The organism is Streptomyces sp. NPDC058284 (genome assembly GCF_042881135.1).
In the GTDB taxonomy this organism is placed as follows: Bacteria; Actinomycetota; Actinomycetes; order Streptomycetales; family Streptomycetaceae; genus Streptomyces.
The window spans coordinates 1-114803 of sequence record NZ_JBHVYE010000019.1; the positions used below are offsets into that span (position 1 = coordinate 1).

Genomic DNA, 114803 nt, shown 5'->3' on the forward strand with positions numbered 1-114803 from the left:
TTCCGACTCTATCAGACTCTTTCGTGTCCGACTTCCTCGGTGCCTTTCCGGTTCCCGCTCCGGCCTTTCGGCTTTCGCGTTTCCCTTTCCGGCGGCTCCGACTCTATCAGATCCTTTCGGGCCTGACTCCCAGTCGAAGTGGGGTTGTCTTCCCGGCTGTTGGGCCGTTCCGACGAGTGAGACTTTAGCGGAATCGCGGCTCCCGACCTAATCGGGGGCGTCCTTTCGAACGCCGATTCCTCATTTCGCAAATACGCATGAAAGCGGAACGAAGGCGAGTCCCAGAAGGGCGCACGACGTCGATCGCTTGAATGGTTCTTGCGGAATGGCTGCCCGGGGACCGACCATGTGGTCGACGCTCACGTCGGGCAACTCGGAGAACACTACGTAGCAGCCCCATGCGTGTCAACCCCGGACAACGGGCCCCTGGCGGGTCTAGTCTGGGGGCGTGACTACACGTGCGTACGCCCAACTGTGGTGGGCCGCCTGAGGGCGGCCGTACATACGCATGTACTTGACGGCCGCCGCCTCGGCGGCCGTTCTTGTTTCTCCCCCTGGAGGACCTGGAGCCCGGCGGCCGGGCCGGCGGTCCTGACCAGAAGGCGGAGAGATGACGAGGATCTTCAGCGGGGTAAAGCCGACGGGGCACCTGACCTTGGGCAACTACCTGGGAGCCATCCGGCAGTGGGCCGAGGTCGATCAGTACCGGGCCGACGCGCTGTTCAGCATCGTGGACCTGCACGCGCTGACGGTGGACCACGATCCGGGCCGGGTGCGCAGGCTCAGTCGTCAGGCGGCCACGCTGCTGCTCGCCTCCGGCATCGATCCCGAGCGGGCCACTGTCTTCGCCCAGAGTCATGTGGACGAGCACGCCCGGCTCTCGTATCTGCTCGAGTGCGTCGCGACGGACGGCGAGATGCGCCGGATGATCCAGTACAAGGAGAAGTCCGTGCTGGAGCAGGCGCGGGGCGGGAGTGTGCGGCTGTCGCTCCTCACGTATCCCGTGCTGATGGCGGCGGACATCCTGGCGTACGGCGCCGACGAGGTCCCGGTCGGCGATGACCAGACCCAGCACGTCGAGCTGACGCGGGACCTGGCGGTGCGGTTCAACCAGCGGTACGGACAGACCTTCGTGGTGCCCCGGGCCACCCCGCCCAAGGTGGCGGCGCGCGTCATGGACCTCCAGGACCCGACGTCGAAGATGGGCAAGTCCCACGAGTCCGGGGCCGGGATCGTCTACCTGCTCGATGAGCCGGAGGTCGTACGCAAGAAGATCCTGCGGGCCGTCACGGACAGCGGGACCGAAGTCGCGTTCGACCGGGCGTCAAAGCCGGGGGTGTCGAACCTGCTGGAGATCCTGGCGGCTTGCCGGGGTGGGAACCCAGAAGCCTTGAGCGGTGTATATGAGTCGTATGGCGCGCTGAAGAAGGACACCGCCGACGCCGTGGTGGAACTTCTCAGGCCCGTACAGGAACGGCACAAGGAGCTGATGGCGGACCCCGCCTATGTGGAGGAGGTGTTGCGAAGGGGAGCTGAGCGGGCCAGGGGAATGGCCAAGCCGACGGTGGACGGCGCCTATCGGTCGATCGGGCTGCTGCCGCCGGTGCCCGAGGCGCGGTAGGCATTCGGGGCGGGGTGCGTGCCGTCAGTTGTTTTTGCCGGAGGCCAGTTCGCGGCTGCGGTCGCGGGCTGCTTCCAGGGCGGCGATGAGGGCTGCGCGCACTCCGTGGTTCTCCAGCTCGCGGATCGCGTTGATCGTCGTGCCCGCGGGGGACGTGACGTTCTCGCGGAGCTTCACGGGGTGCTCGCCGCTGTCGCGGAGCATGACGGACGCGCCGATCGCTGCCTGGACGATGAGGTCGTGGGCGTTGTCGCGGGGCAGGCCGAGAAGGATGCCCGCGTCCGTCATGGCCTCGACGAGGAAGTAGAAGTACGCGGGGCCCGAGCCGGACAGGGCCGTGCAGGCGTCCTGCTGCGACTCGGGGACACGGAGGGTCTTGCCGACCGCGCCGAAGACAGCCTCCGCGTGGGCAAGGGCGTCGCCGGAGGCGTGACTGCCGGCGGAGATCACGGACATGCCCTCGTCGACGAGGACAGGCGTGTTCGGCATGACACGGACGACCGGAGTGCGCTCGGGCAGGCGCTCCTCGATGAAGGAGGTGGTGATTCCGGCGGCGGCGCTGATGACCAGGCGGTCAGGGGTGATGTGCGGGGCGATTTCGTCGAGCAGCTTGGCCATGTCCTGCGGCTTGCAGGCGAGGATCAGGGTGTCGGCCTGCTTGGCGGCGTCGGCGTTGCTGAGGGGGGTGACGCCGTAGCGGGTGCGGAGCTCGTCGGCGCGTTCTTGGCGGCGGGTGGTGACGAGGAGGTCGGTGGCCGCCCAGCCGCCGCGGATCATGCCGCTGAGCAGGGCTTCACCGATCTTTCCGGTGCCGAGAACTGCGACTTTCTGGCTGGTGTTGCTGCTCATGAACGGTGGCCTCCGGGGTTGCGTCGTCCGGGGACCATCCTCGCATCGGGGAGCCGGGGGCAGCGGCGGTGTCCGGTGGGCGGAACAGCGTGGAGAGAGGGGAGAAGAGGGAGGGCGGAGAGAGGAGAGGGCGGTCAGGCCATGCGGCGGCGCAGGGTGACTGCGCCGAGGGCGAGTACCAGGAGAGCGCAGGCGGCGACGATGACCACGTCGCGTATGAAGTCGCCGGTGATCTCGGGGTGGTGGAGTACCTCGTTCATGCCGTCGACGGCATACGACATGGGGAGGACGTCGGAGATGCGCTCCAGGACCGGCTGCATCGCGTCGCGCGGCGTGAACAGGCCGCAGAGGAGCAGTTGGGGGAAGATCACCGCCGGCATGAACTGAACGGCCTGGAATTCGGAGGCGGCGAAGGCCGAGACGAAGAGGCCGAGCGCGGTGCCGAGGAGGGCGTCGAGCAGGGCGACGAGGAGGAGGAGCCAGGCGGAACCGGTGACGTCCAGGCCGAGGGCCCACAGGGCGAGTCCGGTGGCGAGGGTCGACTGGATGACGGCGAGGGCGCCGAAGGCGAGGGCGTACCCGGCGATGAGGTCGCCTTTGCCGAGAGGGAGGGCGAGGAGGCGTTCGAGGGTTCCGGAGGTGCGTTCGCGGAGGGTGGCGATCGAGGTCACCAGGAACATCGTGATGAGCGGGAAGATCCCGAGGAGAGAGGCGCCGATGGAGTCGAAGGTCTGCGGGCTGCCGTCGAACACGTAGCGCAGGAGGGGCAGCATCAGGCAGGGGACCAGGATCATCAGCGCGATGGACCGCACGTCGTGGCGGAGCTGGAGAAGGACGCGGGCGGCGGTGGCGAAGGTGCGGTAGGCGTTCATCGGGGGCTCCTGGGTGGAGCCGGTCGGTCGGTGCCGGTGGTGCGTGCGGGTGCGGGTGTGGCGGGGGCTTCGGGGGTGGTTGCGGGGGTGGTTTCGGCTTCGGCTTTGTCCACCAGGTGGAGGAAGGCCGCTTCGACCGTTTCGGAGTGGGTGCGGGTGCGCAGGGCGTCGGGGGTGTCGTCGGCGAGGAGTTCGCCTTCGCGCATGAGGAGGAGGCGGTGGCAGCGTTCTGCCTCGTCCATGACGTGGGAGGAGACGAGGAGGGTGGCGCCGCGGTCGGTGGCGATGGTGTGGAAGAGGTTCCACAGGTCGCGGCGGAGGACGGGGTCGAGGCCGACGGTCGGCTCGTCGAGCACGAGGAGTTCGGGGGTGCCGAGGAGCGCGACGGCGAGGGAGACGCGGCTGCGTTGGCCGCCGGAGAGGTTGCCGGCCAGGGAGCCGGCGTGCGAGGTGAGGGCGACGTCGTCCAGGACGCGGGTGACGTGGGCGTGGCGGCGTTCGGCGGCGGTTCCCGGGCCGGGGTCGAGGACGGCCGCGAAGTAGTCGAGGTTCTGGCGGACGGAGAGGTCGTCGTAGACGGACGGGTCCTGGGTGACGTATCCGATGCGGGAGCGGAGAGCGGGGGCTCCCGCGGGGTGGTCGAGGACCTTCAGGGTGCCGGTGACGTTGGCCTGGCTGCCGACGATCGCGCGTATGAGCGTGGATTTGCCGCAGCCGGAGGGGCCGAGCAGGCCGGTGATCCGGCCTCGGGGGACGGCGAAGTCGAGGCCGTGCAGGACGGTGCGGGGGCCTCGGACGACCGTCAGGTTCTCGGCCAGGACGGCGGGGGTTTCGCGGTGGGTGGACGGGTCTTCGGCGGGTGGGGCGGACGTCGCCGGGTTCGTGGCTGCGGGGCTCGTGGCTGCGGGGCTCGTGGCTGCACGGTTGGCGGCTGCCGGGTTCGTGGCTGCGGGACTCGGCCCTCCTGCCGTGGCCTCTTCGGTGATGCCCCTGGCCTCCGGTCCGGGCGCTGCGGGAGTTTTATTCACCATGTGATGAATACTCCTCCCGGCGGCCGAGCCCGTCAAGGCGAGGGAGGGCTGGGGCGAGGGCTCCGGTTGGTCTGGTGGTCGGGGTGCGTGGGAGTGGCCGGAGCGCGAGGAGCAGGTCCACGAGGTAGCTCTCCCCGACCACGCCGTCCGGGAAGACCTTGAGCAGCTCCGCGCGCCCTTCGGCGAAGTCAAGAGCGGTCGTCAGGTTGCCGGTGCGGTGGGTCGCGCGGGCGGCCTTTTCGTCGACGCCGAGGAAGCGGGCGATGCGGGTGGTCTGCCGGCCGAGCCATGGTGTCTCGTGGTCCGTGCCGTTCCACCACAGAGCGAGAGCGCCGCCGGGGCGCAGTACGCGCATCGCCTCCGGCACGGATTGTTCCTGGTCCGTCCAGTGCCAGGTCTGGGCGTAGGTGATGAAGTCGGCCGAGCTGTCGGCCATCGGCAGCGCGTTGCCGTCGCCGCGTACGAGGGGTACGTGGGGCAGGGTGCGGCGGAACTGTTCCGCCATGCCGGGTTCTGGCTCGACCGCGACGACGTGTGCCCCTCGTTCGACCAGGGGGGCGGTGGCGATCCCGGTGCCCGCACCCACGTCCGCCACGCGTGCGTCGGCGAGGGGCTGCCCCGCGAGGCGCTCGACGGCGTCGAAGAGGGCAGGCGGGTAGGAAGGGCGGTGCTCGGCGTACTGGGCGGCGGCCGCGTTGAAGGAATGGGCGCGGGAGGCGGAGGGAGAGGGAGCGCTTGCGCTCTTCTCTAGCGCTTGCGCTTCTTCTTTCGGGTCGGGTTGCCTGTTCGTCGGGCCGTGCGCTTCTCGTACTCGGTGCGTGCCGTTTCGTACTCCTCGCGGTGCAGTTGTTCGCCCGGGGCCTCCTTCAGGGAGCGGAAGAAGTAGGCGAGGAGGCTGCCGACGAAGCCGATGGTCATCAGGCCGCGTGTCGAGGACTGCGAGGCCGGGTCGTGGCGGCGGGAGAACCCTTCCCAGGTGCGGCGGAAGGCGACGGCGCTGCAGATCGCGAACATCAGGACGACGAGCAGGTTCACGAACTTGCCCACCGCGGCGATGGCCAGGCCCTCATAGGCGAAGCGCAGTACGAAGCAGCCCGCGGCCGCCGCGACCAGTGAGCCGACGGCCACACCGGCGCGGCGGGCGCCGTAGCCGCCGTCGTGCGTGACCCAGGTCGTTCCGAAGAAGCGGAGGGGCTCGGGCCGGGGCCCCGGGGCCGTGGCGGTGGCGGATGGGTTCGCCGTGGCGGATGGGGTCGCCGCGCCGGACGTACCGGTGGGGCCGGGCGTACCGGTGGGGCCGGGCGTACCGGTGGGGCCGGGCGTACCGGTGGGGCCGGGCGTACCGGACGTACCGGTGGATGGGCCTTGGGTGCCGGGGTCTTCGCTCACCGTTTGATTATTGCCTGCCGTGCCGAACGGTCGGCGAAGCGCAGGCTCGCCCTTTTCGTCCCCCGCCTTGCCAGGCCGCCCCGCCCGGCGACTAGTTTGGTTGGCGTAAAGACGTAGCGGGGGCACACGGGAGGTCGGTGAGTATGACGCTCCGTGGCGGGGACCCGGAGGAGATCGGCGGTTATCCGCTCGAGGCGCGTCTCGGTTCGGGCGGCATGGGCACGGTCTACCTGGCGCGCACGGCGTCGGGGCGTCCCGTCGCGATCAAGCTGATCCATCGGCAGTTCGCGGACGACGACGAGTTCCGTATCCGGTTCCGGCAGGAGGTGGCGGCGGCCCGCCGGGTCAGCGGCGCCTTCACCGCGGCCGTGATCGACGCCGATCCGGAGGCCGAGCACCCGTGGATGGCCACGACGTACATCGAGGGCCACACGCTCGCGCAGCACATCTCCAAGAAGGGCCCCATCGGCGGCGCCGAGCTGCGCACGCTCGCCATCGGTCTGACGGAGGCGCTGCGCGACATCCACCGCGCGGGCGTCGTGCACCGTGACCTCAAGCCGTCCAACGTGGTCCTCTCCCCCGAGGGCCCGCGCGTCATCGACTTCGGGATCTCGCGCGCGGCGGACCAGCAGACGCTGACGATGACGGGGCGGGTGATCGGTACGCCGCCGTTCATGTCGCCGGAGCAGTTGCAGGCGCCGCGCGGGGTCGGTCCGCGCTCCGACGTGTTCTCGCTGGGCACGTTGCTGGTGTACGCGGCGACGGGGCAGGGCCCCTTCGACGCGGACAGCCCGTATATGACGGCCTATCAAGTGGTGCACGAGGCTCCGTCCCTCGGCGAGGTGCCGGACGCGCTGCGCGCGGTGGTCGAGCCGTGCCTCGACAAGGAGCCGGACGCGCGGCCCTCGGCCGACGAACTCCTCGTACGGCTGCGTGATCTGCCCTCCGATCTGGGCGGCGCAGCGGGTCCTGTCGACGGGGCGCGGCGCAGCACCCGGGAGACCGACACGCAGCACCATCTGGCGACGGACGACCACACTCCGGTGCCGAGTGCCGTAGCGGCGCGCACCGGCACCGACGAGGCCCCGGGGGCCGCGGGATCCGACACCGGTACGTTCCTCGGCCGTCGGCTGCGTCGGCGCTGGCGTCCGGTGCTCGCGGCCGCCGTGGCCGTGGCCGCGATCGGCGGCGGGGTCGCGGTGGTGCGGGCCGGCGGTTCGGACGGGGCGGGCGGCGCCGGTGACGAGGGGCGCGATCTCGCGGCGGCCGGGGCGCGGCTGCCGGGCGGTTTCGCGCCGTGGCACAAGACCGTGCCGGGCGGCCGTGCGGACATTCCGGACGAGTTGCGCTGTGTGGCGCGCGGCGACGCGCTGTTCTGCGGGGGCGGTGGCGTCGTCGCGACCCGGCTGAAGCTCTCCGACGGTTCCCGGGTCTGGACACAGAAGAGTCCCGGCGTACCGGTGCAGGGCATGCATCTGGTGGGCGCGACCGGCGACACCGTTCTCGGCTACCGCTTCGGGGCCGAGGGGGCGCCGGACGACGGCGTCGCCGAAGTGGTCGCCATCGACGCGGCCAAGGGCGACGAGCTGTGGTCGGTGCCGTCCGGTGCCCAGTCCACGGCGGTGACGGGCCGTACGCAGGACGCCGTGGTGATCGACTCGACCGTCGTGACGGTCGACGCGTCGAACACCCGGTTCGAGGCCCGGTGGGCGCACAGCGGCGAGGTGCGCTGGAAGGAACCATTCCCCTCGGGTGAGCAGTGCGCCCCGGTCCCTGCGGGCACGCGGCTGTACGCGATGTGCGCGCCGAGCGCCGAGGTGGCCGATGGCGAGGGGGTGCGCCACCCCACCCTGCACCTGGTCGACCTGGCCTCCGGAACCCTCGGCAGGGCCATCGCCGTCAAGGGCCCCGCCCAGCCGGTCGGCACCGCCGACGGCAGCCTCGTACTCCTGCACGAGCGGCGGGAGGGGCCCGCGACGACGGGGTACGACGGCGTGCTGCGGGTGGACCGGGACACGCGGAAGGTCGGGTACGCGCGGCTGCCGAAGACGTACGCGGGGACGCCGGGGCTGGCGGGCGGCAGCGTCTTCGTGAGCGGGCAGACCGGGCTCGTCACGGCGTTCGACCCGGCGACCGGCAGGAAGAAGTGGGACCGGCAGACCGGCGTCGAGGGTGTGTCGGGGCCGGTGGCCGGGGACGGCGACGGGGTCCTGTACCTCAGTTCGGCCAGCGGGCGGGTCGTCTCGCTCTCGTCGCGCGACGGCGAGCTGCTGGGGACGACCGACCCGCGGGCCGAGGGGCTCGCGGGCGAGGTGAACGCCAGCCCGCGCGTGACCGTCGCGGGGAGCGTGGTGGTCGTGGCGGCCGCGCGGAACACGGTGTTCGCCTACGACGCGACGAAGCCGCCGAAGTCCGGCTGAGAGCCTGTGTCATATCCCCGGCCGGGGCTCCGGCGGCGACAGGCCGGGCAGGTTCCGGTGGGCTCCGGTGGCTCCGGTGGGTTGCTCATGGCTTCCCGCCGCTCCCCCGGTGCCGCGGTGCCGCGGTGCCGCGGTGCCGCGGTGCCGCGGTGAGGAGCGTCAGCAGCGCGGTGCCACGTACCCGTCGCTGCCCGTACGGACGTACGTGTCCGAGACATAGCGGCCGCTGCCGATCCTGTCCCACAGCTTCGACGTGCCCTTCGGGCCCTTGACCGTCTCGCCGGGCTTCTGGCAGGCGATGGTGACGCGGGCGCCGGCGCGCAGGCGGCCGACCTTGCCGTACGAGGTGCCGGGCCCGGAGCGGACATTGACGTCCGCGGCGATCGAGTAGGTCCTGGCGGTCCTCGCCGCGGCGAGGTCGGCCTGACCGAGCCCGTCGACGATTTCGGGCGCGATGTCGGGCGTGATGTCGGGCGTGATGTCGACTTCAGCAGCGGCGTCGACCTCAGCCGCGATGTCGACTTCGGGCGTGATGACGTTCTCGCTCACTGTGCTCTCCCCCGTGACAGGGGCGCGGGCGCGCCCTCGGCGTGTTCTCACACCAAGGACGCGCCCGCGTCGGAAAAGGTTTCGGGACTCGGCTGAGACCGGTCTCGGCCGAGCCCGGTCTCAGCCGAGCTTCGACACGTCCCGCACCGCGCCCTTGTCGGCGCTCGTCGCCATCGCCGCGTACGCGCGCAGGGCGGCGGAGACCTTGCGCTCGCGGGCCTTGGGCGCGTAGACGCCGCCCAGGGCCTCGCGGCGGGCGGCCAGTTCGGCCTCCGGCACGAGGAGCTCGATCGAACGGCCGGGGATGTCGATGCGGATCCGGTCGCCGTCCTCGACCAGCGCGATCGTGCCGCCGGACGCCGCCTCGGGCGAGGCGTGGCCGATCGACAGACCCGACGTACCACCGGAGAAGCGGCCGTCGGTGACGAGGGCGCAGGCCTTGCCGAGGCCGCGGCCCTTGAGGAAGGAGGTGGGGTAGAGCATCTCCTGCATACCGGGGCCGCCCTTGGGGCCCTCGTAGCGGATGACCACGACGTCCCCTTCCTTGACGACCTTGTTGAGGATCTTCTCGACCGCTTCCTCCTGCGAGTCGCAGACGACCGCGGGGCCCTCGAAGGTCCAGATCGACTCGTCGACACCGGCGGTCTTCACGACGCAGCCGTCCTCGGCGATGTTGCCCTTGAGGACGCCGAGGCCGCCGTCCTTGGAGTAGGCGTGGGCGACGTCGCGGATGCAGCCGTTCGCGGCGTCCGTGTCGAGGGTGTCCCAGCGCTCGGACTGCGAGAAGGCCTCGGCGGAGCGCTTGCAGCCGGGGGCCGCGTGCCACAGCTCGTCGGCCTCGGCGGAGGCGGCTCCCGAGCGGATGTCCCAGGTGTCCAGCCACTCCTTGATGGAGGGTGAGTGGACCGTGTGCACGTCCTCGTTGAGGAGGCCGCCGCGGTAGAGCTCGCCGAGCAGCGCGGGGATGCCGCCCGCGCGGTGCACGTCCTCCATGTAGTACGTGGTGGTGGGCGCGGCGTTCGGCGCGACCTTGGCCAGGCACGGGACGCGGCGCGAGACGGCGTCGATGTCGGAGAGGTCGTAGTCCACCTCGGCCTCGCGGGCCGCGGCGAGCAGGTGCAGGATCGTGTTGGTGGAGCCGCCCATGGCGATGTCGAGGGCCATGGCGTTCTCGAAGGCGGCGCGGGTGGCGATGTTGCGCGGCAGGACGGAGGCGTCGTCACCGTCGTAGTAGCGCCTGGTGATGTCGACGACCGTGGCGCCCGCGCGCTCGTACAGCTCCTTGCGGGCGGTGTGCGTGGCGAGGACCGAGCCGTTGCCGGGCAGGGAGAGGCCGATGGCCTCGGTCAGGCAGTTCATCGAGTTGGCGGTGAACATGCCGGAACAGGAGCCGCAGGTCGGGCAGGCGTTCTCCTCGATACGGAGGATGTCCTCGTCCGAGACGCTCTCGTCGACGGCGTCGCTGATCGCGTTGACCAGGTCGAGCTTGCGGACCGTGCCGTCGACCAGCGTGGCCTTGCCTGCCTCCATCGGGCCGCCGGAGACGAACACCGTCGGGATGTTGAGGCGGAGCGCCGCCATCAGCATGCCCGGGGTGATCTTGTCGCAGTTGGAGATGCAGATCAGGGCGTCGGCGCAGTGCGCCTCCACCATGTACTCCACGGAGTCCGCGATCAGGTCGCGGGAGGGCAGCGAGTACAGCATTCCGCCGTGGCCCATCGCGATGCCGTCGTCCACGGCGATCGTGTTGAACTCGCGGGGGATGCCGCCTGCCTCGCGGATCGCGTCGGAGACGATGCGGCCGACCGGCTGCAGGTGGGTGTGGCCGGGCACGAACTCCGTGAAGGAGTTGGCCACGGCGATGATCGGCTTCCGCCCGATGTCGGCCCCGGGTACACCGGAGGCGCGCATAAGGGCGCGGGCGCCCGCCATGTTGCGGCCGTGGGTGACTGTGCGGGACCTGAGCTCGGGCATCGTCGCTCGCTCCTTCAGGAAATCGGCGATCTACGGAGAGACGGAGAGACAAGACTGCTGTCGAGCGTACGCCGCCGCTCCAGGATCTGGACAGGCTGTCCGGATGTCGGGACGGACGTCTCGGTGCGCGATCGTGCGCGGGCGCGGAGTGCGCGAGGTGCGGAGTGCGCGAGGTGCGCGGAGCGCCCTCTCCGGCGTACGCACCCGGCTTCACGCCCCCCGCCTTCACGCCCCGGTCAGATGCCCCTGCACCACCGGTGCCACCCGCGCCACGATCTGCTCCACGTCCGCCGAAGCCAGCGGTTCCACCTTGATCACGTACCGCAGCATGGCGATCCCCACCAGTTGCGCGGCGGCGAGCTCGGCCCGCAGTTCCGCGTCGGGGAGGTCGAGGCGGTGGGCGATGCGCCCGAGGAGCTGGGCGGCGACGAGACGGCGGAAGACGGCGGCGGCCGTGTCGTTGTTCATCGCCGAGCGCACGATGGCGAGCACCGGCGCGCGCGTCGCGGGGTTCTCCCAGATGCCGAAGATGAAGCGGGTCAGGCGCTCGCCGACCGCGTCGAGCGGGCCTTCCTCGATCGCTGCGGGCGCGTCGAGGGCGGGCGCGAAGGCGACCGTGATGGCCGCCTCGAAAACCTGCTCCTTCGTACCGAAGTAGTGGTGTACGAGTGCCGGGTCCACGCCCGCGGCCTTGGCGATGCCGCGCACGGACGTCTTCTCGTAGCCGCGTTCGGAGAACTCCTCGCGGGCCGCGCGCAGGATCTGATCGCGCGTGGCGGGCGCGGTCTCGGCCTGCGTACGGGACGGGCGTCCCCGGCGGCGCGGAGCGGTGGCCTCCGGTCGCGCGCCGGCGGTCACGAGCGGGGCACCTTCACCGCCGACGCCAGATGCAGCCGGGTGAAGGCGAGGGCCTCGGCGAGGTCGGCCTCGCGCTCGGCGCTGGACATCGCGCGCCGCGTGTTGACCTCGATGACGACGTGCCCGTCGAAGCCGGTGGCCGCCAGGCGCTCCAGTAGTTCGGCGCAGGGCTGCGTGCCGCGGCCGGGGACGAGGTGCTCGTCCTTGGCCGAGCCCTTGCCGTCGGCGAGGTGGACGTGGCCGAGCCGGTCGCCCATGCGGTCGATCATCTCCATCGCGTCCGTGCGGGCGGTCGCGGTGTGCGAGAGGTCGACGGTGAAGTGGCGGTAGTCGTCCTTGGTGACGTCCCAGTCGGGGGCGTACGCGAGCATCTCGCGGTCGCGGTAGCGCCAGGGGTACATGTTCTCCACGGCGAACCGGACGTCCGTCTCGTCGGCCATCCGCCAGATTCCGTCGACGAAGTCGCGCGCGTACTGCCGCTGCCAGCGGAAGGGCGGGTGCACGACGACGGTCGAGGCGCCCAGCTTCTCGGCGGCGGCCTGTGCGCGCCGCAGCTTGACCCAGGGGTCCGTGGACCAGACGCGCTGCGTGATCAGGAGGCAGGGCGCGTGGACGGCCAGGATCGGGATCTGGTGGTAGTCGCTCAGCCTGCGCAGAGCCTCGATGTCCTGGCTGACGGGATCCGTCCAGACCATGACCTCGACACCGTCGTAACCGAGGCGCGCGGCGATCTCGAAGGCCGTCGCCGTCGACTCCGGATAGACCGAGGCCGTCGACAGGGCGACCTTCGCATCCGGGATGCGCACCACTGGTTCTGCCACGAAGGACAGCGTACGGGCCGGGTCGGCGCGCCGGGGAGGTGGCCTCGTACCGCGCTGGTCAGGGACGGTTCCGGTCTCGCCGCGGCCTGTGCCGGGCCGCCCGTTCCCGCTTCGTTCAGTTCGTTCAGTATGCCCGGTTCGTCCAGTTCGTTCGGTACGCATAGGGCCTCAAGGCGCCGGAAGGTGGTCGAGCCGGCGCAGGATCACGCCCTCGCGCAGGGCCCACGGGCAGATCTCCACCGTCTCGACCCCGAAGAGGTCCATCGCGCCCTCCGCGACGAGCGCCCCCGCGAGCAGCTGTCCGGCCCGCCCCTCGGAGACGCCTGGCAGCTCCGCGCGCTCCCCCGTGGTCATCGCGGCGAGCTGCGGAACCCAGTCCTCCAGGGACCTTCGCTTCAGCTCCCGCTGTACGTAGAGGCCCTCCGCGGAGCGGGCGGCCCCGGCGAGACGGGCGAGCTGTTTGAACGTCTTCGACGTCGCCACGATGCGGTCGGGGGCGCCGAAGCGGGCGAACTCGCCCACCGTGCGGGCGATCTGGGCGCGCACGTGCCGCCGCAGCGCCTTGACGTCGGAGGGGTCCGGCGGGTCCGTCCGCAGCCAGGCGGCGGTGAGGCGGCCCGCGCCGAGCGGCAGGCTGGCCGCGGCGTCCGGCTCCTCGTCCAGGCCGTACGCGATCTCCAGCGAGCCGCCGCCGATGTCGAGGACGAGCAGCTTGCCCGCGGACCAGCCGAACCAGCGCCGGGCGGCCAGGAAGGTCAGCCGGGCCTCCTCCTCGCCCGACAGGACCTGAAGGTCGACGCCGGTCTCGTCCTTGACCCGGGTGAGCACCGCGTCGGCGTTGCTCGCCTCGCGCACGGCGGAGGTGGCGAAGGGCAGCACTTCCTCCACGCCCTTGTCCTCGGCGGCCTCCATCGCCTCACGGACGACGGTGACCAGCCGGTCGACGCCTTCGGGGCCTATGGCCCCGGCGGGATCGAGGAGTTGGGCAAGGCGCAGTTCGGCCTTGTGCGAGTGGGCGGGCAGCGGGCGCGCACCGGGATGGGCGTCGACCACGAGCAGATGCACCGTGTTCGACCCCACGTCGAGGACACCGAGTCTCATGTACGGAACGCTACGCCGCGTAGGGCGATTGGCTGGCCCCGGGCGGTCGGCCGCCCGCATACCCTGGAGACGTGCCAAAGACGAAAAAGGCGAAGACCGACAAATCGAAGTCGGGGAAGCCGTCGACGAAGCAGGCCGCGTCGGAGAAGCCGACGAAGCAGGGAGAGCCGGAGAAGGCCGAAAAGGCGGCAAAGGGCGCGAAGACCGGCAAAGCCTCAAAGGAGGCGAAGGCGGGCAGGCCGGAAAAGGCGGAGAAGCCTGGCAAGTCCGGCAAGCCCGCCAAGCTGCCCAAGCAGGGCAAGTCCGGGAAGCCGGAGCCGGACGAGAAGGGGCTCGACTTCGCCCGCGCCTGGGTGGAGTTCCCCGATCCGGCGGACGACGAGCAGGTCTTCCGCTGCGATCTGACCTGGCTGACCTCCCGGTGGAACTGCATCTTCGGAAACGGCTGCCAGGGCATCCAGCCGGGCCGCGCCGCCGACGGGTGCTGCACTCTGGGTGCCCATTTCTCGGACGAGGACGACGAGAAGCGGGTCGCCGGATACGTCGAGCGGCTCACGCCCGACATCTGGCAGCACCACGACGTGGGCCGGGAGACCGGCTGGGTCTCCACGGACGAGGACGGCGACCGCCAGACCCGTCCGTACAACGGCTCGTGCATCTTCCAGAACCGCCCCGGTTTCGCGGGCGGCGCCGGCTGCTCGCTGCACATCCTGGCGCTCAGGGAGGGCCGCGAGCCGCTGGAGACCAAGCCGGACGTCTGCTGGCAGCTGCCGGTGCGACGGACGTACGAGTGGATCGACCGGCCCGACGACACACGCGTCCTGCAGGTGTCGATCGGTGAGTACGACCGGCGTGGCTGGGGCCCCGGCGGCCACGACCTGCACTGGTGGTGCACGTCGGCGACGTCGGCGCACGGCGCGGGCGACCCGGTGTACGTCTCCTACCGCCCCGAGCTGATCGAGCTGATGGGCAAGGAGGGGTACGACCGGCTCGTGGAGCTGTGCGAGGAGCGTCTCGCCTCCCAGCTGCCGCTGGTGGCGCCGCACCCCGCGGATCCCGCACGTCCCGCGAGCCCTGCGAGCCTCCCGGCTTCTGCGGTTCCCGGGTCCTCCGCGTGACGCGTTCACGGTAGGCGCGGCGCTCAGCTCGGGCACGGCGCTCAGCTCGGGCACGGCCCTTCGTCGGGGCTCGGCCCTCAGCCGGGGCTCGGCCCTTCGTCGCCGTTGCCCGGCGGCGGTGACGAGTCTCCCGGGTCCTGCGGGTCCGAGGGCGTGGGCGTCGGGTCCGTGGGCGTCGGCGTGGGGCCGGGGTCGGAAGGTCCGGGGTCGGAGGGCCCCGGGTCCGAGGGTCCGGGGTCGGTCGGGTGGGGGCGGGGCGGGCCCGGGTCGGTGGGTTTCGGCCTCGGTCCCGGGTGGCCCGGTGGCCGCCCGGCCCCGTAACCGTCGATCGAGACGAGCGCGCCCGTAGGGGCGATGGAGACCCGTGCGCTCCAGTGACCCGCCGGTTCGCGGGCGTGGTCGACGTACACCTGGAGGGTGACCGACTCGCCCGGCGCGAGCGTCCCCGACGAGCGGCTCAAGTAGAGCCAGTACGCGCTCTCGCTCGCCGACCAGTGGACGGGGGCGCCGCCCGACGCCGTCAGCGTGATGAGTGTCGTGTCGCCGCTGGACCGGGCCCGGACGGTGAGGCGCCCGGAGCCGGTCGAGGAACCGGACGAGGACCCGCCGCTGATGACCTCCACGGAGACGTCGGGCGAGTGGCTGCCCGCGGTGAAGCGGGGCTCGGGGCCCTTGCGGGCGTTGCCCGCGTTCTCGTAGCTGTCCCGCGCGCGGTCGCTGCCGAAGCCGTCGGAGCCTTCGTCGCTCGCGCTGACCGAACGCCCGTCGTGTCCCTCGCCGGTGAGCGGCGCCCCGCGGTAGGCGGCCCAGAGGGCGAACACCGGGGCGGCCACCACGGTGGCGACGACGGTCGTCGTGACGGCACGCGCGCGGATGCGGTCCCGGCGGGCGGCATGGTCCTTGGGGTCCATCGGGAAGCCGCGCCGGTCGTAGCGGGGGACGGCGCCCCGCGCGCGTGGGAGGTGCGCCATCGCCACGTGGAGGGCGGCGCGCGGGGCCTCGACGACGGGGAGCGTGGCCGGGCTGACGGCCGTGCCCGGCCAGGCGCTGGACCCGGCGCGCTCGGCGGTGCGGCGGCAGCGCGGGCAGTCGTCGACGTGCCGGACGAGCTCGCGGCGCAGGGCGGCGCCGAGGAGCAGCTGGTTGTCGCCGGTGAGGCGGGCCACGATGGGGCAGCTGCCGGTCTCCACGACGGCGAGCGCGGCGCGGGTGCGCTCCACTTCGCAGGCGGCGGAGGCGAGGAGGCTGCGGGTCTTGGTGAGGTCCATGCCGAGGACGGCGGCGACCTCGGCCGGGGTGAGCTGGTGGCGTACGGCCAGTTCGAGGGCTTCGCGCTGCTCGGGCGTCGTACCTGCGGCCTCCGGCCAGGCCAGCTTGGCGAGTTCGCGGTGCTGCTGACGGGCGGTGTCTTCCGAAGTGCCGGGTTCATTCGCCCCGCTCGCCTCTCGCTCGGCGCTTTTGGGGGCGTGAGAGGCGTGGGAGGCGTGAGAGGAGTGGGAAGCGCGGGAGGCGTGCGCGTGTCTGCCCTCGCGGCTGCGTTTGGCCTCGGCGAGCCGGCGCAGGCAGACCCAGCGGGCGAGGGCGTAGAGCCAGGCCTTGAGGTCGCCGTCGGCCTCCGGTCCGCGGGTGCCCCGGCGCTCGGCGAGATGCAGCACGTCACCCAGGGCCGCGGCCGCCGCGTCGTGATCGCAGAGCACGGACAGGCAGTACGTGAACAGACCGTCCAGGAACGGCTCGTAGCGCGCGGGCAGAGTGGGGCCGGGCGCCGGTCGTGGCACCACGCGCTTGTGCGCGTCACGGTGCGCCCGGTGTGCGCCGGTTGCGTTCGTGGAAGTTTCCGCCCTGCTGCTCGTCACCCGTGCGAAGTTAGGTGGCTGCTGCAGTTCCCTTCCTCTCTCTCCAGCACTTTTAACCCTTACGGGTGAACAGATCCCTCAAAAGGGGACAGGAACCCGCGATTCCGTGGCCTTGGCTAGTACTCCGGGCGAGGACGGAGTGGACGAGGTACGACGCCGGGACACGTTGTCAGTGGGCTCGGCTACGGTTTCGAGCATGGCTGCCCGTACGAAATCCACCAAGGACCGTCCGTCCTACCGCTGCACCGAATGCGGTTGGCAGACGGCCAAGTGGCTCGGCCGCTGCCCCGAGTGCCAGGCCTGGGGGACGGTCGAGGAGTACGGCGCGCCCGCGGTCCGCACGACCGCCCCCGGCCGGGTCACTTCGTCCGCCGTCCCGATCGGCGAGGTCGACGTGCGCCGGGCCACCGCGCGTTCCACCTGCGTGCCCGAGCTTGACCGGGTGCTCGGCGGCGGCCTCGTCCCCGGCGCCGTCGTGCTCCTCGCGGGCGAGCCGGGCGTCGGCAAGTCCACCCTCCTCCTTGACGTCGCGGCGAAGGCGGCCAGCGAGGAGCACCGCACGCTCTATGTGACGGGCGAGGAGTCGGCGAGCCAGGTCCGGCTGCGTGCCGACCGCATCGGCGCGATCGACGACCACCTGTACCTGGCGGCGGAGACCGACCTGTCCGCCGTCCTCGGCCACCTGGACGCGGTCAAGCCCTCGCTCCTGGTCCTCGACTCGGTCCAGACGGTCGCCTCGCCCGAGATCGACGGGGCGCCCGGCGGCATGGCGCAGGTCCGCGAGGTCGCAGGGGCGCTGATCCGCGCCTCCAAGGAGCGCGGCATGGCCACGCTCCTGGTCGGCCACGTCACCAAGGACGGCGCCATCGCAGGACCCCGCCTCCTCGAGCATCTCGTCGACGTGGTCCTGCAGTTCGAGGGCGACCGGCACGCGCGTCTGCGCCTCGTACGAGGCGTCAAGAACCGGTACGGGACGACGGACGAGGTCGGCTGCTTCGAACTGCACGACGAGGGCATCACCGGACTCGCCGACCCCAGCGGCCTCTTCCTCACCCGCCGCGCCGAGCCCGTCCCCGGCACCTGCCTCACCGTCACCCTGGAGGGCCGCCGCCCCCTGGTCGCCGAGGTCCAGGCGCTCACCGTCGACTCGCAGATCCCGAGCCCGCGCCGCACCACCTCCGGCCTGGAGACCTCCCGCGTCTCGATGATGCTGGCCGTCCTGGAGCAGCGCGGCCGGATCACGGCCCTCGGCAAGCGCGACATCTACAGCGCGACGGTCGGCGGCGTGAAGCTGACGGAGCCCGCCGCGGACCTCGCCGTCGCCCTCGCCCTGGCCAGCGCCGCCAGCGACACTCCCCTGCCCAAGAACCTCGTCGCGATCGGGGAAGTGGGCCTGGCGGGCGAGGTCAGACGGGTCACGGGCGTCCAGCGCAGACTGGCCGAAGCGCACCGCCTGGGCTTCACCCACGCCCTCGTACCGGCCGACCCCGGCAGGATCCCCGCCGGTATGAAGGTCATCGAAGTCGCCGACATGGGTGACGCCCTGCGTGTCCTTCCGACCTCTCGTCGCCGAGAGGCCCCACGGAAGGAGGAAGAGCGCCGGTAGACTTTGCCCTGGTCTCGCCCATCCGTACGAAGCGCCGCATGACGCTCCGTACGAAACAAGGTGTCGGCAGAGGCTTGGACAACCTGCGACCGAGGGAGTGCAGTGGCAGCCAACGACCGGGCAGCGGTTCCCGGCAAGCCGGGTTCAGGCTCCGGTGCCGATGGGCTGATGCGCGCCTCCCTGAGCGCCGTCGCGCCCGGCCAGGCACTGCGTGACGGACTCGAGCGCATCCTCCGCGGCAACACCGGCGGCCTCATCGTCCTCGGCTGGGACAAGACGGTCGAGTCGATGTGTACGGGCGGCTTCATCCTGGACGTCGAGTTCACGGCGACGCGCCTGCGTGAGCTGTGCAAGCTCGACGGCGGCATCGTCCTCGACAAGGACATCACCAAAATCCTGCGCGCCGGCGTGCAGCTGGTGCCGGACCCGACGATCCCCACGGAGGAGACGGGCACGCGGCACCGCACGGCGGACCGGGTGAGCAAGCAGGTCGGCTTCCCCGTCGTCTCGGTCTCCCAGTCGATGCGCCTGATCGCGCTGTACGTGGACGGGCAGCGCCGCGTCCTCGAGGACTCGGCGGCGATCCTCTCCCGCGCCAACCAGGCGCTCGCCACCCTGGAGCGGTACAAGCTCCGCCTCGACGAGGTCGCGGGCACGCTCTCCGCGCTGGAGATCGAGGACCTGGTGACGGTGCGGGACGTGACCGCGGTCGCCCAGCGCCTCGAAATGGTGCGGCGCATCGCCACGGAGATCGCCGAGTACGTGGTGGAGCTCGGCACGGACGGGCGCCTTCTCGCCCTCCAGCTGGACGAGTTGATCGCGGGCGTCGAGCCCGAGCGCGAGCTGGTCGTCCGGGACTACGTTCCCGAGCCGACGGCCAAGCGGTCACGTACGGTCGACGAGGCGCTCGCGGAGCTGGACTCCCTGACGCATGCCGAGCTCCTCGAACTGCCGACGGTGGCACGGGCGTTGGGTTACACGGGCTCGCCCGAGGCGCTGGACTCGGCGGTCTCCCCCCGGGGCTTCCGCCTCCTCGCCAAGGTCCCCCGGCTCCCCGGCGCGATCATCGACCGCCTCGTGGAGCACTTCGGCGGCCTGCAGAAGCTGCTCGCCGCCAGCGTGGACGACCTCCAGACGGTGGACGGAGTCGGAGAGGCGCGGGCACGGAGCGTACGGGAGGGGCTCTCGCGGTTGGCGGAGTCCTCCATCTTGGAGCGGTACGTCTAGCCTTCGGCGGGTGCGGGGGGGGGGCGGGTTCCCTTTGGTGGCGCGCGGCCCCTCAGTCCCTCAACCCCTCAGTCCCTCAGTCCTTCTCAAGGACGAAAGACGCCCGCACAGTGCCAAGGCCCGCCGCCTTCGCCTCGACGAGATACGTTCCCGGCTCCGCGACTCCCGCCGAAGGCGTAGCGCAGTGCGGAGCGCTGGGCCGCCGGTCCCACTGGACGGAGTGCGTGACCCGCCCCTCCGACGGCACCCGCAGCAGCAGGCTCCCGTCGCCGGAAGGGCAGTCGGCCGACGACCAGAACTCGTCGTCGCCGTCGGCCTGAGTGATCGTCAGCACCGTGCCCTTGCCGCCCAGATCGACCTTGCAGGCCTTGTCGCCGCTGTTCTGGGCGATCAGCTCGAACTTCGGCTTCTCGTCGATGCCGTACGTGTTCCGGATGCTGCGCAGCTTCAACTTCACGTCACCGCTGGTGCAGTTGGGCAACCGCGAACCGGCCGAAAGCCGGTCACCCGACCCCCCGCCCCCCTTGGCGTCATCACCGGAGCCACCGCCCACAGCACCCGCCGAGCCACCGGAGCCGCCGGAACCACCGGCCCCGCCCGAGCCGGAACCGGAGCCCCCCGAACCGCCCGAGCCCGAGCCGGAGCCCTCGCTCGACTCGTCCCGCCCGCCCGGGTGTTCACTGATCGCGGGCCCGGACCCGGGGGGGCCTGGAGTGATGGACGTGGCGGGTCCGTTGCCGCCCGGCCCGTCGGCATCGTTCTTGCCGCCGCCGCCACCGGAGACGACGATCCAGACGACGAGCAGTACCAACAGGCCGAGTACGGACAGCAGAACGGCCCTCCGACGCCAGTAGATGGTGGAGGGAAGCGGCCCGACCGGATTGCGCAGAGATCCCACGCCCAAACCTTACGAGAGATCCGGTACTTCTCCCGCCCCACCCGCCGCCTTGAGCCACAAAGTTTGCGGATCATCATCCTGGAACCGCCCGCCACCCCTGTCCATGGACAGGGTCTGTGACGGGTCGATCGCCAGGTGTGACGATTCGGCCCCACTCCGTACCGTCCGCAATCATGGACACCATGACGGACGACCTCTACCGCGACATCACCGACTTCGCCCACGACACGCCGTCGTGGTTCCAGCACCTCGCCGAGGTGTGGACGGAGCTCGGCCTGCTGCTCTTCGGCGTGCTCTTCATCGTCGCCTGGTGGCGGGCGAGGCGCGGGGAGCCCCGTGCGCTGGCGATCGCGGTGCTCGCTCCGCTCGCCACCGCGGTGGCGTACGTGGGCAGTGAGTTGCTCAAGTCCGCGATCGACGAGGAGCGTCCCTGCCGTGCGGTGTCCGGCGCGCTGAACCCGCTCGTCCAGTGCCCGCCGCACGGCGACTGGTCCTTCCCCAGCAACCACTCGACGATCGCGGGCGCCGCCGCCGTCGGCCTCGCGCTCGCCTGGCCGCGCATCGCGGCGCTGACGGTGCCGATGGCCGTGCTCATGGCCTTCTCGCGGGTCTTCGTCGGTGTGCACTACCCGCACGACGTGGCGGTGGGCCTCGTCTTCGGCGCGGTGGTCGTGTTCGTCCTCGTACGCATCACCACGCGCGCCGTGGCGCGGGTCACGCTGGCGATGCGCGGGTCGTCCACGGGGATCGTGAAGTGGTTCGCGGGCCCGGGCCCCGTACGCGCCACCGCCCACGCGCACGCGCACCCCTCAGCCCCGGCCGCGGTACCTGCTCACGGGCCCGCGACCCACCGGCCCGCCGCCCACGGAGCCGCCCCCCAGGACCCCGTCGCCTACGACCCGGCGGCGTACGACTCCCCGACGATGTCGTTCCGCCGCGACGACTCGAACTGGAGCTGACCCGGCCGCGAGGGATTCGCTCCGTCAGCCCGTCTCAGTCTTCGTCTTCGTCTCCGTCTCCGTCTCCGGGACGAGCCCCGCTTCGTACGCGACGATCGCCGCCTGCACGCGGTTCTTGACGCCGAGCCGATCGAGGACCGTGCTGACGTACGCCTTGACCGTGCCCTCCACCAGATGCAGCCGGGCCGCGATCTCCGGGTTGGACAGGCCCGCCCCGGCCAGGCCGAGCACCTCGCGCTCGCGCGGGGTCAGGGCCTCGACGCGGGCGCGGGCGGTGGCGCCGCGTTCCATGCGCCGGGCGCCGAAGCCGTCGATGACGTGCCGGGCGACCTTGGGCGAGAGGAAGGCGGCGCCGCCCGCCACCGCCCGTACCCCCGCGATGAGTTCGTGCGGGTCGCCCGACTTCAGCAGGAAGCCCGTGGCTCCGCCGCTCAGCGCCCGCGCGATGTACGCGTCTTCGGAGAACGTCGTCAGCATCGCGACCGCGGCGCCCGGCACGGTCCGGACGATCTCCTCCCCCGCGGCGAGGCCGTCCAGGCGGGGCATGCGGATGTCGAGGAGCGCCACGTCGGGGCGGTGGGCCTGCGCCAGCGCCACCGCCTCGCGCCCGTCGCCCGCCTCCGCGACGACCTCGATGTCCCGGCCCGCGGCGAGGATGGCGCGCACGCCGGCGCGGATCATGGCCTCGTCGTCAGCCAGGAGAACGCGGATGGCAGACCGCGTCCCGTCCGTGCCCGCCCCTTCCGCGCCCTCCCCTGCTCGGCCCGCCGCTCGGTACTCGTTCACCGCGTCCTCTCCCTCTCCCCGTCCCTCATGTTCGTCACCGTAGGAATGACGGTCTTGTCCACGAGACGGCCCTCGGCTCGTCCGTCCTCGGCGCGTCCGTCCTTGCCGAAGCAGATCCTGAAGTGCGCCACGGCGGTGAAGAGTTCGCCGCTCGCGCGGTAGTACACGCAGTCGGCGTCCGCGGGCGGCGGCGTGGGCGCCCGTTCCAGCGGCGGATCGGCGACGGTCCTGTCCGGCAGGACGCGCTCCGCGTCGGCGCGGCTCTCGCCGACGCGCAGGCGCGCGTAGTCGGCGGGGTCGAGGACGGAGTGCGTCCGTGAGTACGCGTACCAGGCGAAGGCCCCCCCGACGAGCAGCGTGCCCGTGCCGACGGCGATGCCGAAGGCCAGGACGGTGCGGCGCCGGGCGTACGCGAGGCGGACGCCGGCGGACGGGGGCCTCGTGGGGGCGGGCCGGTCGGCCGGGATGCGGGCGGTGACCCGGAAGCCGTCGCCGTACGGGCCGGCGGAGAGGGTGCCGCCCGCATCCGTCACGTACGTACGCAGGGCACGCAGGCCGGAGCCGCCACCGGGCGCGGACGGGGGCGGCCCCGGAGTGTGCGAATCCCCGTCACCCTTACCCCCGTCACCGGTGCTCCCGTTGCCCGTACTCCCGTCGCGCGGCCCGCCGTTCGTGACCGTCACGGTCGTCGCGGAGTCGTCGCGCGCCACCGTCACGGTGACGTGGGCGCCCGGTGCGTGCTTGGCGGCGTTGGTGAGGGCTTCCTGGACGACGCGGTGGGCGACTCCGCGAGTCGGCTCGGCGGTGCCGTCCGGGGCGCCGCCTCCGGCATCCGCGTACGTGATGCTCAAACCCGACTCCCCGGCACGCGCCACGAGCGCCGCGACGCTCTCGCCCGCCGGGGCCAGCGGCGCCTGCTCGTCGCCCTCCTCGCGGAGCAGGCCGATGATCGCGTGCAGCCGGTCCGTCGCCTGCGCGGCGGCGGCGCGGAGGTCGGCGGCGGCCTCGCGGTGCGGCTCGGGCAGGTCGGGGGCGACCTGGAGGGCGCCCGCCCGTACCGCGATCAGGCTCAGCTCGTGGCCCAGCGAGTCGTGCATGTCCTGGGCGATACGGGCCCGTTCGCGCAGCCGGGCCCGGTCGGCGACGATGCGCTGCTCCCGCTCCAGCTGGTCGGCGCGGGCCCAGCCGGCGGCGGCCAGTTCCCGGCCCTGGCGCCAGTAGCGGCCCGCGAGCCACGGGAAGGCCGCGCCGAACACCAGCGTCGCCATGAGGACGAGCCACTCCACGACCGGGTCGACATCACGTGCGGCGATCTTGACGGTGCCGACGACGGCGATGCCGCCCAGGGCGAGCAGCGCCGGGCGGGCGTGGTCCGCGCGGCGGCCGAGGAGCAGCGCGAAGACGGCGAAGGCCGGGCCGAAGCCGAGGGTGAAGAGGGAGGGCGCGGTGAGGAGGCCGGGGGCAGCCGCGAGGAGGAAGGCGTGGAGCGGGCGGGTCCGGCAGACGGCGGCGCCGATCGCGAGGACGGCCAGGCCGGTGAGTTGCTGTGCGGCGGAACGCGGCTCGTTCAGGCCCAGCCGGTCCACGGTCACGACGGGCACGGCCAGGGCCGCCCACAGCAGCGCGTCCCCCGTTCGTCTCCCCACGCCCCCGACGCTACTTCCCCCGCACGCTCACCCGCCCCTGCCGATCGTCAGGTCCTCCCCGAGCAAGCACGCCCTCCCCGAGCACGCACGCCCCCCACCCCAGCGCCACTCCACCCCTCCACCCCCGCGAAACCCACGAGCCGAACCGCGCGGTTGGCCCGCGCCCCGCCGCCCCCGTGGCAGGATCGGGTGTGCCATGACTGCGCCCACGAAGCCCATGCCAGACAGCCCAGCCCAGCGTCCCGCCCAGAGCCACACCGAAGGTCCCGCCGCCGGAGACGTTCCCGGGTCCGCCGGTGCGGACCTGCACACCCCCGTCATCGCGTGGTTCGACACACACGCCCGTGATCTGCCGTGGCGTCGTGCGGACGCCGGGCCGTGGGGCGTGATGGTCAGCGAGTTCATGCTCCAGCAGACGCCGGTCAGCCGCGTCCTGCCCGTGTACGAGCAGTGGCTCGCCCGGTGGCCCCGGCCCGCCGATCTCGCCAAGGAAGCGCCCGGCGAGGCCGTCCGCGCCTGGGGCCGGCTCGGCTATCCGCGCCGCGCCCTGCGGCTGCACGGCGCCGCCGTCGCCATAACGGAACGGCACGGCGGCGACGTACCCGCCCAGCACGCCCAGTTGCTCGCGCTGCCCGGCATCGGGGAGTACACGGCGGCGGCCGTCGCCTCGTTCGCGTACGGACAGCGGCACGCCGTGCTCGACACGAACGTGCGGCGCGTGTTCGCGCGGGCCGTGACCGGCGTGCAGTACCCGCCGAACGCGACGACCGCCGCCGAGCGCAAGCTCGCCCGCGCCCTGCTGCCGCAGGACGAGCGCACCGCGTCGCGGTGGGCCGCCGCCTCGATGGAGCTCGGCGCCCTGATCTGCACCGCCAGGAACGAGAACTGCGCGCAGTGTCCGATCGCGGCGCAGTGCGCCTGGCGCGCGGCGGGGAAGCCCGCGCACGAGGGCCCGGCCCGCCGGGGTCAGACGTACGCGGGGACGGACCGGCAGGTGCGGGGCAAGCTGCTCGCCGTGTTGCGCGAGGCCGTGGTGCCGGTGCCGCAGGCCGTCCTCGACCGGGTGTGGGACGAGCCGGTGCAGCGGGCCCGCGCACTGGACGGACTCGTCGCGGACGGTCTCGTCGAGCCGCTGCCCGACGGCCTGTACCGGCTGCCGCTGACCTGAGAGCCTGTCTTTGCACGCCCGGCCGCCGAGCCGAAAACCGTAGTTATCCGGCGGATTCCTGCGACTGTTACACAACCTACGTACAGCCGTGCGTCCGCCGCTGGCTGCTCCGCACAACCTCGTGACAACGCCTCCGTACCTTCGTATCCGTACCGCAGAGCAGGGACAGCGGTCGGCATTGGGGACGGAACGGAGGCGGTTTGGTATGGCGCACGGCGAGGTGCTCGAGTTCGAAGAGTACGTCCGCACTCGGCAGGATGCCCTGCTGCGCAGCGCCCGGCGCCTGGTTCCGGACCCCGTGGACGCGCAGGACCTGCTGCAGACCGCGCTCGTGCGGACGTACGGCCGCTGGGACGGCATAGCCGACAAGCGGCTCGCGGACGCCTACCTGCGCCGCGTCATGATCAACACGCGTACGGAGTGGTGGCGGGCCCGCAAGCTCGAAGAGGTGCCCACCGAGCAGCTGCCCGACGCGAGCGTGGAAGACTCCACCGAGCAGCACGCGGACCGCGCGCTGCTGATGGACATCATGAAGGTGCTTGCTCCCAAGCAGCGCAGCGTCGTCGTGCTGCGACACTGGGAGCAGATGTCCACAGAGGAGACGGCCGCCGCCCTCGGCATGTCGGCCGGAACGGTCAAGAGCACGCTGCACCGGGCGCTCGCACGGCTCCGCCAGGAGCTGGAGAGCCGCGACCTGGACGCCCGCGCGCTCGAACGTGAGGAGCGGGAGAGTTGCGCGGCCTAGGCCCTCGGGTCGGACGAAGCGTGCAGGCGGCGACCGCGGCGATGACCGCGGTCGCCGCCCTCGGCCTTTTGCTCTCCGCCTGCGCGACGGGCGGCTCCGGCGCGCGCGACGAAGGCCCGGCAGGCGGTGAGCCCGTGGTCTCCGCGGTGCCGTCCCCGTCGCCCTCGGCCTCCACGCCGATGCCCGCGAAGAAGGTCGACGCGGTGCGGCTCGTCAAGAACGACCCGCAGGTCAGTCCGGCGATCAAGCGGGATCTGAAGCCGTGCGCGGGAAAGGCGTACCCGGTCGACGTGTCGTACGGCAACCTGACCGGAGGATCTGTCTCCGATGTGGTGGTGAACGTGCTGACCTGCGGTGACGCGGTGGGCATCGGGAGTTACGTCTATCGCGCCCAGGGCGATAAGTACGAGAATGTCTTCAAGGCCGAGGAACCCGCCTCCGTCTACGCCGAGATCGACCGGGGCGACCTGGTCGTGACGAAGCAGCTGTACGCGAAGGGCGACTCGGTGGCCTACCCCTCCGGCGAGGAAGTGATCACGTACCACTGGTCCACCAACCGCTTCACCGAGTCGGGGCGCACGCACAACGACTTCGGCAACGCGGTGGACGGCGAGTTCGAGCCGCCGTCCGCGGACTGACCCCGCCTCCCCACCGACGACTCCCCCCACGTATACGGAACACCGCACGCCGCACCGAAAAGGACTGAGAGCATCCGATGGCAGAACAGACCCACGTCCTGTTCGTCGAGGACGACGACGTCATCCGCGAGGCCACCCAGCTCGCTCTGGAGCGCGACGGTTTCGAGGTGACGGCGATGCCCGACGGCCTCGCGGGCCTGGCGGCGTTCCGTGCCGATCAGCCGGACATCGCGCTGCTCGACGTGATGGTGCCGGGCCTCGACGGGGTCTCGTTGTGCCGCCGCATCCGGGACGAGTCGACGGTTCCGGTGATCATGCTGTCGGCGCGTGCCGATTCCATCGACGTCGTGCTCGGCCTGGAGGCAGGCGCCGACGACTACGTGACGAAGCCGTTCGACGGCGCCGTCCTCGTCGCCCGCATCCGCGCCGTCCTGCGCCGCTTCGGGCACGCAAGCGGTCCCGGCTCGGCGGGCTCAGGGCCCGAGGACGGCGGGGGCACGGACGGCGGAGTGCTGCACTTCGGCGATCTCGAGATCGACACGGTCGGCATGGAGGTGCACAAAGGCGGTACGCCGGTGGCGCTGACGCCGACCGAGATGCGCCTGCTGCTCGAATTCTCCTCCGCGCCCGGCACGGTCCTCTCCCGCGACAAGCTCCTGGAGCGCGTGTGGGACTACGGCTGGGGCGGTGACACCCGCGTCGTCGACGTCCATGTGCAGCGGCTGCGTACGAAGGTGGGCCAGGACCGCATCGAGACGGTCCGCGGCTTCGGCTACAAACTCAAGGCGTGAGCACACGCGTGACGGGCATCCGCTGCGGCACCAGTACGCGCACCACCACACACACCGACCACAGGGCACTCAGGGGACGACGCGTATGAACGGGGGGCGCAGGGCGATCGAGCGTGTCCGCGAAAGGCTCCGGTCCGGCCCGCACCTCCGCAAGGGCCCGCGCTTCCGCCGGAACCTGAACTTCCGCACCGGCGTGCGCTGGAAGATCGCCGCGGCGATCGCGCTGGTCGGGGCGCTGGTCGCCGTCGCCCTGAGCCTGGTCGTGCACAACGCCGCACGTGTCTCGATGCTCGACAACTCGCGCGACGTCCAGGACGAACGCATCCAGTTCGCCCTGCGGCTCTACTCCTCCGCCTCGCAGCGCCAGACCCTCCAGTTCGGTACGAAGGTCGACGACCCGGAGCTTCCGCAGGAGCTGCGCCAGAAGGTGCTCAAGGGCCGCCGCGCCACCTTCGTCGAGCAGAAGCCCGACGGTGTGCCCGACATCTGGGCCGCCGTACCGCTCGCCGACGGGCACGTCCTCTCGCTGCACTCCCGTTTCACCGACCGCAGCGCCACTGTCATGAAGGACCTCGACCAGGCCCTGGTCATAGGGTCGATCGCGGTCGTCTTCGGCGGCTGCGCCCTCGGCGTGCTGATCGGCGGCCAGCTGTCGCGGCGCCTGCGCAAGGCGGCGACGGCGGCGAGCGAGGTCGCGCAGGGGCAGACGGACGTGAGTGTCAGCGACGCGATCGGCGGTGTCGTGAAGGACGAGACCGACGACGTGGCGCGCGCCGTGGACGCCATGGCCGACGCGCTCAAGCAGCGTCTCGAGGCCGAGCGCCGGGTGACCGCGGACATCGCGCACGAGCTGCGTACGCCGGTGACCGGGCTGCTCACGGCCGCCGAGCTGCTGCCGCCCGGCCGTCCGACCGAGCTGGTCAGGGACCGCGCGCAGGCGATGCGTACGCTCGTCGAGGACGTACTGGAAGTGGCGCGCCTGGACTCCGCCGCCGAGCGGGCCGAGCTGCAGGACATCACGCTCGGCGAGTTCGTGTCCCGGCGCATGGCGATACTGACCACGGACGTGACGGTGACGGTCGTGCACGAGTCGGAGGTCACCACCGACCCGCGCCGCCTCGAACGCATCCTCGGCAACCTCGTCGCCAACGCCACCAAGCACGGCAAGCCGCCCATCGAGGTCAGCGTCGAGGGCCGGGTGATCCGGGTGCGCGACCACGGCCCCGGTTTCCCCGAGGCGCTCCTCGACGAGGGGCCGAGCCGCTTCCGCACGGGCAGCACCGACCGGGCGGGGCACGGGCACGGTCTGGGCCTGACGATCGCGGCGGGCCAGGCCCGGGTGCTCGGCGCGCGGCTCACCTTCCGCAACGTACGCCCGGCGGGCGCGGCGCCCGACGAACCGGCCGAGGGCGCGGTGGCGGTGCTGTGGCTCCCGGAGCACGCGCCGACGAACACGGGCAGCTATCCGGTGCTGAAGCTGCCGGACAACTTCTGACCCTGCCGCCGCGTACCGGCACGCCGCATACCGACACACGCCGCATACCGACACGACAAGGCCCCCGGCGTCTCGCGCCGGGGGCCTTGTTCGCTTCGCCGAGGAGGCGGGCGGTGGGGACTACATGGGTTCCGCGACCGTCTTCGCGTCCGCGGGGCCCGAGCCGCGCAGCGGGATCTCCTTCACGAAGAGCGCCGCGAGGAGTGCCACGACGGCGATGGCGGCGCCGAGCAGGAAGGCCGAGTGCGTACCGGACGACACCGCGTGCTGGTAGGCGTCCTTGACGGGCAGCGGCAGGTGCTTGAGGCTCTCCGCGTCCAGCTGGGCGGACGACTCGGTGACCTTGCCGCCGAGCGCTCCGGCGCGGTCGGTCATGACTTCCTGGACGCGGTTGTTGAAGAGCACGCCCATGATCGCGACGCCGAACGAGGAGCCGAGCGTACGGAACAGGGTGGCCGAGGACGAGGCGACGCCCATGTCCTTCATCTCGACGCTGTTCTGGGCGACCAGCATCGTGATCTGCATCAGGAAGCCCATGCCGGCGCCGAGCACGGCCATGTAGAGGCCCGAGGTGAGCCGCGAGGTCCCGGTGTCCATCTGCGCGAGCAGGAAGAAGCCGGTGATCATCAGGATGGTGCCGATGATCGGGAAGGACCGGTACTTGCCGGTGGAGGTGGTGACCCGGCCCGCGACCATCGAGACGGCCATCATCGACAACAGCATCGGGAGCAGCAGCAGACCGGAGTTGGTCGCCGACGCGCCCTGCACCGTCTGCTGGTAGAGCGGCAGGAAGAGCATCGCGCCGAACATCACGAAGCCGGTGATGAAGCCGATCACGGCCATCAGGGAGAAGTTGCGGCTGCGGAAGATGTGCAGCGGCATGACCGGTTCGGCGGCCTTCTTCTGTACGAAGAGGAAGCCGATGAGCGAGGCGACGCCGATCCCGATGAGCTCCATGATCACGGCGGAGCCCCACGCGTACTCCGTACCGCCCCAGGTGGTGACGAGCACGAGCGAGCTGATGCCGACGGTGAGCAGGGCCGCGCCGAGGTAGTCGATGCGTCCCTGCGCCTTCTTCTTGGGCAGGTGCAGGACGGAGGTCACCATCACGAGGGCGACGGCGCCGAGCGGCAGGTTGATGTAGAAGGCCCAGCGCCAGCCGAGGTGGTCGGTGATGGAGCCGCCGACGAGCGGGCCGCCGATCATCGCGACCGCCATGACGCCGGTCATCATGCCCATGTACTTGCCGCGGTCCCGCGGCGGGATCAGGTCACCGATGATCGCCATGACGCCGACCATCAGACCGCCCGCGCCGAGCCCCTGGATCGCGCGGAAGCCGATGAGCTGGTTCATGTTCTGCGCCATGCCGCTGAGCATGGAGCCCGCGAGGAAGATGACTATCGCGGTGAGGAACGAACCCTTGCGCCCGTACATGTCGCCGAGCTTGCCCCAGATGGGGGTGGAGGCGGCGGTGGCGAGGGTGTACCCGGTCACGACCCACGACAGGTGCTCCATGCCGCCGAGGTCGCCGACGATGGTCGGCATCGCGGGGCCCACGATCATGTTGTCGAGCATCGCGAGCAGCATGGCGATCATCAGCGCCATGAGGACGACGCGGACGCTGCGGGGCTGCGGCTCGTCCTTGGCCCCGGACTTGGCCCCGGCCTCGACCGTCACCCCCGCTAGTGTCTCCGCCTGCGCCTCCGCCTGCGCCTCCGCCTGCGTCTGCGCCTGTATCTCCGCCTGCGTCTCCGACTCGTCGGCGTACGCCGTACCGGGTCCGGCGGTCGCCGCCCCTGGCCCGGCTTTCTCCCTGGTCCTGGTCTTGTCTGACGACATGTTCCCCACTCCCCGTGCTCCCCGCACTGTCCTGACTCCCGCCGGCCCCCGGCACTTACTTGCCGACCGGCTAGTTGACTACACTGAGGGAAGGTAGACCCCCAACTAGCCGGGCGTCAAGTAAGTTATTCGAAGTACAGTGGAGCCGAGGAGCATCCCGATGGGCACGGGCACGAGCATGAGCAAGCAGCAGCGCCGCGGGAACACACGCCAGCGCATCCAGGACGTGGCCCTCGAACTCTTCGCCGAGCAGGGGTACGAGAAGACGTCACTGCGCGAGATCTCGGAGCGCCTCGACGTCACGAAGGCGGCGCTGTACTACCACTTCAAGACCAAGGAAGACATCCTCAACAGCATCTTCGAGGACCTGACCAGGCCCATCGACGAGCTGATCGCCTGGGGCCACGAGCAGCCGCGGCCGGTCTCCCTGGAGGTCAAGCAGGAGACCCTGAGCCGCTACAGCGAGATCCTCGTCGAAGCGGCGCCGCTCCTCCGCTTCATGCAGGAGAACCAGGCGACGATGCGCGACCTGAAGACCGGCGAGAGCTTCAAGGACCGCATGTTCGGGCTCTACGAGATCCTCAAGGATCCGGACGCGCCGATGGCCGACCAGGTGCGCTGCTTCAGCGCGCTGTTCACCATGCACGGCGGGATGTTCGCGCTCAAGGACGCCGAAGGCGACCCCGAGGAGAAGCGCAAGGCCATCCTGGAGGTCGCCATCGATCTGGTGACACGGGCGCACACGGGCGCCTAGTACTCACATACTGCTCAGACCTTGACGCCCACCGAGTGGAGGAAGGCGACCGGGTCGACGGCCGTGCCGTAGTTCGGGGTCGTGCGGATCTCGAAGTGCAGGTGCGGGCCGCTGGAGTTGCCGGTGTTGCCCGAGGCCGCGATGTGCTGGCCGGTGCCGACGGTCTGGCCCACCCGGACGTCGATCCTGGAGAGGTGCGCGTACTGGGAGAACGTGCCGTTGCTGTGCTTGATCACGACGGCGTTGCCGTACGCGGGTCCGTCACCGGCGCCGTTCGGGCCGGCCTTGACGACGGTGCCGCCGTGTACGGACGCGACGGAGGTGCCGATCGGCACGGCGAAGTCCTGGCCGGAGTGCTTGTGGGCCCACATGTTGCCGCCGAGACCGAAGGTCGCGGAGAGTGTGTAGTTCTTGACCGGGTCGATCCAGGCGGCGGCCTTCGCGGCGGCGGCCTTCTTGACCTCGGCGGCCTTCTTGGCCTCGGCCTCGGCCTTCTTCGCCTGAGCCTCGGCCTTCTTCGCCTGCGCGGCGGCCTGCGCCTTGACCGGGTTCGCGGTGACGCCGGACAGCGCGCCACCGCTCTTGGTGTCCCCTGCGGCGACCGAGACCCCACCGCCGAGGACCGCCGACGCTCCGATGCCGAGGGCGAGCACGGCCACACGGGCACCGAGGAACGACGAGCCGGGGCGGGGAGACTGGGTGCGCTTGAGCATGAGGATGTCCTCCGGGGTGTACGACGGCGACGCCTGACGCGACGACCGAGGGGGGCATGAACGGACCCGGCGGGCGGGGCGGGTGGATCACCCGCCGACCGCGCTTCGCCGGGCCTGCCATCCCTTGGTAACCCCCCGCCCCACGGATGCTCAAACCCCCCTTCTACTACCCGAAGCCGTAGCGGCGCGGGAGCATTTAGCCCTCTTGAGGAGCTGAAATCCGGACAATTACCCCTTAGTCCGATAGAGCCATGTTCGACCCCGCCCCCGGCTCAACCGCACGTCGGGCGGCCCGCGAGTTCCTGACCCCCCGGTCACGGTCCAGGCTCACTCGGATGCGACGGAGGTCCCCGGGGTTGCGGGCCGAAGGTCCCGAGCGGGCCCCTCTCGGCATCGACTATTCCGCCTAGTACGTGACGTAGGTCCTGTGCGCCATGTCACCGCCTCCCGGGATCCACTCCGCCGCGAGTGTGACCGGGGCTACGCTCACGCCCATGGATCCCGCGGTCATCGGCACCCGCCTGGCATCGAGCGCCATCACCCCGCTGATCAAGAAGCTTTTCGTGCGGGAGGGGCCGGGGGCGGGCCTGGTGGAGAGGCCGGTGCGGCTGTCCGCGCTGGTGTCGTTCAAAGGGGAGAAACGCACGCTCGGCGAGCTGGACGTGCGCCGTCTCGCGGAGCGGCTGGTGCGGCAGTCCCTGGCCTCCCCCGGTGAGCGTCCCTTCCCGCCGGACGAGGACAGGGTGGTCACGGATGCCCTGGCCCGGGTGCTGCTCGCGGTCGGTGACCTGGACATGGACGACGTCCAGGCGGTCCGACTCGGCCACCAGAAACTGGCCCGCGACCTCCTGCGCGCCGCGGCGGCCGGCGGCTCGCACCCCGCCGCCGGGCTCTCCCGGGACGCCGCCCTCTACCTCGACTCGGTCACCGAGTGGGCCTGCCTGCACATCCTGCAGTTCTTCACCCAGCGGTCCACGTTCGTGGCGGCGACCCTGGTCGCACAGGGCCGGGGCCAGGACGGGCTGATCGCGAAGGTCGACGAGTTGATCGCCCGCGGGGCGACGCCCGGCGCGGAGGACCTCGCCTTCGAACGCCGCTATCTCGCGTACGTCGCGAAGAAGCACAGCAAGCTGACGATCTTCGGCATCGATCTGACGGGCTCCCCGGGGAAGTGGCCGCTGGACGCGGCCTACATGTCACTGGAGGCGGTGGCGCCCGGACGGCTGGAGACGGTCCGCTATGCGACGGGGGCCGAGCACCGCACGGCAGAGGTGGCGGTCGTCGAGCTCACGCCCCCGCTCCCCGCGGACCAGGCGCTCGCCACCCACGACCGGGTCCTCCTGCGGGGCGAGGCGGGCTCCGGCAAGACCACGCTCGTGCAGTGGCTGGCGGTGGGCGCGGCGCGCGGGGACATGGCTGACCCCGGCGGCGCCGGTAAGCACATGACGTACCTCGACGACCGCGTCCCCTACGTACTCCCCTTGCGTACCCTCACCCGCCACGGCGAGCGCCTGCCCGCCCCCGCGGACTTCCTCGCCTCAGTGGGGTGCCCCCTCGCGGGGACCCAGCCGAAGGGATGGGAGGCACGCGTCCTGACGGCAGCCCGTGCCCTCGTCCTGATCGACGGCATCGACGAGATCCCGGAGGCCGAGCGCGCCCGGACCCGCGCCTGGCTGAGCGACCTCATCGACGCGTTCCCCGGCAACCGCTGGCTGGTGACGTCGCGCCCCTCGGCCGTGCGCGAGGACTGGTTGACCGAGGAGGGCTTCACGGAACTGACGCTCTCCGCGATGCGCGGGGCGGAGGTGGCGGCTTTCGTCGAGCGATGGCACGCGGCGGCGACCACCGGAGTCCCCGAGGAGGACACCGCGCTCGCACGGTACGAGGCGCAGCTCCTGGAAGCGGTGCGGTCCAAACCGGATCTGGGCCGGCTCGCGACCAACCCTTTGATGTGCGGCCTGATCTGCGCCCTGCACCGGGACCGGCGGGGCTTCCTGCCGCTGGGCCGCAAGGACCTGTACACGGCGGCCCTCTCCATGCTCCTGGTACGCCGCGACCGCGAACGTCACATGGCGGTGCCGGAGTTGCGCGAGGAACCGCAGCTCCAGCTCCTGCAACGGCTCGCGTACTGGCTGATCCGCAACGGCCGTACGGTGATGGACGTTTCGCGGGCGGAGTCGCTCATCGCGGACGCGCTGCCCGCGGTGCCCGAGCTGGCCGTGCTCGGCGACGCACGGGCGGTCTACACCCACTTCCTGCACCGCAGCGGCCTCCTGCGCGAACCCGGCCCCGGCACCGTCCACTTCGTCCACCGCACCTTCCAGGACTTCCTGGGCGCGCGGGCCGCGGTCGACGAGGGCGACTTCGGGCTCCTCGCGCGCCACGCCGCGGACGACCAGTGGGAGGACGTCATCCGCATGGCGGTGGCGCAGGCGCGTCCTCGTGAGCGGGCGGAGATCCTGACCGGACTGCTCGCGTACGGGGACGGCCACCCGGACGAGCGGGCCAGGAAGCGGATCCATCTCCTGGCGGCGGCCTGCCTGGAACACGCGGCGGAGCTGGCGCCGGCGGTGCGGGAGGAGGTGGAGCGGCGGACGGCGGCACTGATTCCGCCGCGCAGTCCGTCGGAGGCCCGTGACCTCGCGGAGGCCGGCCCCGTGGTGCTCGACCTGCTCCCGGGACCGGACGAACTGACCGACGACGGGGCCCGGCACGTGACCATCACCGCGACCCGCGTCCGGTCGGACGCGGCGATCCCTTTCCTGGCCCGGTTCGCGCGGCACTCGAGTCTCGCCGTACGCAGCCAGCTGATGTGGGGGTGGCACCGGTACGACTGTCGCGCGTACGCCGACCAGGTCATCACCCAGCTCGACGACGGGGAGACACACTTCACGATCCTCAACGACGACCAGGCGGCGGAACTGGAGCGGCTGGGGGTGCGGCCGAAATATCTGGACCTGCGTACGGGAGTCTCCCCGCAGACCGCCTCTCGGCTGCTCGTGGCCTGCGCGCCCACGTTCCTGATGCTCCAGACTCCTCCGGCCCGCCTCACCCCGGAAGCGCTGGCATCCCTGCGGGACCTCACCGACCTGCGCATCATCGACGTCGACGAGCCCTGGGACCTTTCCCTGTTCCCCTCCGACGCGCCCCTGCGCACGCTGGGGCTGCTGGACGCCGTCGACAGCGTCACCGACATCCACCACATGGAACGATGGGAGGAGTTGGACTGGGTCATCTTCAGCGCCTCGATCCGCCTGGACGCCGCGCAGTGGGGTGTCCTCGCCCGCCTCCCTCATCTCTCGAAGCTGACCATGTCGTCCGACAGCCTCGCAGCCGCGCCGCCCGGACTGACCCTGCCCGGCGTCACAGAGCTGCACGTGTCCCCCAAGGGCGTGTGGGATGCCGCGGTAGCCCGCCTCGTGACGCTCCTGCCCGCACTCGTCGACGTGAACGTGCTCACCCCTCCGGGGCACGAAACGCTGGACGTCACCCCTCTGGCGGGCCTTCGGTCCCTCAGCCGCCTGCGCGTACCCACTCCCACGGCCACCGGCCGGGAAGCCCTGCCCGCCCGGGTCGGGGTGACCGCCTACGACCCCCTCACCGATTGAGCTGAAACCACACGCCTTTGCCCACGCTCGCGGGCGTCACCCCGCAAGCTCGGAGGTGCAGAGAGCGGCGTCCCCCAGGTGGCCGAGGCCGAGGGTTTCCGCCTCGCATGGCGGCGCGCTGGAGACCGTACTGATGGAACATCCCGCGCAGTCGATGTTCCTCCACGGGGAAGACACCGTTACCAAGTACCGCCGCCAGTTTGAACGGCTCGGCGCAGCAGCACTCCCGGCGATCGACACGACGGTGATCCCCGTCAAGCACGGAACACGGGATTCGCTGGGCCTCGTCCAACACATCCTGTACACCCTCCTGGGAGCACAAGCATGAGCACTCTCGACTGGCAGAAGTCCTCCTTCAGCGGCGACCAGGCGAACTGCGTCTACGTGGCCGCACACCACACCGGGCGGATCCACCTCCAAGAGAGCGACGCCCCGACCACCACACTCACCACCAGCCCCACCGCCTTCGCCGCCCTGATACGCACCCTCACCTCGTCCAACCACACCGTTCGGGTGACGTGACCCCAATCGCGCCCCAGCCCCAGAAGATGGCCCGCACGTGGCCGGGAGCAATTGCGCAACAACCCGTTGCCCAATTGCCCTGGGGACACATCACCGTCCTCATGACCAAGTTGGACACCCCGTCCGAGCTGGACTTCTACGCCGCCCAAGCCGTCCGCAACGGCTGGTCCCGTGCCATTCCGGACCGCTTCATCCGCCAGGGGCTGCACCTCACCCAGGGCGCCGCCGCCAACAACTTCGCCGCGACCGTGCCGGACGGACGCGACCATCGGGTTCCTCATCGGGGCCCGCCACAACAAGGCCGCCGTCCAGCTGGCCCTCGACGCCGGCAGCGACCCGATGGCCGTCACCTCGTACTCCACGCTCGCCCCGAAGGCGCGGGAATTGGTGCCCAGTGAGGATGACTTGGCCCGCGTGGTGCAGGTCGCCATCGATGGGGTCCAGCCCTCGCCGGGAGCCGCCCACGCATGACGTAACTGCCGCGCCCACAAGCCCCGTTGGCCTACCCTCGGTACATGGTCGACCCCGGAGCCCTCGGTGCCCGTCTCGCCTCCAGTGCGGTCGCGCCGCTCGTGAAGAAGCTCTTCGTGAAGGATCAGCCGGGGGCGGGGCTGGTCGCCAAGCCCGTGCGGATATCCGCGCTCGTTTCGTTCAGGGGCGAGAAGCGCGGCGTCACGCCGAAGGACGTCGAGAAGATCGCCGATGAGCTGGTGCGCAGGGCGTTGAAAGCCGCCGGGCCCGGCGAGCGGCCCGTGGACGCCGGGGATGCCGTCGCCGTCAGGGACGCGCTCGCGCGGGCGCTCGCCGGGCTCGGGACGCTCACCATCGAGGACTACGAGGCCGTCGCCCTCGGGCCCGAGGAGTTCGCGCGCAGGCTGAGCGCGCAGTCCGCCGTGGTCGTCGCCACGTTCGCGCTGAGCGCCGACGCCGAGATCTTCTACGAGCGGCTGCTCCATACCGCGTCCCTGCACATCCTGAACTTCTTCACGCAGCGCTCCACGTACATCGCCCGGCTCCAGACCGCGCAGAGCCAGCAGCTCGCGCGGCTCGTCACCGCCATCGACGTACTCCTCGAACGGCTGCCGTCGCAGTCGAGCGCGGACGCCGCCTTCGAGGCGCGGTACGCGGCGTACATCGTGGAGCGGCACGGCACGCTCACCATCTATGGTCTCGACGTCTACGCGGGGACCAGCGAATGGCCGCTGGACGCCGCCTACCTCAGCCTGGAGGCGACCAAGGAGCAGCCCGAGGAGGGCGGGACGCGGGTGGCCGCCGAGCGGGTCCTCGCCCACCACGACCACGTGCTGCTGCGCGGCGTCGCCGGGTCGGGCAAGACCACGCTCGTGCAGTGGCTGGCGGTGACGGCGGCCGACCGGACGTACGCGCACGGGCTCACGCATCTCATCGGCCGCGTGCCGTTCGTGCTGCCGATGCGGCGGATCGTCAGGACGGGGGCGGAACTGCCCATTCCGAGTGACTTCCTGGCGGCCGTCGGATGCCTGGTCGCCGGGGAGCAGCCGGCGGGCTGGGTGGAGCGGGTGCTGCGGGCGCGGCGCGGCGTGCTGCTCGTCGACGGCCTCGACGAGATCTCCGAGGACCGGCGCGCGGCGGCCAAGCGCTGGCTGCGGGATCTGACACGTACGTTCCCGGGCAATCTGTGGCTCGTCACGTCCCGCCCGTCCGCCGTCCCCGACAAGTGGCTGGACGCCACCGGTTTCGCCGAGCTCACGCTCTCGCCGATGGGGCGGGACGACGTCGCCACGTTCGTCCACCGCTGGCACCGCGCGGCGGGCGTCGAGGAGGCGGTCGGCGAGGCGCTCCTTCAGTCGGTGCGGGCGGCCTCCGAGCTGAACCGGCTCGCCACGAATCCGCTGATGTGCGGCATGCTCTGTGCCCTCCACCGCGACCGGCGGGGTTTTCTGCCGCAGGACAGGAAGTCGTTGTACGAGGCCGCGCTGACGATGCTCCTGGAGCGCCGGGACGTGGAGCGGGAGCTGTATCCCTCGTCCGGGTCGCGAATCCCGTTCGCCATCCAGATCCAGCTGCTCCAGAAGCTCGCGTGGTGGTTGATCCGCAACAGCCGGGCGGAGATGGACCGTTCGGACGCCGTGCACATCCTCGGCGACGCGGCGCCCTCGATGGGTCTCGACGGCGGCGGCGAGGGCGTCTACGGCTCGCTGCTCCTGCGGTCGGGGCTGCTGCGCGAGCCCGCCGAGGGCCGGGTGCACTTCCTGCACCGCACCTTCCAGGACTACCTGGGCTCCCGCCTCGCCGTGCAGGAGCTGGACTTCGACCTGCTCCTGAGCCACGCCGACGCGGCCGAGTGGGAGGACGTCATCCTGCTGGCCGTCGCGCACGCGCGGCCGAAGGAGGCGGAACAGATGCTGCGGCGCCTCGTGGAGCGCGGCAGTCCGCACGCCAAACTGCTCGCGGCGGCCTCGCTGCCGTACGCGGCGGAGGTGGCGCCGGCCGTGCGGGCGCTGGTGGAGGAGGGCCTGCGTTCGCTCGTGCCGCCCAGGTCGGAGCGCGAGGCGTACGACCTGGCGGAGGTGGGCAGCGAGCTGGCACTCGGCCTGCTGCCCGGGCCCGGCGAGGTCGACGACGAGATCGCGTACCTGGTGCCGCTGGCCGCCGCCAAGGTCGCGAGCCCGGCCGCGCTGCACTTCCTGACCCGCTTCCGCGACCACCCCGACCGCAAGGTGCAGCTGGCCCTCGCGGCGTCCTGGACGTTCTACGACCGGGAGCTCTACCTCCGGGAGATCATCATGCGGCTTTCGCAGCGCCCCATGGTCCCCGCGCACGGCCCCGACGACCTGCGCGCCCTGCGCTCCATCGGCGGCTGGCCCAGCATCAAGGTCGTCGGCGCCTACCGCGTCGAGGACCTCGTCGAACTCATCGTGCCCGAGCAGCTCGTCCGCCTCGCCCTGGACGCGCCGCACCCCGTGGAGGGCCTCGCCTGGCTCTCGGCCTTCCCCCACCTCGCCGTCGTCGACATGGGCACCGAGGTGAGCGCCGCGACCGCGCAGCGGATACCGCCCGGTGTGCAGCTCAACCAGCCCCCGCGCAGGCGCGCTTGACCTAGGCTTGGCTCCTGCGGCAGGCCCGTTCGCGGCACGCCGGACCACGCACGAACATGCACGACCACGGCACCACCAGACCACGGCAAGACCCGACTACGGCACGACCCGACCCAGGGACCGCGATGCCCATGGAGCCCGTAGTACGCACCCCGTCGACCCTCTCCGCCCCCCTCGTGCAGCGGCTGTTCCGCGTCCCGCCCCGGCCCCCCAAGACCCCCGACCTGATCGCCGCCCTCGCCACCTGGCGGGGGCCCGACGCCCCGGCCGACCCGGACGAAGTCCACCGCACCGCCGCCGAGTTCATCCAGCTCGCCGCCGAGACGCACTCCACGCCCACCCGCGAACTGCCCGCCGTGGCCGACGTGCTGACCCGCACCCTGCTCGCCATCGGCGAACTCGACCTCACCGACGCCGACGCCGTGCGCCTGGGGCCCCAGGACTACGCCAGGCGGCTGCGCGGCGCCGTCCAGGGCGCCGACCGCCGCCTCTCCCCCGACGCCGCCTGGTTCCACGACGAACTGCTCGTCGCCGTCTGCCTGCACGTCCTGCACCACCTCGTGCGCCGCTCCCCGTACATCCAGCGGCACCTGCCCGAGCGCGCGAGCCGGGTGCGCCAGCTCGTCGACCTCAACGACGCCGAGGCCGCCGCCGCGGCCCGCCGCCCCCAGCCCTCCCAGGAGGACGCCGACTTCGAGGCCGCGTACGCGCAGGAGGTCGTGCGCCAGCACGGCTGGCTGACCATCGTCGGCGTCGACTTCGCCAACGCGCCCGACCGCTGGCCCCTGGAGGACACCTACCTCAGCCTCCAGGCGGAGGAGCACCCCGGCGGCCCTGTGACAGGCGCCCAGCAGCGCACGGTGCTCCTCGCCGACCGGGCGCTGGAGGGCCATGAACGGGTCCTGCTGCGCGGTGTCGCGGGCTCCGGCAAGACGACCCTCGTGCAGTGGCTCGCGGTGGCCGCCGCCCGCGAGGGAGCCAGGGTCCCCTTCGTCCTGCCGGTACGCCGCTTCGCCCGCGAGGGCTTCCCCGCCCCGGACGACTTCCTGCGCGCCGTGCGCCATCCGCTGGCCGGGCGGGAACCCGAGGGCTGGGTCGTGCGCACGCTCCTCGCGGGCCGCGCCCTGCTCCTCGTCGACGGCATCGACGAGGCGCCCGAGGAGACCCGCGGCGCCCTGCGCGACCAGCTCCGCCGGCTCCTCCGCGTCTTCTCAGGCACCGCCTGCCTGGTCACTTCGCGCCCCTCCGCCGTGGAGGACGGCTGGCTCGCCCAGGAGCGCCTCGCCGAGGAGGGCTTCACGGAGCTGTCGCTCGCCCCGATGTCCCGCGACCAGGTCACCCGCTTCATCCGCGACTGGCACAGCGCCGCGATGGGCGACGACCAGTACGGAGAGCAGCCCGACCGCGACGACCTCAAGGAGTACGAGCAGCGCCTCCTGCACTCCGTACGCATCTACCGCGAGCTGCGCCAGCTCGCCACCAACCCGCTGATGTGCGGCCTGATATGCGCTCTCAACCGTGACCGCTCGGGCTCCCTGCCCAAGGGCCGCAAGGAGCTCTACGACGCCGCCCTGGAGATGCTCCTGCAACGCCGCGACCCCGAACGCGACGTGCTCTACGCGGACGACGTACGCCTCCAGCAGGGCGCCCGGGAACTCCTGCTGCGCAAACTCGCCCACGCCATGCTCGCGGAGGGCGTCTCGGAACTGCCGCGCGGGCGGGTCGTCGAGGTCCTCGACGCGGCGCTGCCCGCCATCCCCTCGGCCCGCGCCGCGGGCGACGGCGAGAAGATCTTCCGCCATCTGCTGCACCGCACCGGACTGCTGCGCGAACTGGCGGGCATCTCCGTCGAGTTCATCCACCGGACCTTCCAGGACTACCTGGCCGCCAAGGAGATCGTGGCCCGCGGCCATCTGCACACCCTCGTCGACCACGCCCACCAGCCGGAGTGGGAGGAGGTCATCCGGATGTCCGCGGCCCACGCCCGCCCCGACGAATGCGCCCACTTCCTGGAGCACCTGCTGGCCGCCGCGCCCCACCTGCGCAGGCCGCACGTGAACCACCGGCGCCTGATGGCCGCGGCCTGCCTGGAGCACGTCAGCGAGCTGGACCCGGCCATGCAGGAACTCGTGCACCGGCGCACGAAGAACCTCCTGCGCCCCACCACCGAGCAGGGCGCCCGCAGTCTCGGCTGGGTCGGCCCCATCGTCCTTGAGCAGCTGCCGGAGCCCGAGCAGGTACCCGGTGACCAGCAGGCGCTGCTCCTGGCCATCACCGCGACCCGCGTGCAGGACGACGCGGCGATCGACTACCTCGCCCGGCTGCGCACCCGCTCCTCACTAGCCATCCGCACCGAGCTCGCCCGCCCCTGGCGCCACTTCGAGACCGAGCGGTACGCGCGCGAGATCATCGCCCACCTCGACCCGGAGGGCCTGTACTTCCCCGTGTCCGACGCGGCCGAGCTCGCGGCCCTGCGGGAACTCGGCGGGCGGCCCCGCATCCAGGTGGCCGGCATCATGCGCACCGAGGAGCTGCTCGCGGGCCTGGTCCCGGGACCTCTCACGCACCTGTGGATCAACGCCGAGCTGCCCGACCCGGACATGGCGTGGCTGGCCCGCCTCCCCGGCCTGCGTGTCCTGCGCGTCAACCCGCGCCTGCCGCGCGTACGGAACGTGCCGGAGGGCGTCACAATCACGGCCTGAGGGCCACCTCGTACGCACCAGAAAGGGGCTGCCCCGAAACCGTATGAAACGGTTCCGGGGCAGCCCCTGTGAAGCGTGGCCTGAGGCTACGCCTCCTTGCTCAGGTTCGGGCCCGCGCCGCCACCGGCGGCCGACTCGATCGGCGGCACGTCGGGCAGCGCCGCCTTCTCCTCGCCGCGGAAGGTGAACGTGGCGGTCTCGCCCTCGCCCTCCGTGTCGACGACCACGATGTGGCCGGGGCGCAGCTCGCCGAAGAGGATCTTCTCGGAGAGGGTGTCCTCGACCTCGCGCTGGATCGTGCGCCGCAGCGGACGCGCGCCGAGCACCGGGTCGTAGCCCCTCTTCGAGAGCAGCTCCTTCGCGGACTGGGAGAGCTCGATGCCCATGTCCCGGTCCTTCAGGCGCTCATCCACCTTGGTGATCATCAGGTCGACGATCTGGAGGATGTCGTCCTGCGTGAGCTGCGGGAAGACGACGACGTCGTCCACGCGGTTCAGGAACTCCGGGCGGAAGTGCTGCTTCAGCTCGTCGCTGACCTTGTTCTTCATCCGCTCGTAGTTGGACTTCGTGTCGCCCTGGGCCGCGAAGCCGAGGTTGAAGCCCTTCGAGATGTCCCGGGTGCCGAGGTTGGTCGTCATGATGATGACCGTGTTCTTGAAGTCGACGACCCGGCCCTGGGAGTCGGTCAGGCGACCGTCCTCCAGGATCTGCAGGAGCGAGTTGAAGATGTCCGGGTGGGCCTTCTCGACCTCGTCGAAGAGGACGACGGAGAACGGCTTGCGGCGGACCTTCTCGGTCAGCTGGCCGCCCTCTTCGTAACCCACGTAACCGGGGGGCGAACCGAAGAGCCGCGAGACCGTGTGCTTCTCGCTGAACTCCGACATGTCGAGGGAGATCAGCGCGTCCTCGTCGCCGAAGAGGAACTCGGCGAGCGCCTTGGACAGCTCGGTCTTACCGACACCGGACGGGCCGGCGAAGATGAACGAGCCGCCGGGACGCTTCGGGTCCTTCAGACCCGCTCGCGTACGCCGGATCGCCTTCGAGAGCGCCTTGACGGCGTCCTTCTGGCCGATGACGCGCTTGTGGAGCTCGTCCTCCATGCGCAGCAGGCGGGACGACTCCTCCTCGGTCAGCTTGAAGACCGGGATGCCCGTCGCCGTGGCGAGGACCTCGGCGATCAGCTCGCCGTCGACCTCGGCGACGACGTCCATGTCGCCGGCCTTCCACTCCTTCTCGCGCTTGGCCTTGGCGGCCAGGAGCTGCTTCTCCTTGTCGCGCAGCGAGGCGGCCTTCTCGAAGTCCTGCGAGTCGATCGCGGACTCCTTGTCGCGGCGGACGCCCGCGATCTTCTCGTCGAACTCGCGGAGGTCCGGCGGCGCGGTCATCCGGCGGATGCGCATCCGGGAACCGGCCTCGTCGATCAGGTCGATCGCCTTGTCGGGGAGGAAGCGGTCCGAGATGTACCGGTCGGCCAGGGTGGCGGCCTGCACCAGCGCCTCGTCCGTGATGGAGACCCTGTGGTGGGCCTCGTAACGGTCGCGCAGACCCTTGAGGATCTCGATGGTGTGCGGCAGCGACGGCTCCGCGACCTGGATGGGCTGGAAGCGGCGCTCAAGGGCCGCGTCCTTCTCCAGGTGCTTGCGGTACTCGTCGAGCGTGGTGGCGCCGATGGTCTGCAGCTCACCGCGGGCCAGCATCGGCTTGAGGATGCTGGCGGCGTCGATCGCGCCCTCGGCGGCGCCCGCACCCACCAGGGTGTGGAGCTCGTCGATGAACAGGATGATGTCGCCGCGGGTGCGGATCTCCTTGAGGACCTTCTTCAGGCGCTCCTCGAAGTCACCGCGGTAGCGCGAGCCTGCGACCAGCGCGCCGAGGTCGAGGGTGTAGAGGTGCTTGTCCTTGAGGGTCTCGGGCACCTCGCCCTTGACGATGGCCTGGGCGAGCCCCTCGACGACGGCGGTCTTGCCGACGCCGGGCTCACCGATGAGCACCGGGTTGTTCTTCGTACGGCGGGACAGCACCTGCATGACCCGCTCGATCTCCTTCTCGCGCCCGATGACCGGGTCGAGCTTGGACTCACGAGCGGCCTGGGTGAGGTTCCGGCCGAACTGGTCGAGGACCAGGGACGTGGAGGGCGTGCCCTCGGCAGGACCGCCGGCGGTGGCGGTCTCCTTGCCCTGGTAGCCGGAGAGCAGCTGGATGACCTGCTGCCGCACCCGGTTGAGATCGGCGCCCAGCTTGACCAGGACCTGGGCGGCGACGCCCTCGCCCTCGCGGATCAGGCCGAGCAGGATGTGCTCCGTGCCGATGTAGTTGTGGCCCAGCTGAAGGGCCTCGCGGAGCGAGAGCTCCAGGACCTTCTTGGCACGGGGGGTGAAGGGGATGTGCCCGGACGGGGCCTGCTGGCCCTGACCGATGATCTCCTCCACCTGCTGGCGGACCGCCTCGAGCGAAATCCCGAGGCTCTCCAGGGCCTTAGCGGCGACACCCTCGCCCTCGTGGATCAAGCCCAGGAGGATGTGCTCGGTGCCGATGTAGTTGTGGTTGAGCATCCGGGCTTCTTCCTGAGCCAGGACGACAACCCGCCGCGCGCGGTCGGTGAACCTCTCGAACATCGTTAATCGCTCCTCAGAGCGGTCAGGCAGTAAGGGGTCGGTCCCCTCCCTGTCCTTCCGCAGCTTAGTCCCGCAAGCGGGGACCGCTCATTCCAACTGCCGACACCCGGCCCCCTTCGCAGGGGAAGTCCTGACCTCGAACGCCGACAACAGCATCAACCCGATGGTGCGAGACGATGTTCCCGCAGGCCAGACAGTTACCCTCACCAGCACTACGCCGATGGCGAACGTACGGCGTCCGAGACTGCGTGTCGCCCCTTCCCACTAGGGATGTCTTACCCGTCGGGACTGACACTCCATGCGGCGCGCCCCGGTTCCCTCAGCTACGGGCGAACACCCTTGCATCCCCGGATACCCCTTTACGCCCCCTCGTCGACCACGTAACGCATCCAGGCCGGTACTTTCCGTAACCCTTGCGCCCTTTCGGCTGTTGCCAGGACATGGCCCCCACAGTTCCTCAGCCCCGTGTACCGGTCGAGCAGAGCGACCCGGTGCGGCAGTGGTACGAGAACGAGCTCGGCTGGGCGACGGTCCCCGGCCCCGGCCCGGTGTCCCTGGTGACGGGGCTGCGCTTCGACGTCCTGGAACTGCCGGCGGAGGCGGGCTTCGCTGCGCTGCGCCACCTCGGACCGAAGGCTCCGGTGGCACTGCGCGGGGAAACGATGCGGCTCCTGGTGAGCGCGGGGAGCGCGGAGGAGCTGCCGGGCCTGCTCGACTGGCTGGAGTGGGGGGACATTCCCCTCGGCCTCACCGCGATCGGGGCGGGCGGGCGGATCGAGGCGCCCGCACCCCCGGGCTTGTCCGGCTCTTGGGGGGCCGCCGTCTGGCTGCGGCCCCCGGAGCCCGGCTGTGAGGTGGAGCCGACGCTGCCCGCGCTGCCGTCCCTGTCCCCGATGGGGGGTGACGGGTCCGCGCTCCACAGCGACCCCGCCGTGGGCTCCGGTCTCGTACGGCTGGTGGACACGGCGGCGACTCAATGCCACCGGGTCCGGTTGCGGCGTCGCAGCCGTCAGCCGTTGGCCTTCTCGTAGGCCTCGCGAATCGAAGCGGGAACACGGCCGCGGTCATTGACCTCGAAACCGTTCTCCTTCGCCCAGGCGCGGATCGCGGCGGTGTCCTGGCTGCCGCCCGACGTCGCCGCGCGGGCCTTGCCACGGCCGCCGGAACCACGGCCTCCGGTGCGCCGACCAGCCTTGACGAAGTCCTCAAGGGCGCCACGGAGCTTGTCCGCGTTGGCCGTGGTGAGGTCGATCTCGTAGGACTTGCCGTCCAGCGCGAACGTCACGGTCTCGTCTGCCTCGCCACCGTCGAGGTCATCGACAAGAAGGACCTGAACCTTCTGTGCCACCGGATTTCCTTTCATCGATAACTGTGAGACCGGGCCGCACGACGTACGCCGCCGATTCCCCGGCCCCTGTTATATGCAGTACTGCAGTACGTCGGAAAGCAAACCGCTTTTGCCGGAAAAACACAAACCCCTGGGAGAGACCTGGCACCCCTAGAAGCCTGGAAACGTGCGCGTTTCGGACATAGACGACCGGGGCATGCTGGCTGCCAGGAATACGGACGTGCCGATACCGGGGGCCGATACGGGGCCGTTACGGGGGTCGATACGACGTGACGATACTGGTGCTGATACGGGGGTCCGATACGGCGTGACGTTACGTCCCCGCCTTACGCCCCGGCGTTACGGTCGGACGATCACAGGTGCAGAAGCATCCGACTGTTGCCCAAGGTGTTCGGTTTCACTCGTTCGAGGCCCAGGAACTCCGCGACGCCCTCGTCATAGGAACGCAGGAGCTCGCTGTAGACATCTCCGTCGACCGGAGTCTCACCGATCTCCACGAAGCCGTGCTTCGCGAAGAAGTCGACTTCGAAGGTGAGACAGAAAACCTTGCGGACTCCGAGCCAACGGGCGGTCTGCAGCAACTTGCCCAGCAGCTGATGCCCCACTCCGGCCCCCTTGACCACCGGATTCACCGCGAGCGTGCGCACTTCCGCGAGGTCTTCCCACATCACGTGCAGAGCCCCGCAGCCGACCAACTCCGCGTTGTCGTCGCGTTCCGCCACCCAGAACTCCTGGATGTCCTCGTAAAGCGTGACCGTCGCTTTGTCCAGGAGGATCCGCTCGCGGACGTAGGAGTCGAGGAGCCCGCGCACGGCCGGCACATCGGAGGTTCGCGCCCTGCGGACCGAGACCGCTTTTGCGCTGAGTTCGCTGAGTTCGCTGCGTTCGGGGACCTCTGCTGGCATGAGCGGACGCTATCGCTCTGCGGCGCGCTCCGCGGCACCGGGGTTCTCCGGGCCTTGGACGATACGCATCGCGTCGCTCAGCGCTTCGCGCTGGCTCTCGGACATCATGCCGAAGAAGGCGACCAGCGCCGCCGCCGGGTTGTCGCTCCGCGACCAGGCTTCGTTCATCAGTGCGGCGGCGTAGGCGGCGCGAGTGGAGACCGCCTCATATCGATAGGCCCGGCCTTCCGCTTCGCGGCGCACCCAGCCCTTCTGATGGAGATTGTCCAAAACGGTCATCACGGTCGTGTACGCGATGGACCGTTCCTGCTGAAGGTCTTCCAGGACTTCTCGAACGGTCACGGGGCGGTTCCACTTCCACACCCGCGTCATGACTGAGTCTTCGAGTTCTCCCAATGGACGAGGCACAGTTGAACAATAGTGGGAGACGTCACTATTGGCGTGATGCGTGAGGGACGTGGCGTACCACTAATTTCCGCAACAAAAAGGGCGTACGACTCGAAAGGCACGCGAGTCGTACGCCTGGGTGCGGGGTGGGGCAGGGGGGGCGGGATGCGGCGGCCGTTCAGGCGCCGCCTGCCTCCGGGCTCCGGCGGGCCGCTTCGGCGCGGCTGATCGCGGCGTCGACGGCCGCGTCCTCCTTGGCCTTGTTGGCACCGCCCTGGGTCTTCACGATCGTCACGATGAGACCGATGAAGAACACGGCCATCACTACGGGGGGCACGAGCGCGGAAACGTAGTCCATGCCCCCCAGAGTAGCTAGCCCGCCGCGAGCTGACGCGGCGGACCCTCGGGTGTCTCGGGGCGGCGCTTGGGCGGGAACACCTCCGCCGGGGTCGGGACCGGGCGCGGCGGCGCCGGGGCGGGGGCCGGGCGGCGCTCGGCGGGCTCGCTCTTGGCGCCGGGCAGGGCGAGGAGGCGGGTGGTGCGGGACGCGGGGGCCGGGACGGGAAGGGCGGCCCGCTCCTGTGCGGGGACGGCGCGGCCCGCGAGGCGGGCGCGCACGGACCGTTCGGCGAGGACGCGGCAGCGGTCGAGGAGGGCGGCCGCGACCGGGTTGCCGCGCAGGGCACGCAGGGCCGCGAGGTCGTCGACGCCGGGCTGGTAGCCGGTGGCGAGGACGTCGTCGAGGAGGGCCAGGTAACCGGACGCGGTGCCGGGCAGGGCCGCCCGGTAGCGGGCGAGGTCGGCCACGAGGAAGGCACGTAGCCTGGCGCCCTCGCGCACCGCTTCGTCGACCGATTCGGCTAGACGGAGACAGTCCTGGACGTCGTCGTCGCAGGCGGGGCTGGGGTGCAGGGCGAGCGCCAGAGCGCGACGGAGCACACGCAGCTCCTCCGCGCTGAAGGCCATGCCGCCCCGGGATCCGTATGGCGTGGGCATGGACTGACGATACGCGCTAAACGGACAAAATCGGCTTAACGCCAATTAACGGCGCGTTGGGTGAGCGGGGCGGGGGCGGGGCGAGCCAATGCGCTCCGACCGGGACTGCCACCTCACCGCTGGAGGACGGCTCCCTGGACGGCTACTCCGCCCGGCGGGCCACCGCGTAGGCCACCGCCCCGATGCCCAGCACGGCGACCGCCGCCACGGCGAGCCAGGGGAGGATCCCCGCGCCCGCCCCGGCCATCGCGGGGGAGGCGGACCGCGCCATGGCGGACGTCGGGGCGCCGATGACAGCCACCAGCGCCAGTGCCGGCGCGGCCAACGCCACGCTCACTCGTCTCTTGCGCCTCATCCGTACCAACCCGCCCACACCCGCCAAGTCCCGTCCCTGCGCAGACTCTTGCAGATGGCGGAGGGTTGTGCACACGACGGCGTCGGCAATCGGTCAGGTACGGGTGATGTTCCGTTCGTAGACGAGGCGGAGACCGATCAGCGTCAGCCACGGTTCGTGCTCGTCGATGACCGAGGCCTCACCGAGCACCATCGGCGCGAGACCGCCCGTCGCGATGACCGTCACGTCGTCGGGGTCGCCGCCCGCGCCCGCGAGTTCGCGCGCCATGCGGTTCACCACTCCGTCGACCTGGCCCGCGAAGCCGTACAGGATGCCCGCCTGCATGGCCTCGACCGTGTTCTTGCCGATGACGCTGCGCGGGCGGGCCAGCTCGATCTTGCGGAGCTGCGCGCCGCGTACGCCGAGCGCCTCCACGGAGATCTCGATGCCGGGCGCGATGACACCGCCGGCGTACTCCCCGCGCGCGGAGACCGCGTCGAAGGTCGTGGCGGTGCCGAAGTCGACGACGATCGCCGGGCCGCCGTAGAGCTCGACCGCCGCGACCGCGTTGATGATGCGGTCGGCGCCGACCTCCTTGGGGTTGTCCATGAGGATCGGGACGCCGGTCTTGATGCCCGGTTCGACGAGGACGGCCGGCACATCGCCGTAGTAGCGCCTGGTGACCTCGCGCAGCTCGTGCAGGACCGAGGGGACCGTCGAGCAGATCGCGATGCCGTCGATGCCGTCGCCCAGCTCGTCGCCGAGCAGCGGGTGCATGCCCATCAGGCCGTTGAGCAGCACGGCGAGTTCGTCGGCCGTGCGGCGCGCGTCGGTGGAGATGCGCCAGTGCTCGACGATGTCCTCACCGTCGAAGAGGCCGAGGACGGTGTGGGTGTTCCCTACGTCGATCGTCAGCAGCATCAGTCCCGCACCGCTTCCCGCAGGTCGAGGCCGATGTCGAGGATCGGGGAGGAGTGCGTGAGCGCGCCGACCGCGAGGTAGTCGACGCCGGTCTGCGCGTACGTGCGGGCGTTCTCCAGGGTGAGGCGGCCGGAGGATTCGAGGAGCGCGCGGCCGGCCACGAGGGCGACGGCCTCCTCGGTCTCGCCGGGCGTGAAGTTGTCCAGGAGGATCAGGTCGGCGCCCGCGTCGACGACCTCGCGCAGCTGGTGCAGCGTGTCGACCTCGACCTCGATCGGCAGGTCGGGGAAGTGTTCGCGGACGGCCTTGAAGGCCTGCGTGATGCCGCCGGCCGCGACCACGTGGTTGTCCTTGACCAGGGCCGCGTCGGAGAGCGACATGCGGTGGTTGACGCCGCCGCCCATGCGTACCGCGTACTTCTCCAGGGCGCGGTAGCCGGGCGTCGTCTTGCGGGTGTCGCGGACCTTCGCCTTCGCGCCGTCGAGCGCGTCCGCCCACGCGCGCGTGGCGGTCGCGATGCCGGAGAGGCGGCACAGGATGTTCAGCGCGCTGCGCTCGGCGGTGAGCAGGTCGCGGGTGCGGGTCGTGACGCTCAGCAGGACGTCGCCCGCCTCGACCCGGTCACCGTCCTCCGCGTGCCGCTCGACCTCGAACTCGTCCTCGCACACCACGGAGAGGACCGCTTCGGCGACGCGCAGGCCCGCCACGGTGCCCGGCTCGCGCGCGGCGAAGTCGGCGGTGGCCACCGCGTCCTCGGGGATGGTGGCGGCCGTGGTGACGTCCACGCCGCCGGCCAGGTCCTCCTCGATGGCCATGTGCGCGATGTCCTCGATCTGCAGCGGGTCGAGGCCCGCCTCGGCGAGGAGTCGCGCGAGGGCGGGGTCGAGACCGCACTCCAGGGGGTCGAACGCGTCGTCACCGCCGCCGCAGCCGCAGGCGTCGCCGCAGCCGCCGCCGGCTGCTGAGGGGGTGGCGAGGGGGAGGTCGTCGGGGGTGCTCACGGTCACTGCTCCTGGGGACTGGGACGGGTCGGAGGGAAGTCGTGGGTCTCGGTCGTGTGCGCCGCCAGGGTCCTGTCCGGATTCAGGCGTACGACGATGTGGCGCCGCCAGGCCGCGTCGTCCCGGTCGGCGTGGTCCTGGCGCCAGTGGCAGCCACGGGTCTCCTCGCGGCGCAGAGCGGCGGCCACCAGAACGCGGGCGACGCACAGGAGGTTGGTGGTCTCCCAGGTGTCGACGCCGGGCTCGGCGGTCTTGCCGTGCTCGGCGAGCGCGCCCGCGGCCTCGGCGTGGATGCGGGCGAGACGGTCCGCGGCCTCGGTCAGGGAGTCGGCGGAGCGCAGGACTCCGGCGCCCTCGGTCATGACGCGCTGGATGGCGAAGCGGGCCTCGGGCGGGAGCAGGGGGTGCGTCGGCGTCCCGGGCTGAGTTGCGGGGGCGGGCACGCGCGCGTGCAGGGCGTTCTCCGCGTGCCGCGCCGCGATGTCGTCGGCGATGCGCTCGGCGTAGACCAGGCCTTCGAGCAGGGAGTTGGAGGCGAGCCTGTTGGCGCCGTGGACGCCGGTGCAGGCGACCTCTCCGCAGGCGTACAGGCCGGGGACGGTGGTGCGGCCGTGCCGGTCGGTGCGGACGCCTCCGGAGGCGTAGTGCGCGGCCGGGGCGACCGGGATGGGCTCGGTGACGGGGTCGATGCCGTGGGCGCGGCAGGCGGCGAGGATCGTCGGGAAGCGGTTCTCCCACATGTCGGCGCCGAAGTGCCGGGCGTCCAGGTACATGTGCTCGGTGCCGTGCTCCTGCATGCGGCGCGTGATGCCCTTGGCGACGACGTCGCGCGGGGCGAGCTCGGCGAGCTCGTGCTGCCCGACCATGAAGCGCACGCCGTCGGCGTCCACGAGGTGCGCGCCCTCGCCCCTGACCGCTTCGGAGACCAGCGGCTGCTGGCCCTCCGCGTCCGCGCCGAGGAAGAGCACCGTGGGGTGGAACTGCACGAACTCCAGGTCGGAGACCTCGGCGCCCGCGCGCAGGGCGAGCGCGACGCCGTCGCCCGTGGACACGGACGGGTTGCTGGTCGCCGAGAAGACCTGGCCCATGCCGCCGGTCGCGAGGACCACGGCGGGGGCGTGGACGGCGCCCACGCCGTCGTGCTGGCCCTCCCCCATGACGTGCAGGGAGACGCCCGCGGTGCGGCCGTCGGCGTCCGTCAGGAGGTCGAGGACGAGTGCGTTCTCCACGGTCGGTATGGACCGGGCGCGGACTGCTTCGACGAGGGCGCGGGAGATCTCCGCGCCGGTCGCGTCGCCGCCCGCGTGCGCGATGCGGCGGCGGTGGTGGCCGCCCTCGCGGGCCAGCTCGATGGCGCCCTCGGCATCCGTGTCGAAGTGGGCGCCGGTCTCGATGAGGCGGCGTACGGCGTCGGGCCCCTCGGTGACGAGGGTGCGCACGGCCTCCTCGTCGCACAGGCCCACGCCCGCCACGAGGGTGTCGTCCAGGTGCTCCTCGGGGGTGTCGCCCTCGCCGAGCGCCGCGGCGACGCCGCCCTGCGCCCAGCGGGTGGACCCCGCGTCCAGGCGGGCCTTGGTCACCACGACCGTCTTCAGGCCGGCGGCCGAGCAGCGCAGGGCGGCCGTGAGGCCGGCCACTCCGGAGCCGACGACCACGACGTCGGCTTCGAGGGACCAGCCGGGGGCGGGCGCGTGCAGCCGGATTCCGGTGGTGCTCATACGGCGGCTCCGAACGTCAGCGGGATGTTGTCGATCAGTCGCGTCGAGCCGACCCTCGCGGCCACGGCGAGGACGGCGTCGCCGCGGTGCCCGGGGCGGACCTCGCTGAAGTCGGCGGGGTCCACGAGCGCCACGTAGTCCAGCTCCAGCGGGGGCCGCAGGCGGGCCGCTTCGTCGAGGACGAGTCGGGCGGCCGTGACGACGGCGGCGGGGCCGTCGCTCGCGGAGGGCTCCGCGGAGTGCGCCACGGCGTGCGCGTCGGCCGCCGCGCGGGACTCGCCGATCTCGCTCAGGGCGGCGGCCCGCGCGCGGGTGGCGGGGGCGCTGGCGGCCCGCGCGCGCAGGGCCTCCTGCGCGGCGTGCCGGTCGCGGCCCGCGAAGAGGGCCTGGGACAGGGCGAGGGCGGTGCGCCGCTCGGCCGGGGAGAGATAGCGGTTGCGGCTGGAGAGGGCCAGGCCGTCGTCCTCGCGGACGGTGGGGACGCCGACGATCTCCACGGGGAAGTTGAGGTCGCGCACCATGCGGCGGATCAGGGCGAGCTGCTGGGCGTCCTTCTGCCCGAACAGCGCCACGTCGGGCGCGGTGAGGTGGAGCAGTTTGGCGACGACGGTGAGCATGCCGTCGAAGTGGCCGGGGCGCGTGGCGCCTTCGAGGACGGTGCCCATGGGGCCCGCGCCGATCCGGACCTGGGGCTCGCCGCCGGGGTAGACCTCGTCCACGGAAGGGGCGAACACGACGTCCGCCCCCGCCTGTTCGGCGACCTTGATGTCGGCTTCGAGGGTGCGGGGGTAGCGGTCCAGGTCCTCGCCCGCCCCGAACTGCAGGGGGTTCACGAAGACCGTGACGACGACCTCGCCCTCGGGGCCCGCGATACGGCGGGCGGCGCGGACCAGCGAGGCGTGGCCGTCGTGCAGGGCTCCCATGGTCATGACGACGGCCCGGCGCCCGGCACGCGCGCGCGTGCGCAGGGACTCGGCGGTGTGCAGAAGGGTGGCGTTCACCGGTCTCCCCCGCCGGTGCCGCCGACGCCGCCCGTGCCGCCGGCCCCGTCGGCAAGGACTCCGAGGAGGTCCTCGGCGAGCTCCGGCTTGAGCAGGCCGTGGGCGAGGGCGCGGTCTGCGGTGGCGCGGGCCATCGCGATGTACCCGGCGACGGTCTGCGGGGCGTGCGCGCGCAACTCCGCGACGTGCGCGGCGACGGTGCCCGCGTCCCCGCGCGCGACGGGGCCTGTGAGCGCCGCGTCGCCCGATCGCAGCGCGTTGTCCAGGGCGGCGCCGAGCAGCGGGCCCAGCATCCGGTCGGGAGCGGCGACGCCCGCGTCACGCAGCAGGTCCATGGCCTCGGCGACCAGGGTGACCAGGTGGTTCGCGCCCAGGGCGAGGGCCGCGTGGTAGAGCGGGCGGTTCTCCTCGGCGATCCACTCGGGCTCGCCGCCCATCTCGATGACCAGGGCCTGGGCGGCGAGCCGCAGCTCTTCGGGCGCGGTCACGCCGAAGGAGCAGCCGGCGAGGCGCTGGACGTCCACGGGGGTGCCGGTGAACGTCATGGCGGGGTGCAGTGCGAGCGGCAGGGCGCCGGCGCGCAGGGCGGGCTCAAGGACGCGCGTGCCGTACCGCCCCGAGGTGTGCACGAGCAGCTGGCCGGGGCGGACGGCCCCGGTCTCCGCGAGGCCCTCGACGAGGCCGGGCAGGGCGTCGTCGGGGACGGTCAGGAGCACCAGGTCCGCGCGGTCGAGCACCTCGGCGGGCGGGACGAGGGGGACGTCGGGCAGCAGGGTGGCGGCTCGTCGTACGGAGGTGTCGGAGACGCCGGACGCGGCCACCGGGCGGTGCCCGGCGAGCCGCAGCGACGCGGCGAGCGCGGGGCCGACCCGGCCCGCGCCCACGACTCCTACGGTGAGCCTCGCGGGGCGGTCCCGCGGGTCTGGCTGATGCGATGCGTTCACGCGGCGGCGCCTTCCGTTCCAGTCCGCTCGGGGTACCGGACGATTTCTCGTCATGCTAACGCGATCGGTTGGTGCCGCGTCTTCGCTGTCCACAGGCTGTGGTTAATCATGTGACCGGTGGCGGTGGACGGGGTCATGCTCGGAGGATGCCCGCCCACAGCACGCCCCAAGAGCAGCCGGAGCCATACTCCGAGTCCGAGGCGACCCGTCGCCGTCGCGCCGTCGCCGTGAGCGCGCCCCGGACGCTGCACCGCGGCTCCGTGTACGTCCCGCTCGTCGAGCGCCTCTCCGCCCTGGCGGCCGCGGCCCCCGAGGTGGTCGGCCCTGACGAGCCCGCCGACGTCTACGGCGACGCCGTCGTCGCCACCCTGGAGAGCGAGGTCGCCCGCCTGCTCGGCAAGGAGGACGCCGCGTTCTTCCCGACCGGCACCATGGCCCAGCAGGTCGCGATGCGCTGCTGGGCGGGCCGTACGGGGAACGCGACGGTCGCGCTGCATCCCAAGGCGCACCCCGAGGTCCATGAAGGGGGCGCCTTCTCCGTGGTCAGCGGGTTGCGGACGGTGCACCCGACGGATGAGCCGCGGCTGCCCACGGCGGACGAGGTGCGGTACTTCCCCGAGCCCTTCGGGACGTTGATGCTCGAACTGCCTCTCCGGGACACCGGTTTCGTCCTGCCGGAGTGGGACGAGCTCGAGGCGGTCGTGGCGGCGGCCCGCGAGCGGGACGCGGTCGTGCACTTCGACGGCGCCCGCCTGTGGGAGTGCAGCTCGCACTTCGGCCGCGGCCTCGCGGAGATCGCCGGGCTCGCCGACTCCGTGTACGTGTCGTTCTACAAGTCCCTGGAGGGTCTGAGCGGCGCCGCGCTGGCCGGTCCGCGCACGCTCGTGGAGGAGGCGAGGGTGTGGCGCCACCGCTACGGCGGTCAGGTGTTCCAGCAGTTCCCGGCCGCGGTGTCGGCCCTTCTCGGGCTCAAGCACACGCTCCCCCGGCTGCCCGAATACGTGGCCCACGCGCGCGTGGTCGCCGAGGCGCTGCACGAGGGGTTCGCGGCGGCGGGGGTCGCCTGGTCCCGCGTACACCCGGAGCGCCCGCACACCCACCAGTTCCAGGTGTGGCTGCCGTACGCGCAGGACGTACTGGACGAGGCCGCTCTCGGGCAGGCGGAGGAGACCGGGACCCTGCTCTTCAGGCGCTGGTTCCCTGACGGGCCGCCGGGCCTCTCGGTCACGGAGGTCACCGTGACCGAGGAGGGCCTGAAGTGGACGGCCGACGACGTCAGGGAAGCGGTCGCGGAGTTCGTGCGACGGCTCCCCCGCTGAGCCTGCCGCCGCGGGCGAGCCGGGCCAGGGCGGCGCGGAACCTGCCGTGCGCGGGGCGTTCCTCGACGACGGCGCGGAAGCGTCCGTAGTCACGGACCTCACGGACGGCCTGCCAGTCGTCCCGGCCGGGCGCCGGCGGCATCGGCGCACCGTGCTGTGCGGCGCGGTAGCTGTCGAGGAGGAACTGCTGGGTGACGCTCATGACGGAACACCTCTCGGAATAAATGGTACTTAACGGACACTCGTGGGCTGGTGGTGCCACGGAATCCGTCATTGGACGCGGGTGGGGGTTCTCGGGCGGGGTGGCACCTGTGCGGGCCCTCGGCCACGGCGACGCTGCCGTGCCCTGCGATGACCTCAGCCTGCTCCGGCCACCCCGCGCGCGTCGCGTCGATTGACGAGCAACGTCAATCGACGGCCGCGCTGTCGGTGGGGAGGTGCACCATGGGGCCATGAGCGTGAGCATCGACATCACCGGGCTGTCCCAGGAGCGGATCCACTTCGTCCCCTCGCCCCTGGCCGAGCTCGGCATGGCGCTGCACGCGCTGTCCGAGCCGGGCCACCACCCGGGCCTCCAGGGCTGGGTGACGGCCGTCTCCACGCGCCTGGACCCGTGCCTGGCGGACCGCTTGTGCGAGGCCGACTTCCTCTGGCGCACGACGTACTCGGACGTCTTCGCGCCGTTCGCGGGACTCCCCGGGCAGAACGAGCTCCCGGGGGCCACACTCGCCGAGGAGCTCGACCAGCTGGACAAGCTGACCGACGAACAGTTCGTGGACGCGGCCCTGGAGTTCACCTGCCAGTCGACGTACTCGGAGCCGGACAGGAAGCTGCTGTCCGACCCCGCCGTGCAGCGGCGCGCGCTGGACCTGGCCGCCGCCCGCGGCCCGCATCAGGTGCGCTTCACCAAGCGGCTGCTCGACGATCCGCCGGTCGTGCGCGCGTGGTTCCGCTCGCTGCTGGAGGACTGCGACGAAGCCTTCTTCGCCGACACCTGGGCCCGGGTGAGCCATCAACTGGCCGCGGACGCCCGGCACAGGACGGAGCTGCTGCGGCGCAAGGGGCTCGCCGAGACCCTGAACTCCATCTCGTCGGCGGTGTCCCTGGACGAGAGCGAACGGCTCATCACCGTGGACAAGATGAGCGTGGGCCGCACCACCACGGGATCCGGCGGCCTGTCGATCGTCCCGACCAGCCTCGGCTGGCCGCACCTGTGGGTGCTGCACCGCAAGGGCTGGCAGGCGACGATCACGTACCCCATCAGCTCCCCCGGCCTCACCGCCCCGACCACCGTGGAGCAGCTGACCCGCCGCATGTCCGCGCTCGCCCACCCGGTGCGGATGCGCCTGTGCCGCCATCTCGCGCGCGGGGCGTACACGACGAGCGAGCTGTCCGACGCGCACGGCATGACGGCGCCGGAGATATCCCGGCACCTGGGCGTCCTGAAGAAGGCCGGCCTGATCACCACGCGCCGCCGCGGCCGCTATGTCCAGCACCAGCTGGACATCGGCGTCGTGTCACGCCTGGGCAGCGACTTCATCGAAGGCGTACTGCGCTGATCCCGGGGGGGCAGTACGCATCCAGGCGGATCGGGGACTAGGGTCTGTCTTTCGGATCAGGCCGGACTTGGGTGGCCTTGCCTTGGGTGGGGCTCGAGCGGGGTCTGGTGCGTGCAGCTGCAAGGCGGAGGAGGGCGGCAACGCGGAGCGTTGGCAACCGACGACAACGCCGCAGATGCGCGTGCCAGACCCCGCGACCCCGGACAGATCCGAAAGACAGGCCCTAAGCGCCGCCCCCGGCCCGCACGATCCCCGTCTCGTACGCGAGGACCACCACCTGCACCCGGTCCCGCAGGTCCAGCTTGGTGAGGATCCGTCCGACGTGGGTCTTCACGGTCGCCTCGGAGAGGACGAGCCGCGCCGCGATCTCGCCGTTCGACAGGCCCTGGGCGACCAGGATCATCACCTCGCGCTCCCGGTCGGTGAGGCGCTCCAGCTGCTTGTGCTGCGGCTGCCCGCCTGCGTTCGGCAGCATCGGCGCGAAGCGGTCGAGGAGCCGCCTCGTGGTGGACGGCGCGACCACCGCGTCACCGCTGTGCACGGAGCGGATCGCGGCGAGCAGCTCGCCCGGCGGCACGTCCTTGAGCATGAAGCCGGACGCACCTGCCTTCAGCCCCGAGAAGGCGTACTCGTCGAGGTCGAAGGTGGTCAGGATCAGCACCTTCGGAGGGTTCGCGTCCTGGCAGATGCGCCGGGTCGCCTCCACGCCGTCCAGCTTCGGCATGCGGACGTCCATGAGGACCACGTCGACCTCGGTCCCGCGCAGCACCTCCAGGGCCTCGACGCCGTCGCCCGCCTCCGCGACGACATCCATGTCCGGCTGGGCGGCGAGCACCATCCGGAACCCGGTGCGCAGCAGCACCTGGTCGTCGACGAGCATCACGCGGATCGACATCAAGGGGATCCCTTCAAAGAGTTCGGTGACGGTGTCAGTGTGCGCTTTCGGTGACCGCGGCGGTGGGCGGGCCGGGCGTCAGTGTGCGGACGCGGCGTCAGTGTGCGGGCTTCAGCGGCAGCAGCGCGCTGATCCGGAACCCGCCGCCGGGGCGCGGCCCCGCGTCGAGCGTGCCACCGACCATGCCGACGCGCTCGCGCATGCCGATCAGGCCGTGCCCGCTGCCGTCCGCCCCGCCGTCCTCGTACAGCTCGTGCGGCGCGCCCTTGCCGTCGTCCTCGACGAGCAGCCCGAGGCCGTCGTCGAAGTAGACCAGGCGCACGCTCGCACCGGCGTTCTCCCCGCCGTGCTTGCGGGTGTTGGTCAGCGCCTCCTGCACGATGCGGTACGCGGTGAGCTCCACGCCGCTGGGCAGCGGGCGCGGGGTGCCCTCCACCTTGAAGTCGACGGGCAGCCCCGCCGTACGCACCTGTTCGATGAGCTCGTCGAGCTGCTCGACGTCGGGCTGCGGCACGTACTCGCCGCTCTCCTCGGGCTCGCCGGTGCGCAGCACACCGAGCAGCCTGCGCATCTCGGCCAGCGCCTGCCGACCGGTGCCCGAGATGGTCTCCAGGGCCTTCCTCGCCTGGTCGGGCGCGCTGTCGAGGACGTACGCGGCGCCGTCGGCCTGGACCACCATCACGGAGACGTTGTGCGCCACGACGTCGTGCAGCTCGCGGGCGATCCGGGCCCGCTCGGCCGCCACCGCGACCTTCGACTGCGCCTCGCGCTCCCTCTCCAGGCGGTCGGCGCGCTCCTCCAGCTGGGCGAGGTAGGCGCGGCGGGTGCGGATGGAGTCGCCGAGGACCCAGGCGAGCGCGAAGGGAACGATCTGGAAGATCGTGAAGAGCACGTTGCCGGAGACGCTGGTGTTCTCCAACGGCGAGCGCAGCATCGCAAGCGGTGCCGCGCACAAGCCGCCGACCAGCGCGAGCCGGGAGGCCCACGTCGACCCGACGGCCGCCGCCGTATAGATGATCACCAGCATCGCGAAGTCCGCCGGCATCTTCCCCACGTCGAAGATGAGCTGGACGAAGCCGAGGACCACGGCGAACACCAGCATCTTGTCGGTCGCCCGGCGGCGCAGCGCCATCACCAGGGAGAAGCCCACGGCGACCGGGACCGCCACCACGCCCGGGTCGCGGCCGCCCCCCTCGGCCATGGTGACCAGACCGAGCCCGGAGATCCCGAGGAGGACGAAAGCCCAGAAGCCGTCGACCCACGTCGGGTGTCTGCGGAGGAAGTCATAGAGGCGCTGCACATAACCCAGCGTAAGTAGCCCGGCGGCGCCCCAGGGTCAACCGAAGGTCCGATCCCTGTCGGGCACATGTACTCCCCAAGGTGGAGGCCGCTTAGCCTGCGGGCTGTGACGAACGACGACGATGAGCGGCCCCGCCCCGCCCCGCGCGGCTGGCGCGAGGCGACGGAGGCCGCGCTGTACGGCCCAGAGGGCTTCTACCGCCGCCCTGAAGGACCCGCGGCACACTTCCGCACCTCCGTGCACGCGTCGCCCCTCTACGCGCGCGCCGTGGCGCTCCTGCTGTGCCGCCTGGACGCGGCGCTCGGTCACCCGGACGAGGTGGCCTTCGTGGACATGGGCGCGGGCCGCGGCGAACTGACCGCGGGCGTCCTGGCCGCGTTGCCCGCCGATGTGGCGCCACGCGTGCGTGCGTACGCGGTGGAGCGCGCCGGGCGCCCCGCGGGCCTCGACCCGCGCGTCGAGTGGCACCCCGCACCGCCGACCGGCGTGACGGGCCTGCTCTTCGCCAACGAGTGGCTGGACAACGTCCCCGTGGACGTCGCCGAGGTGGCCGCCGACGGAACGCCCCGCAGGGTGCTCGTACGTGACGACGGCAGCGAGAGCCTGGGCGGCCCCGTCGAGGGGCCGGACGCCGACTGGCTGGCGCGCTGGTGGCCGCTGCCTCCCGAACCGGGGCTGCGCGCGGAGATCGGGCGCCCGCGGGACGAGGCGTGGAGGGCGGCCGTGGCGTCCCTGACGCGCGGTCTCGCGGTCGCCGTCGACTACGCCCACGACCGGGACGCGCGCCCGCCGTTCGGGACGCTGACGGGCTTCAGGGAGGGCCGCGAGACGGCGCCGGTGCCGGACGGCAGCTGCGACATCACGGCCCATGTGGCGCTGGACGCCTGCGCTTTGGAGGGGGCCGCGCTGCTCAGCCAGCGGGCGGCGCTCGGCGGCCTGGAGGTGAGCGGCGCCCGTCCCCCGCTCACGCTCGCCTCCAGCGACCCGGCGGCCTACGTACGCGCCCTCGCGCGCGCGACGGACGCCGCGGAACTCACCGCGCCCGGCGGCCTCGGTGACTTCGGGTGGCTGCTCCAGCCCGTCGGCGTACCCCTGGAGGCGGTGCTGCCGGTCGGGGAGGCCCTACTTGTCGATGTCGCCGACGACGAAGAAGAGTGATCCCAGGATCGCCACCATGTCCGCGACCAGCTGGCCGGGAAGCAGCTCGGCCAGGGCCTGGATGTTGTTGTACGAGGCCGAGCGCAGCTTCAGGCGGTAGGGGGTCTTCTCGCCCTTGCTGACGAGGTAGTAGCCGTTGATGCCGAGGGGGTTCTCGGTCCACGCGTACGTGTGACCCTCGGGGGCCTTGAGGACCTTCGGCAGGCGCTGGTTGATGGGGCCCTGCGGGAGCTCGGCGAGCCGGTCCAGGCAGGCGTCCGCGAGGGCGAGGGCGTTGTGGGTCTGCTCCAGGAGGCACTCGAAGCGCGCCAGGCAGTCGCCCTCCTGGCGCGTGACGACCTTCAGGGTGTCCTGGAGTTCGCCGTACGCCAGGTACGGCTCGTCGCGGCGCAGGTCGAAGTCGACCCCGGAGGCACGGGCGATGGGACCGCTCACTCCGTAGGCGTGCACCGCCTCGGGCGAGAGGACGCCGACGCCACGCGTGCGGCCACGGAAGATCTCGTTGCCGAGCACCAGCCGGTCGTACACGTCCATGCGCGAACGCACCGACGCGACCGCCGCACGCGCGCGGGTGGCCCATCCGGCGGGCAGGTCCTCCTTGAGGCCGCCGACGCGGTTGAACATGTAGTGCATGCGGCCGCCGGAGATCTCCTCCATCACGTTCTGGAGCTCCTCGCGCTCGCGGAACGCGTGGAACACCGGGGTGATGCCGCCGAGTTCCAGCGGGTACGAGCCGAGGAACATCAGGTGGTTCAGGACGCGGTTCAGCTCGGCGAGCAGCGTGCGCATCCAGACGGCCCGCTCCGGGACCTCCATGCCGAGCATCCGCTCCACACCGAGGACGACGCCCAGCTCGTTCGAGAACGCCGACAGCCAGTCGTGGCGGTTGGCCAGCATCACGATCTGCCGGTAGTCCCGGGCCTCGAAGAGCTTCTCCGCGCCGCGGTGCATGTAGCCGATGACCGGCTCCGCGTGCTGGATGCGCTCGCCGTCAAGGACCAGGCGGAGGCGGAGCACACCGTGCGTGGACGGGTGCTGGGGGCCGATGTTGAGCACCATGTCAGTGCTCTCGGCCGCGCCGCCGATGCCGAGCGTGGTCTCCGTGGTGGTCTCCGTCGTGGGACTCATGGCCACAGTCTCTCGCACGCGCCGGGCTACGCGACTGTCACACCGCGTACGTAGGCTTGAGCCATGGACACGGGGACGGCGGGGACGGCGGGGTCCGCAGGACCCGCGGGCGCGGCGGGTGCGGGCGAACCGGGTGCGGGCGAGTCGGGTGCGGGCGAGCCGGTGTGGACCGGGCTGCCGCGAGGGCTGCTGAAGATGCGGCGGCTCCTCCTGGTGGTCTGGCTGGTGCCGCTCGCGGCGCTCGTCGGCGTGCTTCTCGGCCTGTTCGCGGGCCCGGCCTGGGCCGCCTTCGCGCTGCTGCCATTGGCCCTCGCGGCCTGGGGCTGGCCGGTCCTCGGGCGCAACTGGCGCTCGTGGCGGTACGCCGAGCGCGCCGACGACCTGCTCATCAGCCGGGGCGTGCTCTGGTACGAGGAGACCGTCGTGCCGTACGGCCGGATGCAGCTCGTCGAGGTGACGTCGGGCCCCGTGGAGCGGCGCTTCGGCCTCGCCAGCGTCCAGCTGCACACCGCCGCGGCGGCCACCGACGCCCGCATCCCCGGCCTGCTCCCCGAGGAGGCCGAGCGGCTGCGCGACCGCCTGACGGAGCTCGGCGAGGCACGATCGGCGGGCCTGTGAGCGCCGTACGGGAAGCCCGCGACGAAGGCGGCAAGCCGGTACGCGACGAAGGCGATCCGGCGCCCGACGATGCGCCGCCCGAGCACCCGCCCGAGCGCAGGCTGCACCCCGTCACGCCGCTGCGCCGCGCGTGGGCGCCCTTCGCGCTCCTGGCCGGCTGGGCGGTCCACGACCCGAACGGCACACAGGAGCGCCTCTCCGAGCTGACCGCCACCACCCTGCTCCTGGCCGCCGCCGTCGTCGTCGGCGGCGTCCTGTACGGCTTCCTGAGCTGGTGGTTCACCCACTTCTCCGTCACCGGGACCGAGCTGCGCATCCGCACCGGGCTGCTCTTCCGGCGCACCGCCCACATCCGGCTCGACCGCCTCCAGGCCGTCGACGTGACCCGGCCGCTGCTCGCCCGCGTGGCAGGCGTCGCCAAGCTCAAACTGGACGTCGTCGGCGCGGAGGAGAAGGACGAGCTGGCCTACCTCGGCGAGCGGGAGGCCGCCGAGCTGCGGGCCGAACTCCTCGCGCGGGCGGCCGGTTTCGCACCCGAGGAGGCACGCGAGGTCGGCGAGGCGCCCGTGCGGAACCTGCTGCACGTCCAGCCGCGCATGCTCGCCGTCTCCCTGCTGCTGACCGGCGGGCCCTGGGCACTGCTTCTCGCCGCGACCGTGGTCCCCACGTTCCTCTGGTTCGCCACGCACAACGCGTGGACCGTCCTCGCGACCGCACTGCCCATGCTGGGCGGCTCGTTCGCGAGCAGCGTCGGCCGCTTCATCAAGGAGTACGACTGGACGGTGGGCGAGTCCCCCGACGGCCTGCGCATCGACTACGGGCTGCTCGACAAGGCCCACGAGACGGTGCCGCCGGGCCGCGTGCAGACCGTGCACATCGTGCAGCCGCTGCTGTGGCGCCGACGCGGCTGGGTGCGGGTCGAGCTGGACGTGGCGGGTTCGGCCAACGGCGTCCTGGTGCCGGTCGCGCCGCGGGAGCACGCCGCGGCGGTGATCGGCCGGGTCCTGCCTGGCGTGCGCGTGCCGGACCCGGCCGACCTCGAACGGCCACCCGCGCGCGCGGCGTGGTGCGTACCGCTCTGGTGGAAGGGGTACGGCCTCGCGGTCACCCCCGAGGTCTTCGCGGCCCGTCACGGCCTGCTCAGGCGCCGCCTCTCGCTCGTACCGCACGCCAAGGTGCAGAGCGTGCGGCTCTCCCAGGGCCCCTGGGAGCGGTACAAGGACGTGGCCGACGTATGCCTGGACACCGGCGCCGACAAAACGGTGACGGCCCGCCTACGACCGACCGCCGAGGCGAAATCCCTCCTCCAAACCCAGGCGACCCACTCCCGCACAAGCCGCAAGGCAGCCCGCCCGGACCGCTGGATGACGTGAGGCCCCCATCAGGGGCGCGGGGAACGACGCAAAGGGGCGCGGGGAACTGCGCATAGGGGCGCGGGGAACTGCGCAAAACCATGGACGACCCGCACACAACGACACGCCCCAACAAGGCCCACCCAGGAGCGCGGGGAACGACGCAAAGGGGCGCGGGGAACTGCGCGATCAGCCACGGCCGGACCCGCAGACGCCCCACAGCCCCCGGCAGAACAGCCGCCGAGGCCACCCGCAAGGCGCCCCCGCCAGCACCCGCTCAGCCCAGCAGAGCGCTCACGCCGTCCTCAACCCCGCCACATCGATCTGCTCCGTCTCGTCATGAGCCGTCAGATCGATGACCTGCCCGGCCCCCCGCACCGCATCGCCCTCAGCCGCATCCTTGAACTCGCTCTCGGACTCGGCCTTGTGGACCGCGAGCGCCTCCTCGCCCACCACATCGGCGAGGTCCGAGTTCTGCACGGACTCCAGCGCCGCGGGCGCCACGTTCTTCGTGCCGAAGAAGTCGAAGCCTCCCTGAGGCACCGGGCGGCGCGCCTGAACGGGCGGCGCGACGGCGACCGCGCGCTCGTGCCCGCCGTATCCGTCGGCCGCCCCGGGCTTCCCCCGCGACTCGTCCTCCGCTTCCGGCCGGGACGCCGACCCCGGCGCCATGCGGTCGAGCGCGGCATTGGCTCGCAGGAACAACGAAGGTGTGGGACTGGCATCCGACCGAGCGGAGCCCACGGAAGCCCCACCCTGCGCCCCGGCACTGACATCGGCACCGGCACTCACACCGGCACCCGCACCCTCCGTACGCGCCCCCGGCACCGGAGCCCCACCCCGAACCGCAGGCACCAAGTCCTCGGCACCTGACCCCGGACGCGGGCCCGAACCGGACCCGGGCCGAGCCTCCGCCCCCGACGGCAACGCAGGCGTCGGCGACGACGCCTCGATGGCGAGCAGCCGCCGCCCCTCGAGGGCGCTGGCCCGCTCCGTCTCCGCGGTCGCGTACCGCCGCAGGAGCGCCGCGTGCTCGTTGCGCAGCGCCGCCAGTTCGGCGCGCTTGGCCCGCAGCTTCGTCTCCAGCTTGCCCCGCAGTTCGCGGGACTCCTCGAGGTCGCTCTCGGCCTCGGCTATCCGTTCCTCGTAGCGCCACTCGTCGCTCGCGCGCGCCCGGCCCAGCTCGGCGACGCGCTTGCCCGCCGCCTGGTCCCAACGGCGCATGACGACCGAGCCGACGACGGCAGCGGCGGCCGCGGCCGCGACGAGCCCGCGGAGCACGATCGGTTCCGCGAACATCCAGGCGCTGCCGGCGCTGAGAACCGAGACGCCTGCGACCGTCGAGGGAGGAAGCAGCCTGTGCAGGGGTGGGGAATGGCGGTGACGTCCACGTGGCATGGCCAGAAACTTACCGCGCGTAGGCGAAGTCTGGTGCCCCGCCCGGCAAAAAGCAGGCGCCGCGTCCATAACCGGCCACAACTCCCCACCCCTCATGCACTTTGTTCCACCGGTCAACTTCCGCCGCGACCGCGCGACTTCTCGCCCGATTTCTTGATCAACTTCTACTGGGAACCCAGCCGAATCGCAGCCCCGACCCCAACCGGAACCCAGCCGGAACCTAGATCAGGCCCTTCGACTTCAGATACTCCTGGGCGACATCCGCTTCCTTCTGCCGCTCCTCGTCGACCTTCCGGTTGAGTTCCATGAGGTCTTCCGTCGTGAGCGTCTTGGTCAGCTTCCCGAGCGCGGCGGCAATCTCCTTGTCGCCAGCCTCCTTCTCGTTCACCACGGGAACGATGTTGTCCGCGTTCTGCAGCTTCTTGTCGTCCTTGAGGATCACGAGGTCGTAGTTCTTCAGCGTCGCGTCGGTCGTCGTGGTCAGCAGCATCTGGTCCGTGCCGTTCTTGACGGCCTGCTTGGACTGCGTGTTGCCGACACCCTTGGGGTCGATTCCGGCGATGTCGATGCCGTACTTCGACTTCAGACCCGGCGCGCAGAACGGCCGGGTCTCGCATTCGTCGCCCGCCGCGATCTTGACCTTCTCACCCGACCTGCCGAGGTCCGAGAGCGTCTTGAGCTTGTGCTTCTCGGCGTATTCCCTGGAGACCGCGAACGCGTTCTGGTCGACCGCCCGGCCGGCCGGGAGCACCTTCAGGCCCTGCGGCTCCGCGAGCTTCTCCAGCGCGCTCACCGTGGCGTCCAAGTCACTGGAGGCCACCGGCTTCGCCTTCGGGCCGTTCTTCTCGAAGTTGAGGAATTCCGCGAGCGTCGCCGCGTATTCGGGCGCGACGTCGATCGATCCCTTCTTCAGTTCGGGCTTGTAGATCTCGCGGTTCTGCACGGTCTTGACCTGCGCGTCATAACCGGCGTCCGCCAGGACACCCACATAGAGCTCGGCGAGCACCTTCTGCTCGGTGAACCGCGCGGAGCCCACGATGATCGAGCCCTTCTTGCCGTCGCCCGCCTTGTCCGATCCGCTGCCCTTGTCCTCCAGATCGTCCCCGCCGCACGCGGCGAGCCCCGCGGTCAGCGCCACGACGGCCGCGGCCGCCCCTGTCATCCGTCGCGCACGACGCGTTGTGCTGTTCATCGGTGAACCACCATTTCGAAAGGAAAGAATCACAAACTCGCTATCGCCGCATCGGGTCGAAGAGACGCCCCGCGACCACCAGGACCCCCTCCACGAGCAGTGCGAGCAGCGCCACGAGGACGGCGCCCGCCACCACCTGCGGCGTGTTCTGCAGGTTGAACCCGGCCGTGATGATCCGGCCGAGGCCCCCCTCGCCCGCCATCGCGGCGAGCGTGGCCGTCGCGACGACCTGCACGCCGGCGGACCGGATGCCCGTCATGATCAGCGGGTACGCGAGCGGCAGCTCGACCCGCGCGAACAGTTGGCCACCGCTCATCCCCATCCCGCGCGCGGCCTCCACCACCGCCCTGTCCACCTCGCGCATCCCCAGGTAGGCGTTGGTCAGCAGCGGCGGAACGGCGAAGAGCACCAGCGCGATCAGCGTCGGCGCGTCACCGTGCTCCCCGAGCGGGGTGAGCGTGAGCAGGATCAGCAGGGCCAGGGTGGGCACCGCACGGCCGACGTTGGAGATGTTGACCGCGAGGGCGCCGCCCTTGCCGATGTGGCCGAGGTAGAGCGCGAGGGGCAGCGCGATGGCGCAGGCGACCGCGAGGCAGACCCCGCTGAAGTACAGGTGCTCGGCGAGGCGGTGCCACACCCCCTTCTCGCCCTGCCAGTTGGCGCCCGTGGTCAGCCAGTCGTACGCACCGGATATCGCGTTCATACAGGATCGGCCACCTTGGCGACGTCCGCCTTCCGCGCGGCACGGTCCGTCCGTATTCGGGTCCGACGGGTCCTCGTCCAGGGCGTCAGCCACCGCTGGAGTCCGAGCAGCAGCAGGTCGGCGGTGACGGCGAGGAGCACGCAGAGCACCGACGCCGTGAGCACCTGGGCCTTGAAGGTCGTGTCGAGGCCGTCGAGGATGAGGGTGCCGAGGCCGCCGTAGTCCACGATGGCGCCGACGGTGGTCAGGGCGACCGTGGAGACCGTGGTGATGCGGACGCCGGCGAGCAGCGCGGGCAGCGCGAGCGGCAGCTCCACCTCCCACAGCAGCCGCAACGGCCCGTACCCCATCCCGCGGGCGGCGTCCCGCGCCTCCTCCGGGACGGCCTGGAGGCCGGCCAGGATGTTCCGCACGAGGACCGTGAGGGAGTACAGCACGAGGCCCGTGACGACCAGTGAGGCCGAGAGCCCGAAGAGGGGCAGGAGCAGCGAGAACATGGCCAACGAGGGGATCGAGTAGAGCACGGTCGTCACGCCGAGGATCGGTCCCGCGAGGAAGCGCCAGCGCCGCGCGAGGAGCGCGAGCGGCAGGGCCACCGCGACTCCGATCGCCACGGAGACGACCGTGATCCCCACGTGCTGGAGGGTCGCGTCGATCAACTCCTGGTCGCGGGTGCGGAGGTACTCCCCGCAGATCCAGTCGTTCGTCACCAGACAGTTCTGCTCGGCCACGCGCCCCACCTCCCCCGAATCCCCGGACGTATGCCGCACACACGTCCCCCCGTGTCTGGCGACCCTAACGCGCGGCACTGACAATCGCAGAGACTCGTTGTACGGCCGCAACACGGCCTTCACGCAAAGCCCGCCACCGCCCTCCACAATGGGGAACCATGATCCGGTTCGAGCACGTCACCAAGCGCTACGCGGACGGCACCACGGCCGTCGACGACCTGTCCTTCGAGGTGGCCGAGGGTGAACTGGTCACGCTCGTCGGCCCCTCGGGCTGCGGCAAGACGACCACGATGAAGATGGTGAACCGGCTCATCGAGCCGAGCGCGGGCCGGATATACGTCGACGGCGACGACATATCCGCCACCGATCCCGTCCAACTCCGCCGCCGCATCGGCTACGTGATCCAGCAGGTCGGCCTCTTCCCGCACAAGACGGTCCTCGACAACACGGCGACCGTCCCACATTTGCTGGGCGTCAAGCGCGGCAAGGCCCGCGAGCGTGCCGCCGAACTCCTCGACCTGGTCGGTCTCGACCCCGCTGTCTTCGGTGACCGCTACCCCGAACAGCTCTCCGGGGGCCAGCGCCAACGCGTCGGCGTCGCCCGCGCGCTGGCGGCCGATCCGCCGGTGCTCCTGATGGACGAGCCCTTCGGCGCGGTCGACCCGGTCGTGCGCGAACACCTGCAGAACGAGTTCCTGCGCCTGCAGCAGGCCGTCCGCAAGACGGTGCTCTTCGTCACGCACGACATCGAGGAGGCGGTCCGCCTCGGCGACCGCATCGCCGTCTATGGCGAGGGGCGCATCGAGCAGTTCGACACGCCCTCCACGGTGCTCGGTTCCCCCGCCAACGACTACGTGGCCGACTTCGTGGGCGCGGACCGGGGCCTGAAGCGGCTCTCCGTGACGCCGATCGAGGAGGGCGACCTGGAGCAGCCTCCCGTGGTGCACCTCGACGACCCGCTGCCCAAGAAGCTCGACGCTCCCTGGGCCGTCGTCCTGGACGGCGGGAACAACCTGCACGGCTGGGTCTCCGCGGAGCACGCGCGCGTGGGCAGCGGCACGGTGCGCGAGCACGCCCGCCGCATGGAGGCATGGCTTCCGGTGGGCGCGAGCCTGAAGCAGGCGTTCGCGACGATGCTGCAGCACGACGCGGGGTGGATCGCGGTCATCGACAAGGACAGCGAGGGCCGCTTCCTCGGCGTGCTCACCCCGGCCCGGCTGCACGAGGCGCTGCGCCGCTCGACGGCGGCGGAGGCGCGCGACGTCGCGCGCGCGGAGGTCGAACTGGAGACGGTGACGGCCATCGGCACGGACTGACCGTCAGCCGCCGCCCAGGCGCGACTCAAGCGCGGCCCAGACGCGGCTCAGTCGTCGCTCAAGCGCCCGCTCATCCACGCCAGACTCGCGGGGATCTCCCTGCGCCAGGTGTTGAAGTTGTGCCCGCCGCTCTCCAGCGTGATCGACGAGACGCGCGTGGGCGCCTTCACCTTGTCGATGAACTTCTGCGTGTCGCGGTAGTTGCCCTCGCCCTTCTTGCTGGTGGTCACCAGCAGGGACGTCTTGGGCGGCGGCATGTGGTCGAGGTACCACATGAGGTCGGCGCGGTTCTGCAGCTCCTTGTCACCGTGGAAGAGATCACCGGTGGTGACGTCGATGGGCGCCTTGTAGTACGCGGACAGGCCCGCCCCCGCGGCGTACACCTCGGGGTGGTGCATGGCGAGCTTCAGGGCGCAGTAGCCGCCCGTGGAGTCGCCGATGATGCCCCAGTTCTCGGGCTTGACGCCCACCCTGTAGTGATCCGCCACAGCTCTGGGCAGGTCCTTGGCGAAGAACGTCTCGGTCTGCGGGCCGCCGGGGATGTCCACGCACTCCGTGTCGCGCGGCGGTGCCACCGTGGGCCGCATCATGACCAGGATCATCGGCTGCATCTTGCCGTCGGCGGCCTGCTTGTGGGCGGTCTGCGGGTAGTGCAGCCCCTTGATCAGCGCCTGCGCGGTGCCCGGGTAGCCGGTGAGCACCACGGCCGCGGGGAACTTCCGGTTCTTGTACTGCGGCTGGAAGTACTCGGGCGGCAGGTAGACGTAGGCCGGGCTGGCGATGTCGGACCTCTTGCCGCTGATCTCGACCTTCTGGATCTGGCCCCCGGTGGCGGGCCGGCTGCCGCCCGGCACGTTCACGGTCTGGGTGTCGACGACCTTGACGGGACCCGTCCCCTTGGCCGTGTCGTGGTCGACCACGAGGCCGGGTGCCGTCTCCTGGCCGAAGAGGTCGGCCCACGTGGCGTAGAAGCCGAAGGCCTGGTTGGCCGACAGGCCCACCGAGGCGAATATGGCGACCTGGGTGGCGATGAGCAGCCCGACGCGGCCGGTGATCGCCTTCCAGCTGCGGCGGGCGAGCCGCGGCCAGAGCCAGATCGTGCCGACGAAGAGCAGCACCGCCAGCAAGACCGCAAGGGCGAGGACCTTGTTGCTCGTGAGACCCATGGGGTGTTCCTGTCTGCGCTTTCTACCTGTGCCGGGCACGTGCCGCGGCTTGACCGGGCCCGGCCTGGACCTTTCCGGCGCTTACCGGGGTCCTTGCCAGAGCTTTTCCAGCGGTTTCCGGTCGGGAATGAACCCGTGTCCCAGAAGGACCGTCCTAGAGAACGCAATGTTGCCGGATGCCGTTTTGGCGCCGGAATCAAGGTCTCTCGCAGAACTACGGGATGCGATGTCTGTCAGGATAGATGGGGAAATGTCGGGCGGGGTTCCGGGGAGTGAGGACCGCCACGACGGTCGGCTGCGCCGGATACTGCGCGGCCCACGGCCCGAGGCGGTGCCGATCCTCGTCGCGAGAGCCTGCACACTCGTCGGCCTACTGAACGTCGCGGCAGGTGTCTTCCCCCGCTTCCGGCACAGCCGCATGCACGCCATCGCCGAAGTCCTGCCGGGTGCGCTCGGCCCCTTCGCCGCCGCCATGGCGCTCAGCTCCGGCATCCTGCTGCTCCTGCTCGCACACGGCCTGCGCCGCCACAAGCGGCGGGCGTGGCGGGCCGCCGTGGTGCTGCTCCCCGTGGGCGCCGTGGCGCAGTTCGGGTACCGGCACTCGATCATCGGCGTGGTGATCTCGCTCGCGCTCCTCGCGCTCGTACTGCGCCACCGGAGTGAGTTCACGGCGCTGCCCGACCCGCGCAGCCGCTGGCGTGCCCTGGCCAACTTCGTCCTCCTCGGAGCGGGTTCCATCGTCCTCGGCCTCGTCATCGTCAGCGTCCACCCGGGGAAGGTCATCGGCGACCCGAGCATCACCGAGCGCCTGGAGCACGTCCTCTACGGCCTCTTCGGCTTCGAGGGCCCCGTCGACTACTACGGACGCACGTCCTGGACGGTCGGCTTCTCCCTCGGCGCCCTCGGCATGCTGACCGCCCTCACCACCATCTACCTGGCCTTCCGCCCCGAACACCCGGCGGCGCGCCTCACCGACGGCGACGAGGCGAAGCTGCGCGTCCTGCTCGACAAGCACGGCGGCCGCGACTCGCTCGGCCACTTCGCGCTCCGCCGCGACAAGGGCGTCGTCTTCTCCCCCAGCGGCAAGGCCGCCGTCACCTACCGCGTCGTCTCCGGCGTGATGCTCGCCAGCGGCGACCCCATCGGTGACGTCGAGGCCTGGCCCGGCGCGATCGAGCGCTTCATGGACGAGGCGAAGGCCCACTCCTGGACGCCCGCCGTCATGGGCTGCTCCGAGACGGGCGGCGAGGTCTGGACCCGCGAGACCGGCCTCGACGCCCTGGAACTGGGCGACGAGGCGGTGGTGGACGTCGCGGATTTCTCCCTCTCCGGGCGTGCGATGCGCAACGTACGCCAGATGGTCAAGCGGATCGAGCGCAATGGCTACGAGACGCGCGTACGGCGCATCCGTGACCTCGGCGAACAGGAGCTCGCCAAGATCCAGCGCGCCGCCGACGACTGGCGCGGCACCGACACCGAGCGCGGCTTCTCCATGGCGCTCGGCCGCATCGGTGACCCGAACGACGGCGACTGCCTGATCGCGACCGCACACAAGGCCGACGAGGAGCCCGGCGCCTACGGCGATCTGAAGGCCGTCCTCCACTTCGTCCCCTGGGGCAAGGACGGCGTCTCCCTGGACCTCATGCGCCGCGACCGCTCGGCCGACCCCGGCATGAACGAGCTGCTCATCGTCGCCGCACTGCAGGCCGCCCCGAAGCTCGGCATCGCGCGCGTGTCCCTCAACTTCGCGATGTTCCGCGCCGCCCTCGCCCGCGGTGAGAAGATCGGCGCGGGCCCGGTCCTGCGCGCCTGGCGCGGCCTGCTGGTCTTCCTCTCCCGCTGGTTCCAGATCGAGTCCCTGTACAAGTTCAACGCGAAGTTCCGCCCCCGCTGGGAGCCCCGCTTCGTCGTCTACCGCTCCAGCAAGGACCTGCCCCGCATCGGCTTCGCCGCCATGCAGGCCGAGGGCTTCGTGACCCTCGCGCTCCCCCGGTTCCTGCGCAGGGGCACCGCGCAGCCCCGCCCCTGCCCGCACCAGGCCCACGAACGCGAGGTCCAGGCGGCGTAGCGGCCGCCTAGGCTGGAGACATGAGTACGTTGCGCGGGCGGAGAACGGTCCAGGGGCTGCCGGAGTGGGACCGCTGTGCGGTCATGGGCGTGGTGAACGTGACGCCGGACTCGTTCTCCGACGGCGGACGCTGGTTCGACACGACGGCCGCCGTCAAGCACGGCATCGACCTGGTCGCGCGGGGCGCCGACCTCGTCGACGTCGGCGGCGAGTCCACCCGTCCGGGCGCCACCCGCGTGGATGAGGACGAGGAGCTCAAGCGCGTCGTCCCCGTCGTCCGCGACCTGGCCGCCGAGGGCATCACCGTCTCCGTGGACACCATGCGCGCCGCTGTCGCCGAACAGGCACTGGCCGCGGGCGCCGTCCTCGTGAACGACGTCAGCGGCGGCCTCGCCGACCCCCGCATGGTCCCGGCCGTCGCCGCCGCGCACGCCCCCTTCGTGGTCATGCACTGGCGCGGCTTCCTCACCGACATCAACGCCAGGCCGCACTACGAGGACGTGGTCGGCGAAGTCGTCACCGAACTGCACGCGCGCGTGCGGGCCGCCATCGAGGGCGGCATCGCCCCCGAGCGCATCGTCATCGACCCGGGCCTCGGCTTCTCCAAGGAGGCCGAGCACGACCTGGCGCTCCTCGCCCACCTGGACCGGCTGTGCGGGCTCGGCCACCCGGTTCTGGTCGCCGCCTCCCGCAAGCGGTTCCTCGGCCGCGTCCTCGCGGGTCCCGAGGGCGCGCCACCGCCCGCCCGCGAGCGCGACGCCGCCACCGCCGCGGTCTCCGCCATCGCCGCCCACCAGGGCGCCTGGGCGGTCCGCGTGCACGAGGTGCGGGCGACGGCCGACGCGGTCCGGGTCGCCCGGGCCGTGACGGGCGCGGCGGCCGGCGGCCACCGGTGACCGCCGCGAGGACCGACATCGAGCAGGTCGAACGCGCCAACACCGCCTTCTACGAAGCGCTGGAACGCGGCGACTTCGACGAGGTGGCCGGCCTGTGGCTGGACGCCGACACGGACACCGAGGGGACGGCCGCCGACACCGACACGGATGCCGGCGGCACCGTCTCCTGCGTCCACCCCGGCTGGCCCGTCCTCAGGGGCCGCGGCGAGGTCCTCAGGTCGTACGCGCTGATCATGGCGAACACCGAGTACATCCAGTTCTTCCTCACCGACCTGAAGGTCGGCGTGGCGGGCGACACCGCCCTGGTGACGTGCACCGAGAACATCCTCAGCGGCGGCCCGCCCCCGGAGGCCGGCGGCGAACTCGGCCCGCTCGTGGGCCAGCTCGTCGTCGCCACCAATGTGTTCCGCCGCACACCCGACGGCTGGAAACTGTGGTCGCACCACGCGTCGCCCGTACTGGCCGAAACTGACGACGAAGAAGGCGACAAGGCCCCCTCGTAGTGGGTAGGGGCCAGGAAACAGCCCGGGATCATGGGGGCCCGAATCCCCGTCGCGGGGCCCCGCGGGCAAGGACTGTCAGTGCTCGCAGGTAGATTCGATCGAGGCTGGTGTGCCGACCGCACTCGGTGCAGGCCTGCCGATACCGACGATTTCAGGAGTGATTCGCGTGGATCGTGTCGCGCTGCGCGGCCTCAAGGCCCGCGGGCACCACGGTGTCTATCCGCGGGAGCGCGAAGAGGGCCAGACCTTCATCGTGGACCTGGTTCTCGGCCTGGACACGCGAGCGGCCGCGGCCGACGACGACCTGGCGAAGACCGTGCACTACGGGATCGTGGCCGAAGAGGTCGTCGCCGTGGTCGAGGGCGAACCCGTCGACCTCATCGAGACGCTCTCCGAGCGCATCGCACAGGCGTGTCTCAAGCACGACGGAGTCCTGGAGGTCGAGGTGTGCGTGCACAAGCCGGACGCCCCGATCACCGTGCCGTTCGACGACGTGACCGTCACCATCACCCGGAGCCGAGTATGACTGCGCCCTTCACAGCGGGTCAGAGCGACCCCACCGTCCAGCCGGTGCCCACCTCCGTGGTCGAGCAGGTGGACGCGGCGGACCACACCCTGTCCAACCCGCACCGTGCCGTGATCTCGCTGGGCAGCAACCTCGGCAACCGCCTGGAGACCCTCCAGGGCGCCATCGACGCCCTGGAGGACACCCCGGGCCTGCGGGTCAAGGCGGTCTCCCCGGTGTACGAGACGGAGCCGTGGGGCGTCGACCCCGGCAGCCAGCCCTCGTACTTCAACGCGGTCGTCGTGGTGAAGACGACCCTGCCGCCCGCCTCGCTCCTGGAGCGCGCGCACGCGGTCGAGGAGGCCTTCCACCGCGTACGCGACGAGCGCTGGGGCCCGCGCACGATCGACGTGGACATCGTGGCGTATGCGGACGTCGTCTCCGACGACCCGGTCCTCACGCTGCCGCACCCGCGCGCGCATGAGCGTGCCTTCGTCCTCGCCCCCTGGCACGATGTCGAACCCGAGGCACAGCTGGCCGGCCGCGGGCCGGTGGCGCGGATCCTCGAATCGATCACCCTCGAAGGGGTCGCGCCCCGCGCCGACCTGGAACTCCGGCTGCCCGAGTAGTCGTTGGAAGAGGCGGTCGAGGTAAGCAAGCCGATGAAGGGTCACCCGTGAAGCAACTGCGCATCAGGACGCTGGCCGGCCTTTTCCTCGCGGCCGGTGTGCTGTCCTGGTCGGGCGCCCGGCTGTGGGACTCCATCGGCACGCTGCCGCGCGTCCCGCTGGCCGCGCCGATCGTGCTCGCGGTCATCGCCGTCGTCCTGTTCGCGACGGCGCTCTCGCTCCGCTCCCGGCTGCGCGCCCAGCGCGAGCGCCGCCCCGGCGCGAAGGGCGTGGAGCCCCTGATGGCCGCCAGGGCCGTCGTGTTCGGTCAGGCCAGCGCGCTGGTCGCGGCACTCGTCACCGGGATGTACGGCGGCACGGGCGCGTTCCTGCTCGAATTCCTCGACATCCCGGCCCGCCGCGACCAGGCGGTGTACGCCGGCCTCTCGGTCCTGATGGGCATCGCGGTGATACTGGCCGCCTTCTTCATGGAACGCGTCTGCCGGCTCCCCGAGGACGACGACGAGAACGGCGGCGGCGGGCCGGCCCCGGCGTAGGCAGTCACCACTGCTCAGAGCGGGGCCGGGTGACCGGGGCGGGCCATACCGGCCCGTGCTGACGGCCGGGCTAGCGGGCCATGATCAGGCTCATCGCCTCATTGCGCGTCGCGGGGTCCCGCAGCTGCCCGCGCACCGCGGAAGTGATGGTCTTCGCGCCCGGCTTGCGTACTCCGCGCATCGTCATGCACATGTGCTCGCACTCGACGACCACGATCACCCCGCGCGGCTCCAGTATCGACATCAGGGAGTCCGCGATCTGCGTGGTCAGCCGCTCCTGCACCTGCGGCCTGCGCGCGAACACGTCCACGAGCCTGGCCAGCTTCGAGAGGCCGGTGATCTTGCCGTCGGTCGACGGGATGTACCCGACGTGGGCGACGCCGACGAAGGGCACCAGATGATGTTCGCAGGAACTCATCACCTCGATGTCCTTCACCAGGACCATCTCGTCGTGTCCGATATCGAACGTCGTCGTCAGGACGTCCTCCGGCTGCTGCCACAGTCCGGCGAATATCTCCCTGTACGCGCGCGCCACCCGGCCCGGCGTCTCGCGCAGGCCCTCGCGGTCGGGGTCCTCTCCCACGGCGATCAGCAGCTCACGCACGGCGTTCTCGGCCCGCTTCTCGTCGAACTCGCCGATCGAGCCCTCGCCGTCGAGTGTCACGGGGTCGGTCATCTGTGCCTCGTTCCTGTGCGTTCCCGCGACTGCCTGCGCGGGGTGAGCGTGCCTTCTGCGGGCGTACAAAACAAGCCGCGCCCCCCAGGCTAGAACCAGGGGGGCGCGGCTTACATTCCGGGCCTGCTGAGACGCGCGGGATCAGCTCTCGGGACGGTCCTCCGGGGCCACCTCGATGGGCTGCTCCGTGCCCGGGGCCGCCGCGGGGGTGGCGCCGTTCGTCAGGGACAGCTCCCGGGGGGAGAGCACCGGCGGACGGGTCGAGGGCGTACGCCTGGAGGAGCCGGTCCACGCCGGGCGTGCCGGGCGCTTGACGATGCCCGCGAAGACCTCGGCGATCTGCTCCTTGTTCAGGGTCTCCTTCTCGAGGAGCTGCAGGACCAGGTTGTCCAGGACGTCCCGGTTCTCGACGAGGATCTCCCACGCTTCGTTGTGCGCGGTCTCGATGAGCTTCTTGACCTCTTCGTCGACCAGCGCCGCGACCTCTTCCGAGTAGTCGCGCGGGTGACCCATCTCGCGGCCGAGGAACGGCTCGGTGTTGTCACCGCCGAACTTGATCGCGCCGAGCCGCTCGGTCATGCCGTACTGCGTGACCATGGCACGGGCGGTCGCGGTGGCCTTCTCGATGTCGTTCGCCGCGCCCGTCGTCGGGTCGTGGAAGACGAGCTCCTCGGCGGCGCGCCCGCCCAGCATGTACGCGAGCTGGTCGAGCATCTCGTTGCGCGTGGTGGAGTACTTGTCCTCCTCGGGCAGGACCATCGTGTACCCGAGGGCCCGGCCGCGCGAGAGGATCGTGATCTTGTGGACCGGGTCCGAGTTCGGAGACGCCGCCGCGACCAGGGCGTGTCCGCCCTCGTGGTACGCGGTGATCTTCTTCTCCTTGTCGGACATGATCCGGGTCCGCTTCTGCGGGCCCGCCACGACGCGGTCGATCGCCTCGTCCAGCGCGTGGTTGTCGATCAGCTTCTTGTCGCCGCGCGCCGTGAGGAGGGCCGCTTCGTTCAGCACGTTCGACAGGTCGGCGCCGGTGAAACCGGGCGTACGACGCGCCACCGCGCCCAGGTCGACGTCCGGGGCGACCGGCTTGCCCTTCTGGTGGACCTTGAGGATCTCCAGACGGCCCTGCATGTCCGGGCGGTCGACGGCGATCTGCCGGTCGAAGCGGCCGGGGCGAAGGAGCGCCGGGTCGAGGATGTCGGGGCGGTTCGTGGCGGCGATCAGGATGACGCCGCCCTTCACGTCGAAGCCGTCCATCTCGACGAGCAGCTGGTTCAGCGTCTGCTCGCGCTCGTCGTGGCCGCCGCCCATGCCGGCGCCGCGGTGGCGTCCGACGGCGTCGATCTCGTCGACGAAGACGATCGCCGGGGCGTTCGCCTTGGCCTGCTCGAAGAGGTCACGGACACGGGAGGCACCGACACCGACGAACATCTCGACGAAGTCGGAACCGGAGATCGAGTAGAACGGGACCCCGGCCTCACCGGCGACGGCGCGCGCGAGCAGCGTCTTACCGGTACCGGGCGGGCCGTAGAGGAGCACGCCCTTGGGGATCTTGGCGCCGACGGCCTGGAACTTCGCCGGCTCCTGCAGGAACTCCTTGATCTCGTGGAGCTCCTCGACGGCCTCGTCGGACCCCGCCACGTCGGAGAAGGTCGTCTTCGGGGTGTCCTTGGTGATGAGCTTCGCCTTGGACTTCCCGAAGTTCATGACCCGGGAGCCGCCGCCCTGCATCTGGTTCATCAGGAACAGGAAGACGACGACGATGAGGACGAAGGGGAGCAGGGAGAGCAGGATGCCGACGAAGGGGTTCTGCTTCGACGGCGAGACGGTATAACCGTCCGGGATGTCCTTGGTCTGGTACTTGGACTGCAGATTCTTGGCGAGGTCGACGCCCTGGTCGCCGATGTAGCTCGCCTGGATCTTGCTGCTGCCCTCGACCTTCTTGCCGTCCTTGAGCTCGGCCTTGATGATCTGGTCATCGCCGGTGGTGATCTTGGCCGACTCGACCTTGTTGTCGTTGATCGCCTGGACGACCTGGCCGGTGTCCACCGTCTTGTAGCCGCCGGACGAGCCGACGACCTGCATCAACACGACCACGGCAAGGACGGCCAGCACGATCCACATGACTGGCCCACGGAAGTATCGCTTCACGTCCATCCATACGGAGCGATGACGCCCCGTCCCTCCTGCCATAGTGAGTTTGATAAAGACTGTTCTTCGGACGGTACCCCAGCATTGTGACCCGAAGTCGCCTGGGACTGCTGGCAAACCCGCCTTCGCCTACTTCAACGTCGGGAAACGGGTGAGGGTTCCCCGACGCCGTACGCGGCGCTACGGGACGTCAGCCGCCGTAGACGTGCGGGGCGAGCGTTCCGACGAACGGGAGGTTGCGGTACTTCTCGGCGAAGTCGAGGCCGTAGCCCACGACGAACTCGTTCGGGATGTCGAAGCCGATCCACTTCACGTCGATCGCGACCTTCGCCGCCTCGGGCTTGCGCAGCAGCGTGCACACCTCGAGGGAGGCGGGCTCGCGCGAGCCGAGGTTGGACAGCAGCCAGGACAGCGTCAGGCCGGAGTCGATGATGTCCTCGACGATCAGGACGTGCTTGCCCTTGATGTCCGTGTCCAGGTCCTTGAGGATCCGCACGACGCCGGACGACTGGGTGCCCGCGCCGTACGACGAGACGGCCATCCAGTCCATCGTGACGGGGGTGGACAGCGCGCGCGCCAGGTCCGCCATGACCATCACCGCGCCCTTGAGGACGCCGACGATCAGCAGGTCCTTGCCCGCGTACTCCGCGTCGACCTTCGCGGCCAGCTCGGCCAGCTTCGCGTCGATCTCTTCCTTGGTGATGAGCACCGACTTGAGGTCGGTGCCCATGTCTTTCGCGTCCACCCGCATCACTTTCGGTCGTCCCACCGGCCGACAGGGCCCGCAACGAACACGGGGCACTCGTCAGCCTTGCCGGATCACCAGTCTGCCACCCTGGCGCTGAGCCATGACTTTGCCCGGGAGATTGATGGCTCCCTGGCCGCGCCAGCCGGTGATCAGACGGTCCACCTCTTCGATGTGCCGGGCGAACAGCGAGCCGGCGGGAGCGCCCGCCTCGATGGCGGCCCGGCGCACGACGCGGCGGCGCACGGCGGGCGGCAGCGCGTAGAGCTTGGCGCACTCCAGGAGGCCCGCGGGGTCGCGCACGGTCGCCTCGGCCTGGGCCGCCCACGCGTCGAGGGCGTCGGCGTCGTCCCGGGACAGCTGGGCCGTGCGGGCGAGCGCCTCGACGACGCCCTTGCCGAGGGCCTTCTCAAGCGCGGGCAGCCCCTCGTGGCGCAGCCGGGAACGGGTGTACGCCGGGTCGGCGTTGTGCGGGTCGTCCCAGACGGGCAGCGACTGGACCATGCAGGCCTTGCGGGCCGTCTGCCGGTCGATCCCGAGGAAGGGGCGGCGGTAACGGCCGGCGACCCCCGAGGTCTCGGCCATTCCGGACAGGGAGCGGATCCCGGAGCCGCGGGCGAGGCCGAGCAGCACGGTCTCGGCCTGGTCGTCGCGGGTGTGGCCGAGCAGCACGGCGGCCGCCGCATGGTGTTCGGCGGCGGCGTCAAGGGCTGCGTACCGGGCGTCGCGGGCGGCGGCCTCGGGGCCTCCGTCCCGGCCGACGTGCACCGTGCGGGACTCCACCGGGGCCAGGCCGAGCGCGGTGAGGCGCACCACGACCTCGGCGGCGCGCAGGTCGGAGCCGGGCTGCAGGCCGTGGTCGACGGTGATGCCGCCGGCGCGGATACCCAGCTTGGGGGCTTCGAAGGCGAGCGCGGAGGCGAGCGCCATGGAGTCGGCGCCGCCTGAGCAGGCGACGAGCACGAGCGGTGTGGGGGCCGGCTCGTGCGGGGGGCGTGGGGTATCGGTTTCGGAGCTGCGCTGTACGTCGGTCAGTACGTCGTGGAGTACGCGGCGGACCGCCAGGCGTATCGCCGCGACCGCAGGATGGGGACCCATGTCCGGTTCCCTTCGTGAAGTTCGGGGGTGAGCCTCGGATCAGTCACCTGAGGACCACCCGGGGCACCCGGACCCCTCGGGGGTCCTTCTTCCCTCAAGTCCGGTCACTCAGAGTGTGTCGATGGTGACAGAGCCGAGCCGTTCCTCGAGCATTGCACGCCTACCCATCGCCCACGGTCCCTCGGACGGGTGATTACGGGGGCGTTCTCCTGCCGTCGGCCGCATCCGGCTTCTCAGTCTCCCTTACGGTGCACCCTCGCGACCCAGTCCGCCGGTTTGGCGATCTCGGCCTTGGTGGGAAGTGTGTTCGGCGAGGTCCATACGCGGTTGAAGCCGTCCATACCGACCTCGTCGACGACCGCGCGCACGAAGCGCTCGCCGTCCCTGTACTGCCGCAGCTTCGCGTCGAGGCCGAGGAGTTTGCGCAGGGCCTGGTCGAGGCGGCTCGCGCCGCGCGCCCGCCGCTCCTTGAACTTCTCGCGGATCTCGCCGACGGAGGGCACCACGTCCGGTCCCACGCCGTCCATCACGAAGTCCGCGTGGCCCTCCAGGAGGGACATCACGGCGGTCAGGCGGGCCAGGATCTCGCGCTGGGCGGGGGTCTGCACCAGCTCGACGAGGGAGCGGCCCCCTTCGGTGGACTCCTCGCCCTCCGTCTCGCCCCGGCCGCCCGCGAGCGACTGGGCGGCCTCCCTCATCCGCTCGAGGAACGTCATCGGGTCGACCTCGGTCTCGCCGAGGAACGACTGGATCTCGCCTTCGAGGTGGTCCCGCAGCCAGGGCACGGCGGTGAACTGGGTGCGGTGCGTCTCCTCGTGGAGGCAGACCCAGAGCCGGAAGTCGTGCGGGTCCACGTCCAGCTCCCGCTCGACGTGCACGATGTTCGGCGCGACGAGGAGCAGTCTGCCGCCGCCGCTCGCGCTCGCGGGCAGGTCGCGGGTGGCCGGGGCGAAGGTCTCGTACTGGCCGAGGACGCGCGAGGCGAGGAAGGACAGGAGCATGCCCAGCTCCACGCCGGTCACCTTGCCGCCGACCGCGCCGAGGACGGCGCCGCCCGGGCCGCTGCCGCGCTTGTCCTGCATCTTGTCGAGGAGGGGCTTGAGGAGCTCCCGGAAACCGGCGACGTTCGCCTTGATCCAGCCGGCCCTGTCCACCACGAGGACCGGGGTGTCGTGAGTGTCCTGTGAGCCCATCCTCGTGAAGGCACGGACGTGCTCCTCCGAGGCCTTGGCGTGCCGTCGGAGCTCGGCGACGACGGCGCGTGCCTCGTCCCGGCTCACTTCTGGGCCCGGCCGCACGAGCCGGGTCGCGGTCGCCACCGCGAGATTCCAGTCGACCATCTCCGCACCACCGATGCTCGTCATGCGTCAACGGTACGTGTTCGCTCCCTCTGGTGGAGGGGCTTGCACCCCTGACGTTGCCCGGGAGCGTGGCCCCTAGGGGACCGGAGTTCGGGTGGGATGGGATGGGATGGGGAGGGGAGGGGAGGGGAGGGGAGGGGAGGGGAGGGGTGGGGCGGAGTGGCTGGTGGGGTGTGGGGGTCGCTTCTTCGGCTGTCCGCCGTGTGTGGCTGGGCGCGCAGTTCCTCGCGCCCCTGGGGGGCTCGCCTCTGTTCCTCGGCTGTCCGCCGTGTGTGGCTGGGCGCGCAGTTCCTCGCGCCCCTGGGGGGGGCTCGCCTCTGTTCCTCGGCTGTCCGCCGTGCGTGGCTGGGCGCGCAGTTCCCCGCGCCCCTGGCCGCGCCCCGGGGCGGGACCCGCTGGTGTGGCCGGGCTCCGGGTCCCCAGGGGCGCGGGGAACTGCGCGAGCGGCCACATGCGGGGGGGGGCGGGCGAACAACAAACAGCAGGTGCGTCGCGCAGGCGCAGGGTGCCATCCGGCGGGCGGGGCCGGAGGGTCCTCAGGGGCGCGGGGAACTGCGCGAGCAACCACACACCGCGGTCAGCCGCGCGACAAACAGCAAGTGGGCGCGCAGGCGCAGGGCCACCGTGCGGGACGCGCAGACGAAGTCAGCGGTCCGCGCGGCAGCCGCAGTTGGCGACGGTGGACGCCATGTGGTCCAGCGTGGACTGCGCCGCCTGGGGATCGGTCGTGCCCGTGGTCATGAAGGCGAAGACCAGGAGACGGCCGTCCGCGTCCACCACCGTGCCCGCGAGACTGTTCACCCCCGTGAGCGTGCCGGTCTTGGCGCGGACGACGCCCGTGCCCGGGGAGTCCTTGGGGTACCGGTCGACGAGCGTGCCGGTGAAGCCCGCCACCGGCAGGCCCGTCACCACGGAGCGCAGGCCGGGGCGGGACGGGTCGGCGGCGCGGTCCAGGAGGGTCGCCAGGAGTTCGGCGGAGACGCGGTCCGCGCGGTCCAGGCCGCTGCCGTCGGTGAACTTGGCCCCCGAGAGGGGGAGCCTCAGCTCGGACAGCCGGGCGCGGACCGCCCGGCCCGCCCCCTCGAAGCTCGCCGGCTCCTTCGCGGCGACGGCCGCCTGGCGGGCCAGCGCCTCGGCGATGTCGTTGTCGCTGTGCGTCAGCATCCGCTCGACCAGGGCCGACAGGGGAGGCGACTCGACCTTGGCGAGGGCGGTGGCGCGGGGCGGGGCCTTGGCGGGGCCGGGGTCCGACGTGACGGTGACACCGTGGTCCTTGAGGAAGCCCGCGAACTTCTTCGCCGCGTCACCCGCCGGGTCCTCCGCGCGCGGGGCGGGCCCGCTGGAGGAGTCGTCGAGCCGTCCCTCGTCGGCCATCAGGGCGCTGACGGGCGTGATGTTCTCGTTGGGGCCGATGGGGTGCAGCGCGGGTCCGGAGTACAGCGACGTGTCGTACGAGAGCTTCACCTTGTCGATACGGCGGCTCTTCAGGGAGCGCGCCGTGTCCTCGGCGAGGATCCGCAGGCTCGCCGCGGTGTCGGTGTAGCGGCCGTCCTTGCGGGCGGTCAGCGTGGGGTCGCCGCCGCCGACAAGGACCACGTCGGGCGCGCCGGAGGTGTCGGGTCCGAGCATCGTCTTCGTGGTGATGCGGTGGTCGGGACCGGCCGCGGAGAGCGCCGCTACCGCCGTGGCGATCTTGATCGTCGAGGCGGGGGTGAGGCCGTCGCCCGCGCCCTTGCCGTAAACCCGTTTCCCCGAGGCCGCGTCCAGCACGACGGCGGACCGCTCGGGTCCGAGCGCCGGGTCCTTCAGGAGCGGATCGAGTACGTCGGCGAGCGAGCTGTGTGTCGGCGCGGGCGCCGCCCCGGCGGGCGCGCCGAGACCGGCGAGCACGGAAGGGGCGCTCGGGGCGGCTTCGGGCGACCCTTCGGGCCCGCGACCCGCGTGATCTGCGCCACCCAGGGCCTCCTGGGAAGCGGCCCGGTCCCGCTCCGCCGTACGCTGACCGGAGGAGTCCCAAGGGCCGGAAGCGGCTACCGCCCCGACCGCGATGACCAGGCCGAACGCGGCGGAAACCGCCGTGAGCCGCCATGTCGTGAGCTTTCCGGAGAACCCGGCGAGCTGGGTGGCGAAGGGCTTTGGCAGCTGTCTCAAAAGCTGTCGAGGCCGTTGCCAAGGCTTGAGCTCCGGCACGACGACCAGCCCCTTTCGCGATCACACATCTGCGTGAGGGACACTTAATCACCCGAAGTATGTGCTGATCATGGAGGAGCCACCCGTGGAGTTCGACGTCACCATCGAGATTCCGAAGGGTTCGCGGAACAAGTACGAGGTGGACCACGAGACCGGCCGGATCCGTCTGGACCGTCGCCTCTTCACGTCGACCAGCTACCCCGCGGACTACGGCTTCGTCGAGAACACCCTCGGCGAGGACGGTGACCCGCTGGACGCACTCGTCATCCTGGACGAGCCGACCTTCCCGGGCTGCCTCATCAAGTGCCGCGCGATCGGCATGTTCCGGATGACCGACGAGGCGGGCGGCGACGACAAGCTGCTCTGCGTCCCGGCCTCCGACCCCCGTGTGGAGCACCTGCGGGACATCCACCACGTCTCCGAGTTCGACCGCCTGGAGATCCAGCACTTCTTCGAGGTCTACAAGGACCTGGAGCCCGGCAAGTCCGTCGAGGGCGCCGACTGGGTCGGCCGTACGGACGCCGAGGCCGAGATCGAGCGTTCCTACAAGCGCTTCAAGGACGAGGGCGGCCACTGAGCCACTCGCTCCTGACGGGCCGCGCGACCTGGGGGTCACGCGGCCCGTTCGTGTATCTGTGCCCATACTGGCCATACGGAGGGTGCGTACGAGTCTTATGAGAAGTGAGGGCATCAGTGGCCGAGCAGGAGGCCGAGGACCGCAAGCCTCAGTCGGACGAAGCCCGCAGTGCCTTCGTGCAACCCAGTGGTGTGGCGGCGCAGGCGCCGGCTGTTGAGGACGAGTCCCAGACCACGTCCGAGTTCGCTCTGCCGACCGGTCTCGCCACCCCGTCCACCACGACTCAGGAGACCGAGAAGTCGGCGTTCACCCCGCCGCACACCTACAGCGCGCGCAACGCCCCGCAGGCCTTCACGCCCGCGCAGGGCATCCCCCTGGTGAAGCTCACCAAGGAGGTGCCCTGGCAGGACCAGATGCGCACGATGCTGCGCATGCCGGTCACCGAGCGGCCCGCTCCGGAGGCCGCGCAGAAGCAGGAGGACGAGGCCGGCCCGGCCGTGCCGCGCGTGCTCGACCTGACGCTGCGTATCGGCGAGCTGCTGCTCGCGGGCGGCGAGGGCGCGGAGGACGTGGAGGCGGCGATGTTCGCCGTCTGCCGCTCCTACGGTCTGGACCGCTGCGAGCCGAACGTGACGTTCACGCTCCTGTCGATCTCGCACCAGCCCTCCCTCGTGGACGACCCCGTCACGGCATCGCGGACGGTGCGCCGCCGGGGCACCGACTACACCCGGCTCGCGGCCGTCTTCCACCTGGTGGACGACATCAGCGACCCGGACATCGAGGTCTCCCTGGAGGAGGCCTACCGCCGTCTCGCGGGCATCCGGCGCAACCGCCACCCCTACCCCGGCTGGGCGCTCACGGCCGCCAGCGGGCTGCTGGCGGGCTCCGCGTCGGTGCTTGTGGGCGGTGGCGCGCTCGTGTTCCTCGTGGCCGCTGTGGGCGCGATGCTCGGCGACCGGCTCGCGTGGCTGTGCGCGGGACGCGGGCTGCCGGAGTTCTACCAGTTCGTGGGCGCCGCGATGCCGCCGGCCGGGATGGGCGTGGCGCTCAGCTTCGTGCACACCGAGGCGTCGATGGCGTCGGCGGTCATCACCGGTGGACTCTTCGCGCTGATCCCCGGGCGGGCCCTGGTGGCGGGTGTGCAGGACGGTCTGACCGGCTACTACATCACCGCGGCCGCCCGCCTGCTCGAGGTCATGTACCTCATCGTGGGCATCGTCTGCGGTGTGCTGCTCGTGCTGTCGCTCGGCGTGATGTTCGACGCGACGAATCTGACTCCGGAGACGAAGTTCGGCGTGACGTCGTCGCGGCCGATCATCCAGATCCTGGCGTCGATGGCGCTGAGTCTCGCCTTCGCCATCCTGCTTCAGCAGGAACGTAACACCGTGCTGATCGTGACCCTCAACGGCGGCATCGCCTGGGTGATGTTCGGCGCCCTCGCGCAGACCCCGCTGGAGCTCTCGCCCGTCGCCGCGACGGCCGTGGCGGCCGGGCTCGTGGGGCTGTTCGGGCAGCTCTTCTCGCGCTACCGGTTCGCGTCGTCACTCCCCTATGTGACGGCCGCGATCGGCCCGCTGCTGCCCGGTAGCGCGACGTACTTCGGGCTGCTCGCCCTGGCGCAGAACGATCTGAACACCGGGATGAACTCGCTCACCAGGGCCGTCGCGACGGCCCTGGCCATCGCGATCGGCGTGAACCTGGGGAGCGAGGTCTCCCGGCTCATCCTGAAGGTGCCGGGGGCCGCCTCCGCGGCCAATCGCCGTGCGGCGAAGCGGACCAGGGGCTTCTGACCTGCGGGCCGGGCGCCTGCGGGCCAGGCGCCCGTGGCCTGTGCCCTGTGGTCTGTGGCCTGTGCCCTGTGGTCTAACGCTTCGCGTGACGGCCGCGCAGGGCCGGGCCGCCCTCGGCCGTCGCCGCCTTCTTGGACTTGCTGCGCGCCCGCAGGAACTCGATGGCGATCGGCACCACCGAGACAAGGACGATCAGGATCAGGATCGCCTCGATGTTCTTGTGGACGAACTCGATGTTGCCGAGCCAGGAGCCGAGCAGCGTGACGCCGGCGCCCCACAGGACACCGCCGATGATGTTGAAGGTGATGAACGAGCGGTACCGCATCCCGGAGACGCCGGCGATGATCGGCGTGAACGTCCGCACGATCGGCACGAAGCGGGCCAGGACCAGGGACTTCGGGCCGTACTTCTCGAAGAAGTCGTGGGCCTTGACCACATTCTCCTGCTTGAAGAGCTTGGAGTCCGGGCGGTTGAAGAGCGAGGGGCCGACCTTCTTGCCGAAGAGGTAGCCCGCCTGGTCGCCGAGGATCGCCGCGACGCAAATCAGCAGCACCGCGAGCCAGAGCGGGAAGTCGAGCTTGTGCGTGGTGATCAGCAGGCCCGTGGTGAACAGCAGCGAGTCGCCCGGCAGGAAGAAGCCGATGAGCAGCCCTGACTCCGCGAAGACGATCAGGAGCAGACCCCAGATGCCGAACTGGTTCAGCAGATGATCCGGATCCAGCCAGCTTGGTCCGAGCGCAAGCGTCGTCACGGTTCCGGGCTCCTGAGGGTGAGGGGGCGGTGCGGCGGCGGGTGCAGCCGCCCAAAGTTATCAACGTGGGGCGGCCCGGCCGCGTTCCACCGTCCTTCTCAGGATGCACTGGGCGACAACTGGGACAAACCCGCGTGGTGCGGGGACCGCCCGCCGCGGTAAGGACCACCCGCCATGGTCGGGTGCCCCTTACCGCGTACGTACCCTTACGGAGTGCCCGTGCGTGTCACTCGCCGCGCGCCGCGTTCGCCAGGATCGCATCCCTCAGGTAGACCGCGAGCCCGGGCCTGATGGCCTCGTAGAAGGCCGTGAAGCGCTCGTCCGACACGTACATCTCACCGAGGCAGGTGTGCATCTCCCGCGAGCACGTGTAGTGGTTCGCCGAGATGAAGAGGCGGTGCTCCTCCGCGACGTCCATGGCCTCGGTGGAGTCGGCGGGGACGCCCCGGGCCAGCAGGTCGCCCACGCGCGCGTGCACCGCGTTGAACTCGTCGTTGATGCGCTTCCAGTCCTCCTTGGTGTACGAGGCGGACTTGCGCTGCGACTCCCGGTAGGCCTCCGTGTCGCCCCAGCGCTCCTCCACCTCCTGCGCGTACTGGTCGGGGTCGTGGTCCCCGAAGACCTCGAACTTCTCCTCGGGCGTGAGGTTGATGCCCATCTTCTTCGCCTCCATGGCGGTCTCGACGGCGGCGGCCATGTCCTGGAGCCGGTGGATGCGCGCGGTCAGCAGCTGGTGCTGGCGGCGCAGGTGCTCCCGGGGGTTCACGTCCGGGTCGTCCAGGAGGGACGCCACCTCGTCGAGGGGGAAGCCGAGCTCCCGGTAGAACAGGATCTGCTGCAGCCGGTCAAGGTCCGCGTCGTCGTAGCGCCGGTGACCCGCGTGGCTGCGCCCGCCGGGCACGAGCAGGCCGATCTCGTCGTAGTGGTGCAGCGTGCGCACCGTCACTCCGGCGAAACCGGCGACCTGTCCCACGGAGTAGCCCATGGCTTCCGCCCTTCTTCTTTCGGTACGCCGATCAGCCTGCGTCCTCACGCCACGTGAGGTGCAAGTCCGCGCCGTCGGCCCACCCGGCCACCGGTCACCCGCTACCGGCCCAGCGCCGCGAACCTGCGGACCGCCAACGGCAGGAATATCCCCACGAGCACCACCGGCCACAACACCGCCAGGAGCCCCGCGTGTTCTGCCGCCCAGGAGGTCTCCGCCACCCCCGGGTCGTTGCCGAAGAGGTCACGGACCGCAGTGGCCGTCGCGGACAGCGGGTTCCACTCGACCACGGTCCCCAGCCAGCCCGGCATGTTCTCCGGCACCGTGAAGGCGTTGGAGAGGAAGCCGACCGGCCATACCAGAATCTGCACGGCCGTCACCAGCTCCGGCTTTCCCGCGATCATCGCCAGGTGGATGCCGAGCCACAGCATCGCGAAGCGCAGCATCAGGAGCAGCCCGACGCCCGCGAGCACCGCCCAGAACGATCCGTGCCAGCGCCAGCCGATCGCGAGCCCGACGCCCATGAGCACCATCAGCGAGACGAACGACTGGAGCATGTCGGCGACCGAACGTCCCACGAGCACCGCGCCGTTGGCCATCGGCATGGAGCGGAACCGGTCGATCACGCCCTTGTTCAGGTCCTGGGTGACCGCGAGCATCGTCGCGTCGAGCCCGAAGACCATCGTCAGCGCGAACATGCCGGGCACCAGGAACTCGGCGTACTCCCCCGCGATGCCCTTTCCGCCGCCGATCAGATAGGTGAACATCAGCAGCAGCATCACCGGGAAGACCAGGCCCACCAGGACCTGCACGGGCTGCCGCGCCCAGTGGGCGAGTTCGCGCCGCGTCATGGTCCAGGAGTCGGCGAGGGCCCACCCCGCCGACGTACCCCTCGCCACGGCCGATGTACCGCGCGCCATATACGTACTGCTCACACAGCCCCCTTCATACGTTCCCCGTCTTCCGTACGCCCCTCGCGTCGCGCAGACCCCGTGGGCCCCGTAAGGCTCAGGAACACCTCGTCCAGCGTGGGCCTGCGCAGCGCCACGTCCTCGGCGTCGATGCCCGCGTCCAGCAGCGCCCGTACGACGCCCGTGAGGGCCTCCATGCGGTCCGTGACGGGCGCGGACACCATGCGGCGGTCCGCGTCCACCGTGGCGCCGTGCGGCAGCAGCTCGGCCGTGCGCGGCAGGTGCGCCGCGTCCCGCACCACCACGTCGATCCGGTCGCCGCCCAGCTTCCCCTTGAGGTCGTCCGCCGTGCCCTCCGCGACGACCCGGCCCCCGTCGATCACCGACATCCGGTCGGCCAGCTGATCCGCCTCCTCCAGGTACTGCGTCGTCAGGAGCACGGTGGTGCCGCCGCCGACCAGCGAGCGCACCGAGTCCCACACCTCCGCGCGGCCACGCGGGTCCAGGCCCGTGGTGGGCTCGTCCAGGAAGAGCACCTCGGGGTCCGTGACCAGGGAGGCCGCGAGGTCCAGGCGGCGCCGCATGCCGCCGCTGTACTGCTTGACGGCCTTGCGGCCGGTGTCCGCGAGGCCGAACCGCTCCAGGAGCTCATCGGCCCGCACGCGCGCGTGGCGGGCGCCCAGGTGATGCAGCCGTCCGAACATGTCCAGGTTCTGCCGGCCGCTCAGCTCCTCGTCCACCGCGGCGTGCTGCCCGAGCAGGCCGATGCGCCTGCGCACCTCGTCGGGCCTGCGCCGCACGTCACACCCCGCGACCTCCACGCGCCCCTCGTCCGCCCGGAGCAGGGTGGCGAGCACCCGCACCGCCGTGGTCTTGCCCGCGCCGTTCGGCCCGAGCACGCCGTGGACCGTGCCGCGCCCCGCCACCAGGTCGAGGCCGTCGAGTGCGACCTTCTCCCCGAACCGCTTCCGTACCCCTTCGACGACGATCGCGTCCGCCATCCGACTCCCTTCACGCCCACACACCACCTAGTCAAACTTGACTAGGTGAAGAAAGGTATCCCCGCCCAGGCGATTCGTCAAACTTGATTAGTCGCGATCCCCCGGATGCGGCTCGCCCTTCCCGTAAGGGTTCTCCTCGCCATCGGCGAGCACGCCGACGAACGGCTCGCCCTCGCCGGCGAAGGTGTAGGCGCCGCCCTCGATCCGCTCGATCAGGCCCCGCGCCCACTCCATGCCACCGTCGGCCGTGTGCACCCAGTAGTTCATGATCTCGCCGATGTGGCCGAGCTGGCCGGGCCCTTCCTCGGGCGTGTAGTACTCGGTGACGGTCTTGCGCCACTCCTCCATGGCACGCACCCGTTCGCGGAGCAGCGCGACCGCCTCATCCCGCGGCAGGTCCACGATGACGCCCAGGGCCGCCGTGAGCACGTCCGGCCGCTGGTCGTACGTGGAGAGGGCATCGCGGAGCAGCCTGAAGTACTCCTCGGTGCCCTTCTCCGTGACCTCGTACTCGGTGCGCGGCGGGCCGCCCACGGTGGACGGCGCGATCTCGTGCGCGTACAGGAAGCCCTGCTTCGCCAGCTGCTTCAGCGCGTGGTAGATCGAGCCCGGCTTGGCGTTGGACCACTCATGGGCGCCCCAGTACTCCAGGTCGTTGCGGACCTGGTAGCCGTGGGCGCGGCCGTGCTGGCGCACGGCCCCGAGAACCAGCAGCCGGATCGCTGACATGCACCGCGCCTTCCCTGAACACCTCAGTCATCAACTTTGACTAGGGTACGGGGTGCGGGATACGAGGTAAGGGGCACGGGGCTGGACCCAGCGGGGTCAGGAGCCGTCCCGCTCCAGGGCGACCAGCTCGAAGGCCGTCCTGCCGTCCAGGGACTCGCGGACGATGTCGGCGTGGCCCGCGTGCCGGGCGATCTCCTCGACGAGGTGCAGCATCATCCAGCGCATCGACACCACGCCGTCCTTCGGGAACCACGGCGCCTCGGGCAGCGGGAAGGTGTCGTCGAGGCTCGGCACCCCGCGGATGAACTCCTCGGTCTGGCGGGCGACCTCGTCCCAGAAACCCAGGGCCTCCGCGACCGTCTCGCCCTCCACGAGGCGGAAGCTCTCGCCCCAGGTCTCCTGCGTGCGGGCGCGGTCGTTCGGCTTCTGCTGGGCCATGCGCAGCCAGTTCAGCTCGGTCTCTGCGACGTGCTTCACGAGTCCGCCGAGGGACAGCTCGCTCGCGCTGGGGCGGGCGTTCGCCTGCTCGGCGGTCAGGCCGATGACCGAGCGGCGCAGGCCGCCGCGCTGGGCCTCCACGAAGGCGAGCAGGGCGCCGCGCTCGTCGCCGTGAGCTTCCGCGCTGACGTGGGTGACCATGGTGTCCGCCTCTCTCCGGCCCGCTTGCACGGGCTGTTCCGCCGGGGCTTTTCCGACACCGCAGACGCTACGGAGCCTTGCGGTCAGGTTCTGTCCGCAAGGCTCCGGGTGACTCCGTACGTGAGGGCCTGTCTTCGAGTGCTCAGACGAGTGCTCAGATGAGTGCTCAGAACGGGAAGCGCGACCTGCCGTGCTGCACCGAGATCCACTTCTGAGTGGTGAAGGCGTCCACCGTCGCCTCGCCGTTCAGCCGTCCGACGCCGGAGTTCTTCTCGCCGCCGAACGGCACGATCGCCTCGTCGTGCACGGTGCCGTCGTTCACGTGAACCATGCCGGTCCTGATCCGCCGGGCGACGCGTACGCCGCGCTCGGTGTCGGCGGTGTGCACCGCGCCGCTCAGGCCGTACGGGGTGTCGTTGGCGATGCGTACCGCCTCGTCCTCGCCGTCGAAGGGCATGAGCAGGGCGACCGGGCCGAAGATCTCCTGGTGCCGGACCGGCGAGTCGTCCGGCAGGTCCGTGAGGATGGAGGGGGCGACCAGATTGCCGTCCGTGCGCCCGTGCAGAAGGGCCTTCGCGCCCGCCGCGACGGCCTGGTCGACGACGGCCGAAACGGCGTCCGCCTGCGAGGAGTTGATGAGCGGACCGATGTGCGTCGCGGGGTCCGCCGGGTCGCCGACCTTCAGGCTCGCGACCTTCTCGACGAACTTCCCGGTGAACTCCGCCTCAACGGAGCGGTCCACGAGGATGCGGTTGGCGGCCATGCAGACCTGGCCCTGGTGCACGAAGCGGCTGAAGACCGCCGCGTCCACGGCGTAGTCGATGTCGGCGTCGTCCAGGACGATCAGCGCGCTGTTGCCGCCCATCTCCAGGACCGAGCGCTTGAAGTGCGAGGCACAGACGGTGGCCACGTGGCGGCCGACGCGGTCCGAGCCGGTGAAGGAGATGACGCTCGGCACGGGGTGCTCGATGAGGGCGTCGCCTATCTCGGCTATGTCCGTGATCACGACGTTGAGCAGGCCGGCGGGCAGGCCCGCGTCCTCGAAGATCTTCGCGAGCAGGCTGCCGCCGATCACCGGGGCGTTCTGGTGCGGCTTGAGCACCACCGCGTTGCCGAGGGCGAGAGCGGGGGCGACGGTCTTGAGCGACAGGAACAGCGGGAAGTTGAAGGGGCTGATGACGCCCACGACGCCGACCGGCTCGCGGTAGAGGCGGTTCTCCTTGCCGTCCTCGGGCGAGGGCAGGACCCGGCCCTCGGGGCGCAGCGCGAAGTGCACCGACTCGCGCAGGAACTCCTTGGTGAGGTGGATCTCGAAGGCCGCCTTGAGCCGGGTGCCGCCCAGCTCGGCGATGATCGCCTCGGTGATCTCTTCCTCGCGGTCCTCGACGATCCGCAGCGCGCGCTCGAACACGGCCCGCCGCGTGTACGGATTGGTCGCGGCCCATTCCCGCTGCGCGCGCTCCGCCGCGCGGTAGGCCTGGTCGACCTCGTCGGCGGTGGCCACCGTGATGGACGCCAGCTTCTCCCCGTTGTACGGATTGAAGTCGATGATGTCCCAGGACCCCGACCCGGCCTTCCACTCCCCGTCGATGTACTGATGAGCCAGGTCGGTGAAGAAGGACATGAGAGGGACACCCCTTGCCGCGGCAGCAGACGGACGCAAACGGAAGCAGACACCTGATCTGGCGTCATAGTACTTACGTTTCAGGTGAGTTGGAGTAGACCACGCAAGAGATCCCGGCTGCCGACCGGATCGGGGCTGTCCTTCTGCAGTTGCGCCACCACCCGTTCGTACTGGGCGACTTCCTCCGCCTTGTCGAGGTAGAGGGCGCCGGTGAGCTGCTCCACGTACACGACGTCGGAGAGGTCGGACTCGGGGAAGCTCAGCATGGTGAAGGCGCCGCTCTCGCCCGCGTGCCCGCCGAAGCTGAAGGGCATCACCTGGAGCGTGACGTTCGGGCGCTCGGAGATCTCGATGAGGTGCTGTATCTGACCGCGCATCACCTCCCGGTCGCCGTAGGGGCGTCGGAGCGCCGCCTCGTCGAGGACGCAGTGGAAGCGGGGGGCGTGCTCGGAGGCGAGAAGCTTCTGCCGCTCCAGGCGCAGCGCCACGCGCCGGTCGATCTCGCCCCGGCTCGCGCCCTTCATGCCGCGTGCGACGACCGCGTGCGCGTACGCCTCGGTCTGCAACAGGCCGTTGACGAACTGGACTTCGTAGACGCGGATGAGCGAGGCGGCGCCCTCCAGGCCGATGTACGTCTGGAACCAGCCGGGCAGGACGTCCGAGTAACTGTGCCACCAGCCCGTGAGGTTGGCCTCCTTGGCGAGCGAAAGGAGCGCGCCGCGCTCGGCCTCGTCCGTGACGCCGTAGAGCGTCAGAAGGTCCTCTACGTCCCTGGACTTGAAGCTCACCCGTCCCAACTCCATGCGGCTGATCTTCGACTCGGAGGCGCGGATCGAGTATCCGGCTGCTTCTCGGGTGATGCCGCGCGACTCCCTGAGCCGCCTCAGCTGTGAGCCCAGCAGGATGCGCCGTACCACTGAGCCGCTCGACTCCCCTGCGGTCACTTCGCTCAATCCTCCCCATCGACTGGAAGCCAGCAGTCTGCCATTAAACGCTTCGGGCCGTACACGTCCGGTTACAGAAACGGAAAGCCTACGAAAGGCCTCCACAAGAATTCGGAGGAAGAAATGGGCAAGAACCAGCACGGTATCGACCAAGTCCGGCGCGTGCACGTGCATCTGCCCTTGCATCTGCTGTACGCATTCGGAACCATGGTCCGCGCGCCACCGCTGTACCGACCGCACCATCGGCGACCGACCGCGCCATTGCTCCATCGCTATGACCGCGAAACCGGGGAGTGCCTCGCATGGGGACGAATGGATCGACCATGCTCGAGCCGTTGAGGCAGGGGCTACCTCCGATCGACCCATCGGCCGTCTCCGACGCGGCGTCCGTCGCACTCCCCGCCCGTTACGAAGCGGTGGGCAGCGCACGGCAGTTCACCCGCAAGACGCTCGGCACCTGGGACCTCGAGGAGCGGTTCGACGACATAGCGCTGGTCGTCTCCGAACTCGTCACCAACGCGCTGCGCCACGCGCTGCCCTCGGACACGCCGCGCGACCCTCAGGAGCCGCCGGTGCGGCTGCATCTGATGCGCTGGGCGTCCCGGCTGGTGTGCGCGGTACGCGATCCCAGCGACGACAGTCCGGTCACGCGCGACGCCGACGACGACGACTTCTCCGCGGAGTCGGGCCGCGGCCTGTTCCTCGTCGACTCCTTCAGCGACAGCTGGGGCTGGCACCCGCTCGCCGGCGCACTGCGCGGCAAGGTGGTCTGGGCGCTGTTCCGGCTGGGTTGAGGGTGCTCGGCCCGGCCTGACCGGGCTCGGCTAGCCGCCGACCAAGTGGTCGAACTCCCCGTCCTTCATGCCGAGCAGCATCGCCTCGATCTCCGCTCGCGTATAGACGAGCGCCGGGCCGTCCGGGAACCGCGAGTTGCGCACGGCGACATCGCCGCCCGGCAGTTTCGCGAACTCCACGCAGGAACCCTGCGAATTGCTGTGCCTGCTCTTCTGCCAGACCACACCGTGAAGCTCCGTGGCCGCCATGCCGTTAAACGCGTGGTGCACAGGTCGCTCCCCGGTCGTGCAGTGCCATGAGTGGCTCTAGATGCAGTGGTCAACTGTCCCGGATCATAGCTGTGTTCACATGCCGATGCATGGGCAAATGCACGTGCACGCGCGGTGTTCCCTTGGTTACAGGCATCTCAGTACTGCACCCGCACCCCTTCCGTCTGCCATGCAAACGCGGATGCCCACCTCTGAAGTTCCGCGTACGGACAGCGCGGGTCCGAGCACAAGTCCGCACAAGGCCGCGCAAGTCCTCGCGGTTCTCGCAGGTCCGCCTGGTAGCTTGGCGCGCGATTTGGCCGGGGACCGACCCGCCCCCGGCAACGCCGTCTTCACAAGGGGGACTTGAAGTGCGTAGGTACGTCCGTAGTGTCCGTATGGGTGCCGCCGTGGCCGGTCTGGCCGCCGCGCTCGTCCTGACCGGTTGCAGCAGTGACGGGGACGGGGGCGGGGATGGCGGTGACGGCGGCGGGAAGGACGGCGGTTCGGCCGCGTCCAGCCCCTCCGAGGGCTCCGGTTCCGAGAGCGGAGACTCGACCGGCGGGTCCGGCGAGACCGGCGGGTCCGATGGCTCCGGCAGCAAGGGCGGCAGCCTGGAAGGCACGTGGATCGCCACGGCCGACGGGAAGCCGCTCGCCCTCGCCTTCGCCGGCGGGACGGCGACGCTGCTCGGCGAGAACGTGCTGTGCAGCGGGTCGGTGGGCGGCGGAACGGGCGCGCGGGTGATCGAGCTGACATGCCCGAAGGGGGACACGGGCCGTACGAAGGGGCGGGTCGAGTCCGTCGACGGCAAGTCGATGAAGGTCGCCTGGGAGGGGGCGGGCACGGACGAGTTCCTGAAGACGAAGGGCGGCAAGCTGCCCGGGGGGCTTCCGACGGCGGGCATGCCGCAGTCCTGAGAGCCTGTCTTTGAACCCCCGTCGTCCGCGCGAAGCGCGGGCGCAGCGGTGTTCGGTGCGCCGAGCGTGCGTGCCGGGCGTCGGGGCGCAGGCGGGGGTTCAAAGACAGGCTCTGACCCCGCGCCGCTCAGCGGGGCGCCGGACCTTCCGGCCTCCGCGACCCTTCGGCGTCCGCGCCCGGGGCCGTCGGCCGCTTCGTGGCCGAGCCGTCCACCAGCATCGGCGGGGCCGCCGTGTCCAGGGCGTCGGACAGCTCGTCGAGGGTCTCAAGGAGAAGTCCCGCTCCCCTGCGGACGACGCGGTCGGGGACTCCCTCGCCGTCCCACTCCGCCAGCGCCGTGCGGACCGCGTCCCACCTGGGTACGCGGCGTTCGCGCACCGCCTTCGCGCCCTGCTCCGTCGCCTTGCGCAGCGCTTCGGCCAGGCGGGCGGCGGCGGGTACGGGGGTGTCACCGCGCTCCGGCAGGTGCGCCTCCATCAGCATCGCCACGCGGCCGAGCTGGGCGAGCGCCTCCTCCGCGTCGGCGGCGGTCGCGCGGGACAGGCCGCGGTGGCGCACCGGCTCGTTCTTGGCGCGGTTCCCCGCCTCCTGCCAGGCGATCCGGGCATCGCGGGCGGCGAGCAGGGCCTCCCGTACGTCGGGGCAGGCCTTGCCCGCCGGGTGGGCGTAGTGGTCGACGACCGCGGCGGCGTATCGGCCGTCGGCGATCAGCCAGTCGGCGAGGCGGGTGCGCAGGCGCGGGGTCTCCCAGGCGGGGTAGACCGCGTACGCGATCATCGCGAGGACGCCGCCGAGCAGGGTGAGGATCACCCGCTCGGGCACGGTCTGCGTCCACTGCTGGCCGCCCATCCCGAGCAGGAACACGACGTACGCGGCCACACAGGCCTGCGCGGCCACCTGGCCGGTGCGCATCAGCAGGTACATCATCCCGGCGCAGAGCACGGCGAGCGCGGCGGACAGGCCCGTACCGGGGTGGGCCAGCTGGACCAGGCCGGTGGCCAGCGCGACCCCGACGAGCGTGCCGCCGAAGCGGGCCACGGCCCGGGAGTACGTCTGCGAGAAGTCCGGCCGCATCACCATGACCGACGCCATGGGGGCCCAGTACCCGTGCCCGAACGGGATCCAGGTGCCGAGCAGATACCCCGCGGCGGCCACGGCGGTGACCCGGATCGCGTGCCGGGTCACCGGGGAGTCGTGCCGGAACTCGGCGCGGATGGTGCGCAGGGCGGCCGGGAGCAGGGCGAAGAGGGTGGGCCGGAGGAGGGGGACGGGCTGGGTGTCGGACTGCGTACGCGGTGCGGGCCGGGGTGCGGGCTCGGGCCCGGGTGTGGCTTCGGGCTCGGGCTCGGGGGTGGGCCGGGACGGTGCGGTGGAGGCTTCCGGTTCGCGTTCCGGTGAGCCGTCCGGTCCGCGCTCCGGTGAGCCGTCCGGTCCACGTTCCGGTGAGCCGTCCGGTCCACGTTCCGGGGATGTCGCCGCGTCATGCGCGGGGGCGTTCTGCGTATGCGTATTGCCCGCCGTTTCCAGTACGTCCCTCAGGAGCGCCCCGAGCCGCGTCGCCGCCCGGTACGCCGGACCCGTGAGGATCGCCCCCGTGTCGGGTGTGCGGAGCGCGGCCACGGCCGCCGGAGGGATCCTGACCTCGTCGCCGTGGCGGATCGCGCGGGCCGCGGCGTCCAGGACCGCGCCCGCCGCGCCGAGGAGTTCGCGTACCCGGTCCCTCTCCTCGCCCTCCGGCGGAACGCCGACGGCCGGGTCGGCCAGGGAGGCGAGGACCGGGCGGATGCGTTCGGCGAGGCCGCGCGCGCCGTGCAGTTCCGCGGGGCGGGAGCGCGCCTGACGGGGCGTGATCCTCGCCGCGTCGCGCGCCGCCATCAGGGGCTCGGGGTCGAAGGGGGCCACCGGATCGTGGCGGAGCCTTCGGGCGTAGTCCGCCTCGGCCGCCAACGCGTCGGCCAGCGCGTCCCGGTGGGCGCCCCATCGGCGTACCGGAAAGAGGATCACCAGCGCCGCCTGCACGCAGCCGCCGACGACCATCATCGCCGCGTGGCCCGCGGCCGCGGCGACCGAGCTCGGAATCGTGACCGTCACCAGCATGATCGCGACGTTGGACGACGCGATGATGCCGACCGTCGGGCCCACCGCCCAGCTCAGCCCCGCCAGGAACGTCCAGAGGCAGAGGAGCGCGAGGAAGAGGAGCAGGTGGGAGCCGGTGAGGTAGCCGAGGAAGGTCGAGACGGCGAGGCTGGTGCCGGAGGCCAGGGCGAGCTCGGGGCGGGGGCGCCAGCTGCGCTGGAACGTGGCGATGGCCGCCTGGAACGCGCCGAAGGCGGAGCTGGCGGCCACCGCGGGGCCGAAGAGCGTGAGGCTGACGCCGATGACGACGGCCAGACCGGCGGCGCCGCGCAGGGCGACCAGAGGTTCCAGACGTTTGCGCTCGACGGTCAGACCCGAGCGAGCTGTCTCTTTCAGCGCGCGGAGCCAGGTCACTCTGTGATGATACGGGGCATATCGGGCGGAGCAGGGGCGGGGGGAGGCCGACGGGGCCGTCACATCGCGCTCAGCGCCACTGTCGGGCGGAGCCGGGACGCACGCACGGCGGGGGCAGAGACCCGCCGCCACCCGATCCCGAGGGTCGCGGCGAACCCCGCTCGTCAGGGGTCAGGGGCGTACCGGACCAGGGACCCTCAGAAACTGGAACTGGAACTGGAACTGGAACTGGCACTGGAACTGGCACTGGAGCCGGACCGCGTTCCTCGTGGCGCCGAGGGCGAGCCGCCCAGGCCGTCGTCCGACGCACCTTCGGCCCGCCCACCCTCAAGGCAGCGCAGGCCCGCGGCCCCGGCCTCGTCCCCCGTGCCCCACCTCGGCCCGGTCCGCCGCTGCCGTGCCGTGCGCCCAGCCCTCGCCGTCCGTCACGCCCCTGACCCGGGTCGTGGTCGTCTCGGGGAACATCCGCTCGGTGTGGTCGTCGACGGCGACGTCGCGTGCGGCAAGGACGGGGAGCAGGGCGGTCGTGCCCGGCGCCTCCTGCTCCGCCTCCGCCACGGCGTGCTCGCCCGCCGCGGCCAGGCGTCCGCCGACGCGGTGCGCGTACGCCATCAGGAAGGACTGTCGGAAGGTCTTCGTCCGCTTGCGGCCCGCAGCGCGCTGCCCGGCCTCCGCCCTCGTCATCGCGGCCGTGCCCTGCACCAGGAGGGAGGTGTGGAGCAGTTCGACCGACTCCAGGTCGGACGCGTAACCGACGACGGTCGAGAAGCCGAACGCCTCGTTCCACACCGCGCGGCAGTGGTTCGCGGCGGCGACGGCGTCGAGGAGGATCGCCTTCGCCGTCTCGTAGGGGGCGTCCACGCCGATGCGGCAGGCCGCCGGGGTGTCCTTCGCGTGCGTGCGGGCGGCGAGCAGCGCCTCGTCGAGGGAGTGCCTGGCCATCAGCTCCTGGGCCTTGGCGGTGAGCGCCTCGGCCTCCTCGGGGTAGCCGGTCGCCTCCGCCTTGGCGAGGAGCGCGCGGATACGGGTGAGATGGCGCGGCTCGCCCTCGACCGGGCCGGGGACGGTCTCGCCCGGGAGCGGACCCGCCGGTTCGATCGGGGGAAGGCGCAGGAGGAGACGGTAGAGCTGGAGGTGGGTGGTGGCCCGGGCGAAGCGGTCCCGGCCCCGGTCCCGGGCGGCGTCCACGGCGGGGTCGACATCCGTCAGCTGGGCCGCCCAGCGGGGCGGCAGATGGGCGTAGCGGCCGGTCTCGGCGCGGATCAAGCCTGCGGCCAGGCGCACGTGCGGGTCGTCCAGATCACGTCGGACCAGGCGCATCACATCGGCGGGCTGCCACCCGTGCCGCCAGGCGCGGCCCAGGTACTCCTCGCCGCGGCGGCGCAGTTCGGCGTCCGCCTCGGGGGCCGCGGCGAGCAGGGACGCGCCGGTGTCCAGGCCGTCGTCGCCGTCGCTGTACAGCGCCGCCGCGAACGCCCTGTCGATCACCGAATCCATGGGACAAGGGTAGGGGGGTACGGGCGGTGGCCCCGGAGGGGTGGGGCAGGCCATACCCTCGTACGCCCTCCAGTGGTCGCGTTCCGCGCGGCGCCCGGCGGTTGGCTCGGGGCATGAGCGAAAGCGTCGTACGCGGTGACCGTGTCCGTCGCCCGCAGCGGGAGGCGGCGGGACGGTGAAACGTGTTCTCATCGCCTCCCTTCGCCGCCGGTGGAGCAGCCTTCTCGGCGCCTTCCTGGCCGTCGCCCTCGGCGTCGGGCTCACCACCACCATGGAGCTCGGGCTCGACGCGAGCCGCACGGCGCCGGACCGGGTGCCCGTGCGGTTCGCCGGATCGCCCGTCGTGGTCATGGGCCAGGACCGGCTGACGTTGCCGGTCGAAAGAGGGCCCGGCACCGCGTACGTGTCGAAGCCGCTCCTTCATCCACAGCCTGTGGATATCGAACTTCTGCGCGAGCTCCGGCGGCTCGGAACCGTACGGACCGACGGTGACGAGCGGGGCGCCGTTGGGGTCGATGCCGTCGGGGTCGATGCCGTTGGGGTCGACGCCCCCGCGCGGGCCGTGCGCGAGGTCGTCGGCGAACGGGCCCTCGTCCTCACCGGCGACGACCGCCGCCGCGCCGATCCCGGCACCGCACGGGACGCCGAGGCGCTCGCGGCCGTCCACGCCTTCCTCGGCACGGCGGGCGGGGTGGCCGCCTTCGTGTCGGTGTTCGTCACCGCGTCGACGTTCGGCTTCGTCGTGGCGCTGCAGCGGCGGGAGTTCGGGCTGCTGCGGATGGCGGGGGCGACGCCGGAGGGGCGGGGGGTGAGGCCCCAGGGGGGAGGCTGGTGCGCGTAGCCGCCCTCTCAGCTGTCGCCGCCCTCGTCGATGAGGCGCCGCACCTCACGGTCGACCAGGCCGAGGCGGGCCTCGGCGACCAGCGGGACGGCGCGGCGCTGCCGGCGCGCCTCGTGCACGTCGATGTCGACCGTCACCAGGCCCGGCTCCCACTTCGGCGCCTGCGCGACGACCGTGCCGCGCGGGTCGACGACGCGTGAACCGCCCCAGAACGACGCGCCGTTCTCATTGCCGACCCGGTTCACGAAGACGACCCAGCACTGCAGCATGCGGGCGGTGTACGAGAGCAGCGTGTCCCAGTACAGGCCGGTGTCCATGGCCTCGGGGTCCAGGCTCGCCGCGCTGTTGGTCGGTACGAGGATGACCTCGGCCCCGTCCTGCACGGCGAGCCAGGGCAACACGGGCTGCCACGCGTCGTTGCAGACGAGGGTGGCGGCACGGCCGTGCCCACCGGGCAGGTCGTACGCGCGCAGGTGCTGGCCGGGGCTGACGTGCTTGCGCTCCTCCCATGCCAGGTAGTTGGGCAGGTACAGCTTCCGGTGCGCGTGCAGCAGGCGGCCGCCCGTGAAGTACGCCGCCGTGTTGTACGCGCGCAGACTGGTGTGCTCGTGAAGGCCGACCAGGACGTCCGGTCCTCCGGGCTCGGCCAGGGCGAGCAGGCGCGGGTCGTCGGTGGTGACCGAGGTGTCCTCCCGCAGACCGCCCAGGTGGTACCCGTGCAGGCTCAGCTCCGGGAACACGACGAGGTCGGCGCCCTGGGTCGCCGCCTGGGCGACCTGGTCCCGTGCGGTCTCCAGGTTCTGCCCGACCTCGCCCAGGGCGCAGTCGGTCTGCGCCAGCGCCACTCGCATGGGCCGAGCCTGTCGGCTCTCGCCGGGAGCCGCACGCCGGGGGCGGCCGACCGGCGGATGGATGGGTGGGCGGTGCCCCCCGTCTTCCGTCCGCGGGTGCGGACAGGCCCGCCGCTTCGCGACGGATGCATCCCACCCACCCACCTGTTTGCCCCGCAACGCACGGCGGGACTAGGGACACCCCCACCGGGCCGCAGTCGCACGCGCTCCCGAGGGGACGTGGGGGTATGTGCGAACGGAGCACCGAGCACGCTATAGCCCCATTGTCCGTGCAGCGTGACGCAGGGATAGCGAGTACGCACATACCCCCGCGGCCCCGCCCCACAGACGAACAACAGGCGAACCCCGCCCAAGGCGCCCCGCCAGGAAATGTCAGTGCCGAGTGCGAGACTCCCCGTATGGACAGCGAACGGTGGCTCATCGCCGCAGGTGAGGGGCGCGGTGCGGACCTCGTCCCCGTGGGCGCCGACGGCCGCCCCACCGCCGCCCCCGTCCACGAGCCCGACCTGGTCGAAGCCGTCCGGAAGCGGCAAGGCGTGACCCGCTGGATCTGGCGGAACACCGCCGGCCTCTACCCGCGCCTGCTCGCCGCAGGCGTCCGCGTGGAGCGCTGCTACGACATCGAGGCCGCCGAACTGCTCCTCCTCGGCCACGAGGGCCGCCTCGGCGAGCCCCGCTCCGCCGCCGCCGCGCTCGCCCGCCTCCGCAACGCCCCCGTACCCCCCGACCCCAGGCCCCGCGCCGCCGAGCCCGGTACGCAGGACTCCCTGTTCGAGCCCCGGCCCGGCGGCGTCGACGTATCCCTCGCGGATCTCGCCGAGGTCCACACGGAGCAGCAGCGAAGACACGACGCCACCGACCGCCCCGGCCGCATGCGCCTGCTCACCGCGTCCGAGTCCGCGGGCATGCTGGTGGCCGCCGAGATGAACGCCGCGGGCCTGCCCTGGCGCGCCGACGTCCACCGCGAACTCCTGCACGAACTCCTCGGCGAGCGGTACGCGGGCGGCGGCGAGCCCCGTCGCCTCGCGGAGCTGGCCGACGAGGTGTCCGCCGCGTTCGGGCGCCGGGTCCGCCCGGATCTGGCCGCGGACGTCGTCAAGGCGTTCGCGCAGGCCGGCATCAGGGTGAGGTCGACGCGGCGCTGGGAGATCGAGGGGATCGACCACCCCGCGGTGAAGCCCCTCATCGAGTACAAGAAGCTGTACCGGATCTGGACGGCACACGGCTGGAGCTGGCTCCAGGACTGGGTGCACGACGGCCGTTTCCGCCCCGAGTACACACCGGGCGGCTCGTCCAGCGGCCGCTGGACGACCAACGGCGGCGGGGCGCTCCAGATCCCGAAGGTGATCCGCAGGGCCGTCGTCGCCGACCCGGGCTGGCGGCTCGTCGTCGCCGACGCCGACCAGATGGAGCCGAGAGTCCTCGCCGCGATCTCGCGCGACCGGGGCCTGATGGAGGTGGCGGGGAGCGAGGAGGACCTCTACACCCGGCTGTCCGACCGCGCGTTCTCCGGTGACCGCGAGCACGCGAAGATCGCGCTGCTCGGCGCCGTGTACGGGCAGACGTCGGGCGACGGCCTGAAGAACCTGGCCGCGCTGCGCCGCCGCTTCCCGCTGGCCGTCGCCTACGTCGACGACGCGGCGAAGGCCGGCGAGGAGGGCCGGCTCGTACGGACCTGGCTGGGCCGGACCAGCCCACCGGCGGCGGGCGCCGGGGACGACGACGAGGCGGGCATCCCCCAAGAGGCCGAACTGACCCCGGTGGGCGCCGAGTTCACCCCGGGTTACGCCTCCACCGACGCCCGCGCGCGAGGCCGTTTCACGCGCAACTTCGTGGTGCAGGGCAGCGCGGCCGACTGGGCGCTGCTGATGCTGGCCGCGCTGCGCCGGTCGATCGCGGAGGACGGACTGCGGGCCGAGCTCGTCTTCTTCCAGCACGACGAGGTCATCGTGCACTGTCCCGCCGAGGAGGCGGAGACGGTGGCGCTCGCCGTACGGGAGGCGGGCGAGCTCGCGGGCCGGATCGCCTTCGGGGAGACACCGGTCCGCTTCCCGTTCACGACGGCGGTCGTGGAGTGCTACGCCGACGCGAAGTGAGCGTCGTAAGCCCACGACACACAAGGCCAAGCCGCATCGCTGACCCATATCGCTGAGCCATATCGCTGAGCCGTACCGCTAAGCCGTACCGCTAAGCCGTGGCATCCAGCTCCGCGATCAGCGCCCGGAGCTCCCCGACCACTCTGCTGTCCGTGCCGTCCAGCGCACTGAGCGCGGCCGTCCACTGCTCGTACGCCTCGTCGGCGCGCCCCGCCGCCCGGAGCAGGAGGCCGCGCTGATGACGGGCGAGCCCCGTCATGTGCGCGTCGCCTCGCCGTTCGGCGTGGTCGAGGAGGGCGACGCACTCGCGCGTCGCGTCCCCCAGGCGGAAGAGCTCGCGCAGGGCGCGGACCAGCCCGAGGCGCGCCTGGGACGCCCCGTGCCAGTCCTGGTACTCGCCGTGCAGGCGCAGGCTCTCCTCGAAGTGCGCGAGGGCGTCGGAGGGTTCGCCGAGGGTGAGGTGGGCGTAGCCGATGTTGCAGTGGGCGGACTGGCGTACGACGGCGTGCCCGATGCTCTCGCCGATGGCGAGGCTGCGTTCGTGGTGGGCGATGGCGGCGCGGGCGTCCGTGTGCTCGTAGAGGTTGCCGAGGTGGCTGTAGGTGATCGCCTCGCTGAGCGGGTCGGCGAGTTCCTTGGCGAGGTCGAGGCTCTGGTGGAGGGCGTCGGCGGACTCGGCGTGGCGTCCGAGGCCTTCGAGGAGCAGGCCGCGGTTGTTGAGGCCGCGACGCACACAGGACACGATGCCGAGCGCCCTCCAGATGGCGAGGGCCTCGTCGTTGAGCGCCAGGGCCTCCCCGGCGCGCCCGGACATGAAGTGCAGCCCCGCGAGGTCGGTGAGGGCCTGGGCCTCGGCGCCCAGGTCGCCCTGGCGGCGGGCGGCGGACAGGGCGAGTGCGCTGAGCGTGCCCAGTTCGGGGAGGCGGCCGCGGCGTTGCAGGTACGGGAAGAAGCAGCGGACCAGGACGGGGAGCAGGCCGGCGGGGTCCCGGTGCCGCTCGGTCAGGGCGATGATGTTGGCGAGCTCGGTGTCGCCCCAGGCGAAGGCGGCCTCGGCGGACGGGAAGTCGGGTCCCGTGGGGTCACCGGGTCCCACGCCGCGCAGGCGGTCGCTCCGGTCCAGCCCCTGCGGCAGGATCGCGAGGAGGGTGCGGCGGGCGGACTCGGTGTACCAGCGGAAGGCCTCTTCCACGGCGTCGGCGCAGTCCGTCGGGTCGGAACAGGCCGTCTCCCTCGCGAAGTCGCGTACGAGATCGTGCGGGGTGTAGCGGCCGAAGCACCTCTCGTCGAGGAGGGCGACGTCGACGAGCCGGTCGAGCGCCGCGCCCGCCCGCAGCTCGTCGGTGCCCAACAGGCGGGCGATGAGCGGCACTCCGTACTCCGGCAGGTCCAGCGCGCCGATCCGGCCGAGGGCGAGAGCGGCGTCGCGGTCGGCCTCGCGGTCGGAGGTGCGCAGGGCGTCCAGGGCGACGGCGAGCGAACGGCGCACGCTGAGGTCGTCGTACTCCAGGTGGTGCAGCCGCCCGCCACTGACGGTGAGGAGCTCGGCGAGGGCGTCCGGGGTCAGCGCGCGGCGGGCGGCGAGCCGGGCCGCGACGATGCGCAGGGCGAGCGGAAGGCGGCCCGCGAGTTCGACGAGGGGATGCCCGGCGTCGAGCCCGGCGCGGCCGGACACGGCGCGCAGGAGTGCGGCGCTGTCCCCGTCGGAGAGCGGATCGAGCGGGAAACGGGCGGCGCCGTCGAGGGCGGTCAGCGGCGAACGGCTGGTGACGACGACCGCGCAGCCGGGCCCCGCGGGCAGCAGCGGCCGCACCTGCGCGGCGGTCGCGGCGTCGTCCAGGACCATGAGCGTGCGAGTGGGCGCGAGCAGCGAGCGGAGCAACGCGCTCGCCACGTCGAAGTTCTCGGGGCGTTCCGGCGTGTGGGGCGGCTCGGCACCGAGGTCGCGCAGGAGCGCGGCGAGGGCCTGCCCGGGGGTGAGGGGGGCCATGCCCGGGGTCGCGCCGCGCAGATTGACGTAGAGCTGCCCGTCCGGAAACTCCTCCCGCAGCGCGTGCGCCACGTGTACGGCGAGGGCGCTCTTGCCGACCCCGGCCATACCGGAGACGACGGCGAGGCGGGGGCTGTCGGCGGGGCGGGAGCCGTGGGCAGGGGGGAGGCCGTCGGCAGGACGGAGGCCTTCGGCAGGTTGAGTGACTTCGGCGAGTGCGAGTCGGAGGGCTCGGACTGTGTCGTCGCGGCCGGTGAAGTGGGCGGGGGCGGGCGGGAGTTGGGCGGGGCGGACCTCTTCGGTGCGGGCGCCGGAACCGGTGCGCCCGACACGACCGACTCGACCGACGTCGTCAGCAGGGTGGGTGCCGCCGGCAGGATCGGTGCCGTCGGCAGGGTGGGTGCCGACAACAGGGCCGGTGCCGACAACAGGATCGGCGCCCTCACCGGGATCGGCGCCGTCAACAGGGTCGGCGCCCTCACCGGAACCGCCACGACCGGCACCACCCGCTTCCGTCACGCCCCCGGCGACCGCTCCTCCCTCGGGGCCAGCCGAATCTCCGGGATCCGGACTACCCGAACCCGCCCCTTGCCCCTCCCCCCGCTCCCACTCCCGCCCCTGCCCATCCCCCCGCAACACCTCCTGATGCGCCCTTTGAACCCCCTCCCCCGGCTCCACGCCGAGCTCCTCCACGAGCCCGCGCCGCAGTTCACGGTGGACGGCGAGGGCCTCCGCCTGCCGACCCGTGCGGTGGAGTACGAGCATCAGCTGACGGTGGAAGGCCTCACGGAGGGGATGCTCCGCGACGAGAGCGGTGAGCTCGGGCGCGAGCGCGGCGAGCCCCGTGCCGAGTTCCAGTTCGGCGTCGTACCGCCACTGGAGGGCAGAGAGGCGTGCCTCTTCCAGGCGCGATACGAGGGGATGGCCGGCCAGCGGGTCCGGCAGGCCGCTCAACGGCGTGCCGCGCCACAGCGCGAGCGCCTCCGTCGCGTCGGCCGCGGCCCGCGCCCAGTCCCGCTCGGCGTGCGCGGCCCGCGCGCCCGCCACCAGGCGTTCGAAGACGCGGACGTCCAACTCACCGTCGTCCACCCGCAACCGGTACCCCGGCGGCACCGCACGCAGCCGCCCCGGATCGTCGAGGAGGCGGCGCAATCGCGTCACATGGTTCTGGAGGGAGGCGTGTGCGGAAGGGGGCGGGAAGCCGTCCCACAGCGCGTCCTTGAGGGCACCGAGGGAGACGGCCCTGTCGGGTTCCAGGAGAAGCGCGGCCAACAGGGCGCGCCCCTTGGCGCTGCGCACAGGCTGCGGCTCGCCCCCGGCGTCGTACACCGCGGGAGCACCGAGCAGGCCGAAGCGCAGCCCGCGTCGCTCACTCACGCCTGTCCCCCGTGCCGTCCCGCTGTCTCGTGTCGCTGTGTCGTACCGCTGTCTCGTGTCGCTGTGTCGTATCGCCGTGTCGCCCCGCTGCCCCTCACCGGTGAGTTCCGGCCAATCGCACCGGGCCGGAGGACCGTTGGCCACATGTTAGCGATCTGTTGGCGACCCCTGATCTGATCTCTACATCGGACCTGGCCCGCCGGTACTCGCGCACAGCGCGTAGCTCGGGGGAGTGTCGCCGCCGCGGCCGGGTCCGGATGCAGAGAGAGCCCCGGTCGGCGGAGGTGAACGACCGGGGCTTTCGCACTGCCGCCGTCCGCGCCGCCCGCGGCCCATAGCGGATTCGGGCCCCGCCGGGCACCGCACCCCGGCCGGATTCCTCCACGCCGTCTCTACGCCGACGCCGCCACGCCTCCGCAGTCCCCTCGCCACATCTCCACGAAGCCGGAGTCACCCTCACCAGGGTGAGATCACGTCGTCGAAGCCTCCCGGCACCACTCCCGGCACCACTCCCGAAACCACCCCGGGCCCACTCATCACCCCCGTCACACCACCCCCGTCACGCCACCGGCAACCGCACGGTGAACAGCGACCCCTTCCCCGGCACGCTCTCCGCCGTCACCGTGCCGTCGTGCGCCTCCACCAACTTCCGGACGATCGAGAGGCCGAGCCCGCTGCCGCCCGTCGCGCGGGTCCGCGACTTGTCCGCGCGCCAGAAGCGGTCGAAGACGTGCGGCAGGTCGGCGCGCGCGATACCCGTACCGGTGTCGGCGACCTCGATGAGTACGGCGTCGTCCGTGGTGCGGCAGCTGATGCGGACGTTGCCGCCCTCGGGGGTGTGGCGGACGGCGTTGGAGACGAGGTTGCCGATCGCCTGGCGCAGCCGCAGCGGGTCGGCCCGCACCCACGGGTCACCGAACGCGGTGGCCCTGAGGCGCACCCCGGCCGTCTCCGCGCGCGCCTGGTGCGCGGCCGCCACCTGCTCGGCGATCTCGGCGGCGCGCACCGGTTCGCGGTGCAGCCGGAGCGTGCCGGCGTCGGCGGCCGCCAGGTCCTGCAGGTCGTCGACGATGTGCTGGAGCAGCAGTGCCTCTTCGAGGAGCGAGGTGACCAGTTCGGGGTTGGTGTCGACGACGCCGTCCTCCGCTGCCTCCAGCCAGCCCCGGATGTTGGACAGCGGAGTGCGCAACTCGTGCGCCACGTCGCTGACCATCGCCTTGCGCTGTTCCTCCAGGGCCTTGCGGTGGGCGGCCATGTCGTTGAAGGCGGCGGCGAGTTGGCTGATCTCGCCCGCCGAGCGGGTGGCCCGCTCGGAAACCGGTTCGCTCGTCTCGTCCGCCTTCATGCGCCGGGTCGCGGCGGTGAGCGCGCGCAACGGCCGGGTGAGCCGGGTCGCGGCGAGCGCGGTGACCGCGACGGTGACGGCGAGGACGGCCGCGGCGAGCCCGGCAAGACGCGCGGTGTTGCCCCGGGAGAGGCTGAAGCCGGGCGTGCTCCGCGTGCCGTCGGAGCTGGTGATGAAGAGCAGCGCGGGTGAGGAGACGTAGGGGCCGAGCTGTTCGCGGCGCGCGGTGTCGACGCAGGAGGCGGTGGCGGCGGCCGTGGCCGCGGCGTCGGAGGTGGGCGGGACTGCTTCGAAGTCGGCCGCACCGGCGGGGCCGGGATCCACGGGGACCGCCCCGGACGCCGGGTCGGGCTCGATGGTCGGGTACGTCGGGACGGCGGCGCCGACCGGCTTCGGGCCGTACCGCCCGGTCAGGTCGAGGCTGACGGGGACCGGGTCGAGACCGTGCCGCTTCATACAGGCGTCGGTGAGGGAGTTGAGCTTCTTGAGGGCCTTCTGCTCGGTCGCGGTCGGCATTTCGAGCGGGGGCATACGGCAGCGGGCCCGCAGGGAGTCGTCCGGGTCGTGTGCGATCTGGATGGTCGGGCGCCCACCCGGGCCGACGACGACCTGCGCGCTCCCGCCCATGTCGGTCACGCAGGCCGCGCTCTTGTCGGCGGCTTCTTTGAGCCGGACGCGTTCCGCCTTGGTGAGGCGGTAGGGGCCGACCGCGCGCGGGTCGATGCGGTCGGCCGCGTGGCCCTTGGCGGTGCCGTTCGGGGCGACCGTGTCCCGGCCGGTGGAGTCGGCGGACTGGGTGGAGTCGGTGGTGCTCGTGTCGTCGCCCGTACGTTCCGGGGAGAGCATGGAATCGACGGCGAGCGGGTCGAGGACGGCGGAGGCGGTCGGGGGGAGGGAGGTACGCCTGGAGTCGTCCTCGTGCGGGCCCTTCTTCGAGCTCCCCTCAGGGCTGCCCTTTGAGCCCTTGTCCGGGTCTGTCTTGGGGTCCGTCTTGGGGTCCGTCTTGGGGTCCGTCTTGGGGTCCGTCTTGGGGGCGTTCCCCGAGTCCTTCTTCGAACCGCCCTCGCCGTGGCCGTCCGCCGAAGCGCCTTGCCCTCTCGGGGCTGCCGAGTCCGCGATGACCTTGCGGTCCTGCGTGGTGAGGGCGACCCGGCGACCGGTACTCCGGGACAGTTCGCGTACGGCCTCTTCGGCTCCCCGCCACTCCGGGGCGCTCGCGCCGACGCCGAGGAGCTTGTCGTAGATGCGGGCGTCGTCGGCGAGGACCTGGCCCTGCTCCTGCCGCAGCGCACCGGACGTCGTCTGCGCCGCGAGCCAGGCGGTGGCGGCGATCGAGCCGACGGAGACGAGGACGGATACGGCGAGGAGGCGTGCGAGGAGGCTCTTGCGGAGCGGAATGTCACGCGCCACGTCGTGCCGCCGCCCCATTGGCGACCGCACCGCTCACGACGGGTTCACCAGTGCCGGTACCGGTGCCGGTACTGCTGGCACTGCCGCTACCGCTACCGCTACCGCTACCGCTACCGCTACCGCTACCGCTACCGCTACCGCTACCGCTACCGCTACCGACCAACTTGTACCCCACCCCGAAAACCGTCACGAGCCGGTCGGGGCGGCGCGGGTCGGTCTCGATCTTCTTGCGCAGGTTGAGGATGTGCACGTCGACCGTACGCACGGATATGTAGCCGGACGAGCCGTGGATCCGGTCGAGGAGCTGGGGCCGCGTGAAGACCCGGTCCGGCTCCTCCGCGAGCGCGCTCAGCAGGTCGAACTCGCCGGGCGTGCAGTCGACGTAGCGCCCGTCGACCGTCACCTCGTGCCGCAGCGGATCTACGACGAGACCGGCGACGCGCAGGATCCGCCGGTCGGTGCCGGACAGCGGCGGGTGGATGCCGCTCGCACGCCGCAGCAACGTCCGCACCCGGGCCATCAGCTCGCGAGGGCTGTACGGCTTGGTGAGGTAGTCGTCGGCGCCCAGATCGAGGCCCGCGAGCAGGTCGTCCTCCGTGGAACGGGCGGTCAGCATCAGGATCGGCAGGCGGGTCAGCCCGGCGGGACCAGCACCGCCCCGCAGGAGCCTGGTGACCTCCAGGCCGTCGGTGCCGGGCATCATCACGTCGAGGATCAGCAGGTCCGGCGACCGGTGCCGCATCGCGGCGAGGGCGGCTGACCCGTCGTGGACGACGGCGACGGCGTGGCCCTCGCGCTCCAGATAGCGGCGGACCAGCTCGGCCTGTTTTTCGTCGTCCTCCGCGACCAGGACAAAAGCGCACATGGCGTTGAGGATAGGCATGCATCGCGTGTTGCAGGAGAGGCAAATGGGATTCGCACGCAGGCCTGACAGGATCCTCATAAGTACCTGGGACCCTGTCCGGCACCCCCGCCTAGGTGTGCTGACCCCAGCGACGGCGCCGTCTCCTACCGGCGCGACTGGTCGTGTACTTCGTTCTGGCCCTGTGCCTTGGCCTCCCCTTCGGTTTCCCTCAGGTGAGGGCCGTGGTCCTCGTAGAGTTCGGAATTTATGGAGTGCTTGATGCCCGCCTCGGCGGCTACCGCGACGGCGAACGGAGCCTCACCTACCTGTCGATGGCCCGTCCGGGCAAGGACGTCCGGCTCCCCAAGCCGCCCCCGGCCCCGTCATCACTCTGAGTTCACACGCTCAACCAGTGCCGTATCAGGCGAAGGTCGCCCTGCTGACTGGTTTTGCGCCCGTCACCCTTACCCTGCGTGGCAGCGTAGGGACACAATGCGGTTATGTCCGAAACTCTCTACGGGTTGTTGGGCGCGCTCGGGGGAGCACTGGCCACAAGCGCTGCTGCCTACTGGGGGCCCCTTCAAATGCAGCGGCGCTCGCTAGCCGAGGCGCGGCTGGCAGCCGCCGAGGAGCGAGCCGCAGCCGCCGAGGAGCGAGCCGCAGCCGAAGCGCAGGCTGCCGCTCTCCGCGAGCAGGCGCGCGATGAAGCGCAAGGGGTGAAGCGTGAGTCCGCAACAAAACGGATCATTCGAATACGCACTTCTACGCGTGACTGGAGTGATCTGTTGGCCAGGACCATCCAAGACCTTGGGCTAGGACGAACAGTAGAAATCGAAAGGTTCGACGAACAGGTTCTGGTTGCGCGGGCTGAAGCGCAAGCTGCATTCGATCAGGCACTGCACGACGGCCTATGGCTCCAGCAGTCAGCCTATGGCTACCCAGCCACAGTGGCCTTTCCATCGCTGTACGGGTATGGGCAAGCACCCGCAAGCTACGGGTACCCGCATCCGGATGCGGTACAGGGCGTTCAGCCAAGCGGCAACGCTGATCATCGTCGTGTCCTGACCGCGCTGAAGAGGGCGACGGAGCTTACGAGAGAAGCCGTAATCAAGGGAGAGCTGTTGGATGACACGGGCTCCGCGGCGCTCAGGCGCTCTCTCGACACAGCCGACGAAGCCCGTGGGGCCCTGTCATCGGAGCTCCTGAATCGGTTGGAGCAAATCGCAGACGTCACTCCCCTCCGAGGGCCAAGCGTGGTCGGCGTGTTTCCTCCTCTGCCAGACTCAGATGCTCCCTAGGAGCCCGGCTGCCCCTTAGGGGCCCGGCCCGCAGCCTCCGGAGACAGGTCCCCGTTGGTCCACGCGTAGACGGTGTTTCCGTGGACCGCGACCCGGTACGCGTAGGAGTCGCCGCACTCCGTACGGGACCGCGACGGCGTCCGGTCGGGCCACCATGACGCGTCGAGCTTCGGCGCACCGATCCGGGGTGCGCCGACCCCGCAGGCAACGCCCCGGTCGACCGGCACGCCACCGCTACGGGCGCCCCCGTCGCCGCTGCCCGCGCCGGCGTCGCCGAGCGTGTAGCGGATCAGCTTCGCGGCACCGGTCGTCTTCACCTTCACCTTGATGTTCTCGGCGTCCTTGGGGACCCATCGGGGCAGCACGAACGCCAGGTCACCCTTGGTGGGCGCGTCCGCCGCCGTCGCGAAGGACTTCGTCTTCTCCTTGAAGACGTGCTCACTGACGACGTCCGGCATCAGCGCGCTGTCCTTGAGCGCGGGCGCCGCGACGGCGACGGTACCGGCGGCCACCAGGCACCCGGCCATGGTGAGGACGAGGACACCGGCCTTCTTCTTGTTCAGGGGCATGAGACCAGTCTTCGGCCCCGGACACCGGTTTCCGTACGGCCGCAGAACGAAATACAGCCTCTGCGGCGCGACGGAGGTCGGACTCGGGGTCCGCCTCAAGACGTACGGGTCCTCCGCCCCCGCCCGCCCACATCCCCGAGCACCCCCAACGCCTCCGCGAGGACATCCAGCGGCGGCGACGCGAGCCCGATCCGCACCGCGTCCGGCACCGAGTGGGAGCCCGCGACGAAGGCCGAGCCCGGCGTGACGCCGATGCCACGGTCCGCCGCCGCCGCGACGAAGGTCTCGGCACGCCACGGCGCGGGCAGCTCCCACCAGCAGTAATAGGCGCGGGTATCGGTACGGAACCGCCCCTTGACCCCCGCGTCGATCAGCCGCTCCCGCACGATGCGGTGCCGCACGGCCGCGTCGGCGCGTTTGGCCGCGACCAGCCTCTCCACGGTCCCGTCGGCGATCCACCGCACGGCCGCCGCGAGGTTGAACGCCCCCGCCGTCCACGCCCCGGACCGCAGGGAGTGCGCGAGGGCGTCCAGGTGAGCGGCCGGGGCGACGAGCATGCCGACGGTGAGGCCGGGCGCGAGCCGTTTGGAGAGGCTGTCGACGAAGATGACGCGCTCGGGCAGCCGGGCGACAAGCGGAGCGGGCGCGTCCGGGGCAAGGAACCCCCAGGTGCCGTCCTCGACGACGAGCACGCCCGACCTCTCGATGACGTCGGCCAGCTCCTGTCGCCGCTCCTCCCCCGCGGTCACGGACAACGGATTCTGCAGGGTCGGCTGTACGTAGACGCCGCTGAGGGAGGCCTTCCCGTGCGCGTCGGCGAGCGCGCCCGGCACCATGCCCTGCTCGTCCACGGCAACCGGCACGAGCTCCACACCGAGCTGCCCCGCGATGGCTTTCACCAGCGGATATGTCACTTCCTCGACCCCGATACGGCCCCCGGGGCGCGCCAACGAGGAGAGCGCGGCAGCGATGGCCTGCCGACTGTTCCCCGCGAACAACACCCGCTCCGCTTCCGGCCGCCAGCCACTGCGCGCCAGCACGGACACGGCGGCATCCCGCGCCTCCGCGGTTCCACCGGGAGCGACGACCCGGGTCACCTCCCTCAACACGTCGGCGCGCAGCAGCGGCGTGAGGCCTCGGCTCATGGCCTCCGACTGCCCTTCGACGACCGGGTAGTTGAGTTCGAGGTTGATGGGGGGTGTTGTGGGGGTGTGGGTGGGAGGGGCGAGTGAGATGAGCCCCGACAGACCCGACAGACCCGGCGGCCTTGCCGGCCCCGACAGCCCCGACAGCCCCGACAGCCCCGACAGCCCCACCTCCTCGACTCCCGCCCCCGCGCCCCCCTCCGTCAGAGCCACAGCACCGCCGACATGCGGCGCGGCAGCCCGTACGAACGTCCCGCGCCCCACCTCGCCCACGACCAGCCCCCGCCGCGCAAGCTCCCCGTACACGCGGATGGCCGTGGAGTTGGCGATCCGCCTGCGCCGGGCGAAGACCCGTTGCGGAGGCAGTTGGTCCCCGGCCCGCAGCACCCCGGCCTCGATCTGCCGGGCGACATCATCCGCAACGCGCCGAAACTCGTCCCGCCGAACCATGATTCCCCTCACCTTCCACGGCCCCGCCGACCGTCTCCCTGGTCGCGGAGCGACGCCCCTCACCCGAACCCTCCGCACACCCACCCCCGTACCGCCCCCGCGCCCGCCCCCGCCCCCGCCCCCGCCCCGCGAACATTGCACCGAGAGCAAAGACCTTATTGCACCGCCTACTTGACCACGCCTAGCCTCCCCACATGGCTACCGCGCAGCTCAACGGCATCACCATCGGCTACGACGACGTAAGCAGGAGCGAAGACGGAACGATAGGCGGGGGCGAGGGCAAGGGTGACGGCGAGGGCAAGGGTGACGGCAAGGGCAAGGGTGACGGCGAGGGCAAGACCGACGCCACCGGGACCCCCACCCCCACCACTCCCCTCGTCCTCCTCCACGGCCACCCCTTCGACCGCTCCATGTGGTCCCCCCAACGCACCGCCTTCGCCACGACCCACCGCGTCATCACCCCCGACCTCCGCGGCTACGGCGAGTCCACCGTCGTCCCCGGCACCACCGACTTCGCCACCTTCGCCGAGGACGTCGCCACTCTCCTGGACCACCTCGGCGTCGAGAAGTTCGCGCTCGGCGGCCTCTCCATGGGCGGCCAGATCGTGATGGAGTGCTACCGCCTGTTCCCGGAGCGCATCACGGGCCTCCTCCTCGCCGACACATTCCCCGCCCCCGAGACACCGTCCGGCAAGGCCGCCCGCAACGCCCTCGCCGACCGCCTTCTCGCCGAAGGCATGCGGGGATACGCGGATGACGTACGGGACAAGATGGTGGCCCCGTACAACACGGAGGCGTCCGCGACCGTCCACCGCATGATGCTGTCCGCCCCGCCCGAGGGAGCGGCCGCCGCCCTGCGAGGCCGCGCCGAACGCCCGGACTACCGCGCCCTCTTGACCCGCGTCGACGTCCCGTCCCTCGTGATCGTCGGCCGCGACGACACGTACACCCCAGTCTCCGACGCCGAGGCCATGCACGCCGCGCTCCCCGACTCGGCGCTGCACATCGTGGAGGCGGCGGCCCACATGCCGAACCTGGAACGCCCCGACGAGTTCAACTCCGCGCTCCGCACCTGGCTGTCCCGCATCTCCTGAAGCAGCCATACCTCGAAGCATCGATCAGCCCCCGAAGAGAGCCCCCGAAGAGGGGAGTTTTCACCACCGACTTCTCCCTGCCCCGCACCCGATAATGAGCTCGCGGACAGCGTGAAACGGCATGAACCCGCAGTTCAGACGCGCGAGGGGGAAGTCCATGACCACACACCGAGGACCCACGGGGAACGACACCACCACCGCGTTCAAACGTTCCCTCCTCCTCTGGGCCCTCTCCCTCCGCGCGTTCTGGCTCTCCCTCTGGATGGTCCAAGCCCACGTCTTCTTCGCGGGCGGCCCGAACGCCAAGCTGCTGCCGGCCCCGATGCGTCACGTACGAAGACTCGCGGACCGCCAGCGCGCACTGGCCGAGGAGTGGTCGGGCAAGGACTTCCCCGCGCCCTACGACCAACGCCCCGACCGCTCCCAAGGCCTCGCCCTGCGCGCCCAGTTGGCGGGCAAGGAGGGCCAGGTATGGCGTGACTGGCGATGGGCGGGCCTCGATCCGTACCTCGGCGGCACGATCGCCTTCGGCCCGCTCGCCCTGCTCATCAGCGGCGTATGGGGGCTGGTCACAGCGGTGTTCGGCACGCGGTTGTCC

General features: G+C 71.4%; 98 protein-coding genes and 3 pseudogenes (1 of these 101 running past the window's edge). 41 read left to right on the top strand and 60 right to left on the bottom strand.

Annotation, left to right across the window (positions count from 1 at the left end; translation table 11 throughout):
- Positions 1 to 610 precede the first annotated feature (610 nt).
- On the top strand, positions 611 to 1621 hold the full coding sequence (trpS, locus tag ACFVYR_RS24855) for a tryptophan--tRNA ligase (RefSeq protein ID WP_384259065.1): 1011 nt from the start codon (positions 611 to 613) through the stop codon (positions 1619 to 1621).
- A gap of 24 nt (positions 1622 to 1645) precedes the next feature.
- On the opposite strand, the gene proC is transcribed toward trpS, so the two are convergent.
- The 5 genes and pseudogenes from proC to ACFVYR_RS24880 all read right to left on the bottom strand — a co-directional run bounded on the left by proC (position 1646) and on the right by ACFVYR_RS24880 (position 5762).
- Entirely contained in the window at positions 1646 to 2470 is an 825-nt protein-coding gene (gene proC, locus ACFVYR_RS24860) for a pyrroline-5-carboxylate reductase (protein ID WP_384259067.1), read from the bottom strand.
- A 134-nt stretch (positions 2471 to 2604) separates the two neighbouring features.
- Positions 2605 to 3342 carry an ABC transporter permease gene (locus ACFVYR_RS24865; protein ID WP_384259069.1) on the bottom strand — a complete coding sequence of 246 codons (738 nt, stop codon included), beginning with the start codon at positions 3340 to 3342 and terminating at the stop codon, positions 2605 to 2607.
- Positions 3339 to 4373 (bottom strand): ABC transporter ATP-binding protein, encoded by a 1035-nt coding sequence (locus ACFVYR_RS24870; protein WP_384259071.1) that lies wholly within the window; start codon positions 4371 to 4373, stop codon positions 3339 to 3341. Before ACFVYR_RS24870 ends, ACFVYR_RS24865 begins: the two co-directional genes overlap by 4 nt.
- Positions 4363 to 5091 (bottom strand): annotated as a pseudogene (locus ACFVYR_RS24875) (class I SAM-dependent methyltransferase); the annotation flags it as partial. The gene ACFVYR_RS24870 and the pseudogene ACFVYR_RS24875, both read right to left, overlap by 11 nt.
- 29 nt (positions 5092 to 5120) lie before the next feature.
- The gene (locus ACFVYR_RS24880; RefSeq protein WP_384259073.1) at positions 5121 to 5762 is read right to left on the bottom strand and encodes an EamA/RhaT family transporter; all 642 of its coding nucleotides are present in this window, start codon (positions 5760 to 5762) and stop codon (positions 5121 to 5123) included.
- A 143-nt stretch (positions 5763 to 5905) separates the two neighbouring features.
- Between ACFVYR_RS24880 and ACFVYR_RS24885 the strand changes: the two genes are divergently transcribed.
- Entirely contained in the window at positions 5906 to 8182 is a 2277-nt protein-coding gene (locus tag ACFVYR_RS24885) for a protein kinase (protein WP_384259076.1), read from the top strand.
- 159 nt (positions 8183 to 8341) lie between these two features.
- Here the strand turns inward: ACFVYR_RS24885 and ACFVYR_RS24890 are convergent, their stop codons facing one another.
- The 5 genes from ACFVYR_RS24890 to ACFVYR_RS24910 form a co-directional block, all read right to left on the bottom strand.
- On the bottom strand, positions 8342 to 8731 hold the full coding sequence (locus tag ACFVYR_RS24890; RefSeq protein ID WP_384259078.1) for an SH3 domain-containing protein: 390 nt from the start codon (positions 8729 to 8731) through the stop codon (positions 8342 to 8344).
- A gap of 120 nt (positions 8732 to 8851) precedes the next feature.
- Positions 8852 to 10705, bottom strand: a complete 1854-nt coding sequence (gene ilvD / locus ACFVYR_RS24895; RefSeq protein WP_384259080.1) for a dihydroxy-acid dehydratase — start codon at positions 10703 to 10705, stop codon at positions 8852 to 8854.
- Positions 10706 to 10930: 225 nt separating this feature from the next.
- Positions 10931 to 11563: a TetR family transcriptional regulator gene (locus tag ACFVYR_RS24900; protein ID WP_384259083.1), complete on the bottom strand. Its 633-nt coding sequence runs from the start codon at positions 11561 to 11563 to the stop codon at positions 10931 to 10933.
- Positions 11560 to 12384 (bottom strand): sugar phosphate isomerase/epimerase family protein, encoded by an 825-nt coding sequence (locus ACFVYR_RS24905; protein ID WP_384259085.1) that lies wholly within the window; start codon positions 12382 to 12384, stop codon positions 11560 to 11562. Before ACFVYR_RS24905 ends, ACFVYR_RS24900 begins: the two co-directional genes overlap by 4 nt.
- A 168-nt stretch (positions 12385 to 12552) precedes the next feature.
- Positions 12553 to 13485 (bottom strand): Ppx/GppA family phosphatase, encoded by a 933-nt coding sequence (locus ACFVYR_RS24910; RefSeq protein WP_384259087.1) that lies wholly within the window; start codon positions 13483 to 13485, stop codon positions 12553 to 12555.
- A 71-nt stretch (positions 13486 to 13556) separates the two neighbouring features.
- Here ACFVYR_RS24910 and ACFVYR_RS24915 point away from each other — a divergent pair, with 71 nt between their 5' ends.
- Complete coding sequence (locus ACFVYR_RS24915) at positions 13557 to 14603, top strand: hypothetical protein (RefSeq protein ID WP_384259090.1); 1047 nt, start codon at positions 13557 to 13559, stop codon at positions 14601 to 14603.
- Positions 14604 to 14680: 77 nt separating this feature from the next.
- Here the strand turns inward: ACFVYR_RS24915 and ACFVYR_RS24920 are convergent, their stop codons facing one another.
- Entirely contained in the window at positions 14681 to 16459 is a 1779-nt protein-coding gene (locus tag ACFVYR_RS24920) for a hypothetical protein (RefSeq protein WP_384259092.1), read from the bottom strand.
- A gap of 196 nt (positions 16460 to 16655) precedes the next feature.
- On the opposite strand from ACFVYR_RS24920, the gene radA reads away from it, so the two are divergent.
- On the top strand, positions 16656 to 18065 hold the full coding sequence (gene radA / locus ACFVYR_RS24925) for a DNA repair protein RadA (RefSeq protein ID WP_384259094.1): 1410 nt from the start codon (positions 16656 to 16658) through the stop codon (positions 18063 to 18065).
- 102 nt (positions 18066 to 18167) lie between these two features.
- Positions 18168 to 19292, top strand: coding sequence for a DNA integrity scanning diadenylate cyclase DisA (gene disA / locus ACFVYR_RS24930; RefSeq protein ID WP_384259096.1), 1125 nt, complete (start codon positions 18168 to 18170; stop codon positions 19290 to 19292).
- A 76-nt stretch (positions 19293 to 19368) separates the two neighbouring features.
- Here disA and ACFVYR_RS24935 read toward each other — a convergent pair whose 3' ends face one another.
- Positions 19369 to 20190 carry a hypothetical protein gene (locus ACFVYR_RS24935; protein ID WP_384259099.1) on the bottom strand — a complete coding sequence of 274 codons (822 nt, stop codon included), beginning with the start codon at positions 20188 to 20190 and terminating at the stop codon, positions 19369 to 19371.
- 173 nt (positions 20191 to 20363) lie between these two features.
- Here ACFVYR_RS24935 and ACFVYR_RS24940 point away from each other — a divergent pair, with 173 nt between their 5' ends.
- On the top strand, positions 20364 to 21149 hold the full coding sequence (locus tag ACFVYR_RS24940) for a phosphatase PAP2 family protein (RefSeq protein WP_384259101.1): 786 nt from the start codon (positions 20364 to 20366) through the stop codon (positions 21147 to 21149).
- A 24-nt stretch (positions 21150 to 21173) separates the two neighbouring features.
- Here ACFVYR_RS24940 and ACFVYR_RS24945 read toward each other — a convergent pair whose 3' ends face one another.
- Positions 21174 to 21830: a response regulator gene (locus tag ACFVYR_RS24945; RefSeq protein WP_384259216.1), complete on the bottom strand. Its 657-nt coding sequence runs from the start codon at positions 21828 to 21830 to the stop codon at positions 21174 to 21176.
- A gap of 101 nt (positions 21831 to 21931) precedes the next feature.
- Positions 21932 to 23581, bottom strand: a complete 1650-nt coding sequence (locus ACFVYR_RS24950; RefSeq protein WP_384259103.1) for a sensor histidine kinase — start codon at positions 23579 to 23581, stop codon at positions 21932 to 21934.
- Between the two features lie 196 nt (positions 23582 to 23777).
- Between ACFVYR_RS24950 and ACFVYR_RS24955 the strand changes: the two genes are divergently transcribed.
- From ACFVYR_RS24955 to cseC, 5 genes are all read left to right on the top strand, one after another.
- Positions 23778 to 24749: an A/G-specific adenine glycosylase gene (locus ACFVYR_RS24955; RefSeq protein ID WP_384259106.1), complete on the top strand. Its 972-nt coding sequence runs from the start codon at positions 23778 to 23780 to the stop codon at positions 24747 to 24749.
- 205 nt (positions 24750 to 24954) lie between these two features.
- The gene (locus ACFVYR_RS24960; RefSeq protein WP_055567865.1) at positions 24955 to 25494 is read left to right on the top strand and encodes a SigE family RNA polymerase sigma factor; all 540 of its coding nucleotides are present in this window, start codon (positions 24955 to 24957) and stop codon (positions 25492 to 25494) included.
- A 41-nt stretch (positions 25495 to 25535) separates the two neighbouring features.
- Positions 25536 to 26132, top strand: coding sequence for a hypothetical protein (locus ACFVYR_RS24965; RefSeq protein WP_389612724.1), 597 nt, complete (start codon positions 25536 to 25538; stop codon positions 26130 to 26132).
- Positions 26133 to 26209: 77 nt separating this feature from the next.
- Complete coding sequence (cseB, locus tag ACFVYR_RS24970) at positions 26210 to 26923, top strand: two-component system response regulator CseB (RefSeq protein ID WP_384259108.1); 714 nt, start codon at positions 26210 to 26212, stop codon at positions 26921 to 26923.
- Positions 26924 to 27008: 85 nt separating this feature from the next.
- Complete coding sequence (cseC, locus tag ACFVYR_RS24975) at positions 27009 to 28418, top strand: two-component system sensor histidine kinase CseC (RefSeq protein ID WP_384259110.1); 1410 nt, start codon at positions 27009 to 27011, stop codon at positions 28416 to 28418.
- A gap of 120 nt (positions 28419 to 28538) precedes the next feature.
- On the opposite strand, the gene ACFVYR_RS24980 is transcribed toward cseC, so the two are convergent.
- Entirely contained in the window at positions 28539 to 30023 is a 1485-nt protein-coding gene (locus tag ACFVYR_RS24980; protein ID WP_384259221.1) for an MDR family MFS transporter, read from the bottom strand.
- Between the two features lie 394 nt (positions 30024 to 30417).
- Here ACFVYR_RS24980 and ACFVYR_RS24985 point away from each other — a divergent pair, with 394 nt between their 5' ends.
- Positions 30418 to 31011 carry a TetR/AcrR family transcriptional regulator gene (locus tag ACFVYR_RS24985; protein ID WP_384259112.1) on the top strand — a complete coding sequence of 198 codons (594 nt, stop codon included), beginning with the start codon at positions 30418 to 30420 and terminating at the stop codon, positions 31009 to 31011.
- A gap of 14 nt (positions 31012 to 31025) precedes the next feature.
- On the opposite strand, the gene ACFVYR_RS24990 is transcribed toward ACFVYR_RS24985, so the two are convergent.
- Positions 31026 to 31724: a M23 family metallopeptidase gene (locus ACFVYR_RS24990; RefSeq protein WP_384259115.1), complete on the bottom strand. Its 699-nt coding sequence runs from the start codon at positions 31722 to 31724 to the stop codon at positions 31026 to 31028.
- A gap of 494 nt (positions 31725 to 32218) precedes the next feature.
- Here ACFVYR_RS24990 and ACFVYR_RS24995 point away from each other — a divergent pair, with 494 nt between their 5' ends.
- The 7 genes and pseudogenes from ACFVYR_RS24995 (at position 32219) to ACFVYR_RS25025 (ending at position 41633) form a co-directional block, all read left to right on the top strand.
- Positions 32219 to 35332, top strand: a complete 3114-nt coding sequence (locus tag ACFVYR_RS24995) for an NACHT domain-containing protein (RefSeq protein ID WP_384259117.1) — start codon at positions 32219 to 32221, stop codon at positions 35330 to 35332.
- A 55-nt stretch (positions 35333 to 35387) separates the two neighbouring features.
- Positions 35388 to 35660 (top strand): Scr1 family TA system antitoxin-like transcriptional regulator, encoded by a 273-nt coding sequence (locus tag ACFVYR_RS25000; RefSeq protein WP_384259119.1) that lies wholly within the window; start codon positions 35388 to 35390, stop codon positions 35658 to 35660.
- On the top strand, positions 35657 to 35854 hold the full coding sequence (locus tag ACFVYR_RS25005) for a DUF397 domain-containing protein (RefSeq protein ID WP_384259121.1): 198 nt from the start codon (positions 35657 to 35659) through the stop codon (positions 35852 to 35854). The genes ACFVYR_RS25000 and ACFVYR_RS25005 overlap by 4 nt, the downstream gene beginning before the upstream one ends.
- Positions 35855 to 35880: 26 nt before the next feature.
- A pseudogene (locus ACFVYR_RS25010) lies at positions 35881 to 36000 on the top strand (DUF1016 domain-containing protein); the annotation flags it as partial.
- Positions 36001 to 36025: 25 nt separating this feature from the next.
- Complete coding sequence (locus ACFVYR_RS25015; RefSeq protein WP_389612730.1) at positions 36026 to 36325, top strand: hypothetical protein; 300 nt, start codon at positions 36026 to 36028, stop codon at positions 36323 to 36325.
- A 44-nt stretch (positions 36326 to 36369) separates the two neighbouring features.
- Complete coding sequence (locus ACFVYR_RS25020) at positions 36370 to 38931, top strand: NACHT domain-containing protein (RefSeq protein WP_384259126.1); 2562 nt, start codon at positions 36370 to 36372, stop codon at positions 38929 to 38931.
- Positions 38932 to 39062: 131 nt separating this feature from the next.
- Positions 39063 to 41633, top strand: a complete 2571-nt coding sequence (locus tag ACFVYR_RS25025) for an NACHT domain-containing protein (RefSeq protein ID WP_384259128.1) — start codon at positions 39063 to 39065, stop codon at positions 41631 to 41633.
- A gap of 86 nt (positions 41634 to 41719) precedes the next feature.
- Here the strand turns inward: ACFVYR_RS25025 and ACFVYR_RS25030 are convergent, their stop codons facing one another.
- Complete coding sequence (locus ACFVYR_RS25030; protein ID WP_384259130.1) at positions 41720 to 44248, bottom strand: ATP-dependent Clp protease ATP-binding subunit; 2529 nt, start codon at positions 44246 to 44248, stop codon at positions 41720 to 41722.
- A 440-nt stretch (positions 44249 to 44688) separates the two neighbouring features.
- Between ACFVYR_RS25030 and ACFVYR_RS25035 the strand changes: the two genes are divergently transcribed.
- The gene (locus ACFVYR_RS25035) at positions 44689 to 45279 is read left to right on the top strand and encodes an SCO3374 family protein (RefSeq protein ID WP_384259133.1); all 591 of its coding nucleotides are present in this window, start codon (positions 44689 to 44691) and stop codon (positions 45277 to 45279) included.
- Here ACFVYR_RS25035 and ACFVYR_RS25040 read toward each other — a convergent pair.
- The 11 genes from ACFVYR_RS25040 to ACFVYR_RS25090 all read right to left on the bottom strand — a co-directional run bounded on the left by ACFVYR_RS25040 (position 45258) and on the right by ACFVYR_RS25090 (position 53857).
- Entirely contained in the window at positions 45258 to 45596 is a 339-nt protein-coding gene (locus ACFVYR_RS25040) for an Lsr2 family protein (RefSeq protein WP_384259135.1), read from the bottom strand. The genes ACFVYR_RS25035 and ACFVYR_RS25040 overlap by 22 nt on opposite strands.
- A gap of 353 nt (positions 45597 to 45949) precedes the next feature.
- The gene (locus ACFVYR_RS25045; RefSeq protein WP_384259138.1) at positions 45950 to 46501 is read right to left on the bottom strand and encodes an amino-acid N-acetyltransferase; all 552 of its coding nucleotides are present in this window, start codon (positions 46499 to 46501) and stop codon (positions 45950 to 45952) included.
- A 9-nt stretch (positions 46502 to 46510) separates the two neighbouring features.
- Complete coding sequence (locus ACFVYR_RS25050; RefSeq protein WP_384259140.1) at positions 46511 to 46897, bottom strand: BlaI/MecI/CopY family transcriptional regulator; 387 nt, start codon at positions 46895 to 46897, stop codon at positions 46511 to 46513.
- A 169-nt stretch (positions 46898 to 47066) separates the two neighbouring features.
- Positions 47067 to 47246 carry a hypothetical protein gene (locus ACFVYR_RS25055; RefSeq protein ID WP_384259142.1) on the bottom strand — a complete coding sequence of 60 codons (180 nt, stop codon included), beginning with the start codon at positions 47244 to 47246 and terminating at the stop codon, positions 47067 to 47069.
- 14 nt (positions 47247 to 47260) lie between these two features.
- A complete protein-coding gene (locus ACFVYR_RS25060; protein WP_384259223.1) occupies positions 47261 to 47854 on the bottom strand; it encodes a hypothetical protein in 594 nt (197 codons plus the stop codon).
- Between the two features lie 172 nt (positions 47855 to 48026).
- Positions 48027 to 48215, bottom strand: coding sequence for a hypothetical protein (locus tag ACFVYR_RS25065; RefSeq protein WP_384259145.1), 189 nt, complete (start codon positions 48213 to 48215; stop codon positions 48027 to 48029).
- Between the two features lie 117 nt (positions 48216 to 48332).
- Positions 48333 to 49139, bottom strand: coding sequence for a type III pantothenate kinase (locus ACFVYR_RS25070; RefSeq protein WP_384259147.1), 807 nt, complete (start codon positions 49137 to 49139; stop codon positions 48333 to 48335).
- Entirely contained in the window at positions 49139 to 50140 is a 1002-nt protein-coding gene (nadC, locus tag ACFVYR_RS25075; RefSeq protein ID WP_384259150.1) for a carboxylating nicotinate-nucleotide diphosphorylase, read from the bottom strand. Before nadC ends, ACFVYR_RS25070 begins: the two co-directional genes overlap by 1 nt.
- Positions 50141 to 50142: 2 nt before the next feature.
- Positions 50143 to 51858: an L-aspartate oxidase gene (locus ACFVYR_RS25080; protein WP_384259152.1), complete on the bottom strand. Its 1716-nt coding sequence runs from the start codon at positions 51856 to 51858 to the stop codon at positions 50143 to 50145.
- Positions 51855 to 52859: a pantoate--beta-alanine ligase gene (gene panC, locus ACFVYR_RS25085; protein WP_384259154.1), complete on the bottom strand. Its 1005-nt coding sequence runs from the start codon at positions 52857 to 52859 to the stop codon at positions 51855 to 51857. The genes ACFVYR_RS25080 and panC overlap by 4 nt, the downstream gene beginning before the upstream one ends.
- Positions 52856 to 53857 (bottom strand): Rossmann-like and DUF2520 domain-containing protein, encoded by a 1002-nt coding sequence (locus tag ACFVYR_RS25090; RefSeq protein WP_384259157.1) that lies wholly within the window; start codon positions 53855 to 53857, stop codon positions 52856 to 52858. Before ACFVYR_RS25090 ends, panC begins: the two co-directional genes overlap by 4 nt.
- A gap of 92 nt (positions 53858 to 53949) precedes the next feature.
- On the opposite strand from ACFVYR_RS25090, the gene ACFVYR_RS25095 reads away from it, so the two are divergent.
- Entirely contained in the window at positions 53950 to 55122 is a 1173-nt protein-coding gene (locus ACFVYR_RS25095; protein ID WP_384259159.1) for a threonine aldolase family protein, read from the top strand.
- On the opposite strand, the gene ACFVYR_RS25100 is transcribed toward ACFVYR_RS25095, so the two are convergent.
- A complete protein-coding gene (locus tag ACFVYR_RS25100; RefSeq protein ID WP_384259161.1) occupies positions 55079 to 55324 on the bottom strand; it encodes a hypothetical protein in 246 nt (81 codons plus the stop codon). The genes ACFVYR_RS25095 and ACFVYR_RS25100 overlap by 44 nt on opposite strands.
- Before the next feature lie 250 nt (positions 55325 to 55574).
- Between ACFVYR_RS25100 and ACFVYR_RS25105 the strand changes: the two genes are divergently transcribed.
- Positions 55575 to 56681: a DUF5937 family protein gene (locus ACFVYR_RS25105; protein WP_384259164.1), complete on the top strand. Its 1107-nt coding sequence runs from the start codon at positions 55575 to 55577 to the stop codon at positions 56679 to 56681.
- Positions 56682 to 56904: 223 nt separating this feature from the next.
- Here ACFVYR_RS25105 and ACFVYR_RS25110 read toward each other — a convergent pair whose 3' ends face one another.
- Together ACFVYR_RS25110 and ACFVYR_RS25115 are read right to left on the bottom strand one after the other, a co-directional pair.
- Complete coding sequence (locus ACFVYR_RS25110) at positions 56905 to 57576, bottom strand: response regulator (RefSeq protein ID WP_384259166.1); 672 nt, start codon at positions 57574 to 57576, stop codon at positions 56905 to 56907.
- 97 nt (positions 57577 to 57673) lie between these two features.
- Positions 57674 to 58876 (bottom strand): sensor histidine kinase, encoded by a 1203-nt coding sequence (locus ACFVYR_RS25115; RefSeq protein ID WP_384259169.1) that lies wholly within the window; start codon positions 58874 to 58876, stop codon positions 57674 to 57676.
- 105 nt (positions 58877 to 58981) lie between these two features.
- Between ACFVYR_RS25115 and ACFVYR_RS25120 the strand changes: the two genes are divergently transcribed.
- Complete coding sequence (locus tag ACFVYR_RS25120; RefSeq protein WP_384259171.1) at positions 58982 to 60034, top strand: SAM-dependent methyltransferase; 1053 nt, start codon at positions 58982 to 58984, stop codon at positions 60032 to 60034.
- Here ACFVYR_RS25120 and ACFVYR_RS25125 read toward each other — a convergent pair.
- On the bottom strand, positions 59999 to 61162 hold the full coding sequence (locus ACFVYR_RS25125; RefSeq protein WP_384259174.1) for an NADH-quinone oxidoreductase subunit D: 1164 nt from the start codon (positions 61160 to 61162) through the stop codon (positions 59999 to 60001). The genes ACFVYR_RS25120 and ACFVYR_RS25125 overlap by 36 nt on opposite strands.
- A 63-nt stretch (positions 61163 to 61225) precedes the next feature.
- Here ACFVYR_RS25125 and ACFVYR_RS25130 point away from each other — a divergent pair, with 63 nt between their 5' ends.
- The gene (locus tag ACFVYR_RS25130; protein ID WP_384259176.1) at positions 61226 to 61780 is read left to right on the top strand and encodes a PH domain-containing protein; all 555 of its coding nucleotides are present in this window, start codon (positions 61226 to 61228) and stop codon (positions 61778 to 61780) included.
- On the top strand, positions 61777 to 63153 hold the full coding sequence (locus ACFVYR_RS25135; RefSeq protein WP_384259178.1) for a PH domain-containing protein: 1377 nt from the start codon (positions 61777 to 61779) through the stop codon (positions 63151 to 63153). Before ACFVYR_RS25130 ends, ACFVYR_RS25135 begins: the two co-directional genes overlap by 4 nt.
- 273 nt (positions 63154 to 63426) lie before the next feature.
- Here ACFVYR_RS25135 and ACFVYR_RS25140 read toward each other — a convergent pair whose 3' ends face one another.
- The 4 genes from ACFVYR_RS25140 to ACFVYR_RS25155 form a co-directional block, all read right to left on the bottom strand.
- A complete protein-coding gene (locus ACFVYR_RS25140) occupies positions 63427 to 64530 on the bottom strand; it encodes a hypothetical protein (RefSeq protein WP_384259180.1) in 1104 nt (367 codons plus the stop codon).
- 220 nt (positions 64531 to 64750) lie between these two features.
- Positions 64751 to 65722 carry an ABC transporter substrate-binding protein gene (locus tag ACFVYR_RS25145; RefSeq protein WP_384259182.1) on the bottom strand — a complete coding sequence of 324 codons (972 nt, stop codon included), beginning with the start codon at positions 65720 to 65722 and terminating at the stop codon, positions 64751 to 64753.
- A 40-nt stretch (positions 65723 to 65762) separates the two neighbouring features.
- A complete protein-coding gene (locus tag ACFVYR_RS25150; protein ID WP_384259184.1) occupies positions 65763 to 66425 on the bottom strand; it encodes an ABC transporter permease in 663 nt (220 codons plus the stop codon).
- Positions 66422 to 67156, bottom strand: a complete 735-nt coding sequence (locus tag ACFVYR_RS25155; protein ID WP_384259186.1) for an ABC transporter permease — start codon at positions 67154 to 67156, stop codon at positions 66422 to 66424. The genes ACFVYR_RS25150 and ACFVYR_RS25155 overlap by 4 nt, the downstream gene beginning before the upstream one ends.
- 158 nt (positions 67157 to 67314) lie before the next feature.
- Here ACFVYR_RS25155 and ACFVYR_RS25160 point away from each other — a divergent pair, with 158 nt between their 5' ends.
- Positions 67315 to 68472 (top strand): ABC transporter ATP-binding protein, encoded by a 1158-nt coding sequence (locus tag ACFVYR_RS25160; protein WP_384259188.1) that lies wholly within the window; start codon positions 67315 to 67317, stop codon positions 68470 to 68472.
- Positions 68473 to 68519: 47 nt separating this feature from the next.
- On the opposite strand, the gene ACFVYR_RS25165 is transcribed toward ACFVYR_RS25160, so the two are convergent.
- The gene (locus tag ACFVYR_RS25165; protein WP_384259190.1) at positions 68520 to 69638 is read right to left on the bottom strand and encodes an alpha/beta hydrolase; all 1119 of its coding nucleotides are present in this window, start codon (positions 69636 to 69638) and stop codon (positions 68520 to 68522) included.
- 250 nt (positions 69639 to 69888) lie between these two features.
- Between ACFVYR_RS25165 and ACFVYR_RS25170 the strand changes: the two genes are divergently transcribed.
- From ACFVYR_RS25170 to ACFVYR_RS25195, 6 genes are all read left to right on the top strand, one after another.
- Positions 69889 to 71706, top strand: coding sequence for a phosphatidylglycerol lysyltransferase domain-containing protein (locus tag ACFVYR_RS25170; protein ID WP_384259193.1), 1818 nt, complete (start codon positions 69889 to 69891; stop codon positions 71704 to 71706).
- Between the two features lie 20 nt (positions 71707 to 71726).
- Positions 71727 to 72602, top strand: a complete 876-nt coding sequence (gene folP, locus ACFVYR_RS25175; protein ID WP_384259195.1) for a dihydropteroate synthase — start codon at positions 71727 to 71729, stop codon at positions 72600 to 72602.
- Entirely contained in the window at positions 72599 to 73105 is a 507-nt protein-coding gene (locus ACFVYR_RS25180) for a nuclear transport factor 2 family protein (RefSeq protein ID WP_384259197.1), read from the top strand. The genes folP and ACFVYR_RS25180 overlap by 4 nt, the downstream gene beginning before the upstream one ends.
- Positions 73106 to 73271: 166 nt before the next feature.
- The gene (gene folB / locus ACFVYR_RS25185; RefSeq protein WP_384259199.1) at positions 73272 to 73631 is read left to right on the top strand and encodes a dihydroneopterin aldolase; all 360 of its coding nucleotides are present in this window, start codon (positions 73272 to 73274) and stop codon (positions 73629 to 73631) included.
- Positions 73628 to 74239, top strand: a complete 612-nt coding sequence (folK, locus tag ACFVYR_RS25190) for a 2-amino-4-hydroxy-6-hydroxymethyldihydropteridine diphosphokinase (RefSeq protein WP_384259201.1) — start codon at positions 73628 to 73630, stop codon at positions 74237 to 74239. Before folB ends, folK begins: the two co-directional genes overlap by 4 nt.
- Before the next feature lie 47 nt (positions 74240 to 74286).
- Positions 74287 to 74775: a DUF3180 domain-containing protein gene (locus ACFVYR_RS25195; RefSeq protein WP_384259204.1), complete on the top strand. Its 489-nt coding sequence runs from the start codon at positions 74287 to 74289 to the stop codon at positions 74773 to 74775.
- Positions 74776 to 74845: 70 nt separating this feature from the next.
- Here the strand turns inward: ACFVYR_RS25195 and folE are convergent, their stop codons facing one another.
- The 6 genes from folE to dacB form a co-directional block, all read right to left on the bottom strand.
- A complete protein-coding gene (gene folE / locus ACFVYR_RS25200) occupies positions 74846 to 75451 on the bottom strand; it encodes a GTP cyclohydrolase I FolE (RefSeq protein ID WP_384259206.1) in 606 nt (201 codons plus the stop codon).
- Between the two features lie 141 nt (positions 75452 to 75592).
- Positions 75593 to 77605, bottom strand: a complete 2013-nt coding sequence (ftsH, locus tag ACFVYR_RS25205; RefSeq protein WP_384259209.1) for an ATP-dependent zinc metalloprotease FtsH — start codon at positions 77603 to 77605, stop codon at positions 75593 to 75595.
- Positions 77606 to 77789: 184 nt separating this feature from the next.
- A complete protein-coding gene (gene hpt, locus ACFVYR_RS25210; protein WP_055565725.1) occupies positions 77790 to 78350 on the bottom strand; it encodes a hypoxanthine phosphoribosyltransferase in 561 nt (186 codons plus the stop codon).
- 54 nt (positions 78351 to 78404) lie between these two features.
- Entirely contained in the window at positions 78405 to 79442 is a 1038-nt protein-coding gene (tilS, locus tag ACFVYR_RS25215) for a tRNA lysidine(34) synthetase TilS (RefSeq protein ID WP_384259211.1), read from the bottom strand.
- Positions 79443 to 79675: 233 nt separating this feature from the next.
- A complete protein-coding gene (locus ACFVYR_RS25220) occupies positions 79676 to 80806 on the bottom strand; it encodes a zinc-dependent metalloprotease (protein WP_384259214.1) in 1131 nt (376 codons plus the stop codon).
- Between the two features lie 642 nt (positions 80807 to 81448).
- Positions 81449 to 82954 carry a D-alanyl-D-alanine carboxypeptidase/D-alanyl-D-alanine-endopeptidase gene (gene dacB / locus ACFVYR_RS25225; protein WP_384258277.1) on the bottom strand — a complete coding sequence of 502 codons (1506 nt, stop codon included), beginning with the start codon at positions 82952 to 82954 and terminating at the stop codon, positions 81449 to 81451.
- Between the two features lie 124 nt (positions 82955 to 83078).
- On the opposite strand from dacB, the gene ACFVYR_RS25230 reads away from it, so the two are divergent.
- Both ACFVYR_RS25230 and ACFVYR_RS25235 read left to right on the top strand, forming a co-directional pair.
- Positions 83079 to 83570, top strand: coding sequence for an inorganic diphosphatase (locus ACFVYR_RS25230; protein ID WP_055568469.1), 492 nt, complete (start codon positions 83079 to 83081; stop codon positions 83568 to 83570).
- Positions 83571 to 83686: 116 nt separating this feature from the next.
- Positions 83687 to 85360: a threonine/serine exporter ThrE family protein gene (locus ACFVYR_RS25235; RefSeq protein WP_384258280.1), complete on the top strand. Its 1674-nt coding sequence runs from the start codon at positions 83687 to 83689 to the stop codon at positions 85358 to 85360.
- A 73-nt stretch (positions 85361 to 85433) separates the two neighbouring features.
- On the opposite strand, the gene ACFVYR_RS25240 is transcribed toward ACFVYR_RS25235, so the two are convergent.
- The 8 genes from ACFVYR_RS25240 to ACFVYR_RS25275 all read right to left on the bottom strand — a co-directional run bounded on the left by ACFVYR_RS25240 (position 85434) and on the right by ACFVYR_RS25275 (position 92944).
- Positions 85434 to 86111, bottom strand: coding sequence for a DedA family protein (locus tag ACFVYR_RS25240; RefSeq protein ID WP_384258282.1), 678 nt, complete (start codon positions 86109 to 86111; stop codon positions 85434 to 85436).
- A 226-nt stretch (positions 86112 to 86337) separates the two neighbouring features.
- The gene (locus ACFVYR_RS25245) at positions 86338 to 87096 is read right to left on the bottom strand and encodes a MerR family transcriptional regulator (RefSeq protein ID WP_384258284.1); all 759 of its coding nucleotides are present in this window, start codon (positions 87094 to 87096) and stop codon (positions 86338 to 86340) included.
- A gap of 101 nt (positions 87097 to 87197) precedes the next feature.
- Positions 87198 to 88016: an ABC transporter permease gene (locus ACFVYR_RS25250; protein ID WP_384258409.1), complete on the bottom strand. Its 819-nt coding sequence runs from the start codon at positions 88014 to 88016 to the stop codon at positions 87198 to 87200.
- Between the two features lie 11 nt (positions 88017 to 88027).
- Positions 88028 to 89008, bottom strand: a complete 981-nt coding sequence (locus tag ACFVYR_RS25255; protein ID WP_384258287.1) for an ATP-binding cassette domain-containing protein — start codon at positions 89006 to 89008, stop codon at positions 88028 to 88030.
- An 87-nt stretch (positions 89009 to 89095) separates the two neighbouring features.
- Positions 89096 to 89737 (bottom strand): PadR family transcriptional regulator, encoded by a 642-nt coding sequence (locus ACFVYR_RS25260; RefSeq protein WP_384258289.1) that lies wholly within the window; start codon positions 89735 to 89737, stop codon positions 89096 to 89098.
- A gap of 96 nt (positions 89738 to 89833) precedes the next feature.
- Positions 89834 to 90376, bottom strand: a complete 543-nt coding sequence (locus ACFVYR_RS25265) for a DinB family protein (protein ID WP_384258292.1) — start codon at positions 90374 to 90376, stop codon at positions 89834 to 89836.
- Positions 90377 to 90542: 166 nt separating this feature from the next.
- Entirely contained in the window at positions 90543 to 92000 is a 1458-nt protein-coding gene (locus ACFVYR_RS25270; RefSeq protein ID WP_384258294.1) for an aldehyde dehydrogenase family protein, read from the bottom strand.
- 80 nt (positions 92001 to 92080) lie between these two features.
- Positions 92081 to 92944 carry a helix-turn-helix domain-containing protein gene (locus ACFVYR_RS25275; RefSeq protein WP_384258296.1) on the bottom strand — a complete coding sequence of 288 codons (864 nt, stop codon included), beginning with the start codon at positions 92942 to 92944 and terminating at the stop codon, positions 92081 to 92083.
- 302 nt (positions 92945 to 93246) lie between these two features.
- Between ACFVYR_RS25275 and ACFVYR_RS25280 the strand changes: the two genes are divergently transcribed.
- Positions 93247 to 93738: an ATP-binding protein gene (locus ACFVYR_RS25280; RefSeq protein WP_384258299.1), complete on the top strand. Its 492-nt coding sequence runs from the start codon at positions 93247 to 93249 to the stop codon at positions 93736 to 93738.
- 30 nt (positions 93739 to 93768) lie between these two features.
- Here ACFVYR_RS25280 and ACFVYR_RS25285 read toward each other — a convergent pair whose 3' ends face one another.
- A complete protein-coding gene (locus tag ACFVYR_RS25285; RefSeq protein WP_198503329.1) occupies positions 93769 to 94008 on the bottom strand; it encodes a DUF397 domain-containing protein in 240 nt (79 codons plus the stop codon).
- A 377-nt stretch (positions 94009 to 94385) separates the two neighbouring features.
- Here ACFVYR_RS25285 and ACFVYR_RS25290 point away from each other — a divergent pair, with 377 nt between their 5' ends.
- Positions 94386 to 94907, top strand: coding sequence for a hypothetical protein (locus ACFVYR_RS25290; RefSeq protein WP_384258302.1), 522 nt, complete (start codon positions 94386 to 94388; stop codon positions 94905 to 94907).
- A gap of 127 nt (positions 94908 to 95034) precedes the next feature.
- On the opposite strand, the gene ACFVYR_RS25295 is transcribed toward ACFVYR_RS25290, so the two are convergent.
- Together ACFVYR_RS25295 and ACFVYR_RS25300 are read right to left on the bottom strand one after the other, a co-directional pair.
- Positions 95035 to 97398, bottom strand: coding sequence for an FUSC family protein (locus ACFVYR_RS25295; RefSeq protein ID WP_384258304.1), 2364 nt, complete (start codon positions 97396 to 97398; stop codon positions 95035 to 95037).
- A 327-nt stretch (positions 97399 to 97725) separates the two neighbouring features.
- Complete coding sequence (locus ACFVYR_RS25300) at positions 97726 to 98895, bottom strand: DUF2786 domain-containing protein (RefSeq protein WP_384258307.1); 1170 nt, start codon at positions 98893 to 98895, stop codon at positions 97726 to 97728.
- A gap of 175 nt (positions 98896 to 99070) precedes the next feature.
- On the opposite strand from ACFVYR_RS25300, the gene ACFVYR_RS25305 reads away from it, so the two are divergent.
- Positions 99071 to 99736 carry a hypothetical protein gene (locus ACFVYR_RS25305; RefSeq protein ID WP_384258309.1) on the top strand — a complete coding sequence of 222 codons (666 nt, stop codon included), beginning with the start codon at positions 99071 to 99073 and terminating at the stop codon, positions 99734 to 99736.
- An 8-nt stretch (positions 99737 to 99744) separates the two neighbouring features.
- Here ACFVYR_RS25305 and ACFVYR_RS25310 read toward each other — a convergent pair whose 3' ends face one another.
- Positions 99745 to 100587 carry a nitrilase-related carbon-nitrogen hydrolase gene (locus ACFVYR_RS25310; protein ID WP_384258311.1) on the bottom strand — a complete coding sequence of 281 codons (843 nt, stop codon included), beginning with the start codon at positions 100585 to 100587 and terminating at the stop codon, positions 99745 to 99747.
- A 398-nt stretch (positions 100588 to 100985) separates the two neighbouring features.
- Here ACFVYR_RS25310 and ACFVYR_RS25315 point away from each other — a divergent pair, with 398 nt between their 5' ends.
- Entirely contained in the window at positions 100986 to 102683 is a 1698-nt protein-coding gene (locus ACFVYR_RS25315; protein WP_384258314.1) for a bifunctional 3'-5' exonuclease/DNA polymerase, read from the top strand.
- A 91-nt stretch (positions 102684 to 102774) separates the two neighbouring features.
- Here the strand turns inward: ACFVYR_RS25315 and ACFVYR_RS25320 are convergent, their stop codons facing one another.
- The 3 genes and pseudogenes from ACFVYR_RS25320 to ACFVYR_RS25330 all read right to left on the bottom strand — a co-directional run.
- Positions 102775 to 106050 (bottom strand): BTAD domain-containing putative transcriptional regulator, encoded by a 3276-nt coding sequence (locus ACFVYR_RS25320; protein WP_384258316.1) that lies wholly within the window; start codon positions 106048 to 106050, stop codon positions 102775 to 102777.
- A 559-nt stretch (positions 106051 to 106609) separates the two neighbouring features.
- The gene (locus ACFVYR_RS25325) at positions 106610 to 108805 is read right to left on the bottom strand and encodes a sensor histidine kinase (protein ID WP_384258319.1); all 2196 of its coding nucleotides are present in this window, start codon (positions 108803 to 108805) and stop codon (positions 106610 to 106612) included.
- A gap of 160 nt (positions 108806 to 108965) precedes the next feature.
- A pseudogene (locus ACFVYR_RS25330) lies at positions 108966 to 109670 on the bottom strand (response regulator transcription factor); the annotation flags it as partial.
- A 251-nt stretch (positions 109671 to 109921) separates the two neighbouring features.
- Here ACFVYR_RS25330 and ACFVYR_RS25335 point away from each other — a divergent pair.
- Entirely contained in the window at positions 109922 to 110044 is a 123-nt protein-coding gene (locus ACFVYR_RS25335; RefSeq protein WP_384258321.1) for a hypothetical protein, read from the top strand.
- Between the two features lie 899 nt (positions 110045 to 110943).
- Here ACFVYR_RS25335 and ACFVYR_RS25340 read toward each other — a convergent pair.
- Complete coding sequence (locus ACFVYR_RS25340) at positions 110944 to 111516, bottom strand: hypothetical protein (protein WP_384258324.1); 573 nt, start codon at positions 111514 to 111516, stop codon at positions 110944 to 110946.
- A 95-nt stretch (positions 111517 to 111611) separates the two neighbouring features.
- Entirely contained in the window at positions 111612 to 113111 is a 1500-nt protein-coding gene (locus tag ACFVYR_RS25345) for a PLP-dependent aminotransferase family protein (RefSeq protein WP_384258326.1), read from the bottom strand.
- Between the two features lie 194 nt (positions 113112 to 113305).
- On the opposite strand from ACFVYR_RS25345, the gene ACFVYR_RS25350 reads away from it, so the two are divergent.
- Both ACFVYR_RS25350 and ACFVYR_RS25355 read left to right on the top strand, forming a co-directional pair.
- Complete coding sequence (locus ACFVYR_RS25350) at positions 113306 to 114205, top strand: alpha/beta fold hydrolase (RefSeq protein WP_384258328.1); 900 nt, start codon at positions 113306 to 113308, stop codon at positions 114203 to 114205.
- 157 nt (positions 114206 to 114362) lie between these two features.
- Positions 114363 to 114803, top strand: partial view of a histidine kinase gene (locus ACFVYR_RS25355; RefSeq protein WP_384258331.1) — the beginning only. 1032 nt of this gene lie beyond the right edge of the window; only the first 441 of its 1473 coding nucleotides appear in the window; the start codon lies at positions 114363 to 114365; its stop codon lies off the right edge, out of view.

Coding starts and splice junctions, on each gene's coding strand:
- ACFVYR_RS25260 (WP_384258289.1), bottom strand. CDS start 89,737: ATGTCAGCGATCCGGCTGCTGGTTCTCGGGGCCGTGCGCCAGCACGGC.
- proC (WP_384259067.1), bottom strand. CDS start 2,470: ATGAGCAGCAACACCAGCCAGAAAGTCGCAGTTCTCGGCACCGGAAAG.
- cseC (WP_384259110.1), top strand. CDS start 27,009: ATGAACGGGGGGCGCAGGGCGATCGAGCGTGTCCGCGAAAGGCTCCGG.
- ACFVYR_RS25340 (WP_384258324.1), bottom strand. CDS start 111,516: ATGCCCCTGAACAAGAAGAAGGCCGGTGTCCTCGTCCTCACCATGGCC.
- folK (WP_384259201.1), top strand. CDS start 73,628: ATGACTGCGCCCTTCACAGCGGGTCAGAGCGACCCCACCGTCCAGCCG.
- radA (WP_384259094.1), top strand. CDS start 16,656: ATGGCTGCCCGTACGAAATCCACCAAGGACCGTCCGTCCTACCGCTGC.
- hpt (WP_055565725.1), bottom strand. CDS start 78,350: ATGCGGGTGGACGCGAAAGACATGGGCACCGACCTCAAGTCGGTGCTC.
- ACFVYR_RS25025 (WP_384259128.1), top strand. CDS start 39,063: ATGGAGCCCGTAGTACGCACCCCGTCGACCCTCTCCGCCCCCCTCGTG.
- ACFVYR_RS25290 (WP_384258302.1), top strand. CDS start 94,386: ATGGGTGCCGCCGTGGCCGGTCTGGCCGCCGCGCTCGTCCTGACCGGT.
- ACFVYR_RS25130 (WP_384259176.1), top strand. CDS start 61,226: ATGGACACGGGGACGGCGGGGACGGCGGGGTCCGCAGGACCCGCGGGC.
- ACFVYR_RS25350 (WP_384258328.1), top strand. CDS start 113,306: ATGGCTACCGCGCAGCTCAACGGCATCACCATCGGCTACGACGACGTA.
- ACFVYR_RS24980 (WP_384259221.1), bottom strand. CDS start 30,023: ATGGCGCTGATGATCGCCATGCTGCTCGCGATGCTCGACAACATGATC.
- ACFVYR_RS25110 (WP_384259166.1), bottom strand. CDS start 57,576: ATGTCGATCCGCGTGATGCTCGTCGACGACCAGGTGCTGCTGCGCACC.
- ACFVYR_RS25020 (WP_384259126.1), top strand. CDS start 36,370: ATGGTCGACCCCGGAGCCCTCGGTGCCCGTCTCGCCTCCAGTGCGGTC.
- ACFVYR_RS25070 (WP_384259147.1), bottom strand. CDS start 49,139: ATGCTGCTGACGATCGACGTAGGGAACACCCACACCGTCCTCGGCCTC.
- ACFVYR_RS25140 (WP_384259180.1), bottom strand. CDS start 64,530: ATGCCACGTGGACGTCACCGCCATTCCCCACCCCTGCACAGGCTGCTT.
- ACFVYR_RS25005 (WP_384259121.1), top strand. CDS start 35,657: ATGAGCACTCTCGACTGGCAGAAGTCCTCCTTCAGCGGCGACCAGGCG.
- ACFVYR_RS25245 (WP_384258284.1), bottom strand. CDS start 87,096: ATGGGCTACTCCGTGGGACAGGTCGCCGGTTTCGCCGGAGTGACGGTG.
- ftsH (WP_384259209.1), bottom strand. CDS start 77,605: ATGGACGTGAAGCGATACTTCCGTGGGCCAGTCATGTGGATCGTGCTG.
- ACFVYR_RS25300 (WP_384258307.1), bottom strand. CDS start 98,895: ATGGATTCGGTGATCGACAGGGCGTTCGCGGCGGCGCTGTACAGCGAC.
- ACFVYR_RS25255 (WP_384258287.1), bottom strand. CDS start 89,008: ATGGCGGACGCGATCGTCGTCGAAGGGGTACGGAAGCGGTTCGGGGAG.
- ACFVYR_RS25165 (WP_384259190.1), bottom strand. CDS start 69,638: ATGGGTCTCACGAGCAACAAGGTCCTCGCCCTTGCGGTCTTGCTGGCG.
- cseB (WP_384259108.1), top strand. CDS start 26,210: ATGGCAGAACAGACCCACGTCCTGTTCGTCGAGGACGACGACGTCATC.
- ACFVYR_RS25125 (WP_384259174.1), bottom strand. CDS start 61,162: ATGAGTCCCACGACGGAGACCACCACGGAGACCACGCTCGGCATCGGC.
- ACFVYR_RS24865 (WP_384259069.1), bottom strand. CDS start 3,342: ATGAACGCCTACCGCACCTTCGCCACCGCCGCCCGCGTCCTTCTCCAG.
- ACFVYR_RS25270 (WP_384258294.1), bottom strand. CDS start 92,000: ATGTCCTTCTTCACCGACCTGGCTCATCAGTACATCGACGGGGAGTGG.
- ACFVYR_RS24960 (WP_055567865.1), top strand. CDS start 24,955: ATGGCGCACGGCGAGGTGCTCGAGTTCGAAGAGTACGTCCGCACTCGG.
- ACFVYR_RS25220 (WP_384259214.1), bottom strand. CDS start 80,806: ATGACGAGCATCGGTGGTGCGGAGATGGTCGACTGGAATCTCGCGGTG.
- ACFVYR_RS24945 (WP_384259216.1), bottom strand. CDS start 21,830: ATGATCCGCGCCGGCGTGCGCGCCATCCTCGCCGCGGGCCGGGACATC.
- tilS (WP_384259211.1), bottom strand. CDS start 79,442: ATGGGTCCCCATCCTGCGGTCGCGGCGATACGCCTGGCGGTCCGCCGC.
- ACFVYR_RS25315 (WP_384258314.1), top strand. CDS start 100,986: ATGGACAGCGAACGGTGGCTCATCGCCGCAGGTGAGGGGCGCGGTGCG.
- folE (WP_384259206.1), bottom strand. CDS start 75,451: ATGACCGACCCCGTGACACTCGACGGCGAGGGCTCGATCGGCGAGTTC.
- ACFVYR_RS25105 (WP_384259164.1), top strand. CDS start 55,575: ATGAGCGTGAGCATCGACATCACCGGGCTGTCCCAGGAGCGGATCCAC.
- ACFVYR_RS25265 (WP_384258292.1), bottom strand. CDS start 90,376: ATGGTCACCCACGTCAGCGCGGAAGCTCACGGCGACGAGCGCGGCGCC.
- ACFVYR_RS24955 (WP_384259106.1), top strand. CDS start 23,778: ATGACTGCGCCCACGAAGCCCATGCCAGACAGCCCAGCCCAGCGTCCC.
- ACFVYR_RS25060 (WP_384259223.1), bottom strand. CDS start 47,854: ATGGCCTTCAGCGCGGAGGAGCTGCGTGTGCTCCGTCGCGCTCTGGCG.
- ACFVYR_RS25055 (WP_384259142.1), bottom strand. CDS start 47,246: ATGGACTACGTTTCCGCGCTCGTGCCCCCCGTAGTGATGGCCGTGTTC.
- ACFVYR_RS25100 (WP_384259161.1), bottom strand. CDS start 55,324: ATGAGCGTCACCCAGCAGTTCCTCCTCGACAGCTACCGCGCCGCACAG.
- ACFVYR_RS24910 (WP_384259087.1), bottom strand. CDS start 13,485: ATGAGACTCGGTGTCCTCGACGTGGGGTCGAACACGGTGCATCTGCTC.
- ACFVYR_RS25080 (WP_384259152.1), bottom strand. CDS start 51,858: ATGAGCACCACCGGAATCCGGCTGCACGCGCCCGCCCCCGGCTGGTCC.
- ACFVYR_RS25280 (WP_384258299.1), top strand. CDS start 93,247: ATGGGGACGAATGGATCGACCATGCTCGAGCCGTTGAGGCAGGGGCTA.
- ACFVYR_RS24940 (WP_384259101.1), top strand. CDS start 20,364: ATGGACACCATGACGGACGACCTCTACCGCGACATCACCGACTTCGCC.
- ACFVYR_RS25170 (WP_384259193.1), top strand. CDS start 69,889: ATGTCGGGCGGGGTTCCGGGGAGTGAGGACCGCCACGACGGTCGGCTG.
- ACFVYR_RS25145 (WP_384259182.1), bottom strand. CDS start 65,722: ATGAACAGCACAACGCGTCGTGCGCGACGGATGACAGGGGCGGCCGCG.
- ACFVYR_RS25035 (WP_384259133.1), top strand. CDS start 44,689: ATGGCCCCCACAGTTCCTCAGCCCCGTGTACCGGTCGAGCAGAGCGAC.
- ACFVYR_RS25345 (WP_384258326.1), bottom strand. CDS start 113,111: ATGGTTCGGCGGGACGAGTTTCGGCGCGTTGCGGATGATGTCGCCCGG.
- folP (WP_384259195.1), top strand. CDS start 71,727: ATGAGTACGTTGCGCGGGCGGAGAACGGTCCAGGGGCTGCCGGAGTGG.
- trpS (WP_384259065.1), top strand. CDS start 611: ATGACGAGGATCTTCAGCGGGGTAAAGCCGACGGGGCACCTGACCTTG.
- ACFVYR_RS24990 (WP_384259115.1), bottom strand. CDS start 31,724: ATGCTCAAGCGCACCCAGTCTCCCCGCCCCGGCTCGTCGTTCCTCGGT.
- ACFVYR_RS24870 (WP_384259071.1), bottom strand. CDS start 4,373: ATGGTGAATAAAACTCCCGCAGCGCCCGGACCGGAGGCCAGGGGCATC.
- ACFVYR_RS25250 (WP_384258409.1), bottom strand. CDS start 88,016: ATGGCGCGCGGTACATCGGCCGTGGCGAGGGGTACGTCGGCGGGGTGG.
- ilvD (WP_384259080.1), bottom strand. CDS start 10,705: ATGCCCGAGCTCAGGTCCCGCACAGTCACCCACGGCCGCAACATGGCG.
- ACFVYR_RS25310 (WP_384258311.1), bottom strand. CDS start 100,587: ATGCGAGTGGCGCTGGCGCAGACCGACTGCGCCCTGGGCGAGGTCGGG.
- ACFVYR_RS24985 (WP_384259112.1), top strand. CDS start 30,418: ATGGGCACGGGCACGAGCATGAGCAAGCAGCAGCGCCGCGGGAACACA.
- ACFVYR_RS25095 (WP_384259159.1), top strand. CDS start 53,950: ATGCCCGCCCACAGCACGCCCCAAGAGCAGCCGGAGCCATACTCCGAG.
- ACFVYR_RS25030 (WP_384259130.1), bottom strand. CDS start 44,248: ATGTTCGAGAGGTTCACCGACCGCGCGCGGCGGGTTGTCGTCCTGGCT.
- ACFVYR_RS25090 (WP_384259157.1), bottom strand. CDS start 53,857: ATGACGAGAAATCGTCCGGTACCCCGAGCGGACTGGAACGGAAGGCGC.
- ACFVYR_RS24885 (WP_384259076.1), top strand. CDS start 5,906: ATGACGCTCCGTGGCGGGGACCCGGAGGAGATCGGCGGTTATCCGCTC.
- ACFVYR_RS24995 (WP_384259117.1), top strand. CDS start 32,219: ATGGATCCCGCGGTCATCGGCACCCGCCTGGCATCGAGCGCCATCACC.
- ACFVYR_RS25160 (WP_384259188.1), top strand. CDS start 67,315: ATGATCCGGTTCGAGCACGTCACCAAGCGCTACGCGGACGGCACCACG.
- ACFVYR_RS24965 (WP_389612724.1), top strand. CDS start 25,536: ATGACCGCGGTCGCCGCCCTCGGCCTTTTGCTCTCCGCCTGCGCGACG.
- ACFVYR_RS25045 (WP_384259138.1), bottom strand. CDS start 46,501: ATGCCAGCAGAGGTCCCCGAACGCAGCGAACTCAGCGAACTCAGCGCA.
- ACFVYR_RS25150 (WP_384259184.1), bottom strand. CDS start 66,425: ATGAACGCGATATCCGGTGCGTACGACTGGCTGACCACGGGCGCCAAC.